The sequence below is a fragment of the Clavibacter capsici genome, assembly GCF_001280205.1.
Classification (GTDB): Bacteria; Actinomycetota; Actinomycetes; order Actinomycetales; family Microbacteriaceae; genus Clavibacter; species Clavibacter capsici.
Genome location: NZ_CP012573.1, coordinates 1758740 through 1872733 on the forward strand (window position 1 = coordinate 1758740; position 113994 = coordinate 1872733).

A 113994-nucleotide genomic window follows, 5' to 3' on the forward strand; every position below is an offset into this window, starting at 1 on the left:
CACCATCTCGCCGATCCGGACGAGGTCGGCCGTCGTGCTCACGGTCTCGGGCGACAGCCCCATCGCGTCGGCCACGTGCGTGCCGGTGAGCCCCTGCTCGGCGAGCCAGGCGTTGGCCGCCGCGACGAACGCGTCGTTGGACCCGTAGGCCCAGACGCCGAGGGCCGCCGCGTAGTTGTTCGCGCTCGCGAGCAGCGCGCCCTCGAGCAGGTCGCGCTGGGAGAGGCTCGTGCCCGGGACGGCGGGCTCGACGATGCCGTCCTGCCGCAGGATCTCGGTGCGGAGCGCCTCGTCCTCCGCGGTGAAGGTGACCTGCGGGCCGTCCTCGCCCGGCGCGAGCGGCTTCGCGCGCAGCACGACGAGCGCCGTCACGGTCTTGGTGATGCTCGCCATGGGGCGCGGCGTCGGATCGGCGTCGTTCGTCGCGAGCACCCCGTCGAACCCGACGGCGCCGACGGCCGAGACGCCCTCCCCCGGCCAGGTCTCCGGCGTCGGGACCTGCACCAGGGGCGACGGCGCGTCGACCTGCGCGACGGCGGCGGGCGGATCCGCCGTGAGGGTCACGGGGACGTACACGCCCGCCGAGACGAGGAGCGCCGCGGCGACGCCGGCCAGGGTGACGCGACGCGTGCGGCTCACGCGGGCACCCGCAGGGCGTAGAGCGCGACGGCGCTCGCCGCCGCGACGTTGAGCGAGTCGACGCCGTGCAGCATGGGGATCACGACGGTGGAGTCGGCGTGCCGGAGCGCGTGGCGGCTGAGGCCGTCGCCCTCGGTGCCGAGGACGAGCGCGATCCGCTCGGGCGGATCCGCGGCGAACGCGTCGAGCGTCACGGCGTCGTCCTCCAGGGCGAGCGCCGCGAGGTGGAAGCCCGCGTCGTGCAGGAGCGGGGCGGCCTCCGACCACTCGGGCAGACGGGTCCACGGCACCTGGAGGACGGTGCCCATGCTGACGCGGACGCTCCGCCGGTAGAGCGGGTCGGCGCAGCGCGGCGTGATGAGCACGGCGTCGGCGCCGATGCCCGCGACGGCGCGGAAGATCGCCCCGACGTTGGTGTGGTCGACGATGTCCTCCAGCACGACCACGCGGCGCGCGTCCCGCAGCACGTCGGCGACCGCGGGCAGCGGCGGACGGTGCATGGCGGCGAGCGCCCCGCGGTGCAGGTTGTAGCCCGTGAGCCGCTCGAGCACGGCGGCGGCGCCCACGAAGACGGGCACGTCCGGGAATCCCTCGAGGAGCGGGGCGACGTCGTCGAGCCACTGCTCCTGCACGAGCACCGAGCGCGGCACGTGGCCCGCGGCGAGCGCGCGCCCCATCACCTTGGTCGACTCGGCGATGTACAGGCCGCCCTCGGGCTCGCTCACGCGCCGGAGGGCCACGTCGGTGAGGCGCGAGTAGTCCTCGAGGCCCGGGGAGTCGAGGTCCTCGATGCGGTGGATGTGCACGCCGGTCCTCTCTCCGTCCGCCCGCGACGGGGCGGCGCCTGCTCGCGCGGAGCCTTCGCGGGGATGCGCTGTCTAGACTCGGCAGGACAATGATGCCCTGCCCCGTCGCCGCCCGCCGACAGGGCGAGGCGTCCGCTCGGCACCGGGAGGCCCCATGAGCACCGCTCTCCGTGACGATCCCCGTCCCCCCGCGGGGACGACGATCGCCGAGGCCGTCGAGCTGATGCGCGGCCGCCGCACGGCGGTCCTCACGGGCGCCGGCCTCAGCACGGACTCGGGCATCCCCGACTACCGCGGCGAGGGCGCGCCGAAGCGCAACCCGATGACGTTCCAGCAGTTCCGCAGCGAGGGCGACGACTTCCGCCGCCGCTACTGGGCGGGCGGGCACCTCGGCTGGAAGGCGTTCAGCTCCGCGCGGCCGAACGACGGGCACGCGGCGCTCGCCGACCTCGAGGCCGCGGGCGTCGTGGGCGGCGTCGTGACGCAGAACGTCGACGGCCTGCACGAGCGCGCCGGGTCCCGTCGGGTGGTGGACCTGCACGGATCCCTCGACCGGGTCCTCTGCCTCGACTGCGGCCAGGCCTACGCGCGCTCCGCGATCGCCGAGCGGATCAGCGCCGAGAACCCGTGGCTCGACGCGCCGGACGCGGTGGAGCTGAACCCCGACGGCGACGCGCAGGTGCACGACGTCGACCGGTTCCGGATCCCCGTCTGCAGCGTCTGCGGCGGCATGCTGAAGCCGGACGTGGTGTTCTTCGGCGAGCTGGTGCCCACCGAGCGCTTCCGCGAGGCGAGCGCCATCGTCTCCGACGCGGACGTGCTCCTCATCGCCGGGTCGTCCCTCGCGGTCAACTCCGGCATCCGCCTGCTCGAGCTCGCCCGGAGGAGCCGCATGCCGATCGTCATCCTCAACCGCGGCACCACCAAGGGCGACACCCGGGCCACGGTGCGGCTGGAGGGCGGCACGAGCGAGACACTCCGCGCCATCGCCGCGGAGCTCGCGGCGTGACGCGCATCGTGCTCGTCCGCCACGGCCGCACCGCGTGGAACGTGGAGCGGCGCGTGCAGGGATCCAGCGACATCCCGCTCGACGACACCGGCCGGGCGCAGGCGGCCACCGCGGGCGCGCTGCTCGCCGCGGCCGTCGCGGGCGGGGCCGGTTGGGACGCGATCCACGCGAGCCCGCTCAGCCGCGCGTTCGAGACGGCGTCGATCATCGCGGAGCACCTCGCGCTCGGCGGCGCGCCCACGAGCGGCCCGCTCCCGGAGCCGGCCCTCGCCGAGCGCCGCTACGGGCTGGCGGAGGGGCTGACGCACGCGGAGATCGAGGCGCGCTTCCCCGACGGCGACGTGCCGGGGCGCGAGACCGTCGAGTCCGTGACCGAGCGGGCGGGAGCCGCGCTCCTCCGGCTCGCGGAGCGGCACCCGGGCGGGTCGATCATCGCCGTGTCGCACGGCGGCGTCATCGCGGCGCTCGCCCGCAGCCTCGACGCGTCGCTCGTCGGCCGCCCCGGCCCGATGATCGAGAACGGCTCGGCGCACACGTTCGGCGTGGCCGACGGCGAGCTGTCGCTGCTGCGCTTCGGCGGGATCGCCGACCTCGGCGCCATCGCCGACCTCGACGCCGCCGGTCGGGCCTGACCCGACCGCCAGGCCTCAGGCCCCGGTGCGTCCCGTGCGCGCGACCTGCTCGAGGAGGTCGCCGAGCGCCGCCGCCGAGCGGTCCCAGTCGTACTCGGCCGCGCGCGCGATGCACGCCGCCGAGCGCCGCCGCCACTCCGCCGGGTCCTCCAGCGCGCGCACGGCCGCCGCGAACCCCTCGGCGTCGTCGGGGTCCACGTACACGGCCGCGTCGCCGCCGATCTCGCGGAAGATGGGGATGTCGCTGACCACGACGGGGAGGCCCGCGCTCATCGCCTCGATGACCGGGATGCCGAACCCCTCGTCGCGCGAGGCGGTGAGGAGGGCGGTGGCGCTCCGCAGCGTGCGCGCGTACGCGGCGTCGGTCGCGCCGTCGCGGAACACGAGGCGCGCGCCGTCGGCGATCGCCTCCAGCCGCTCCCGCTCGGGCGGCGCCACGCGGCTCATGAGGTGCAGCTCGTGGTCGGGCAGGTCGTCGGCCGCCCGCACGAGCGTCTCGACGTTCTTGTAGGGCATGTACGACCCCATGTAGACGAGCACGCGCTCGGCGGGCGCCTCGCGCGGCCCGTCGGCGCCGCCGCCGGGAGCCGGCTCGAGGTCGGCCGCGTTGGGCACGACCACCACGGGCCGCGACGTGAGCCGGTGCCGGCGGATGAGGCCGCGCGTCGTCTCGCTCACGGTCACGATCGCGTCGGCCCGGTCGAGAAGCAGCCGCTGCGGCCACCACGCCAGGTGGAAGGCCCGCCAGAGGGCCCGGACGCCCGCCGGGAGGTCGCGCGGCGGGCGGCGGTGCCGGTAGTAGATGAGGTCGTGCAGCGTCAGCACGAGCGGGTAGGTGCGTCCGCGGGAGCCCATGGTCTGCATGGGGCTGTACACCACGTCCGGCCGCATGCGGGAGACGCGCCGCGCGACCCACGGCTCCCGCGGACCCGTCGGCGAGCTGACGAGCTGCCACGGCAGATCCGGCAGCAGCGCGAGCTGGCGGTGGTCGCTGATCAGCATGGTCACGTCGAACCGCGTGCCGAGCCGGGCGACGAGCTCGGCGCCGTAGCGGCTGATCCCGTCGTGCCGGCCGATGCGTGTGTACCGGCAGTCGAACACGAGCCTCATGACGCGCTCCCCTCGTCCAGGAACGCGCGGACGAAGCCGGCCGCCTCCCGGGGCGTCTCGTAGTGGATGAGGTGCCCGACCCGCGGGATCACCTCGAGCCGGGCGTCCGCGAACAGGCGCTGCAGGCGGTGCTGCGCGGCGACGGGCGTGATGTCGTCCCGCTCGGCCGCGACCAGCAGGACCGGCACGTCCACGCGCGGCGCGTACGTGCTCGCGTCCGACGACACCGACGCGCGGAAGGCCTCGAGCACGACGCGGCGGTCGCTGAACGCGCTGAAGAACCGGTCGTGCTGGTCGTTGATCCACCGGCGCAGGCCCCGGTCGCGCGTCTTGGCCATGGCCTCGCTCATGATGCGGACGATGGCGCGGTTGCGCAGCAGGCCGAAGCCCGCGCGCTCGGGCAGCACCGCGGCGGCGCGGTAGTAGAGCACGGCGAGCCGGGTGAGGATCCCCCGCGGCCCCTCGAGCGCGGGCGCCGCGATCGGGTTCACGAGGATCGCGCGCGGGCTCGGCAGCCCGTCGGCGAGCGCGGCGGAGACGACGATCGAGCCGAACGAATGCCCGAGCACGGTCGCGTCGCGGGTCCCCGTGGCGTCGACGAAGGCGCTGAGCCACGCGGAGTAGCCGGCGATGTCGTGCCGCGCGTCCCGGAGCGGCGTGGAGTCGCCGAAGCCCGGCAGGTCGGGCGAGAGGATCCGCACGCCCGGCAGCTGCGCGACGACGGGCTCCAGCCCGTGGTGGTCGCCCCGGAACCCGTGCACGACGACGAGCACCCGGTCGGCGTCGGCGGGCCCGTACTCCCACCACGCGGTGCGGCTCCCGAGGAGGTCGACGGTGCGGCGGACGACGGGGATGCGGTCGAGCTGGGCGGCGTAGGGCGAGGGGACGATCATCGGGGACGAGTCTACGATCGGCGGCCGCCCCCGGCCCCGGGCGCGCCGGGCCCGTCCCGCCCGGCCCGGCGCGCCTAGAGTTGCCCACGAGCCTTCCCGCCCCGCCGTCGACGTCCCGTCGCGCCCCTGAGGAGAACCGTGAGCTTCACCGCCCCCATCACCCTGCCCGGCCTCACCCTCGACAAGCAGTGGTACAAGCGCTCGGTCTTCTACGAGGTCATGATCCGCTCCTTCGTCGACTCGAACGGCGACGGCACGGGCGACATCCAGGGCCTCATCTCCAAGCTCGACTACCTGCAGTGGCTCGGCATCGACGGCCTCTGGCTCCCGCCCTTCTTCCAGTCCCCGCTCCGCGACGGCGGCTACGACATCAGCGACTACATGGCCGTGCTCCCCGAGTTCGGCACGCTCGACGACTTCAAGGAGCTCGTCACCAAGTCGCACGAGCGCAACATGCGCATCGTCATCGACCTCGTGATGAACCACACCTCCGACCAGCACGAGTGGTTCCAGCAGTCCCGGTCCGACCCCGACGGCCCCTACGGCGACTTCTACGTCTGGAGCGACACCGACGAGAAGTACGAGGACATCCGCGTCATCTTCGTCGACACCGAGGAGTCGAACTGGACCTTCGACCCGGTGCGCCGCCAGTTCTTCTTCCACCGCTTCTTCTCGCACCAGCCCGACCTCAACTTCGACAACCCGAAGGTGCACGAGGCCATCTACGGCGTCATCCGCCACTGGCTGGACATGGGCGTCGACGGCCTGCGCCTCGATGCGATCCCCTACCTCTACGAGACCGAGGAGGGCAACGGCGAGGGCGAGCCCGCCACGCACGAGTTCCTCAAGCGCCTGCGCGCCATGGTCGACGAGGAGTACCCGGGCCGGATCCTCATCGCCGAGGCCAACCAGTGGCCCCGCGAGGTCTCCGCCTTCCTCGGCACCGAGGAGGAGCCCGAGTGCCACATGGCGTTCGACTTCCCGATCATGCCGCGGATCTTCTACTCCCTCCGCTCGCAGACCGCGGACGAGCTGAAGCGGATCATGAGCGAGACGTTCGAGATCCCCGAGGCCGCCGCCTGGGGCGTCTTCCTCCGCAACCACGACGAGCTGACGCTCGAGATGGTGAGCGAGGAGTACCGGCAGGCGATGTACGGCTGGTACGCCTACGACCCGCGCATGCGCGTCAACATCGGCATCCGCCGCCGTCTGGCGCCCCTGCTCGACAACTCGCGCGCCGAGCTCGAGCTCGTCCACGCGCTCCTGTTCTCGCTCCCCGGCAGCCCGTTCCTCTACTACGGCGACGAGATCGGCATGGGCGACAACATCTGGCTGCCGGACCGCGACGCGTCGCGCACGCCCATGCAGTGGACCCCCGACCGCAACGCCGGGTTCTCCACGGCCGACCCGGGCAAGCTCTACCTCCCCGTCGTGCAGTCGCTCGTCTACAACTACGCGCAGATCAACGTGGAGTCGCAGCTCGCGCAGTCGCGCTCGCTGCTGCACTGGGTGCGGAACGTCATCCACGTGCGCAAGGCCCACCCGGTCTTCGGCCAGGGCACCATCACGGTCCTCCCGACCGACCACGAGAGCGTGCTCGCGTTCGTCCGCTCCTACGAGGGCAGCGGCACGCACTTCGGCGACCGCGCGGAGGACGTGCTCTGCGTCTTCTCGTTCGCGCACAACCCCGTCTCGGTCACGATCGACGCGTCCGCGTTCGCCGGATCCCAGCTCTACGACCTCTTCGGCGGCGGCGTCTTCCCGACGGTCGGCGACGACGGCCGCCTGACCCTCACGCTCGCCACGCAGAGCTTCTACTGGCTCCACATGGGTGCGCCCGCCATCGGCGGTCGCCCGTAGCATCTACAGGATGAGCTCCCGCTGGCACGACACCCTGGCCTCGTTCGACCTCGAGACGACGGGGGTGGACGTCGAGACCGCCCGCATCGTCACGGCGTGCATCGTCGTGCTCGACGCGGGCGGCGAGGTCCTCGAGCGGTACGACTGGCTCGCGGATCCCGGCGTCGAGATCCCCGCGGGCGCCGCCGCCATCCACGGCGTCACCACGGAGCGCGCGCGGGCGGAGGGGCGCGACGCCGCCGCCGTGGTCCTCGAGATCGTCACGACCATCCGCGAGATGTTCGCCCGCGGCCTCGCGCTCGTGGTCTACAACGCGCCCTACGACCTCACGCTGCTCAACCGCGAGGCCGTACGGCACGGGGTGGAGCCGCTCCGCGACACGGGCCCCGTCATCGACCCGCTCGTCATCGACAAGGCCGTGGACACCTACCGCCGCGGCAAGCGCACCCTCGCGGTCGCCGCCGAGCACTACGGCGTGCGGCTCGACGACGCGCACGACGCGGGTGCCGACGCCATCGCCGCGGGCCGCGTCGCCCAGGCCATCGTCGGGCGCTACGCCGACCAGCTCGACATCCCCGTGCTCGACCTGCACGACAGGCAGGTGGACTGGTCGCGCGTGCAGGCGGAGAGCTTCCAGGACTACATGCGCCGCACGCGCGACCCGGCGTTCACGACGTCGGGCGCCTGGCCCGAGCGGCACGTCGGATCCTGATCGACCGCTCCCCCGGTCCCACGTCCCGAAGGCGGGACGCTGCCGGCCGGGGACGACGAAGGGCGCCCGGCCGGAGCCGGGCGCCCTTCGTGCTGCAGCGGGTGGCTGCTACTTCTTGCCGAAGCCGGCGTAGCGCGAGTTGAACTTCTCGACGCGGCCCGCGGAGTCCATGATGCGCTGCTTGCCCGTGTAGAACGGGTGCGACTCGCTCGAGATCTCGACGTCGATGACGGGGTACGTGTTGCCGTCCTCCCACTCGATGGTCTTCGAGCTGCCCACGGTGGAGCGGGTGAGGAAGGTCGCGCCGGAGGCGAGGTCGCGGAAGACGACGGGGGCGTACTGGGGGTGGATGTCGGTCTTCATCGGGGTGTCCTTCGTCGTTTCTGGTGTCTGCGTGGGAAGCGTGGGTGCCCGGGATGATCACCGGACCAGTGGACGAGCCTACCAGACGGGGCCCGTCCGGGACAGGCGCGCCGGACGGCCGTCCGATCGGGTCAGCCGCGGACGGCGCGGGCCGTGAAGCGCCCGTCGTCCTGCGTGACCACGAGCTCGAGGCCGAAGGTGCGACCGAGGGTCTCCGCGGTGATCACGTCGCCGAGGGGACCGGCCGCGACGACCGCGCCGTCCCGGATCAGCAGGCCGTGCGTGAAGCCGCGCGGGATCTCCTCCACGTGGTGGGTGACCATGACGATGCCGGGCGCCTCGGGCGCCGACGCGTAGCCGCCGAGGAGCTGGAGCAGCTCCTCGCGGGCGCCGAGGTCGAGGCTCGCGGCCGGCTCGTCGAGGAGCAGGAGCTCGGGGTCGGTCATGATCGAGCGCGCGATCTGCACGCGCTTCTGCTCGCCGTCGCTCAGCGTGCCGAAGCGGCGCTGCTCGAGGTGGTCGAGGCGCCACTCCGCGAGCACGCGCTGGGCGCGGCGCACGTCGATGTCCTCGTAGTCCTCGTTCCATCGCCCGGTGACCGAGTACGCGGCGGTGAGCACCACGTCGAGCACGGTCTCGTCGGCCGGGATGCGGCGGGCCATGGCCGTGGACGCGAAGCCGATGCGCGAGCGGAGCTCGAAGACGTCGACGCGGCCGAGCTCGTGGTCGAGGACGGTTGCGGTGCCGGAAGACGGGTGCGCCATGGCCGACGCGATCTGCAGGAGGCTGGTCTTGCCCGCGCCGTTCGGGCCGAGCACGACCCAGCGCTCGTCGCCGTCGACCGTCCAGTCCACGCGGTCGAGGATGGTCGTCCCGTTCCGGACGAAGGACACTCCGGACAGGGAGAGGACATGGCTCATGCCGCCGAGTCTACCGGCCCGGATCCCGCGCGCAGCCCGCGCGGGAGAGGCGGGTCAGCGCAGGATCGACGCGTAGATCGCCTCGGTCTGGCGGGCGATCCGGTCCCAGCCGAACTCGCGCTCGGCGCGCACCCGGCCGGCCTCGCCCATGCGGCGCGCGGCGTCCGGATCCGCCACGACCTCGGTGAGCGCGGCCGCGAGGTCGCGGACGAAGCGCTCGGGGTCGGTGGGCGTGCCCGTGCCGTCCGTCGCCTGGTCGATGGGGACGAGGCGGCCGGTCACGCCGTCGTCGACGACCTCGGGGATCCCGCCCGTGGCGGTGCCCACGACGGGCGCGCCGCACGCCATGGCCTCGAGGTTGACGATGCCGAGCGGCTCGTAGACCGACGGGCACACGAAGACGGTGCCGGCGGTGAGGACGGCCGACAGCTCGCGACGCGGCAGGAGCCGGTCGATCCAGACGACGCCCGAGCGCTCCTCCTGGAGGCCGCGGACGAGGGCCGTGACCTCCTCCATGATCTGCGGGGTGTCGGGCGCTCCCGCGCACAGCACCATCTGGACGTCGGCGGGCAGCAGGGCGGCCGCGCGCAGGAGGTAGGGCAGGCCCTTCTGGCGCGTGATGCGGCCGACGAAGACGACCGAGGGCCGCTGCGGGTCGATGCCGAGCGAGCGCACGAGGTCGTCGTCGTGGACCGGTGCCCACGCCTCGAGGTCGATGCCGTTGTAGACCGTGTGCACGCGGGCCTCGTCCAGCGCGGGGTACGAGCGGAGGATGTCGCGCTTCATGCCGTCGCTGACCGCGATGACGGCGTCGGCCGCCTCGTAGGCCGTGCGCTCGATCCAGCTGGAGACGCGGTACCCGCCGCCCAGCTGCTCGGCCTTCCACGGGCGCAGCGGCTCGAGGCTGTGCGCGGTGACGACGTGCGGGATCCCGTGCAGCATCGAGGCGACGTGGCCCGCGTGGTTCGCGTACCAGGTGTGCGAGTGGACGACGTCGGCGCCCGCCACGTCGCTCGCGATGGCGAGGTCGACGGCCATGGTCTGCAGCGTGGCGTTGGCGCCCGCGAGCTCCGACGGGACGGGATAGGAGAAGACGCCGGGCTCGTCGCGCGGCGCCCCGAAGGCGCGGACGACGACCTCGGTCAGCTGCCGCATCGCCTTCACGAGCTCCGTGACGTGGACCCCGGCACCCCCGTAGACCTCGGGCGGATACTCCTTGGTGATCACGTCTGCTCGCATTCGTCGAACGCTAGTACATGCCCCGCGGTGCATCTACGCTGGGACGATGGCATCGAAGAAGATCTTTGGAATCGTGCTCGCCGGCGGCGAGGGCAAGAGGCTCATGCCGCTCACCGCGGACCGCGCCAAGCCCGCCGTCCCGTTCGGCGGCCAGTACCGGCTCATCGACTTCGCGCTCTCCAACCTCATCAACTCGGGGCTGACCCAGATCGTGGTGCTGACGCAGTACAAGTCGCACTCGCTCGACCGCCACGTGTCCCAGACCTGGCGCCTCAACCAGATGCTGAACTCGTACATCGCGTCGGTGCCCGCCCAGCAGCGGCTCGGCAAGCGCTGGTTCAGCGGCTCGGCCGACGCGATCCTGCAGAGCCTCAACCTCATCAACGACGAGAAGCCCGACATCGTCGTCGTGGTCGGCGCCGACCACGTGTACCGCATGGACTTCAGCCAGATGATCGACGCGCACATCGCGTCGGGCCGCGGCACGACGGTGGCCGCCATCCGCCAGCCCATCGAGCTCGCCGACCAGTTCGGCGTCATCGACGTGGATCCCGCGAACCCCGCCGGCATCCGCGCCTTCCTCGAGAAGCCGAAGGACCCGGTCGGCCTCGACGACTCCCCCGGCGAGGTGCTCGCCTCGATGGGCAACTACGTCTTCGACACCGACCAGCTCATCGACGCGGTGCGCCGCGACGGCGAGAACCCGGAGTCCGCGCACGACATGGGCGGCGACATCGTCCCGTGGTTCGTGGAGCAGGGCAACGCGGGCGTCTACGACCTCAACCGCAACGAGGTGCCCGGCGCCAACGACCGCGACCGGTACTACTGGCGCGACGTCGGCACCATCGAGTCGTTCTTCGACGCGCACCAGGACCTCATCTCGGCGCTGCCGGTGTTCAACCTCTACAACAAGGACTGGCCGATCTTCAGCCAGCAGCTCAACAGCCCGCCCGCGAAGTTCGTCCGCGACGCGCAGGGCAACACGGGCACGATGATCGACTCGATCACCTCGCTCGGCGGCGTCATCAGCGGCGCCCACGTCGAGCGCAGCGTGCTCGGGCCGTGGGTCATCGCGGAGTCGGGTGCGCGCATCGTCGACTCGATCGTCTTCGACAAGGTGCACATCGGGGCGGGAGCCGTCATCACGCGCGCCATCCTCGACAAGGACGTGGAGGTGGAGCCCGGCGCGACCGTCGGCGTCGACCACGACCGCGACCGGGCCCGCGGCTACACGGTCACCGAGGGCGGGATCACCGTCGTGGGCAAGGGCGTGCGCGTCACCCCGTGAGCGCCGTCCTCCCCCTGACGCCGCCGCCCACCACGGCGGCGCGCGCGCTGCCCCGGATGCTCGTCGTGCTCGACGTCGACTCGACCCTCATCGAGGACGAGGCCATCGAGCTGCTCGCCGCCGAGGCCGGATCGCTCGACGAGGTCGCCGCGGTCACCGACCGGGCGATGCGCGGCGAGCTCGACTTCGCCGAGAGCCTGCGTTCGCGGGTGGCCACGCTCCGGGGCCTGCCCGACGCGGTGCACGCCGCGGTCGGCGCGCGGATCCGCCTCACGCCCGGCGCGGAGCGGCTGGTCGAGGGCCTCCACGCCGCGGGCCATGTCGTCGCCGTCGTCTCCGGCGGGTTCCACGAGCTGCTGGATCCGCTGGCGGAGCGCCTGGGCCTCGACCGCTGGCGCGCCAACCGGCTCGAGTCGGACGCGGGCCGCCTCACGGGGCGCGTCACGGGTCCCGTCATCGACGCCGCGGCCAAGCGCGCCGCCGTCGAGGAGTGGAGCGCGGAGCTCGGCATCCCGCTCGCCCGGGTGGTCGCCGTCGGAGACGGCGCCAACGACCTGGAGATGATGGCGGTCGCCGGGCTCTCCGTCGCCTTCGACGCCAAGCCCGCCGTCCGGACGCGCGCCGACGTGTGCGTCGACCGGCGCGACCTCGCGCAGGTCCTCGCGCTCCTCGGCCTCCCCCGCTGACGCGGCGCGCCACCGGGCGGGCGGCTCAGCCCGAGACGACGGCGCGGGCGATGGCCGCGAGCTGCGCGATGTTCGCCGGCATCCGCTCGCGCTCCGACGGCAGGCTCGCGAGATGCGTGACGTTGTCGAGGTACGCCAGGAAGATGAACGCGCCGAAGCGCTCGTCCGGCACGCCCGTGCTGCCGCCCGCCGCCGTGTAGGCCCGGTGGAACTGGGCGCGCTGCCGAGGCGCGAGGTACATGATCGCGGCGGCCACGTCCAGGCCGGCCGGGCCCAGCCCGCAGCGGTCGAAGTCGATCACGGAGACGCCGTCCGGACCCTGGATGAGGTTCCCCGGGTGGTAGTCCCCGTGCACCATGATCGGCGGGCCCGCATCCGCCAGCGTCGCGCGCAGCTCCTCGACGGCGCCGGCGATCGCGTCCGCGGTGGAGCCGTCGGCCATGATCCCCGGGTACCCCTCCACCAGCCGCTCGAGCCGCGTGCTCGCGTAGTCGGCGTCGTAGCGGCGACGCTGGCCGGCGAGGGCGACGGCCTCGGGATCCGCGCCCGCGGCGTGCAGCGCGGCCAGCGTCTCGGCGAACGGTCCGGCGTCGGACGACGCGGGCAGGCTGCTCAGCATCTCGCCGTCGTGCCAGGTGAGGAGGCTCGCCAGGCGGCGCTCCACGCGCGCCCCGGAGTCGTCGACGACGGCGCGGCGGAGACCCACCTCGTCGTCGTCCGGGACCGGCACGTCGACGGCGGCGGTCCAGGATCCGTCGCGCGTGCGCTGCGGGACGGGCACGGACGGCCCGCCGCCGGACGCCAGCATGGCGAGCCACTCGAGCTCGAGGTCGATCTCGTGCTGCTTCCGCCGCGCCACGTGCAGGCGCAGCAGGAAGCGGGATCCGCCGTCGACGTCGACGCGGTACGCGTGGTTGTGCGTGGCCCCCAGCTCGGTGAGCGCGGCGGGACCGGGATCCCAGGCCGCCAGGAGGTCGGACACGGCGCTCTCCCCGACGGCGGGCGTCAGTGGCCCATGCCGAGGCCGCCGTCGACGGGGATGACGGCGCCGGAGATGTACGCGGCCTCGTCGGAGGAGATCCAGGCGACGACGCCCGCGACCTCCGCGGCGGTGCCGTAGCGGCCCGCCGGGATGGACCTCTTGTACTCCGCCGCGGTCGCCTCGGGCAGCTCGGCCGTCATGTCGGTCTCGATGAAGCCGGGCGCGACGACGTTCGCCGTGATGCCGCGGCCGCCGAGCTCGCGCGTGACCGACCGGGCGAGGCCCACGAGTCCGCTCTTCGAGGCCGCGTAGTTGACCTGGCCGCCGGAGCCGTAGAGGCCCACGACGCTGGAGATGAGGACGATGCGCCCGAAGCGCGCCTTGAGCATGCCCTTCGACGCGCGCTTGACGACGCGGAAGGCGCCGCCGAGGTTGGTGTCGACGACCTCGGTGAAGTCGTCGTCGCTCATCCGCATCATGAGGGTGTCGCGCGTGATGCCCGCGTTGGCGACCACGACCTCGACGGGACCGTAGGCGGCCTCGACCTCGGTGAACGCGGCGTCGACGGACGCGGCGTCGGTCACGTCGGCGCGCACCGTGAGGCTGCCCGCGGGTCCCTCGCCGGAGCGCGCGGTGACGGCGACGCGGTGCCCCCGGCGCACCATCTCCTCGGCGATCGCGAAGCCGATCCCCCTGTTGCCTCCGGTGACGACGACGGTGCGTGCGGTGCTCATGGGGGACCTTCCCTTACGGCTTGGAGGGGGCTGGCGGACTCGGACGAGCCTATCGGTGGCGCGGCGTACCCTGGTCTCGATGGGGCGCGCGACGCGCCCTCGAAGGACGCCATCCACCCATGCCAGCCCCGCAGCAGTCGGTCACCAGCCTCCCCCGGTCCCCGCAGGAGGACCGCCATGCCCGCATGGTCAAGTACACGATCGCCATGACCATCCGCATGGTCTGCATCCTGTCCTGCCTCTTCCTCCAGGGCTGGTGGCTGGCCGTCGCCGCCGTGGGCGCGGTCGTCCTGCCGTACTTCGCCGTCATCCTCGCGAACGTCGGCGGAAACCAGGGCACGGCGGTCGAGCGGCCGGGCGGCGTCGTGGTCGTGTCCGCGCGGCACTCCGGCTTCCCGCCGCCGGCCGAGCCGTACACGCCGGCGGAGCCGTACGCGCCTGCGCCGTCCGATCCGCGCATGTCCTCGGAGCCGTTCACGATGCCCGAGTCGTTCACCACGTACGAGACGGGCCGGGGTCCCGGCGCCACGGGCCCCGCCGACAGCCGACCGGGAACCGCGGGCGACGTCCCGTCCCCCGGCTCCCCGGGAGCGGCGTGAGCGGCCTCGCGTCTTGGGGCCTCGGATCCGCGGGGCCGTCCGCCGACATGGTGGAGTGCTCGCGCGCGGGCTGCCGTGAGGACGCCGCGTGGCGGGTCGAGTGGCGGAACCCGCGCATCCACACGCCCGACCGCGTGAAGACGTGGACCGCGTGCGACGAGCACGTGGGATTCCTGCGCGAGTTCCTCGCGGGTCGCGACTTCCCCGTCCGCGTCGCCGCCATCGACGCACCCGTCGAGGGGGCCATCGCGTGAGCCGCTGGCGCTTCGTGCTCAACCGCCGCTGGGCCGGCTACCTCCTGGTGGCCGTGGTCTTCTCCATCGCGTGCGTGCTCCTCAGCCACTGGCAGTTCGCGCGCCGCGACGAGGCCCTCGCGGAGATCGCCAAGGTCGAGGACAACTGGGACCGCGCGCCGCAGCCGGTCGACCAGGTGCTCGGCGACACCTCGTCCTACGTCGACACGCAGAAGTGGACGCCCGTCACCATCACCGGCACCTACCTGGTCGACCAGCAGCTGCTCGCGCGAAACCGCCCCTTCAACGGGCAGCCCGGCTTCGAGGTGCTGACTCCGCTCCGGCTGGAGGACGGCCGCGTCTTCGTCGTCGATCGCGGGTGGGTGCCCATCGGCAACTCGCAGGACTCCCCCGACTCCGTCCCCGCGCCGCCGGCCGGCGAGGTCACCGTGACGGCGCGGCTCAAGGCGGGCGAGCCGGAGCTGCCGGGGCGCTCGGCACCCGACGGGCAGATCGCCACCGTGAACCTGCCCGACATCGCGGAGCGGGTGGGATCTCCCACGTTCACGGGCGCGTACGGGCTGCTCGTCTCCGAGGATCCCGCCCCCGCGGACGCCGCGCCGTTCGCGACCCCGCGTCCCGAGGAGGACGAGGGCCCGCACCTCTCCTACGCGTTCCAGTGGATCGTCTTCGCGATCATCGCGTTCGTGGGGCTCGGCGTGGCCATCCGCAACGAGTACCGCATCATCAACGCCGACGATCCCGAGGAGCAGGACCGCGAGCGGGCCCGGCAGGCCAAGCGCGCGCGGAAGCAGCCCTCGGACGCCGACGTCGAGGACCGGATCCTCGACGACGCGCGCTGATCGGCGCCGGCGCGGTCAGGCGAGCTCGATGAGCTCCATGTAGTCGGGGCTCCAGTGGTCCTCGGTGCCCTCCGGCATGATGAGGACCCGCTCCGGGTTGAGCGCCTCGACCGCTCCCGCGTCGTGGCTGACGAGCACGACGGCGCCGGAGTACGTGTTGAGCGCGCCGAGGATCTCCTCGCGGCTCGCGGGGTCGAGGTTGTTGGTGGGCTCGTCGAGGAGCAGCACGTTGGCGCCCGACACGACGATCATGGCCAGCGCCAGGCGCGTCTTCTCGCCGCCCGAGAGCACGCCCGCGGGCTTCGCCGAGTCGTCGCCCGTGAACAGGAACGAGCCGAGGACGCGGCGCGCCTCCATCTCGGAGATGTCGGGCGAGGAGGACACCATGTTCTCCAGCACGCTGCGCTTGACGTCGATCGTCTCGTGCTCCTGCGCGTAGTAGCCGACGCGGAGGCCGTGGCCGGGCTCGAGCTTGCCGGTGTCGGGCTGGTCGACGCCCGCGAGGATCCGCAGCAGCGTCGTCTTGCCGGCGCCGTTGAGGCCGAGGATGACGACCTTGCTGCCGCGGTCGATCGCGAGGTCGACGGCCGTGAAGATCTCGAGCGAGCCGTAGTTCTTGCTGAGGTCGCTCGCCATGAGCGGCGTCCGGCCGCAGGCGACGGGCTCCGGGAAGCGCAGCTTCGCGACGCGGTCGACGGCGCGCACCTCCTCGAGGCCCGAGAGCATCTTCTCCGCGCGCCGCACCATCTGGTGGGCGGCGGCCGCCTTCGACGCCTTCGCGCCGAACTTCGCGGCCTGCAGCTGGAGGACGCCCGCCTTCTTCTCGACGTTGGCGCGCTCCTTCTTGCGGCGCTCCTCGTCGGCGGCGCGCTGGCGCTGGTAGTGCTTCCAGCCCATGTTGTAGATGTCGATGACCATGCGGTTGGCGTCGAGGTAGAACACGCGGTTCACGGTCTCGCCGACGAGCTCCACGTCGTGGCTGATCACGATGAGCCCGCCCTGGTACCCCTTGAGGAACTCGCGGAGCCAGGTGACGGAGTCGGCGTCGAGGTGGTTGGTGGGCTCGTCGAGGAGCATGGTGTCGGCGCCGGAGAAGAGGATGCGCGCGAGCTCGATGCGTCGGCGCTGGCCGCCGGAGAGGGTGCTGAGCGGCTGGTCGAGGATACGGTCGGGCAGGCTGAGGTTGCTCGCGATGGACGCGGCCTCCGCCTCGGCCGCGTACCCGCCGAGCGCGACGAAGCGCTCCTCGAGCCGGCCGTAGTCCTTCATCGCCTTCGCCGAGACCTTGTCGTCGGTGGAGGCCATGTCGAGCATCGCGCGCTGCATGTCGAGCGACAGCGTTCCGAGGCCGCGGGCGTCGAGGATGCGCGTGCGGGCCAGGTCCTCCGGGTTCCCGGAGCGCGGGTCCTGCGGGAGGTAGCCGATCTCGCCGGAGCGGTCGATGCGGCCGCCCGTGGGCTGGCCCTCCCCCGCGAGGATCTTGGTGAGCGTCGTCTTGCCGGCGCCGTTGCGGCCGACGAGGCCGATCTTGTCCCCCGGGCTCACCCGGAACGAGACGTCCTCCATGAGGACGCGGGCGCCGACGCGCAGCTCCAGGTCGTGTACAGCGAGCACGGTGAGAGGTCCTTCTGGTCAGGGGATGTCCCACGGTCCGTGGGAGGTGGGCGACCCGCAGCAGAGGGGGTCGAGCCCGGTCGGTCGAGGGCGTCCATCGGACCCGACCGGTCCAGTGTACGAGACGACGGCGCCCGAGGGCTCCGGGGGCCCGGACGCGACGACGGCCCCACCCGGGAGCGGGTGGGGCCGTCGAGGTGGATGCGGCGCGGTGCGCGGGTCAGATGGAGAAGCCGAGGGCCCGCATCATGTCGCGGCCGTCGTCGGTGATCCGCTCCGGACCCCACGGCGGCATCCACACCCAGTTGATGCGGAACGCGGCCACGACGCCGTCGAGCGCCTCCGCGGTCTGCTCCTCGAGCACGTCGGTCAGCGGGCAGCCCGCCGACGTCAGCGTCATGTGGATGATGAGCGCGTCGTTCTCGTCGTCCCACGCGAGGTCGTAGATGAGCCCCAGGTCGACCACGTTGATCCCGAGCTCGGGATCCATGACGTCCTTGAGCGCCTCCTCGACCTCGTCGAACTTCTGCGGGGAGAGCGTGCTCTGCGTGCTCACGCCGTCACCGTCGTGGAGGGCGTGAGGAAGCGGTCGTAGCCCTCCTCCTCGAGGCGGTCGGCGAGCTCGCGGCCGCCCTGCTCGGCGACGCGGCCCGCGACGAACACGTGCACGAAGTCGGGCTGGATGTAGCGGAGGATGCGCGTGTAGTGCGTGATGAGCAGGAGCCCGAGGCCCGTGTTCGCCTTCGCGCGGTTGACGCCCTCGGAGACGATCTTGAGCGCGTCGACGTCGAGGCCGGAGTCGGTCTCGTCGAGCACCGCGAACTTCGGCTTCAGCAGCTCGAGCTGCAGCACCTCGTTGCGCTTCTTCTCGCCGCCGGAGAAGCCCTCGTTGACGTTGCGCTCGGCGAACGCGGGGTCCATCTTGAGCGCGGCCATGGAGGTGCGGACGTCCTTGATCCAGCCGCGGATGGCCGGCGCCTCGCCGTCGATCGCGGTCTTCGCGGTGCGGAGGAAGTTGGTCGTGGTGACGCCGGGGATCTCGACCGGGTACTGCATGGCGAGGAACAGGCCCGCGCGGGCGCGCTCGTCCACCGTCATGTCGAGGACCTCGACGCCGTCGAGCGTGACCGAGCCGGAGTCGACGTGGTACTTCGGGTGACCCGCGATGGAGTACGCGAGCGTGGACTTGCCCGAGCCGTTCGGGCCCATGATCGCGTGGATCTCGCCCTCGTTGATCGTGAGGTCGACGCCCTTGAGGATCTGCTTGCGACCCTGCTCGGTGTCGACGCTGACGTGCAGGTCGGTGATGGTGAGAGTTGACATGCGTGCGGTTCCTCTAGCTCTTCGGGGTGGTGTCGATGTGGATGTCGCCGTCCACGATCGTCACGGGGTAGACGGGGACGGGCTCGTAGGCCGGCAGCGTGCGCGGCTTGCCCGTCTCGAGGGAGAACTTCGACCCGTGGGCCCAGCACTCCAGGGTGTCGCCCTCGACGAAGCCCTCCGCCAGCGAGATGTCGCCGTGCGTGCAGGTGTCGCCGATGGCGTGCACCGTGCCCGAGGAGTCCTTGACGAGGGCGATGGCGAGGCCCTCGACCTCGATGCGGAGCGCCTCGTTGACGTCGAGGTCGTCGACGGCGCAGATGCGGACGGCGGTCATCGGACGACCGCCCCGGTGGACGTGCCGGCGAGCTCGGCCTCGATGGCGGACTGCAGCCGCTCCTCGAGGTCGGGGACGCCGATCTGCTGCACGATCTCGCTGAGGAAGCCGCGGACGACGAGGCGGCGCGCCTCCTCCTCCGTGATCCCGCGGGCCTGCAGGTAGAACAGCTGCTCGTCGTCGAAGCGGCCCGTGGCGCTCGCGTGACCGGCGCCGGCGATGTCGCCGGTCTCGATCTCGAGGTTCGGGATCGAGTCGGCGCGCGTGCCGTCCGTGAGCACGAGGTTGCGGTTCTGCTCGTAGCTGTCGGTGCCGGGCGCCGAGCGGCGGATGAGCACGTCGCCGATCCACACCGTGCGAGCACCGGCGCCCTGGAGCGCGCCCTTGTAGGTGACGCGGCTGCGGGTGTTCGGAGCGTCGTGGTCGACGTAGACCTGCTGCTCGAGGTGCTGGCCCGCGTCGGCGAAGTACACGCCGAGGAGCTCGCCGTCGGCGCCCTCGTTCGAGAGGTGCGCGGAGGGGTTGACGCGGACGATGGATCCGCCGAGCGTCACCACCACGTGCTTGAGCTTGGCGTCCCGGCCGACGACGGCCTGGTGCGCGGCCAGGTGGCGCGCCTCGTCGTCCCACTGCTGCACGGTCACGACCGTGAGCTCGGCCTGGTCGCCGACGACGATCTCCACGTTCTCCGCGAGGGAGGCGGAGCCGGCGTTGTCGAGGATGACGACGCCGCGGCTGAAGGGGGCGGCGGTGATCAGGGTGTGCGCGGCACGCGGCGCGGAGCCGAGCTCGGAGCGGCCGACCGTGACGGTGACCGGCTCCTCCCCCGAGACCTCGATGGCGAGCGCCTCGCCGAAGGACGACCAGGCGTTGGCCTGGGCGCGGTCCTCGGGGGCTCCGGCCGTGCCGATGCGGGCGTCGTCCCGGGGGATCCAGGAGACGGACGCGCCGGCGGCCTCGGAGCTGGTGACCTCGTAGCGCGAGCCGTCGAGCTCACCCGAGATGAGGTCGTCGAGCCGGCGGACGGGCGTCAGCTTCCAGACGGCCTCGCGGCCGGTGACGGCGTCGAACGCCTCGACGTCCGTGGACGTGAAGCGCTCGGAGCGGGTCTGGATGGGGATGACGCCCCACCCCCCGTCGGTGTGCGGTCGGGCGCCGTTCCCCAGGGGGGCGACGGCTTCGGTGGTGGCGAGTGGGGTCGTCATCTAGCCGACGGATCCTTCCATGCCCATCTCGATGAGCTTGTTGAGTTCGAGCGCGTACTCCATGGGGAGCTCGCGGGCGATGGGCTCGATGAAGCCGCGGACGATCATGGCCATGGCCTCGTCCTCGGGCATGCCCCGGCTCATCAGGTAGAACAGCTGCTCCTCGCTGACGCGCGAGACGGTCGCCTCGTGGCCGAGCTGCACGTCGTCCACGCGGATGTCGATCGCGGGGTACGTGTCGGAGCGGGAGATGGTGTCGACCAGCAGCGCGTCGCAGCGGACGGTGTTGGCCGAGTGGTGGGCGGCCGCGTCCACGCGGATCTCGCCGCGGTAGCCGGCCCGGCCGCCGCCGCGCGCGATGGACTTCGAGACGATCGACGACTGCGTGTACGGCGCCATGTGCACCATCTTCGCGCCGGCGTCCTGGTGCTGGCCGGGGCCCGCGAAGGCGACCGACAGGGTCTCGCCCTTGGCGCGCTCGCCCATGAGGTAGATGGAGGGGTACTTCATCGTGACCTTCGAGCCGATGTTGCCGTCGATCCACTCCATGGTCGCGCCCTCGGCCGCCGTGGCGCGCTTGGTGACGAGGTTGTAGACGTTGTTCGACCAGTTCTGGATGGTCGTGTACCGGACGCGGGCGTCCTTCTTCACGATGATCTCGACGACCGCGGAGTGCAGCGAGTCGGACTTGTAGATGGGCGCGGTGCAGCCCTCGATGTAGTGGACGTAGCTGCCCTCGTCCGCGATGATCAGCGTCCGTTCGAACTGGCCCATGTTCTCGGTGTTGATGCGGAAGTACGCCTGCAGCGGGATCTCCACGTGCACGCCCTTGGGCACGTACACGAACGAGCCGCCCGACCAGACGGCCGTGTTCAGCGCGGCGAACTTGTTGTCGCCGGCCGGGATGACCGTGCCGAAGTACTCCTTGAACAGGTCCGGGTGCTCGCGCAGCGCCGTGTCGGTGTCCATGAAGATGACGCCCTGGTCCTCGAGGTCCTTCTGGATCGAGTGGAAGACGACCTCGGACTCGTACTGGGCCGCGACGCCGGAGACGAGGCGCTGGCGCTCCGCCTCGGGGATGCCGAGCCGCTCGTACGTGTTCTTGATGTCGTCGGGCAGGTCCTCCCACGTCTGGGCCTGCTTCTCCGTGGAGCGCACGAAGTACTTGATGTTGTCGAAGTCGATGCCCGACAGGTCGGCGCCCCAGGTCGGCATGGGCTTCCGCCCGAAGAGCTCGTAGCCCTTCATCCGGTTGGCGAGCATCCACTCGGGCTCGCTCTTGCGCCGCGAGATGTCGGCGACGACCTCGGGCGAGATGCCGCGCTTCGCGGACGCACCGGCGACATCGGAGTCGGACCAGCCGAACTCGTACTGCCCCAGGCTCTCGAGCTCGGGTCGGTCGATGAGCACATCTGACATGGCTACCTGCTTTCCTGACGATCTGGGCGTATCAGCGCCGTATCGGCATACCCCCCGCACGGCGACGCCGCTTCGGTGACGAGAGGAAGACTGTGGGTGTCCGGGATGCGGCGGCTTCACGCCTCGCACCCCTCTTAGGATGAACACGAACGCGGGTGGACTTGTTCCCGCCGTCCTCGCTGACGTGCCGGATGCTGCAAGCACCGACGTGTTCCATGAACCACCCGATTCTACGGGCAATCCAGCGGGCGCGGAAGGCAGGCAGTGACTCACGGCACCGATGCGGGGCAGTCTCCCAGTGGGAGCGTGCTAGGTCAGACCACCATGGTGGCGAGGAGGCTGCGGGAGCGGCTGCCGGACGGGATCACGCGGGCCACCCGCGTGCTCGTCTGGACGACCCTCGTCGTGCAGACGCTCGTCGTGGGCACGGGCGGGCTCGTCCGGCTCACGGGGTCCGGGCTCGGCTGCCCCACGTGGCCCCGGTGCACCGCCGACTCGTTCGTCTCCACGCCGGAGATGGGCGTCCACGGGATCATCGAGTTCGGCAACCGCCTGCTCACCTTCGTGCTCGTGATCGTCGCCGTCGCCACGTTCCTCGCGGTGCTCCGGCTCCGCGGCCGCGGGCGCGGCGTGTTCTCCCTCGCGCTCGCGATCGGCCTCGGCATCCCGGCGCAGGGCGTCATCGGCGGCATCACGGTGCTCACGGGCCTCAACCCCTACGTGGTCGGCCTGCACTTCGTCGTGTCGGTGGTGCTCGTGGTGCTGTCGACCGTGCTGGTCTGGCGCACCTACCACCCGCTCGACGAGGCCGAGCGGTCGGTGCCGTCGTCGTTCCTGGGCCTCGCGCGAGCCACGGCGGCGGTCGTCGGCGTCACGATCCTCGTCGGCATCGTCGTCACCGGATCCGGCCCCCACGCGGGGGACCAGGGCGCCGCGCGCAACGGCCTCGACCCCGAGCTGCTGCAGCACGTGCACAGCTGGCCGGCGTACACGACGTTCGCGCTCACCGTCGTGCTCGTCGCCATCGCCGCGCGGAACCGCTGGAAGGCGGTCTCGCGCTGGACGCGGGCGCTCCTCGCGGTGGAGCTCGTGCAGATCGCCGTCGGGCTCATCCAGGCGCGCACCGGGCTGCCCGAGTTCCTCGTCGGGCTCCACATGGTGCTCGCCTGCCTGCTCGCCTCCGCGATGACCGCGACCCTGCTGAGCACGACGCGACGCGCCGACACGCTGCGCCTCACCCCCGCCGAGGTGCGCCGGTCCGCCCACGTCGGCTGATCCCCCGCCAGCTCCTCCCCGACGCCCGCCCGAGCCCCGCTCGCGGCGGGCGTCGTCGCGTGGGGAGGGCGTCAGCGTGTCGGCGACCCGGGGCCGCGACGATGCCCGCCGACCGCGCGTCCCGAAGGACGCGGGCGTCGCGGGGCCGCCGACGAGTCGGGTCGTCCCATGCGAGGCGCGACCGGATCCGCGCGGCTCCCTCCGCGCGGCACGCGTGCATGTGCGCAAGGCAGCGCAGGCCGGGCGCAGCAGCATCCGCGCGGGGCGGACCTCAGCAGGTGGCGGCGCGGATCAGAACGGCAGCAGCGGGTCGACGCCGACCGCGAGGAAGAGCAGCGAGAGGTACGAGATGGACGCGTGGAAGACGCGCATCGGCTTGATCGTCTCGTGGCGCACCGCGAGGTCGTACAGGCGGTGCGTCTCGTACACGAACCAGCCGCCGCCGGCGAGGGCCGCGACGGTGTAGACGAGGCCCATGCCGGCCACCGGGATGAGCAGCAGCGAGCAGGCGAGCGTCGCCCACGCGTAGAGGATCGTCTGCAGACCCACGGCCGCACGGCCGCGGACGACCGCGAGCATCGGCACGTTGACCGAGGCGTAGTCGTCGCGGTACTTCATGGACAGCGGCCAGTAGTGCGGCGGCGTCCAGAGGAACACGATCATGAAGAGGATGACGGGCGCCCAGGAGATGTCGCCCGTGACCGCGGCCCAGCCGATGAGGACGGGCATGCAGCCGGCGGCACCGCCCCAGACGATGTTCTGCGGCGTGCGGCGCTTGAGCCACAGCGTGTAGACGAAGACGTAGAAGAGGATCGCGGCGAGCGAGAGCGCCGCGGCGAGCCAGTTCGAGATGACGCCGAGCCAGACGATGCTCGCGACGCCGATGATCCAGGCGAAGACGAGGGCCTCGCGGTCCGTCAGCTCGCCCGTCACGAGGGGGCGACGCTGCGTGCGCTTCATGACGCGGTCGATGTCGCGGTCGATGTAGCAGTTGAAGGCGTTGGCGCTGCCCGCGCTCAGGGCACCGCCCACGAGGACGCCGAGGATCAGCCAGGGGTTCGGCCATCCGCCCTGGGCGAGGATCATGACGGGCGCGGTGGTCACGAGCAGGAGCTCGATGACCCGCGGCTTCGTCAGTGCGACGTACGCCTTGGTCTTCCTCGCCACGCCGATCGTCTCCCGATCGACCCGACTCTGCACCGCAACGTTCATCGCACCTCTAACTCGCCGGACATTCCGTCCCCATGGTAGGCCACGGCACCTGCGAGCCGAGCCGCGTCGGGCCCGTCGCGACGGGCTCGGAACACCTGGGGCCGAGTGGGTGTTCCCTATACTGATAGGCGGTCCGGCTGGGCCTCCCCCCATCTTCAGAAGGGCTAGAACCAAGTGGCAGAATTGCAATGGGACCCCATCGACAGCAAGGCGGTCGACACCGCACGGATCCTCGCCGCGGACGCGGTGGAGAAGGTCGGAAACGGTCACCCCGGCACCGCCATGAGCCTGGCCCCGGCGGCCTACCTCCTGTTCCAGAAGGTCATGCGCCGCGACCCGTCCGACAGCACCTGGATCGGTCGCGACCGGTTCATCCTCTCGGTGGGCCACAGCTCGCTCACGCAGTACACCCAGTTCTTCCTCGGCGGCTACGGCCTCGAGATCGAGGACCTCCAGGCCCTCCGCACGTGGGACTCCAAGACCCCGGGGCACCCCGAGTACGGCCACACCGACGGCGTCGAGATCACCACCGGCCCCCTCGGCCAGGGCCTCGCCTCGTCGGTGGGCTTCGCCTACGCCGCCCGCTACGAGCGCGGCCTGTTCGACCCGGAGGCGCCCGCGGGCGAGAGCCCCTTCGACCACTTCGTGTACGTGATCGCCGGCGACGGCGACATGCAGGAGGGCATCACCTCCGAGGCCTCCTCCCTCGCGGGGCACCAGGAGCTCGGCAACCTCATCGCGATCTACGACAGCAACCAGATCTCGATCGAGGACGACACCGACATCGCGTTCACCGAGGACGTGGCCGCGCGCTACGAGTCCTACGGCTGGCACGTGCAGCACGTCGACTGGAAGAAGACCGGCGAGTACGTCGAGGACGTCCAGGAGCTGTTCGACGCCGTCGAGGCCGCCAAGGCCGAGACGCGCAAGCCGTCGCTGATCATCCTCAAGACGATCATCGGCTGGCCCTCCCCCAAGAAGCAGAACTCGGGCAAGATCCACGGCTCCGCCCTCGGCGCCGAGGAGCTCGCGGCCGTCAAGCAGATCGTCGGCTTCGACCCCGAGAAGAGCTTCGAGGTGCCGGACGGCGTCCTCGAGCACACCCGCCAGGCCGTCGAGCGCGGCCAGCAGCAGCACCGCGAGTGGGACGAGAAGCTCGCCGCGTGGGCCCAGGCGAACCCCGAGCGCAAGACGCTGCTCGACCGCGTCCTCGCCGGCGACGCCCCCGAGGGCCTCGACGAGGCGCTCCCCGTGTTCCCCGCGGGCAAGGACGTCTCGACGCGCGCCGCGTCCGGCAAGGTCATCAACGCCATCGCCGAGGTCATGCCCGAGCTGTGGGGCGGCTCCGCCGACCTCGCGGAGTCGAACAACACGACCATCGAGTCGGCGCCGTCCTTCGTGCCCGCCGAGCGCTCCACCGACATGTGGAAGGGCGACCCCTACGGCCGCGTCCTCCACTTCGGCATCCGCGAGCACGCCATGGGCGCGATCCTCAACGGCATCGTCCTGCACGGCAACACCCGCCCCTTCGGCGGCACGTTCCTCATCTTCAGCGACTACATGCGCCCGGCGGTCCGTCTCGCCGCGCTCATGAAGGCGCCGTCGATCTTCGTCTGGACGCACGACTCGGTCGCCCTCGGCGGCGACGGGCCGACGCACCAGCCGGTGGAGCAGCTCGCCAGCCTCCGCGCCATCCCGGGCCTCGACGTCATCCGCCCCGCGGACGCCAACGAGACCGCCCAGGCGTGGAAGACCATCCTCACGCGCCGCATGGGCCCGGCGGGTCTCGCGCTCTCGCGCCAGAACCTGCCCGTCGTCGAGCGCGGCACGGGCGAGGCCACGGCCACCGAGTACGCCTCGGCCGCGGGCGTCGCCAAGGGCGCCTACGTCCTCGCCGACGCCGAGGGCACGCCCGACGTGATCCTCATCGCCACGGGCTCCGAGGTGCAGTTCGCGCTGGAGGCCCGCGAGGCCCTCGCCGCGGACGGCGTCCAGGCCCGCGTCGTCAGCGCCCCGAGCCTCGAGTGGTTCGAGGAGCAGGACGCCGCGTACAAGGAGCACGTCCTCCCCGAGGCGGTCGCCGCGCGCGTCTCCGTCGAGGCGGGCGTCTCGCTCTCCTGGAAGCAGTACGTCGGGCACCACGGCCGCAGCATCTCGATCGAGCACTTCGGCGCCAGCGCCGAGTACGAGGTCCTGTACCGCGAGTTCGGCATCACGACGGAGGCCGTCGTGGCCGCCGCCAAGGAGTCCATCGCCTCCCTCTAGCAGCTGACGAGGAGCGGGGCGGCCGAGCTGCTCCGCTCCCCGCCGGCTCACCCCGACCGTCCCGCCCCACCGGCGCCTCGGACGGGTGACCGGAGGGGCGCGTGCGCGCGCCCCTCCCCCCGAACCCCTCCAACCAGCACGAAGAAGGCAACATGACCGACACCACTTCCCCCACCGCGCAGCTCTCCGCCGCGGGCGTCAGCATCTGGCTCGACGACCTGTCCCGCGAGCGCATCGATGCCAAGGGCATCGAGAAGGTGATCGCCGAGCGCGACGTCGTCGGCATCACGACGAACCCCACCATCTTCGCGTCGGCCCTCGCCAAGGGCGAGGCGTACGACGCCCAGGTCCGCGAGCTCGCGGCCGACGGCGCCGACGTCGACCGCGCGGTCTTCGAGATCACCACCCGCGACGTCGGCGAGGCCGCGCGCATCTTCCGCCCCGTCTACGACCGCACCGCCGGCTTCGACGGCCGCGTCTCCATCGAGGTCTCCCCCGACTTCGCCAACGACACCCAGGCGACCATCGACGAGGCCCACAAGCTGTGGGACAAGATCGCCGAGCCCAACGTCATGATCAAGATCCCCGCGACCCGCGAGGGCCTCGAGGCGATCACCGAGGTCATCGGCGCCGGCATCAGCGTCAACGTCACCCTGATCTTCAGCCTCGAGCGCTACCGCGAGGTCATCAACGCGTACCTCACCGGCCTCGAGAAGGCCAAGGCAGCGGGCATCGACCTGTCGACCATCCACTCGGTCGCCTCCTTCTTCGTGTCGCGCGTCGACACCGAGATCGACAAGCGCCTCGACGCGCTCGGCACGGACGAGGCCACCGCGCTCAAGAGCAAGGCCGGCGTCGCCAACGCGCAGCTCGCCTACCAGGCGTTCGAGCAGACCTTCGCGTCCGAGCGGGCCCAGGGCCTCCTCGGCGCCGGCGCCAACAAGCAGCGCCCCCTCTGGGCCTCGACGGGCGTCAAGAGCCCCGACCTGCCCGACACGCTCTACGTCACGCAGCTCGTCGCCGCGGACGTGGTCAACACGATGCCGGAGAAGACGCTCGACGCGACCTTCGACCACGGCGTCATCGAGGGCGACACCATCACCGGGTCCTACGACGCCGCGAACGACGTCCTCAACCGCGTCGACGCGCTCGGCATCTCCTACAAGGAGGTCACCGAGCTCCTCGAGACCGAGGGCGTCGAGAAGTTCAAGGTGTCGTGGAGCGAGCTCATCGAGACCGTGACGAACGCCCTGGACGGCGCCAAGTGAGCGTCCGCATCGCGCTGAGCGGCGCGGCGGCCACCGCCGTCGAGACCCACGTCCCCGCCCTCGTCGAGGCCCACGTCGCGTCCGGCATCACCGGGCTCGACGGCACCCTCTGGGGCTCTGACGCCGAGTCCGAGGCCATCAAGCGCCTCGGCTGGACGCAGGCGGTCTCCGTCTCGCGTCCCCTCGTCGCCGAGATCGAGGCGCTCCGCGAGGAGCTCCGCGGCCAGGGCGTCGACCACATCGTCCTCGGCGGCATGGGCGGATCCTCGCTCGCGCCCGAGGTCATCACCCGCACCGCGGGCGTCGAGCTCACCGTCCTCGACTCGACCGATCCCGGCCAGGTCCTGGCGGCGCTCGACGACCGCCTCGCCACCACGGCCGTCGTCATCTCGTCGAAGTCCGGCTCCACGCTCGAGACCGACAGCCAGAAGCGCGTCTACGAGAGGTCCTTCCGCGAGGCGGGCATCGACCCGACCGCGCGCATCGTCATCGTGACCGACCCGGGCTCCCCGCTCGACGAGTCGGCACGCGCCGACGGCTACCGCGTCTTCAACGCCGACCCCGACGTGGGCGGCCGCTACAGCGCGCTCACCGCGTTCGGCCTCGTGCCGTCCGGCCTCGCCGGCGCCGACATCTCCGGCCTGCTCGACGAGGCGGAGGCCGCGTCCGCGCAGCTCGCCGTCGACGACGTGTCGAACCCGGGCCTCGTGCTCGGCGCCGCGATCGCCGGCACCTCGCCGCTGAAGGACAAGCTCGGCATCGTCTCCGACGGCACGCACATCGTCGGCTTCGGCGACTGGGTCGAGCAGCTCATCGCGGAGTCGACGGGCAAGCTCGGCACGGGTCTCCTGCCCGTCGTGCTGCCGACCGACGCCCCCGAGCTGTCGCTCGGCCTGGCCGACCTCCAGATCGCGCGCCTCGTCGCCGACGTCGACGCGCACGACGCGGCCGAGGGCGAGATCGTCATCAGCGGCACGCTCGGCGCGCAGATCCTCACGTGGGAGTACGCCGTCGCCGTCGCGGGCCGTCTGCTCGAGATCAACCCGTTCGACCAGCCCGACGTGGAGGCCGCCAAGGTCGCCGCGCGCGGCCTGCTCGACGACCGTCCCGCGCCCGAGGCCCCCGTCGTGACGACGGACGGCATCGAGGTGCGCGGCACGGGCGACGTCACCGAGGGCGCGACCGACGTGTCGTCCGCCGTCGACGCCCTGCTCGCGCAGGTCGGTCCCACGGGGTACGTGGCCGTCCAGGCCTTCGTCGACCGCCTCGCCCTCCCCGAGCTGGAGCGCCTCCGCGACGCCGTGGCCCGCAAGGTCGGCCGTCCGGTCACGTTCGGCTGGGGCCCGCGCTTCCTGCACTCCACGGGGCAGTTCCACAAGGGCGGCACCCCCGTCGGCGTGTTCCTGCAGATCACCGCGGACGCGGCCGAGGACCTCGCGATCCCCGACCGCCCCTTCACCTTCGGCGAGCTCATCCAGGCCCAGGCCGCCGGCGACGCCACCGTGCTCGCCGAGCACGGCCGTCCGGTCCTGCGGCTGAACCTGACCGACCCCACCACGGACGCCCGGGCCCTGCTCTCGACGCTCGAATGACCGCATCGCCGGACCCGTCCGGCAGATCGAGGAGTTACATGTCGCCGGTGGATATCACCCCGGAATTCAATCCCCTGCGGATCCCTTCAGACCGACGGCTGAACCGCATCGCAGGGCCGAGCAGCCTCATCATCTTCGGCGTGACGGGTGACCTGTCGCGCAAGAAGCTGATGCCGGCCGTCTACGACCTCGCCAACCGGGGGCTCCTGCCCCCCGGCTTCGCGCTCATCGGCTTCGCCCGGAGGGACTGGGAGGACCAGGACTTCGAGCAGGTCGTGTACGAGGCCGTCAAGCAGTACTCGCGCACCAAGTTCGACGAGGACGTCTGGCGCCAGCTGGCGCAGGGCATCCGCTTCGTGCAGGGCACCTTCGACGACGACGAGGCGTTCCAGACGCTGAAGGACATCACGGAGGAGCTCGACCGCGAGCGCGGCACGATGGGCAACCACGCGTTCTACCTGTCGATCCCGCCGAAGTCCTTCCCGCTGGTCACCGAGCAGCTCCGCCGCTCGGGCCTCGCGGAGCAGAAGGAGGGCCACTGGCGCCGCGTCGTCATCGAGAAGCCCTTCGGGAGCGACCTCAAGACGGCCCGCGAGCTGAACGCGGTCGTCGAGACGGTCTTCCCGCCGGACTCGGTGTTCCGCATCGACCACTACCTGGGCAAGGAGACGGTCCAGAACATCCTGGCGCTGCGCTTCGCCAACCAGCTGTACGAGCCCCTGTGGAACGCGAACTACGTCGACCACGTGCAGATCACCATGGCCGAGGACATCGGCGTGGGCGGCCGTGCCGGCTACTACGACGGCATCGGCGCAGCTCGCGACGTGATCCAGAACCACCTCCTGCAGCTCCTCGCCCTCACGGCCATGGAGGAGCCCGTCGCGTTCGACGCGTCGAGCCTCCGGGACGAGAAGGAGAAGGTGCTGTCGGCGGTGCGCCTGCCGAAGGACCTCTCCACCGCCACGGCCCGCGGGCAGTACGCCGGCGGCTGGCAGGGCGGCGAGGAGGTCGTGGGCTTCCTCGACGAGGACGGCATGGACCCCGAGTCCACGACCGAGACCTACGCGGCCATGCGGCTCGACATCAACACGCGCCGCTGGTCGGGCGTGCCGTTCTACCTGCGTGCCGGCAAGCGCCTCGGCCGCCGCGTGACGGAGATCGCGGTCGTCTTCAAGCGCGCCCCGCAGAACCTGTTCGCGGAGGACCAGACCTCGGCCCTCGGGCAGAACGCGCTCGTCATCCGGGTGCAGCCCGACGAGGGCGTCACCATCCGCTTCGGCTCCAAGGTGCCGGGCGCGGGGATGCAGGTGCGCGACGTCACCATGGACTTCGGCTACGGCCACGCCTTCACCGAGGCGAGCCCGGAGGCGTACGAGCGGCTCATCCTCGATGTGCTCCTCGGCGACCCGCCGCTCTTCCCCCGTCACCAGGAGGTCGAGCTGAGCTGGAAGATCCTGGACCCCATCGAAGAATTCTGGCGCACGCAGGGCCAGCCCGAGCAGTACCGTCCGGGCACCTGGGGGCCGGCCTCGGCCGACGAGCTCCTCGCCCGCGACGGACGGACCTGGAGGCGGCCATGAGAGTCGATCTGCCGAACACCACCACCGCCAAGATCTCGAAGGCGCTCGTCAAGATCCGCGAGGAGGGCGGCGCTGTCGCCCTCGGTCGCGTCCTGACGCTCGTGATCTCCACCTCGCTCGGCAGCGAGGAGGAGGCCATCGAGGCCGCCAACGACGCGTCGCGCGAGCACCCCATGCGCGTCATCGTGATCTCGACCGAGCGCGGCGCAGCGGCGGAGGCGACCACCGAGCCGGCTCGCGTCGACGCCGAGATCCGCGTGGGCGGCGACGCCGGCGCGAGCGAGGTCGTCGTGCTCCGCGTGTACGGAGCGGCCGCCGAGGACGAGGAGAGCCTCGTCACGGGTCTCCTCCTCCCGGACGCGCCCGTGGTCGCCTGGTGGCCGCACGACGCTCCGGCGGTCGTCAGCCAGTCGCCCCTCGGTCGCATCGCGCAGCGCCGCATCACGGACTCGTCCACGAGCAGCAACCCGCGGATGGCCCTGCAGCACCTCGCGGAGACGTACGCCCCCGGCGACACGGACTTCGCGTGGACGCGGCTCACCCTCTGGCGGGCCCTGCTCGCCGCGGTGCTCGACCAGCCGCCGTACGAGCCCGTCACCCAGGTGGAGGTGTCCGGCGCCGCCGACTCCCCCTCCACCGTGCTCCTCGCCGCATGGCTCGGCCTGCAGCTGCAGGTGCCCGTCCTGCACGAGGTCACGACGCGGGCGACCGGGTCGAGCGGGATCCACGGCGTGCGGCTCCACCGCGCGTCCGGCGTGATCGACCTCGACCGGCCGATCGCCAACGTCGCGACGCTCAAGCAGCCGAACCAGCCGACGCACGACGTGAGCCTCCCCCGCCGGAGCCTCCGCGACTGCCTGGCCGAGGAGCTGCGGCGACTCGACCCCGACGCCCTGTACGGGGACGTGATCCGTCACGGTCTCGAGCAGGCCACGGCGGGCCAGGGGTACATCACCGCGTCCACCACCGCACGGAAGGACTCGGGCGACCGATGACCACGAACGACCGCAGGGTGCTCGTGCACCCCGACAAGAAGGCCATGACCGGCTCCGTCGCCGCGCGCTTCCTCACGAAGCTCGTCGACATCCTGGACGAGGAGGAGACGGCCAACGTCGTCCTCACCGGGGGGACGGTGGGCCCGAGCATCCTCGCGGCCGTGAACGACTCCGCGGCGCGTGACAGCGTCGACTGGACCCGCGTGCACTTCTGGTTCGGCGACGAGCGGTGGCTGCCCCAGGGCGACCCCGAGCGCAACGACACCACGGTGCGCGCCGCCCTGCTCGACCACATCGACGTGCCCGCGGAGAACATCCACGCCATGGGCGCGAGCGACGCCGGCCAGAGCCTGGAGGAGGCCGTCGAGGCGTACACGGCGGAGCTCGCCGCGCACGCCAACGGCGACACCGCGCTCCCCCGCTTCGACATCACCTTCCTGGGCGTCGGACCGGATGGGCACGTGGCCTCGCTCTTCCCGGACAGCGACGGCATCCGCACCATGGACGCCGCCGTGATCCCGGTGCGCAACTCCCCGAAGCCGCCGGCGGAGCGCATCTCGCTCACGCTGCCGGTGCTCAACTCGTCGCTGCGCATCTGGATGGTGCTCGCCGGTCCCGACAAGGCCTTCGCGCTGGGTCTCGCCCTGGCGGGCGCGGACCGCACCGAGGTGCCCGTCGCGGGCATCAAGGGCCGGAAGCGGACGGTGTTCTTCATCGACCGCGAGGCGGCGGCGGACGTCCCGGAGAACCTCATGCTGTCGTCCTACTGACGACGGGGCCGGCGTGAGCCGGTGCACGACCACGACGGGCGGACCCTCTCCGGGTCCGCCCGTCGTCGCATGTCCGGGAGGACCACCGCCCGGACGCAGAACGCCCCCGTCCTCGTGGACGGGGGCGTTCGACGTGGTGCGGACGAGGCTACTTCGTGGCCTTCACGGTGCCGCGGCGGGCGCGGAGCTGCTCCAGCGCCTCCTCGAGGAGCTGGCTCGCCTCCTCCTCGCTGCGGCGCTCCTTCACGTACGCGAGGTGCGTCTTGTACGGCTCGAGCTTGGCGACCGACGGCGGGTTGGCCTTGTCGCGCCCGGCCGGGAGACCCGACTGCGGGGAGTCGATGGTCTCGGGGATCTCCTCCTCGGGCAGGTTCGCCGCGAAGTGGCGGACGGTCTCGTTGCCGAGGGCGTCCCAGTACGAGATCGAGATGCGCTCCGCGTGGAAGCCGCGGTCCTGCTCGCCCATGGGGCCCGCGCCGACGCGCGAACCGCGGATGGCGCTTCCTCCTGATGCCATGTGGCTGCTCCCTACAATCCGGTGTCGAACTTGGTGATCAGCCCGAGGACCACGATGCACGTGACCCAGACGAGGCCGAGGATGACGGTGATGCGGTTCAGGTTCCGCTCGGCCACGCCCGAGGAGCCGAGGCTCGACGTCGTGCCGCCCCCGAACATGTCGGACAGACCGCCGCCCCGCCCCTTGTGCAGGAGGATGAGCATGGTCAGCAGGAGGCTGGTGATTCCCAGAACCACCTGCAGGACTACCTGGAGGATTTCCACGTGCGGCCTTTCGGGTGCGCGGTGCTGTGGCCGAGACGACCGGTGAACGGCCGATGGGCCGTTGTCGATTATAGCGGGCAGCTGGATGCGGCGAGCCGCCCGCGCCCGGTGGGGCGCGAGCGGCTCGAGGTCGTGGTGCGGATCAGACGCCGACGTGGGAGCGGAACCGCGCGATCGCGGAGAACTCCTGCACGTCGAGGCTGGCACCGCCGACGAGGGCGCCGTCGACGTCGGGCTCGCGGAGGAACCCCGCGATGTTGCCCGACTTGACCGAGCCGCCGTAGAGGATGCGGGTCGCCGTGGCGGCCTCGTCGCCGAGCAGCTCGGCGACGACGGCGCGCAACGGCGCCGCCACCTGCTGGGCCTGCTCGGGCGTCGCGGCCTGGCCGGATCCGATGGCCCACACGGGCTCGTAGGCGACGACGATGTCGGCGCCCTTCGGGAGCCCCTGCAGCGCGACGCGCAGCTGCGCCACGGGGACGGCGCTCGCGCCGTGCTCCTCGAGGTCGGCCGCGGTCTCGCCCACGCAGATCACGGGGACGATGCCGTGCTTCACGGCGGCCGCCGACTTGGCGGCCACCTGCTCGTCGGTCTCGCCGTGCAGCGTGCGCCGCTCGGAGTGGCCGACGATGACGTAACGGCAGGCGAGCTGGGCCAGGAACGCCGCGGAGATCTCCCCCGTGTACGCCCCGGACTCGTGCTCGGAGACGTCCTGCGCGCCGTAGGCCAGCTCGAGCTTGTCGGCCGAGACCAGCGTCTGCACGCTGCGGATGTCGGTGGCCGGCGGGAACACCGCGACCTCCGCCTCCTGGTAGTCGTGCTTGGCGTCCTTCAGGCTCCACGCGAGCTTCTGGACGAAGGCGATGGCCTGGAGGTGGTCCAGGTTCATCTTCCAGTTGCCCGCGATGAGCGGGGTGCGCCCCTTCGGGCGATCGGTCACTGCCATCCGAGGACCTCCAGTCCCGGCAGGCGCTTCCCCTCGAGGAACTCGAGGCTCGCGCCGCCTCCGGTCGAGATGTGACCGAAGCGGTCATCATCGAATCCGAGCGCGCGGACGGCCGCCGCGCTGTCGCCGCCGCCGACGACGGACAGGCCCTCGACGCGCGTGAGCGCGTCGGCGACCGTCCTCGTGCCCGCCGCGAACGGCTCCAGCTCGAAGACGCCCATGGGGCCGTTCCAGAACACCGTCGTCGATCCGCGGATGATGGTCGCGAACGCGTCGGCGGTCTCGGGGCCGATGTCGAGCCCGAGCCCCTTCGCGCCCGCGGGCGTCTCCTCGATGGCGTCGGCGCGCGTGACCTCGTGGGCGGCGTCGGCGGAGAACCCGTCGGCGACGACCACGTCGGTGGGCAGCACGATCTTGACGCCGCGCTCCTCGGCCTCGGCCAGGTAGCCCTTGACGGTCTCGACCTGGTCCTCCTCGAGGAGGCTGGATCCGACCGGGTGGCCCTGCGCCTTCAGGAACGTGAAGAGCATCCCGCCGCCGATGAGCAGCGAGTCGACGCGCGGCAGCAGGTGGCCGATGACGCCGAGCTTGTCCGACACCTTGGATCCGCCGAGCACGACCGTGTACGGCCGCTCCGGGTTCTCCGTCAGGCGGTCGAGGACCTCGAGCTCGCTCGCGATGAGCGAGCCGGCGGCGCTGGGGAGCGCCGACGCGAGCTCGAACACGCTGGCCTGCTTGCGGTGGACGACGCCGAAGCCGTCGGACACGAACGCGTCCCCCAGCTCGGCGATCGACTCCGCGAAGCCGCGGCGGACGGCCTCGTCCTTGCTCGTCTCCTCCGCGTGGAAGCGGAGGTTCTCGAGCACGAGGACGTCGCCGTCACCGAGCGCCTCGACGGCCGCGCGAGCGGAGTCGCCGACCGTGTCCGTCGCGAACGCGACCTCGGCGCCGAGCAGCTCGCCGAGGCGGGCCGCGACGGGGCGCAGGCTGTACTTCTCATCCGGGGTGCCGTCGGGGCGGCCGAGGTGCGAGATGACGACGACGCGTGCACCGGCCTCGCGGAGACCCGAGAGGGTCCCCAGCGAGGCGCGGATGCGCCCGTCGTCGCCGATCACGCCGTCCTTCAGAGGGACGTTGAGGTCGCAGCGCACGATGACGCGGCGGCCCCGCAGCTCCCCCAGGGAGTCGATGGTGCGGAGTGCCACGGCCGGTTACAGGCGATCGGCGACGTACTCGGTGAGGTCGACGAGGCGGTTGGAGTAGCCCCACTCGTTGTCGTACCACGACGCGACCTTGACCTGCGAGCCGATGACCTTGGTGAGGCCGGCGTCGAAGATCGAGGAGTGCGGGTCGTTGACGATGTCGCTCGAGACGATGGGGTCCTCGGTGTACTTGAGGATGCCCTTGAGGGGGCCCTCGGCGGCGGCCTTGTACGCGGCGTTGACCTGCTCGACCGTGACGTTCGCCGTGGTCTCGATGGTGAGGTCGGTGATCGAGCCGGTGGGCACGGGCACGCGGAGCGCGTAGCCGTCGAGCTTGCCGACGAGCTCCGGGATCACGAGGCCGAGCGCCTTGGCGGCACCGGTCGACGTGGGGATGATGTTGACCGCGGCGGCACGGGCGCGGCGGAGGTCGCTGTGCGGGCCGTCCTGCAGGTTCTGGTCGGCCGTGTACGCGTGGACCGTCGTCATGAGGCCGCGCTCGATGCCGAACTCGTCGAGGAAGACCTTGGCGAGGGGCGCGAGGCAGTTCGTGGTGCAGGACGCGTTCGAGATCACGTCGTGCGTGGCGGGGTCGTAGGTGCCCTCGTTGACGCCGAGGACCAGGGTCGCGACGTTGTCGCCCGTGGCGGGCGCGGAGACGAGGACCTTCTTCGCCCCGGCCGTGATGTGCTTGCGCGCGTCCTCCGCCTTGGTGAAGCGGCCGGTGGACTCGATGACGATCTCGACGCCCAGCTCGCCCCAGGGGAGGTTCGCGGGGTCGCGCTCCTCGAGGACGCGGATGGCCTTGCCGTTGACGACGATGTTGTCGCCGTCGAGCTCGACGGTGGCGTCGAGGCGGCCCGTGATGGAGTCGTACTTGAGCAGGTGCGCGAGCGCCTTGTTGTCGGTGAGGTCGTTCACCGCGACGATCTCGATGTCGCTGCCCTTGGCGAGCGCGGCGCGGAAGTAGTTGCGGCCGATGCGGCCGAAGCCGTTGATGCCGATCTTGACGGTCACGTGTTCTCCTGATGTTCTGCGCGCTCGGGGGCGGCGGGTGGGTGGTGGAGGGCGGGGTCTTCGGGGAGCCGGGCGTGCGGATCCGCGCGCGGCCGGGGTCTCCCCGCCGGCCGCCCGCGGAAGCGGCTACGAGAGGAGGAAGAGGCCCTGCGTCTTCGTGCGCGCGGCGTCGAAGCGCGCCTGGACGTCGGCCCAGTTCACGATGTTCCAGAACGCCTTGACGTAGTCGGCCTTGACGTTTACGTAGTCGAGGTAGAACGCGTGCTCCCACATGTCGAGCAGCAGGATCGGGACGGTCGCCGCGGCGAGGTTGCCCTGGTGGTCGTACAGCTGCTCGATGATGAGCTTCTGGCCGAGCGAGTCCCACGCGAGGATGCTCCAGCCGGAGCCCTGGATGCCGAGGGCGGACGCGGTGAAGTGCGCCTGGAACTTGTCGTACGAGCCGAAGAACTCGTCGATGGCCGCGGCCAGCTCGCCGGTCGGCTTGTCGCCGCCGTCCGGGCTGAGGTTGTTCCAGAACACCGTGTGGTTCACATGGCCCGCGAGGTTGAACGCGAGGTCCTTCTGCAGCTTGTTGACGAAGGTCAGGTCGCCGGCGTCGCGCGCCTCCTGCAGCTTGACGAGGGCGGTGTTCGCACCGTCGACGTAGGTCTTGTGGTGCTTGTCGTGGTGCAGCTCCATGATGCGGCCGCTGATGCTCGGCTCGAGGGCCGAGTAGTCGTACGGGAGGTCGACGAGAGTGTAGTCAGCCATAGGTGTATCTCCTCTTCATTGCCCGGGGGCTCCCGGCCACAGGCCGGGGGTGGGTGACGGATCGAGTCTAGTCCGGCGGCCCTCCGCGCCACCTGGCCGGATGACGCCCGACGTCGACCGGATCGACGCGTCGCCGCGCGGGCCCGAGGGCGGGGCGGACCCGCGGATCAGACGTCGTCGAGGTCGGCCGGGAGGTTCGCGTCGGTGCCGGGCAGGCCCTCGTCGACGGCCTTCTTGTCGGCCATGGCGAGCAGACGGCGGATGCGCCCCGCGACCGCGTCCTTGGTCATGGGCGGGTCGGCGTGGTGGCCCAGCTCGTCGAGGCTGGAGTCGCGGAAGCGCAGGCGCAGGTCGCCCGCGTACTTGAGGTGCTCCGGGATGTCCGGGCCGAGGATCTCCATGGCCCGCTCGACGCGCGCGCACGCCGCGACCGCGGCCTGGGCGGAGCGGCGGAGGTTCGCGTCGTCGAAGTTGACGAGGCGGTTGGCGGTGGCGCGCACCTCGCGGCGCTGGCGCATCTCCTCCCAGTTGACGACGGTCCCCTGCGCGCCCATGACCCGCAGCATCTGCCCGATGGCGTCGCCGTCGCGGATGACGACGCGGTGGACGCCCCGCACCTCGCGCGCCTTGGCGCTGATGTCGAGGCGTCCCGCGGCGCCGACGAGCGCCATGGCGGCCTCGTTGCCGGGGCACGTGACCTCGAGCGCGGCCGAGCGACCGGGATCCGTCAGCGTACCGGCGGCCAGGAACGCACCGCGCCAGACGGCGGCGATCTCCTCGCGGGAGCCCGTGGTGAGCCGGTTGGGCAGCCCGCGGATGGGGCGGCGACGTGCGTCCAGCAGGCCCGTCTGGCGGGCCAGGGTCTCGCCGCCCTCCATCACGCGCACCAGGTAGTGGGTGGCCCGGCGCATGCCGGACGCCGGGATGACGGAGATGTCGCTGCGGACGCCGTAGAGCTCGGCGAGGTCCTTGCGGACGCGACGGGCGAGGAGCGGCGTGTCGAGCTCGGACTCGACCGCGATGCGGTTCGAGATGAGGTGGAGCCCGCCGGAGAAGCGCAGGATGGTGGCCAGCTCGGCGGCCCTCACCGTGGTCTTGCTGACCTCGACGCGTGACAGTTCTTCCTTGACGTCCGAGGTCAGAGGCAAATGCTTACTCCCTTGATGAGATGGGTGCCCTACTCCCGGCCGAGGTCGCGGTGCTTGGTGCTGACAGCGACGCCGGGAAGGGCGCGGAGGAGGCTGGAGAGCTCCTCGGAGACGGCCACCGAGCGGTGCTTGCCGCCGGTACAGCCGATAGCGATCGTAGCGTGTCTCTTGTTCTCCCGCTGATAGCCCGCGAGCACCGGGGCGAGCGCGCGGGCGTACGCGTGGACGAACTCCTCGGCGCCCTCCTGGCCCAGCACGTAGTCGCTCACGGCCTTGTCCCGACCGGTGAGCGGGCGCAGCTCCGGGGTCCAGAACGGGTTCGGGAGGAAGCGCATGTCCGCCACCATGTCGGCGTCCGCGGGGGTGCCGTACTTGAAGCCGAAGCTCATGACGGTGACGCGGACGCCGGCGTCGTCGGCGCCGCTGAACTGCTCGGTGATGGTCGTGGCGAGCTGGTGGATGTTGAGCTCGGAGGTGTCGATGACGAGGTCGCTCGCCTCGCGGATCTCGATCATGCGCGCGCGCTCGGCCGCGATGCCGTCGAGCAGCGTGCCGTTGCCCTGCAGCGGGTGCGGGCGTCGCACCTGCTCGAAGCGCCGGACGAGCGCCGCGTCGGTCGCCTCGAGGAAGAGGACGCGGAGGCGCGGACCCGTGCCGAAGGTCTGCAGGATGTCGCGCAGCTCCGAGAAGAAGTCGCCGCCCCGGACGTCGACCACCGCGGCGATCTTCGGCAGCGAGGTGCCGGCTCGACCCGCGAGCTCGACGAGCGGCTTGAGCATCTGCGGCGGGAGGTTGTCGACGACGTACCAGCCGAGGTCCTCCAGCGCGTTCCCGACGGTGGAGCGGCCCGCGCCGGACATCCCCGTCACGATCATGACGTCCTGCTGGGGGATCTCCACGCTCATGCGGGCATGCACCTCTCGTCGCGCTGTCGGTGGATCCAGTCTAGGCGCGACCCGCGACAGCGGGCCGGGCCGGGTTCACGAGCGGAGGCGCTCGTAGACGGCCTGGGCGAGCGTCGGCCCGATCGTGCGCACCGCCGCGATCTCCTCCACCTCGGCCTGCTTGAGCTTCGCGACGGATCCGAACTGCTGGAGCAGCCGCTGCACGCGCGACGGGCCGAGCCCGGGGATCTCGTTGAGGACCGACGTGATGTCGCGCTTGCGCCGGGCGCGCTGGTGCGTGATGGCGAAGCGGTGCGCCTCGTCCCGGATGCGCTGGATGAGGAAGAGGGCGTCGCTGTTGCGCGGCAGGATGATCGGGTAGTCGGAGTCCGGCAGCCAGATCTCCTCGAGGCGCTTGGCGATGCCCGCCAGCTGGATCCCCGTGACGCCCGACTCCTCGAGCGCCCGCTGGGCGGCCGCCACCTGCGGCTGGCCGCCGTCGACGATGAGGAGGTTCGGGCTGTAGGAGAACTTGTTGACGGGCGGCGCCTCGCCGAGCTCCGGCGGCGCGGCGTCGGCGGGCACCTCCGCCTCCTTGCCGAGGTAGGCGAGGCGGCGCGTGATGACCTGGTGGATCGACTCGGTGTCGTCCGTGGAGTCGGCGATGTTGAAGCGGCGGTACTGGTCCTTGCGCGGCAGGCCGTCCTCGAAGACGACCATGGACGCGACGATGTTCGTGCCGCTCAGGTGCGAGACGTCGTAGCACTCCATCCGCAGCGGGGCGTCGGGCATGCCGAGCGCCTCCTGGATGTCGGCGAGGGCCTTCGACCGCGTGGTGAAGTCGGAGCTGCGGCGCGTCTTGTAGAGCATCAGCGCGTTCTGCGCGTTGGTGGCGGCGGTCTGGGCGAGCGCGGCCTTGTCGCCGCGCTGGGCGACCCGCAGGTCGACCTGCCAGGAGCTCGGACGGCCGCGGCGCACCGTGCCGTCGTCCTCCCCCGCCGCCCGACGCTGGCTGAGCCAGAGCTCGAGCTCGGCGGCGTCCGCCGGCAGCTCGGGGACGAGGACCTCGCGCGGCGGGTGCGCCTCGTCCTCGTACGCGTTGTGCAGCACGGTCTCGACGAGCTCGCCGATGCCGATGTCGAGCTCCTTGTCGACGACCCAGGTGCGCGTGCCGCGGATGCGCCCGCCGCGGACCATGAACTGCTGCACGGCGGCGGCCAGCTCGTCGGCGGCGATGCCGAAGACGTCCGCGTCCACCCGGTCGTCGAACACCACCGCGGTCTTCGAGAGCGCGGCCTCGAGCGCGCCGATGTCGTCGCGGTGCCGGGCCGCGGACTCGTAGTCCATCTCGGCCGCGGCGTCCTTCATCCGCTGCGTGAGCTGGCCCACGTACTTCGAGTCGTTGCCCGCCATGAAGCTCACGAAGTCGTCGGCGATCTCCCGGTGCTCCTCCTCCGAGACGCGGCCGACGCATGGGGCGGCGCAGCGGCCGATGTCGCCGAGGAGGCACGGCCGGTTCGTCTGCCGCGCGCGCTTGAAGGTGCTCTCCGAGCACGACCGCATGGGGAAGACCTTGAGCAGGTGGTCGACCGTCTCGCGGATGGCCCAGACCTTCGTGTAGGGCCCGAAGTACTTGGCCCCGCGGATCTTGCGGTTGCGGGTGACCATCACCCGCGGGTAGTCCTCCCCCAGGGTGACCGCCAGGTACGGGTACGACTTGTCGTCCCGGAACTTGACGTTGAAGGGCGGGTCGAACTCCTTGATCCAGGTGAACTCGAGCTGGAGGGCCTCGAACTCGCTGCCGACCACGGTCCACTCGACGCCGGCCGCGGACGTGACCATGCGGCGGGTGCGCTCGTGCAGGCTCTCGAGCGGAGCGAAGTAGTTCGCGAGCCGGGCACGGAGGTTGTTGGCCTTGCCCACGTAGAGCACGCGGTCCGCGGTGTCGCGGAAGCGGTACACGCCGGGCGACGTGGGGATCTCCCCCGCCGCCGGGCGGTAGCCGACGGTGTCGGTGCGCGCCATCAGCCGGCCGCGCGCTCCTCGCGCGCACGCTGCGACGCGATCGCGGCCGACTCGGCCTCGGCGTCGAACACCTCGCGGAGGAAGCCGCCCGTGTAGCTCTCCGGCACGGTGGCCAGGTGCTCGGGGGTGCCGGTGGCGAGGACCGTGCCGCCGCCCGCGCCGCCCTCCGGACCCATGTCGATGAGCCAGTCGGCGGACTTGATGACGTCGAGGTTGTGCTCGATGACGATGACGGTGTTGCCCTTGTCGACCAGCCCGTTGAGCACGAGGAGGAGCTTCCGCACGTCCTCGAAGTGGAGGCCCGTGGTCGGCTCGTCGAGCACGTAGATGCTGCGCCCGTTCGACCGGCGCTGCAGCTCGGTGGAGAGCTTGACGCGCTGCGCCTCGCCGCCGGAGAGCGTGGTGGCGCTCTGGCCGAGCCGCACGTAGCCGAGGCCGACATCCACCAGCGTCTTCATGAAGCGGTGGATGGCCTGGATGGGCTCGAAGAACTCGGCCGCCTCGCTGATGGACATGTCGAGCACCTCGGCGATGCTCTTGCCCTTGTAGTGGACGCTCAGGGTGTCGCGGTTGTAGCGCGCTCCCCCGCAGACCTCGCAGGCCACGTACACGTCGGGCAGGAAGTTCATCTCGATCTTGATGGTGCCGTCGCCCGAGCACGCCTCGCAGCGCCCGCCCTTGACGTTGAAGCTGAAGCGGCCCGGGAGGTAGCCGCGCGCCTTGGCCTCCGTGGTCTCGGCGAAGAGGGTGCGGATCCGGTCGAAGACGCCCGTGTAGGTGGCCGGGTTCGAGCGCGGGGTGCGGCCGATGGGGTTCTGGTCGACGTGGACGACCTTGTCGAGGTTCTCGAGGCCCGTGACGCGGGCGTGCTTGCCCGGCACCTTGCGGGCGCCGTTGAGCTCGTTGGCGAGCACCCGGTACAGGATGTCGTTCACGAGCGACGACTTGCCGGATCCGCTCACGCCCGTGACCGCCGTGAGCGTGCCGAGCGGGAACGCCGCCGTGACGTTCTGCAGGTTGTTGGCGCGCGCGCCCACCACCTGGATCTGCCTCTTCTTGTCGATCTTGCGGCGCTTGGCCGGCGTCGCGATGGCGCGGCGGCCCGCGAGGTAGTCGCCCGTGAGCGACTCGCGGTTCTCGATGAGGCCCTCGTAGGAGCCGGAGTGGACGACCTTGCCGCCGTTGACGCCCGCGCCCGGTCCGATGTCGACGATCCAGTCGGCGGTGCGGATGGTGTCCTCGTCGTGCTCGACGACGATGAGCGTGTTGCCGAGGTCGCGCAGCTTCACGAGCGTCTCGATGAGGCGGCGGTTGTCACGCTGGTGCAGGCCGATGCTGGGCTCGTCGAGCACGTAGAGCACGCCCGTGAGGCCCGACCCGATCTGCGTGGCCAGGCGGATGCGCTGCGCCTCGCCACCCGAGAGGGAGGCGGCCGCGCGCGCGAGGTTGAGGTAGTTGAGGCCGACCTCGATGAGGAAGTCGAGCCGCACCCGGATCTCGCGGAGGACCTGGGCGGCGATGTGCGCCTCGCGGTCGGTGAGCTCGAGCTGGGCCATGAACGCCTGCGCGTCGGACAGGCTCATCTCGGCGACGTCCGCGATGTTCGCGCCGTGCACCAGCACCGCGAGCACCTCGGGCTTCAGCCGCTTGCCGTCGCACACCGGGCAGGGGATCTCGCGGAGGTACTCGCCCCAGCGCGCGCGCTGGTTGTCGGTCTCGGCCTGCGCGAACTGGCGCTCGATGTAGGGCATGACGCCCTCGAAGCCCGACGAGTAGGTCATCTCGCGGCCGTAGCGGTTCTTCCACTTGACCTGGACCTCGAAGTCGTTGCCGCGGAGGACCGCCTCGCGGACCTCCTCGGAGAGCTTCCGCCAGGGCGTGGTGAGCGAGAACTTGAGGTCGCGGGCGAGGCCGGCGAGCAGCTTCTCGTAGTACTGGAACAGGCCCTTGCCCTGCGTGGTCCACGGCAGGATGACGCCGTCCGCGATGCTGAGCGACTCGTCGCCGATGAGGAGCTCCTGGTCCACCGACATGCGCGTGCCGAGGCCGGAGCACTCGGGGCAGGCGCCGAAGGGCGCGTTGAAGGAGAAGGTGCGCGGCTCGATCTCGGTGAGCTGGATGGGGTGGTTGTTCGGGCACGACAGCTTCTCGGAGTACGTGCGCAGGCCCCCGGGACCCTCGACGTCGACGAAGTCGATCATGACGATGCCGTCGGTGAGGCGGAGCGCCGTCTCGAGCGAGTCGGTGAGGCGGCCGAGGATGTCGTCGTTCGCGACGAGGCGGTCGACCACGACCGAGATGTCGTGCTTGTACTGCTTCTTCAGCTTGGGGGGCGAGCTGAGCTGGATGAGCTCGCCGTCGACGATCGCGCGCGAGTAGCCGCCGGACGCGAGCTCCGCGAACAGGTCGACGAACTCGCCCTTCTTCTGCGACACGATGGGGCTGACCACCTGGTACCGCGTGCCCGGCTCCAGCTCCATGAGCTGGTCGGCGATCTGCTGCACGGTCTGGCGCGAGATGCGCTCCCCGCAGACGGGGCAGTGGGCGACGCCGATGCGCGCCCAGAGCAGGCGCATGTAGTCGAAGATCTCGGTGATGGTGCCGACGGTGGAGCGCGGGTTGCGGTTCGTGGACTTCTGGTCGATGGAGACCGCGGGGCTCAGGCCCTCGATGAAGTCGACGTCCGGCCGGTCGACCTGGCCGAGGAACTGGCGCGCGTACGCGGACAGCGACTCGACGTAGCGGCGCTGGCCCTCCGCGAAGATCGTGTCGAACGCGAGGGACGACTTGCCGGAGCCCGACAGGCCCGTGAAGACGACGAGCGAGTCGCGCGGGATGTCGAGGTCGACGTCGCGGAGGTTGTGGACGCGAGCACCGCGGACGCTGAGGAGGGAGGAGGACTCGACGGGGGAGATTGACACCCGTCCATCGTATGCGTCGCCACCGACACCGCCGACGGGAGGGCGCCCCTCCCGCCGTCGGCGGTGGGCGTCAGGACAGGTGGCCGGCCTTCTCCATCTGCCGCAGCTCCCGCTTGAGGTCGCCCAGCTCGTCGCGGAGGCGCGCGGCCAGCTCGAACTTGAGCTCGCCCGCGGCCTGCAGCATCTGGTCGTTGAGGTCGGAGATGATCGTCTCCAGCTCGTTCGCCCCGGCCGCCGCCTTGCCCTCGCGCCGCAGGTTCGGCGTGGGCGAGCGCTTGCCGCCGCCGCGCCCCTCGAGCATCTTCTTCGTGTCCTCGCCCTCCCGGGCCAGGATCTCCGTGATGTCCGCGATGCGCTTCCGCAGCGGCGTGGGGTCGATGCCGTGCTCCAGGTTGTACGCCACCTGCTTCTCGCGACGCCGGTCGGTCTCCTCGATGGCGCGCGCCATGCTGTCCGTGAGCACGTCGGCGTACATGTGCACCTCGCCGGAGACGTTGCGCGCGGCGCGTCCGATGGTCTGGATGAGCGAGGTCGACGAGCGGAGGAAGCCCTCCTTATCGGCGTCGAGGATCGCGACGAGCGAGACCTCGGGCAGGTCGAGGCCCTCGCGCAGCAGGTTGATGCCGACGAGCACGTCGTAGATGCCGGCGCGTAGCTCGCTGAGCAGCTCGACGCGGCGCAGCGTGTCGACGTCCGAGTGCAGGTAGCGCACGCGCACGCCCGCCTCGGCGAAGTAGTCCGTGAGCTCCTCGGCCATCTTCTTCGTGAGCGTGGTGACGAGGATGCGCTCGTCCTTCTCCACCCGGATGCGGATCTGCTCGAGCAGGTCGTCGATCTGGCCCTTCGTGGGCTTCACGACGATGGCCGGGTCGACGAGGCCCGTGGGGCGGATGATCTGCTCCACCACGCCGTCGCCCATGCCGAGCTCGTACTTGCCCGGCGTCGCCGACATGTAGACGGTCTGGCCGACGCGCTCGGTGAACTCGTTCCACTTCAGCGGTCGGTTGTCCAGCGCGCTCGGCAGCCGGAAGCCGTGCTCCACGAGCGTGCGCTTGCGCGACGAGTCGCCCTCGAACATGGCGCCGATCTGCGGCACGGTGACGTGCGACTCGTCGATGATGACGAGGAAGTCGTCGGGGAAGTAGTCGAGGAGGCAGTGCGGGGCCTCCCCCGCGTCGCGCCCGTCGATGTGCCGGGAGTAGTTCTCGATGCCGGAGCAGAAGCCGATCTGCTGCATCATCTCGATGTCGAAGTTGGTGCGCATGCGCAGGCGCTGGGCCTCGAGCAGCTTGCCCTCCCGCTCGAGCACGGCGAGCCGCTCCTCGAGCTCCTGCTGGATGGTGCCGATGGCGCGCTGCATGACCTCGGTCTCGGCCACGTAGTGCGAGCCCGGGAAGACGGACACGGAGTCCATCTTCCTCACGACGTCGCCCGTGAGCGGGTGCAGCGTGTAGAGCGCCTCGATCTCGTCGCCGAACATCTCGATGCGGATGGCCAGCTCCTCGTACATCGGGATGATCTCGATGGTGTCGCCGCGCACGCGGAAGTTGCCGCGCGAGAAGTCGACGTCGTTGCGCTGGTACTGCATGGAGACGAACTTGCGGATGAGGGTGTCGCGGTTGATCTGCATGCCCACCTGCAGCGCCACCATCGCGTTCATGTACTGCTCCGGCTGGCCGAGGCCGTAGATGCAGGACACCGTGCTCACCACGACGACGTCGCGGCGGCTGAGGAGCGAGTTGGTGGTGGAGTGGCGCAGGCGCTCGACCTCGGCGTTGACCGAGGAGTCCTTCTCGATGAAGGTGTCCGTCTGCGGGACGTACGCCTCGGGCTGGTAGTAGTCGTAGTACGAGACGAAGTACTCGACCGCGTTCTCCGGCATGAGCTCGCGGAACTCCGTGGCGAGCTGCGCGGCCAGGGTCTTGTTGTGCGCGAGGATCAGCGTCGGCCGCTGGACCTTCTCGATGAGCCAGGCCGCGGTGGCGGACTTGCCGGTGCCTGTGGCGCCGAGCAGCACCACGTCGGGTTCGCCGGCGTTGACCCGGCCCGCCAGCTCGGCGATGGCCGTGGGCTGGTCGCCGCTCGGGGAGTACTCGCTGACGACCTTGAAGGGGCGCACGGACCGGGTGGGCTGCATGCTCCCGAGTCTACGAGCGGCCTCCGACACCGCCGGACAGGTTCGCCCAGAGCCGATCCGTCTGCGCGAGCGTCGAGCCCAGCGAGACGCCGGAGTCGATGACGTCATCGGCCACGGCGAGCCGGTCCTCGTCGGACGCCTGCGACGCGATGCGCCGCTCGGCCTCCTCGACCGGCATGCCGCGCAGCTCGACGAGCCGGCGGATCCGGGCCTCGCGCGGCGCGTGCACCACGACGATCCGGTCGAACTCGTCGACGCGGCCGGACTCCACCAGGAGCGGGATGTCGTAGACGACGACCGCGTCGGGATCCGCCTCCCCCGCCTCGGCCATGCGACGGGCGGAGAGCGCGCGGACCGCGGGGTGCGTGATGGCCTCGAGGTCCCGGCGCGCGTCCGGGTCCTGGAACACCACGGCGCCGAGGGCCGCGCGGTCGAGGGAGCCGTCCGCCTGCATGACGCCCGTGCCGAAGCGCCGCGCGATCTCCGACAGCGCCGGCGTCCCCGGCTCCACGACCTCGCGGGCGAGCCGGTCGGCGTCGATGCGCACCGCCCCGAGCTCCGCCAGCCGGTCGGCCACCACCGTCTTGCCCGCGGCGATGCCGCCCGTCAGTCCGATCACGCGCATGGATCCAGCCTAGGCGCGGGGCGCCGGCGGACCGACCGGCCCGGACACGACGGAGGCCGCCCTCCCCGAAGGGAGAGCGGCCTCGTCGTGGTGCGGGTGGGACTACTTCGAGCTGGACAGCTTCTCGCGCAGGGCGGCGAGGCTCTCGTCGTCCGCCAGCGTGCCGGCGCCCGTCGAGTCGCTCGTGAAGCCGGGGCCGGCGGACGTGATGCCCGTGTCGGCCGCCTCGGCCTCGGCTGCTGCCGCGACCTGCTTCTTGTGGGCCTCCCAACGGGACTGGGCGGCGGCGTACTGCTGCTCCCAGGTCTCGCGCTGGGCCTCGAAGCCCTCCTTCCACTCGTTGGTCTCCGGGTCGAAGCCCTCGGGGTACTTGTAGTTCCCCTGGTCGTCGTACTCGGTGAGCATGCCGTAGAGGGCGGGGTCGAACTCGGTGCCCTCGGGGTCGACGCCGTCGTTGGCCTGCTTGAGGCTCAGCGAGATGCGGCGACGCTCGAGGTCGATGTCGATGACCTTGACGAACACCTCGTCGCCGACGGACACGACCTGCTCCGCGAGCTCGACGTGCTTGCCGGAGAGCTCCGAGATGTGCACGAGGCCCTCGATGCCCTCGGCCACGCGGACGAACGCACCGAACGGCACCAGCTTGGTGACCTTGCCGGGCGCGACCTGGCCGATGGCGTGCGTGCGGGCGAAGACCTGCCAGGGGTCCTCCTGCGTCGCCTTGAGCGACAGCGAGACGCGCTCGCGGTCCAGGTCGACCTCGAGGATCTCGACGGTCACCTCCTGGCCCACCTCGACGACCTCGCTGGCGTGCTCGATGTGCTTCCAGCTGAGCTCGGAGACGTGCACGAGGCCGTCGACGCCGCCCAGGTCCACGAACGCGCCGAAGTTGACGATCGAGGAGACCACGCCCTTGCGGACCTGGCCCTTCTGGAGGTTGTTGAGGAACGTGCTGCGGCTCTCGGACTGCGTCTGCTCGAGCAGTGCGCGGCGCGACAGGACCACGTTGTTGCGGTTCTTGTCGAGCTCGAGGATCTTGGCCTCGATCTCCTGGCCGAGGTACGGCGTGAGGTCGCGGACGCGGCGGAGCTCGATGAGCGAGGCCGGCAGGAAGCCGCGGAGGCCGATGTCCACGATGAGGCCGCCCTTGACGACCTCGATGACGGTGCCGGTGACGACGCCGTCGGACTCCTTGATCTTCTCCACGTCACCCCACGCGCGCTCGTACTGCGCGCGCTTCTTGGACAGGATCAGACGGCCTTCCTTGTCCTCCTTCTGGAGGACGAGGGCCTCGACGGTGTCGCCTACCTTGACGACCTCCGTGGGGTCGACGTCGTGCTTGATCGACAGCTCACGCGAGGGGATGACGCCCTCGGTCTTGTAGCCGACGTCGATCAGGACCTCGTCCCGATCGATCTTCACGACGGTGCCCTCGATGAGGTCTCCGTCGTTGAAGAACTTCAGTGTCTTCTCGACCGCGGCGAGGAAGTCCTCAGCAGATCCGATGTCGTTGATCGCGACCTGCTTGGGCGCCTTGTCGGTCGTTGCGATTGTCATGTAGTTAGTGCTCCAGGATGGGCATGAATAAGGCCGCTGGCGCGGACCCGCGCGGGTACCGGTCGAGCGGCGGACGGATGGGTCGTCGCAGAAGTGCGACAGTCGATCTTAGACCCGGCCCGGGAGGCGGGACAACCGCGCCGCGCGGGCCGGCGCGGCCCGCGCTCAGCGGAGGACCGCGGCGCGCAGGGTGTCGAGGCCCACTCCCCCGATGTCGAGGGCGCGGCGGTGGAACTCGCGGATGTCGAACGCGTCGCCCTCCCGGCGGCGGGTCTCGTCGCGGAGGTCCTCCCAGATCCGCTGCCCCACCTTGTAGGAGGGCGCCTGGCCGGGCCAGCCGAGGTAGCGGTTGACCTCGAAGCGCACGAAGGACGGGTCCATGTTGACGTTGCGACCCATGAAGTCGAACGCGAAGTCGGCGTCCCAGACGCCATCGCCGTCGGGGCGCACCTTGCCGAGGTGCACGCCGATGTCGAGCACCACGCGGGCGGCGCGCATGCGCTGGCCGTCGAGCATGCCGAGGCGGTCGGCCGGGTCGTCGAGGTAGCCGAGCTCCTGCATCAGGCGCTCGGCGTACAGGGCCCAGCCCTCGGCGTGGCCCGACGTGCCGGCGAAGCGGCGCCACGTGTTGAGCTCCGCCTTGTTGTAGGTGGCCTGCGCGATCTGCAGGTGGTGGCCCGGGACGCCCTCGTGGTACACGGTGGTCAGCTCGCGCCAGGTGTCGAACTCGGTGACGCCCTCGGGCACCGACCACCACATGCGGCCGGGGCGGCTGAAGTCGTCGGCGGGGCCGGAGTAGTAGATGCCGCCCTCCTGCGTGGGGGCGATCATGCACTCGAGCGCGCGGATCTCCTCGGGGATGTCGAAGTGCGTTCGGCCGAGCTCCTCGACCGCGCGGTCGCTGGTCTCCTGCATCCACGCGCGGAGGGCGTCGGTGCCGTGGAGCTTCCGGGACGCGTCGCCGTCGAGGTGCGCGATGGCCTCGAGCACGCTGGCGCCCGGGAGGATCTCGCGGGCGATGGCCTCCTGCTCCTCGACCATGCGGGCGAGCTCGCCGACGCCCCACTCGTACGTCTCGTCGAGGTCGACCTCGGCGCCGAGGAACGAGCGGGAGCGGAGCGCGTACTGATCGCGGCCGACGGCGTCGGCGTCGCGGCCGGCGGGCTCGAGCTCCGAGCCGAGGAACTCCGCGAGCCGCGCGTAGGCCGAGCGCGCCTCCTCGGCGCGGGCGCCGAGGTCCTGGCGGAGGGAGGCGGGCAGCTCGCCCTCGGCGGGACGCGCGTCCTCCGCGAAGGAGCGGAAGAAGCCGTCCGCGGCGGCCTGGCGCTCGACCTGGCCGAGCACCTCGCGGATCTGGCGCTTCGCGGGCACCTGGCCGCGGCGGACGCCCTCGCGGAGGGTCTCGATGTAGCCGTCGACCGCGCCGGCGACGTTGCCGAGGCGCGTGGCCAGGTGCTCCCAGTCGCCCTCGGTGGCCGTGGGCGAGATGTCGAAGACCTCGCGGATGCCCTGGGCGGGGGATGCGATGACGTTGAGGTCCGAGAGGTGGACGCCCGCCTCGTGCATCTCCACGTCGAGCTCGAGCTCGCGCGCGAGGTCCATGCGGGTGACCTCGTCCACGGCGTCGACCGGGGTGGCCGCCTGGAGCTGGCGGACCACCGCGCGGGCGGCCTCCGCGTGCGCCGCGTGCCCGGCGGGCGAGGTGTCGCCGTACTCGCCCTCGCGGCCGGGGCGGCCGAGGTAGACGCGCTCCTCCGGGTGCAGGTCGAGCGACGTGTCGATCCACCCCTCGGCGATGCGGTCGATGTCCGTCTGCGGGCGGGGGGTCCTCGGCGTCGTCGTCATCCCTCGACCGTACCGGCTCCCAGGAGGGAGCGGACGGTCGCGGGATCGGTGGCGCCGCGCAGCTGCTCGGCGCGCACGGGGTCGAGGAGGATCTCCGCGAGCCGCGACAGCAGCGCGATGTGGCCGCCCCCGGTGGCCGCGATGCCGATGACGATGCGCACCTCGTGCCCGTCCCAGTCGACGCCGTCCGGGAGTCGCAGCAGGCTGATGGCGTCGGCCCGCACGAGGTCGCGGCCCGCGGCGAGCGTGCCGTGCGGGACGGCGACGCCCTCGCCCACGAAGGTCGACACCGAGCGCTCGCGCTCGACCATGGCCTCCACGTAGCCGGGCTGCACCGCGCCGGACGCGACGAGCGCGTCGCCCGCCTGCCGGATGGCGTCCTCGCGGTCGTCCGCGCGTGCGTCGAGCCGGATGGAGCCGTCCGCGAGGAGGTCCGAGAGTCGTGCGTTCGTCATGCGCTGGTGCTCCTCGTGCTGGGGATGGGAGGGACGGGATCCGGCGTCAGTGGGCGGCGGCGGCCCACGAGTCGCCGCGGCCGACCTGGACCTCGAGCGGCACCCGGAGGTCGGCGGCGTGCGCCATGCGGTCGGTGACGATCGCCTCCAGCGCGTCCCACTCCCCCGCGGCGACCTCGAGGATGAGCTCGTCGTGCACCTGGAGGAGCATGCGCGACGCCATGTCGCGCTCGCGCATGTCGGCCTCTATGCGGATCATCGCGATCTTCATGATGTCCGCGGCCGACCCCTGGATGGGCGCGTTGAGGGCCGCGCGCTCGGCGTTGTCGCGCAGCACGCGGTTCGGGCTGTTGAGGTCCGGGAACGGGCGTCGGCGGCCGAAGATCGTCTCCGTGTAGCCGGCGGCGCGCGCCTCCTCCACCACCTGGCGGAGGTAGTCGCGCACGCTGCCGAAGCGCGCGAAGTAGTCGGTCATGAGCTGCTTCGCCTCCGACGACGGGATGCGCAGCTGCTTCGACAGCCCGAACGCGCTCAGCCCGTAGGCCAGCCCGTAGCTCATGGCCTTGACCTTGGTGCGCATCTCGGCGCTCACGTCCGCCGGCTCCACGCCGAAGATCCGCGCCCCGACGAACCGGTGCAGGTCCTCCCCCGCCGCGAACGCCTCGATGAGGCCCTCGTCGCCGGAGAGGTGCGCCATGATCCGCATCTCGATCTGCGAGTAGTCGGCCGTGAGCAGCGTCTCGTAGCCCTCGCCCACGCGGATGGCGCTGCGGATGCGGCGGCCCTCCTCCGTGCGGACGGGGATGTTCTGCAGGTTCGGGTCGTTCGAGGAGATGCGGCCTGTGGTGGTGCCGGTCTGCACGTAGGTGGTGTGGATCCGCTCGTCGTCGCCGATGCCGCGCTCGAGCGTCTGGATGATCTGCCGCAGCTTGCTCGCGTCGCGGTGCTCGAGCAGCAGGTCGAGGAACGGGTGCGGGTTCGACGCCTGCAGGTCGGCGAGGGCGCCCGCGTCCGTGGAGAAGCCGGTCTTGTTGGCCCGCGTCTTCGGCATGCCCAGCTGGTCGAAGAGCACCTCCTGCAGCTGCTTCGGCGAGCCGAGGTTGATCTCCTTGCCGATCTCGGCGAAGGCGCGCTGGGCGAGGTCCGTGATGCGCTCCAGCAGCTGCGCCGACAGCTCGGCGAGGCCTGCCCGGTCGGTCGCGACGCCGCGCAGCTCCATCTCGACGAGCACGAGGAGGGTGGGCATCTCGATGTCGACCATGACCCCGAGGGTGCGCTCGTCGAGCACCTCGCGGAGCGCCTCCTCGACGCGGAGCGTGTACCAGGCCTCGGTGGGGGCGGTGAGCGCCTCGGTCTCGGGCACGAGCTGGTTGGCGTCGGGCTCGGGCAGGTCCTCCAGGAGGTAGCGGCTGACGAGCGCGGCGAGCGACTTGTCGGTGAAGCCGGGACGCAGCAGCCAGCCGGCCACGAGCACGTCGAAGGCGAGGCCCGAGAACGCGAGGCCGGCCCGGCGCATGGCCTTCACCTGCACCTTGGCGTCGGACATGATCTTGGGGGCGTCGCTCGCGAGCCACCGCTCGAAGGGCGCGTAGTCGGCCCGGCCCTCCTGCCACGGGAGGGTGACGGACTCGGTCGCGCTCGCCAGCCCGAAGCCGACGGGCTTCCCGTCCTGCGTCTCGACCGTGAGGCCGAGGCCGTGCGGCGAGGCGGCGCTCTGCCGGTCGATCCACTTGGCGAGCTCCTCGTCGAGCAGCTGCTGCGGCTGCGGGGCGGCCGGCGCCGTCGACGGCTCCTGCTCGACCGCGCCGACCGGCGTGCCCTCGCTCGACGCGGAGGCTCCCGACCCCTCGAGCTTCAGGACGCGGTCGAGCAGCTGCTTGAACTCCAGCACCGCGAACACCTCGCGGAGCGCCGGCTCGTCGATGGGCTTGCGCTCGAGGTCCGCGGGGCCGAGCGGCAGCTCGACGTCGGTGAGGAGGCGGTTGAGGCGCCGGTTGCGGATCACGTTCTCGTACTGCGCGCGCAGGTTGTCGCCGACCTTGCCGGTGATCTCGTCCCGGTGCTCGATGACCGCGTCGAGCGACCCGTACTGGTTCAGCCACTTGACCGCGGTCTTCGGGCCGACCTTGTCGACGCCGATGAGGTTGTCGCTCGTCTCCCCCACGAGCGCCGCGATGTCCGGGTACATCTCCGGCTGCACGCCGTACTTCTCGAACACCTTCTCCGCGTCGTAGCGCGTGAGCTGCGAGACGCCCTGGGTCGACGGGTAGAGCAGCGTGACGTCGTCGTTGACGAGCTGGATGGCGTCGCGGTCGCCCGAGACGACGAGCACGCGGTAGCCCTGCTCGCGGCCCTGGGTGGCGAGGGTCGCGAGGATGTCGTCCGCCTCGTGGTCCTCCTTGGTGAGCGTGGGGATGTTCATGGTCTTGAGCGCGCGCTCGAGCAGCGGCACCTGGCCGGTGAACTCCACGGGCGTCTCCCCGCGCGTGCCCTTGTACTCCGGGTACTCGCGCGTGCGGAACGAGAAGCGCGAGATGTCGAACGCGACGCCCACGTGCGTGGGCTTCTCCTTCTGCAGGAGGTTGATCAGCATCGCGATGAAGCCGTGCACGGCGTTCGTGTGCTGCCCCTCGCGGTTCTGGAAGCTCTCCGCCGGCAGGGCGTAGAAGGCCCGGAACGCGAGGGAGTGGCCGTCGATGACGAGGAGGGTAGGCTTTTCCGTGTTCGGCACGGGTCCAGCCTATAGAGGGCTCCCGACCTCGGACCCGGCCCGGAGGATCCCGATGACGCAGCCCGCACCCGACGCCGACGCCACCGCCCGGCTCCTCCGCCAGCCCCAGGACGTGGGTGCGCTCGCGGAGAAGATGGGCATCGTCTTCCAGGAGCTGAGCCCCGAGCGCTCGGTCGCCACCATGCCCGCCGAGGGCAACACGCAGCCCTACGGCGTCGTGCACGGCGGCGCGTACGTCGTGCTCGCGGAGTCGCTCGGCTCCATGTCCGCCAACGTCCACGCCGGCGCCGACCGCGTGGCGTTCGGCATCGAGCTCAACGCCAGCCACACGCGCTCGGCGTCGTCGGGCACGATCACCGGCACCTGCACGGCGATCCACCTCGGCGGGACGCTGACGACGCACGAGATCGTGCTCACCGACGACGAGGGTCGCCGGCTCTCGACCGTGCGGATCACGAACATCATCCGCGAGCGCACGCGGCGCTGACGACGGCCCGGCCCCGCGGTCGGACGGCGGCCGCAGCGCGGGGCGCCGCGGCCGGGCTAGGCCTTCTTGGCGCTCAGCTGCTCGATGATCGCCTGCGCAACGTCGTGCATGGTGAGGCGGCGGTCCATGGACGCCTTCTGGATCCAGCGGAACGCCTCGGGCTCGGTGAGGCCCATCTTCTCGTTGAGGAGGCCCTTCGCCCGGTCGACGAGCTTGCGGGTCTCGAAGCGCTCGACGAGGTCGGACACCTCGGCCTCGAGCGTGATGATCTGGGCGTAGCGGGCCAGCGCGATCTCGATGGCGGGCAGCAGGTCGTTGGGAGTGAAGGGCTTGACGACGTACGCCAGCGCGCCGGCCTCGCCCGCGCGCTCCACGAGCTCCTTCTGGCTGAACGCCGTGAGGAGGACGACGGGCGCGATGTGGTTGCGGTTCAGCCGCTCGGCCGCGGAGATGCCGTCGAGCTGGGGCATCTTGACGTCCATGATGACGAGGTCGGGGCGCAGCTCGGTGGCCAGCGCGACGGCGGTCTCGCCGTCCCCGGCCTCGCCGACGACCTCGAAGCCGTTGTCGCGGAGCGTCTCCACGATGTCGAGGCGGATGAGCGACTCGTCCTCGGCGACGACGACACGGCGGGGGGCTGCGGGGGCTGTTTCCTGGTCACTCACGGATAGGAGCCTACGGTATCGTCAGCCTGGCCGGTGCGCGGCGGATCGGCGGGCTGCCCGCCGTGTCCACCCGCTCGCCGGGTGCGCCGGATTGGCGGAATGGCAGACGCGGAGCACTCAAAATGCTCTGTCCGTGAGGGCGTGTGGGTTCGAGTCCCACATCCGGCACCGGGTCCCGCGAGGGATGCGCGAGAGGGCGGGCGACCATCTGGTCGCCCGCCCTCTCGCGTGCCGGCGGGGGCCGGAGCCCCCGCCTGCCGTGCGCTACTTCTCGTACGCGGGAGCCGCCTCGTTCACGGCGTCGCCGACGACGTGGACGCGCAGCTCGTTGGTCGAGCCCGCGATGCCGGGAGGGGATCCGGCGATGACGACGACCTTCTGGCCGACCTCGGCGAGGCCCTCCGCGAGGAGCACGTCGTCGACCTGGTGGAACATCTGGTCGGTGTGCGTGACCGTGTCGACGAGGTACGTCTGCACGCCCCACGACAGCGCCAGGCGGCGGCGGATGCCCTCGTTCGGCGTGAAGGCGAGGATCGGGATGCCGTTGCGCAGACGCGTCATGCGCCGGACGGAGTCGCCCGACTCGGTGAAGACGCAGAGGAACTTCGCCTCGACGAACTCGGCGACCTCGGCGGCCGCGAGCGTGATGGCGCCGCCCTGCGTGAAGGGGCGCGTGCCGAGCTCCGGGATGCGCTCCAGCCCGTGCTCCTCGGTGGACTCGATGATGCGCGCCATGGTCTTCACGGTGACGACGGGGAACTCGCCCACGCTCGTCTCGCCGCTCAGCATGAGCGCGTCGGCGCCGTCGAGCACCGCGTTGGCGCAGTCGGAGGCCTCGGCGCGGGTGGGGCGCGGGCTCGTGATCATGGACTCGAGCATCTGCGTGGCGACGATGACGGGCTTCGCCTTGCGACGGGCGAGCTCGACCGCGCGCTTCTGCACGATCGGCACGGCCTCGAGCGGGAGCTCGACGCCGAGGTCGCCGCGGGCGACCATGATCGCGTCGAACGCGTCGACGATCTCCTCGAGCGCGTCCACGGCCTGCGGCTTCTCGACCTTGGCGACGACGGGGACGCGGCGGCCCTCCTCGTCCATGATCTCGTGCACGCGGACGATGTCGGACGCGTCGCGCACGAAGCTCAGCGCGATGAGGTCGGCGCCGAGGCGGAGGCCCCAGCGGAGGTCCGCCTCGTCCTTCTCGGACAGCGCCGGCACGTTGACCGCGACGCCCGGGAGGTTGATGCCCTTGTTGTTGCTGACCGCGCCGGCCACCTCGACCGTGGTCGTGACGCGCGTGCCGTCGGTGGAGACCACGCGGAGCGTGACCTTGCCGTCGTCGATGAGCAGCGGGTCACCCGGCTTCACGTCGCCCGGGAGGCCCTTGTAGGTGGTGGAGCAGATGTCCTTCGTGCCCAGGATGTCCTCGACGGTGATGACGAACGTGTCGCCGAAGGCGAGGTCGTGCGGGCCGTCCGAGAACTTGCCCAGGCGGATCTTCGGGCCCTGGAGGTCGACGAGGACCGCGACCGCGCGGCCCGCGTCGTCCGCGGCCTTCCGGATCGTGGAGTAGATGCCCTCGTGGACGTCGTAGGTGCCGTGGCTCAGGTTCATGCGGGCCACGTCCACGCCCGCGTCGATGATCGCGCGGATGCTCTCGTAGGAGCTGGTCGCGGGCCCGAGGGTCGCGACGATCTTCGCTCGTCTGGTCATGCTCTGTCTGTCTCGCGTTTCTGCGTCGCACACGGACGCGGTTCGGGTGAGTGGTCGCGGTCGCGCGGGGCGCGGCGGCCGGGTCAGATGGAGAGAGCGCGGTCCGTGGGACGGACCGGGAACGGGAGCTCCGTGTCCCCCTCAAGGTACCGGTCGACGGCGGACGCCGCTGAACGGCCCTCGGCGATGGCCCACACGATGAGCGACTGCCCGCGGCCCGCGTCGCCGGCCACGAACACGCCGGCCTGGTCGGTCTGGTAGTCCTCGCCGCGGGCCACGTTGCCGCGGTCGTCGAACGGGACCGCCAGCTGCGACTCGAGCGCGTCCTTCTCCGGACCCGTGAAGCCGAGGGCGAGGAGCACCAGGTCGGCCGGGATCTCCCGCTCGGTCCCCGACTTCGGCACGCGGCGTCCGTCGCGGAACTCCGTCTCGGCGACGCGGACCGCGCGGACGTGCCCGTCGTCGTCCTTCAGGAACTCGACCGTGGAGGCGAGGTAGTGGCGCTCGCCGCCCTCCTCGTGCGCGCTCGACACCTCGAAGAGGGTCGGGTACGTCGGCCACGGCTGGTCGGGGCGGCGCTCGGACGGCGGCTGCTGCCCGATCGCGAGGTTGGTGACCGAGGCGGCCTTCTGGCGGTGCGCGGTACCGATGCAGTCGGCGCCGGTGTCGCCGCCGCCGAGGACGACGACGTGCTTGCCCTCCGCGTGGATCTGCTCGGGCACCTGGTCGCCCGCCGTGGCGTGGTTCGACTGGCGCAGGTAGTCCATGGCGAAGTGGATGCCGTCGACGTCGCGGCCCGGGATGTCGAGGTCGCGGGGCACGAGCGCGCCGGTGCAGACCACGACCGCGTCGTAGCGCAGGCGCAGGTCGGACCAGGTGATGTCCGTGCCGATGTCGACGCCGGCGCGGAAGCGGGTGCCCTCGGCGGTCATCTGCGCGAGGCGCGCCTCCAGGTGGCGCTTCTCCATCTTGAAGTCCGGGATCCCGTAGCGCAGCAGCCCGCCGATGCGGTCGTCGCGCTCGAAGACCGCGACCGTGTGCCCGGCGCGCGTGAGCTGCTGGGCGGCGGCGAGGCCGGCGGGGCCGGATCCGACGACCGCGACGGTCTTGCCCGTGAGGCGCTCGGGCGGGTGGGGCTCGACCCAGCCGTTCTGGAAGGCGTCGTCGATGATCGACACCTCGACCTGCTTGATCGTGACGGGCGGCTGGTTGATGCCGAGCACGCACGAGCTCTCGCAGGGCGCCGGGCACAGCCGGCCCGTGAACTCCGGGAAGTTGTTCGTGGCGTGCAGGCGCTCGATGGCCTGGCGGCCCTCGCCGCGCCACGTGAGGTCGTTCCACTCCGGGATGAGGTTGCCGAGCGGGCAGCCCTGGTGGCAGAACGGGATGCCGCAGTCCATGCACCGGCCGGCCTGGCGCACGAGCTCGCCGCGCTCCTGCTGCTCGTACACCTCCTTCCAGTCCATGAGGCGGACGGAGACGGGTCGGCGCTTCGGGAGCTCGCGCTCCGTCACCTTGAGGAAGCCCTTGGGGTCAGCCACCGGTCACCTCCAGGATGCGCTTCCAGGCGATGTCGCCGTCGGGGTCGAGGCCCTCGTCCACCGCGGTCTGGCGGGTGGCGAGGACGGCCGCGTAGTCCCGCGGCAGGATCTTGGTGAAGCGTTCCATGGAGGTCTCCGGCTCGGCGAGCAGGCGCTCGGCCACGGTGGATCCGGTCTCGGCGAGGTGCCGGCGGAGGAGGTCGAGCACGATCTCGACGTCGGCGCTCCCGAGCGGGTGGAGCTCGAGCTCGCCCGAGGCGAGGGCGTCGGTGTTGATGCGGTCGCGGTCGAGGTCGAGCACGTAGGCCGTGCCGCCCGACATGCCCGCGCCGATGTTCCGGCCGGTGCCGCCGAGCACGAGCGCGAGCCCGCCGGTCATGTACTCCAGCGCGTGGTCGCCCACGGCCTCGACGACCGCGGTGGCGCCGGAGTTGCGGACGAGGAACCGCTCCCCCACCATCCCGCGGATGAACATGGTGCCCTGGGTGGCGCCGTAGCCGATGACGTTGCCCGCGATGACGTTCTCCTCCGCGGGGAAGCCGGCCGCGTCATCCGGCCGCACGACGATGTCGCCGCCCGACAGGCCCTTGCCCAGGTAGTCGTTGCTGTCGCCGATGAGGCGCAGCGTGATGCCGGACGGCATGAACGCGCCGAACGACTGGCCGGCCGAGCCGCGCAGGGTGACGTCGATGGATCCCGTCGGGAGCCCGTCCACCCCGTGGCCCTTCGTGACCAGGTGGCCGAGCATCGTGCCGACCGCGCGCGCCGTGTTGCGCACCGGCAGGTCGATCTCCACGCGGCCGCCGTGGTCGAGCACGTCGCGGCTGAGGCGGATGAGCTGGTTGTCGAAGTGGTCCTCGAGCTCGTGGTCCTGCGAGCGGGCGTGCTTCACGGGCTCGTCGTCGGCGAAGGTCGGGCCGACGAGGATGGGCGTGAGGTCGAGCCCCGACGCCTTCCAGTGGTCGACCGCGTCCTCGACGCCGAGCAGGTCGTTGCGGCCCACGATCTCGTCGAGCGAGCGGTAGCCGAGCGCCGCGAGGTGCTCGCGCACCTCCTGCGCGATGAACTCGAAGAAGTTGACGACGTGGTCGGCCTTGCCCGGGAAGCGCTTGCGCAGCTCCGGGTTCTGCGTGGCGACGCCCACGGGGCAGGTGTCGAGGTGGCAGACGCGCATCATGATGCAGCCGGAGACGACGAGCGGCGCCGTCGCGAAGCCGAACTCCTCGGCCCCGAGCAGCGCGCCGACGATGACGTCGCGGCCGGACTTCATCTGCCCGTCGACCTGGACGACCACGCGGTCGCGCATGCCGTTGAGGCGGAGCGTCTGCTGCGTCTCGGCGAGGCCCAGCTCCCACGGCGTGCCCGCGTGCTTGAGCGAGTTGACCGGGCTCGCGCCCGTGCCGCCGTCGTGGCCCGAGACGAGGATCACGTCGCTCAGCGCCTTGGCGACGCCCGCCGCGACCGCGCCGATGCCCGACTGGCTGACGAGCTTCGTGTGGATCCGGGCGGACGGGTTCGCGCGCTTGAGGTCGAAGATCAGCTGCTTCAGGTCCTCGATCGAGTAGATGTCATGATGCGGCGGCGGCGAGATGAGGCCGACGCCCGCGGTCGCGTGGCGGGTGCGCGCCACCCACGGGTAGACCTTGCCGGGCGGCAGCTGCCCGCCCTCGCCGGGCTTGGCGCCCTGGGCGAGCTTGATCTGGATGTCGTCCGCGTGCGTGAGGTACATGCTCGTGACGCCGAAGCGCCCGGACGCGACCTGCTTGATGGAGCTGCGGCGCTCGGGGTCGAGCAGGCGCTCCACGTTCTCGCCGCCCTCGCCCGTGTTCGACTTGGCGCCGAGCCGGTTCATCGCGATGGCGAGCGTCTCGTGCGCCTCCTCGGAGATCGAGCCGTAGCTCATCGCGCCCGTGGAGAAGCGCTTCACGATGTCGCTGATGGGCTCGACCTCGTCGAGCGGCACGGGCGGACGCGTGCCCGTGCGCAGCTGGAACATGCCGCGCAGCGTCATGAGGTCCTTCGACTGCGCGTCGACCATCGACGTGTACTCGCGGAAGATGTCGTACCGGCGCGTGCGCGTGGCGTGCTGCAGCCGGAAGATCGTGTCCGGGTTGAACAGGTGCGGGGACCCGTCGCGGCGCCACTGGTACTCGCCGCCCGTCTGCAGGCGCTCGTGCGACAGCACGGCGCCGTCCGTCGGGTAGGCGCTGCGGTGGCGCGCGGCGTTCTCGGCCGCGATGACGTCGATGCCCACGCCGCCGAGGCGCGTGGTGGTGCCGGAGAAGTACTGGTCCACCAGGTCCTGCGACAGGCCGACCGCCTCGAAGCACTGCGCGCCGGCGTACGACGACACGGTGGAGATGCCCATCTTCGACATGATCTTCAGCACGCCCTTGCCGAGCCCCTTGATGAGGTTCCGCGTGGCCTTCTCCGCCGTGACGCCCGTGAGCATGCCGCTGCGGACGAGGTCCTCGCAGGACTCCATCGCCAGGTACGGGTTGACCGCGGACGCGCCGTAGCCGATGAGCAGCGCGATGTGGTGCACCTCGCGCACGTCGCCGGCCTCGACCACGATGCCGACCTTCATGCGGGTCTGCTTGCGGATGAGGTGGTGGTGGACGGCCGCGATCATGAGCAGCGACGGGATCGGCGCGAGATCGCGGTTGGAGTCGCGGTCCGACAGCACGATGAACTGCGCCCCGTGCTCGATGGCGCGGTCGACCTCGTCGCACATGGCGTCGATGCGCCGCTGCATGGCGAGCGGGCCGTCGTCGACGCGGTAGAGGCCGCTCACGATCGTGGTGGTGCGGCTGCCCGGCCGGTGGTCGATGTGGATGACCTTGGCGAGCTCGTCGTTGTCGATGACGGGGAAGTCGAGCACGACCTGCTTGGTGTGCTCGGGGCCGGCGTCGAGGAGGTTCCTCTGCGGGCCGAGGCCGAGGCGGAGGCTGGTGACGACCTCCTCGCGGATGGAGTCGAGCGGCGGGTTCGTGACCTGCGCGAACTGCTGCGTGAAGTAGTCGAAGAGCAGTCGGGGGCGCTGCGAGAGCACGGCGATGGGCGTGTCCGACCCCATGGCGCCGAGGGGCTCGGCGCCGACCTTCGCCATGGGCATGAGGAGCATCCGCACCTCCTCCTCCGTGTAGCCGAAGGTGCGCTGGCGGCGGACGACGGACGCGGGCGTGTGCACGACGTGCTCGCGCTCGGGCAGGTCGGCCAGGTGGATCCGGTTCCGGAGCCACTCGCCCCACGGCGCGCTCGCCGCGAGCTCGGACTTGATCTCGTCGTCCTCGATGATGCGGCCCGCCTCGGTGTCGACGAGGAACATCTTGCCGGGACGGAGGCGGCCCTTGCGGGCGATGCGCGCGGGGTCGATCTCGAGCACGCCGATCTCGCTGCCGAGCACGACCAGGCCGTCGTGCGTGACGAGGTACCGGCCGGGGCGCAGGCCGTTGCGGTCGAGGGTCGCGCCGACGAGCGTGCCGTCGGTGAAGGTGAGCGCGGCCGGGCCGTCCCACGGCTCCATGACCATCGAGTGGTACTCGTAGAAGTCACGGCGGGCGGGGTCGATGTCGGTCTGCTTCTCCCACGCCTCGGGGACCATCATCATCATCGCGTGCGGCAGGCTGCGGCCGCTGAGGCTGAGGAGCTCGAGCACCTCGTCGAAGGACGCCGAGTCGCTCGCGCCGGGCGTGACGACGGGCATCAGCGGCGCGAGGTCGCCGAGCAGCTCGGACTCGAGCTGGGACTGGCGGGCGCGCATCCAGTTGCGGTTGCCGGCGACGGTGTTGATCTCGCCGTTGTGCGCCATCATCCGCAGGGGCTGCGCGAGCGGCCAGGACGGGAACGTGTTCGTGGAGTACCGCGAGTGGACGATGGCGAGCTTCGAGGCGAAGCGCTCGTCGGAGAGGTCGGGGTAGAACGGCTCCAGCTGGAGCGTCGTGACCATGCCCTTGTAGACGAGAGTGCGCGAGGACAGGGAGATGAAGTAGGCGCCGAGCTCCCGCTCCGCGCGCTTGCGCAGGCGGAACGCCAGGCGGTCGAGGGCGAGTCCCGCGGGGCGCTCGGCGGCGTCGGCCGGCGCGTCGGACGCGAGGAACAGCTGACGGAACGCGGGCATGGCCTTGCGGGCCAGGTTGCCGAGGTGGGTCTGGTCGACGGGGACCTCGCGCCAGCCGAGCACGCGCAGGCGCTCGTCCCCGGCGATGCGCTCGATGCCGGCCTGCAGCTCGTCGCGCTCGGCGTCGTCGACGGGCAGGAAGGCCATGCCGACCGCGTACTCCCCCGTGGGCGGCAGGTCGAAGCCGACCACGCCGCGGAGGAACTCGTCCGGGATCTGGGTCATGATGCCGGCGCCGTCGCCGGTGCCCGCGTCGGATCCGATCGCGCCGCGGTGCTCGAGGTTCCGCAGCGCGTCGAGCGCGTTCACGATGATGTCGTGACCCGGGGTGCCGCGCAGGGTGGCCACCATGGCCAGGCCGCACGCGTCCTTCTCGAACGCCGGGTCGTAGAGGCCCTGCTTCGCGGGGAAGGAGCCGCCGGGAGGGGAGGTGGAGGAGAACGCCATGGGAACCGTCCTAGATGCACTGCGGAGGGACGTCGCTGGCCCTGTGGTGGGGACCGTCCCCTCGGGAGGGACGGTGACCGCGGGTGTGCCCGCGCTGGGGACTAGGCGCCGCGTCCGCTTGTGGCGGGGAGAGCGTGGGAGTCCGACCCGGTGGACGCTCGAGCGGCGTCGCCGTCGGTGAAGTCCGAATCCGTGTAGACAGAGTCTACCCCGCGCTCGCCGCCGTCCTTCCCCGCGGCCCGCCTGCGCGCGGCGACCTCGTCGGGGGTGCGCCCCGGGAGGTACGGGCCGGGCTCGCTGCCCACGTGGCGGCGGGTCTGCACGAGGAAGAGGACGAGGCCGACGGCGACCGCGAGGAAGGCGGCCCACACGTTCGTGCGGATGCCGAGGATGATCTCGCTCGGGTCGATGCGGATCGACTCGAAGACCATGCGGCCGAGGCCGTACCACATGAGGTAGACGGCGAGGCCGCGCCCCCACTGGAGGCGGACCGCACGGCCGAGCAGCATGATGAACAGGGCGCCGGCGACGTTCCAGACGATCTCGTAGAGGAAGGTCGGGTGGAAGAGCGTGCCCGCCGGGAGACCGGCCGGGAAGGCGGCGTTCGTCGGGTCGACCTCGAGGCCCCACGGCAGCGTCGTCGGGGTGCCGAAGAGCTCCTGGTTGAAGTAGTTGCCCATGCGGCCGGCGGCCTGCGCGAGCAGGAGGCCGGGGGCGAGCGCGTCGGCGAAGGTCCAGAAGCGGACGCCGGTCCACTTGGAGCCGAGCCAGACGCCGACGGAGCCGCCGATGAGCGCGCCGAAGATGGCGATGCCGCCCTCCCAGACGTAGAGGACGCGCCAGAGGTTCGCGCCCTCGTAGAAGTAGTCGCCGGGGTGGGTGAGCACGTGGAAGGCGCGGGCGCCGACGATGCCGAGCACCAGCGCGCACAGCGTGAAGTCGATGACCGTGCCGGACTCGACGCCGCGCGCCACCAGGCGGCGGTTCGTGAGGTACGCCGCGATGAGGATCCCGACGAGGATGCAGACCGCGTAGGCGTGGATGACGAAGGTGAGCGGGAGGTCGATGCCGAAGCCCTGGAGCCACGCCGTGACGTCGAACCGGGTGTCGGACGGATCCGGGCTGGGGATGCTCATCGGGGCGAACAACGGATGGCGCTCACTTTCGCAGGGGGATCGGCGGGCGCGGCGGGACCGCGGGCCGGGGCTACTGTAGCGCGGTTCCCCGCGCGAGATCGGCCGCGGCCCGGGCCACGCCGGGCACGCCGTCGTCGGCCAGGGCCGCCACGAGGGCGGAGCCGACGATGGCGCCGTCGGCGTAGCCGAGCACCTCGCGCACCTGGTCGCCCGTCGAGATGCCGATGCCCACGCATGCGCTCGTGGACCCCGCGTCGCGCAGGCGCGACACGAGGCCGCGCGCAGCCTGGTCGACGTCCTGGCGGGCGCCGGTGATGCCCATGGTGGAGACCGCGTACACGAAGCCGCGGCTGCGCTCGACCGCCTGGTGCAGGCGCGCCTCGCTCGAGGACGGCGCCGCGAGGAACACGCGGTCGAGGCCGGTGCGCTCGGAGGCGGCGAGCCAGTCGGCGCCCTCGTCCGGGATGAGGTCCGGCGTGATGAGGCCGGCGCCGCCCGCAGCGACGATGTCGTCCGCGAAGCGCTCGACGCCGTACTGCACGACGGGGTTCCAGTACGTCATGAGGAGGACGGGGGCGTCCACGCGCTGCGTGATCGCGTGCAGGGCGTCGAACCCGTCGCGGAGGCGGAAGCCCTGCGCGAGCGCGGTCTGCGTGGCGCGCTGGATGACGGGGCCGTCCATCACGGGATCGCTGTAGGGCAGGCCCAGCTCGATGACGTCGACGCCGTTCTCGACGAGCGCGACGGCGGCATCGATGCTCGTGGCGAGGTCGGGGAAGCCGACGGGCAGGTAGCCGACGAGCGCGCCGGACCCCTGCTCGCGGCGGAGCGCGATGGCCCGCTCGACGGGGCTCCCCGTGGGCGCGGCGGCGTGGGCGGCGCTCACGACTGCTCCGCCCCGGCGTCGATGAGGTCGAAGTAGGCGCCGGCGGTCTCCATGTCCTTGTCGCCGCGGCCGCTGAGGTTGATCAGGATGATCGACTCGGGGCCGAGCTCCTTGCCGAGCTCGAGCGCGCCGGCGAGGGCGTGCGCGGACTCGATGGCCGGGATGATGCCCTCGGTGCGGCTGAGGAGGCGGAGCGCGCTCATGGCCTGGTCGTCCGTGACGGGACGGTAGGTCGCGCGCCCGAGGTCCGAGAGCCAGGAGTGCTCCGGGCCGACGCCCGGGTAGTCGAGGCCCGCCGAGATGGAGTGCGAGTCGATGGTCTGGCCGTCCTCGTCCTGGAGGAGGTAGCTGCGCGCGCCGTGGAGCATGCCCGGGCGGCCCTTGGTGATGGTGGCCGCCGTGCGGGGGGTCTCCGCGCCGTCGCCGCCGGCCTCGAAGCCGTAGAGCGCCACGTCGGCGTCGTCGAGGAAGGCGTGGAAGATGCCGATGGCGTTGGATCCGCCGCCCACGCACGCGGCGACCGCGTCGGGCAGCCGGCCGGTGAGCGCCAGGACCTGCTCGCGCGCCTCCTCGCCGATGACCTTCTGCAGGTCGCGGACCATGGCCGGGAACGGGTGCGGGCCCGCGACCGTGCCGAAGACGTAGTTCGTGGTCTCGACGTTGGTGACCCAGTCGCGCATGGCGTCGTTGATGGCGTCCTTGAGCGTGCGGGAGCCCGAGCGGACCGGGACGACCTCGGCGCCGAGCAGGCGCATCCGCGCGACGTTGAGGGCCTGCCGCTCGGTGTCGACCTCGCCCATGTAGATGACGCAGTCGAGCCCGAACAGCGCGGCCGCGGTGGCGGTGGCGACGCCGTGCTGGCCCGCCCCCGTCTCGGCGATGATGCGCTTCTTGCCGATCTTCTTCGTGAGCAGGGCCTGGCCCAGCACGTTGTTGATCTTGTGCGAGCCGGTGTGGTTCAGGTCCTCGCGCTTGAGGATGATGCGCGCGCCACCGGCGTGCTCGGCGAACCGCGGCACCTCGGTGATGAGCGACGGCCGCCCGGTGTACGTGCGGTGCAGCTCCTGCAGCTCCTGGATGAAGGCCGGGTCGACCTTCAGCTCGTCCCACGCCTCCGACAGCTCGTCGAGCGCCGCGACGAGCGACTCGGGGACGTAGCGTCCCCCGAAGTCGCCGAAGTACGGGCCGGTCGCGCTGCGGAGGTCGGTCATGGGCGGATCTCCAGGAACTCGGTCAGGGTGCGGACGGGGTCGCCGGTGACGAGGGCCTCGCCCACGAGGACGACGTCCGCGCCGGAGCGGCGGTAGTGCGCCACGTCGTCGGCGGTCTTCACCGCGGACTCCGCGATGCGGATGACGCCGGACGGGATGGAGTCGGCCAGCGAGCCGAACAGGTCGCGGTCGAGCTCGAAGGTGGTGAGGTTGCGGGCGTTCACGCCGACGACCTGCGCGCCCAGGTCGAGCGCACGCGACACCTCCTCGGCGGAGTGGGTCTCGACGAGCGCGGTCATGCCGAGCTCGCCCACGAGCGCGTGCAGCTCGACGAGCGTCCTCTGGTCGAGCGCGGCGACGATGAGCAGGACGAGGTCGGCGCCGGACGCGCGGGCCTCGAGCACCTGATACGCCTCGCCGATGAAGTCCTTGCGGAGCACGGGGATGGACACCGTGTCGCGGACCTGCTCGAGGTCCTGCAGCGAGCCGCCGAACTTGCGGCCCTCGGTGAGCACGCTGATGGCGCTGGCGCCGCCGGTCTCGTAGCGGGACGCGAGGAGCGCGGGGTCGGGGATCTCGGCGAGGGCGCCGCGCGAGGGGCTCGAGCGCTTGACCTCGGCGATGATCTTGACGCGGTCGGCCGGCGCGAGCGCGCTCAGGACGTCGAGCGCGGCGGGCCGGGCGAGCGCCGCGGCCTCCACCTCGGCGAGCGGGCGGGTCTCGCGGCGGGTGGCCGCGTCCTCCAGGGCGCCGGCGAGCAGGTCGCCGAGCATCAGGAGTGCGCCTTCGTGGGCGAGGTGCGGTGGCCGTCGACGCCGAAGCCGAGCTTCTTCATGACGCCGCCGGTGATCCAGCCGAGGAGCACGACGACGGCGGAGATCCACACGACGGGCTCGATGGAGAAGCAGAAGGCGATGGTGCCGACCGTGAAGGCCACGAGCATGATGACGACAGCCGTCCAGGCCGCCGGCGAGTTGCCGTGGCCGGGTTCTGCGGACTCTGTGGACATGCGTGCTCCTCGTGGGTCGTACGGACGGGAATGGGTCGAGTCTACCCGGCGGCGTCGGGGCGGCCGTCGGCCTGGGGACGGCCTGCGGCGGCGTCCGGGCGGCCCGGATCGTCGTCGAAGGGAGCCGGGTCGGCCGTCGCGTCGTCGGCGTCTCCGGCCTCCCGGCGCGTCGGATCCGCGCCGCCGCTCAGGCTGTCCCACGCGGCGACCGGGTCCTCGCGCGGGACGATGCGCACGGCCGGGGCGGCCTCGGGTGCGTCGTAGCGCGAGCGGCCGGTGGGCCAGCGCGGGCCGGTGACCGCGACGAGGAGGCCCGTGAGCGCGGACGCGATGCCCGCGACGAGCGTGACGGGCCCCCAGGGCGTGGTGGTCCAGCTGACGACGAGGTCGGCGACGGGCGCGGATCCGGCGACGCCCGTGACGGTGGTGACCGCGGCCTCGCCGGCCTGCACCGGGCCGACGACGGCGGTCAGCGCCGTGAGCGCCACCGTCAGGCCGATGAGCGCCTGGAGCACCCCGAGCACGACGCGGAGCGCACGGCCCGCGATGGCGAGCGCGCCGGCGAGGGCGAGGCTGGAGAGCGCGAGCGCGCTGAGCGCGGGCGCGGCGACCTCGCCGGCGACCGGCACGAGCGCGGGCGCCTGGCCGCCGATGCGGAGCGTCGACCAGTCCTGCGACCAGCCGAGGAACGTCGCCGCGCTCGTGGCGAGCACGAGCAGGAGGGCGAGGGACTTCGTGCGGCGGGTGACGCGCATCAGCGCACGCGCCGCATGGCCTCGGCGACCGCGACGGCGCGCAGCGGCGCGGCGGCCTTGTTCTGCGACTCGAGGTACTCGGCGTCGGGGTCGGAGTCGGCGACCATCCCGCCGCCGGCCTGCACGTGCGCGACGCCGCCCACGATGGTGGCGGTGCGGATCGCGATGGCGAGGTCCGCGTCGCCCGCGAAGTCGAAGTAGCCGACCACTCCCCCGTAGACGCCGCGCTGCGCGGGCTCGAGCTCGTCGATGATCTGCAGCGCGCGCGGCTTGGGCGCGCCCGACAGCGTGCCGGCCGGGAACGTGGCGCGGAAGACGTCGATGCTCGAGACGCCGGGGCGGAGCGTGCCCTCGACCGAGCTCACGAGGTGCATGATGTGGCTGAACCGCTCGACCCGCATGAACTCCGTGACCTCGACGGATCCCGGGGCGCACGCCTTCAGCATGTCGTTGCGGGCGAGGTCCACCAGCATGAGGTGCTCGGCGCGCTCCTTCGGGTCCGCGAGCAGCGACTCCTCGTGCGCGAGGTCCTCCTCGGTGGTGCGGCCGCGGGGCCGGGATCCGGCGATGGGGTGCATGTAGACGTGGTCGTCGGTGACCGTGACGAGCGCCTCGGGCGACGAGCCGACGATCGAGTAGGGCGTGCCGTCCGCGTCCTCGAGCGTGAGCAGGTACATGTACGGGCTCGGGTTGAGCACGCGGAGGATGCGGTAGACGTCGATCGGGTCGGCCGTTGTCGGCTGGTCGAAGCGCTGCGAGACGACGACCTGGAAGACGTCGCCCTCGTGGATGTGGTGCTTGCTGCGCGCGATGGCCTCGTGGAAGTCGGCGGGCTGGGTGCGGAGCGTCGCCGACGGCTGGGCCTGGAGGTCGACCTCGGCGAGGAAGGTCTCCGACGGGCGCGCGAGGTCGGCCTGCATGCGGTCGAGGCGCGCCTGCGCGTCCGCCCACATGGCGTCCTCGTCGTCCACGCCGTCGTTGAGCGCGGTCGCGACGAGCGTGACCGTGCCGCGACGGTGGTCCAGCACCGCCAGCTCGGACACGAAGCTCAGGGCCTGGCCGGGCACGGGGACCTCGGCCGGCGGGCGGTCGGGCAGGCGCTCGATCTGGCGCACGGCCTCCCAGCCGATGAACCCCACGAGGCCTCCGGTGAGGGGCGGGAGGCCGGGGATGCGCGGCGTCTCCCAGCGCGCGTAGAGCGCGGCGAGGGCGGCCAGCGGGCCGTCGGGCGCGTCGTCGCCGAGGGCACGCCGGGCGTCGATGCCGTAGTCGAGCCAGCGGGCCTCGTCGCCCTGCTGGGTGAGGACGCCGAAGGACGAGACGCCCACGAAGGAGAAGCGGGTCCAGATGCCGCCCTGGCCGGCCGACTCGAGCAGGAAGCTGCCCGGGCGTCCCGCGGTGAGCTTGCGGTGCACGCCGACCGGCGTCTCGCCGTCCGCGAAGACCTCGCGGAGGACGGGGATCACGCGGTGGTCGGCGGCGAGGGCAAGGAAGGCCTCGCGCGTGGTGGTGCCGGGGGCGGAGGCGGCGGGGCGGGGGGACGCGGTCATGCGGTGGGCCCTTCGTCGGCGGCGGGGCGCGCGGCCTGGACGGGGTGGAGGTGGTCGGCGTCGAAGCACGTGCGCGTGCCGGTGTGGCAGGCCACTCCTACCTGGTCGACCTGGACGAGGACCGTGTCGCCGTCGCAGTCGAGCGCCGCGTCGCGCACGTACTGGGCGTGCCCGGAGGTGTCGCCCTTCCTCCAGTACTCGCTGCGGGAGCGGGACCAGAAGGTGACCCGGCCGCTGGTGAGCGTGCGGCGGAGCGCCTCGCGGTCCATGTAGCCGAGCATCAGCACCTCGCGCGTGTCGTGCTGCTGGATCACGGCGGGCAGCAGCCCGTCGTCGGCGAAGGAGGCGCGGGCGAGGATGCCGTCCACGTCGGGGAGGGCGACGGAGCCGCTCATCGTCGGACCACCTGACCGGCGTCCTGGAGGGCGCCCTTGACGTCGCCGATCGTGAACCGGCGGGAGTGGAAGACGCTCGCGGCGAGCACGGCGTCGGCGCCGGCCTCGATCGCGGGCGCGAAGTGGTCGAGCTCGCCCGCGCCGCCCGAGGCGATGACGGGCACGCGGCTCGCGGCGCGCATGGCGGCGACGAGCTCGAGGTCGAAGCCGTCGCGCGTGCCGTCGGCGTCGATGGAGTTGACGAGCAGCTCGCCCGCGCCGCGCTCGACGGCCTCGCGGGCCCAGGCGACGGCGTCGATGGTGGTGCGCGTGCGGCCGCCGTGCGTGGTGACGACGAAGCCGGACTCGGTGTCGCCGCGCGTCACGTCGAGCGAGAGGACGCAGACCTGCGCGCCGAACCGGTCCGCGATCTCGCCCACGAGATCCGGCCGCGCGATGGCCGCGCTGTTCACGCCGATCTTGTCGGCGCCGCTCGCGAGGAGGCGCGCCACGTCGTCGGCGCTCCGCACTCCCCCGCCGACCGTGAGCGGGATGAAGACCTGCTCGGCGGTGGCGCTCACGACGTCGTACATGGTCGAGCGGTCCTCGACCGTGGCGGTGACGTCGAGGAAGGTGAGCTCGTCGGCGCCCTGCTCGTAGTAGAGGCGCGCGAGCTCGACGGGGTCGCCCGCGTCGCGGAGGTCGAGGAAGTTGACGCCCTTGACGACGCGGCCGGCGGCCACGTCGAGGCAGGGGATGACGCGGACCGCGAGCTCGGCGGCGGGGCGGTCCGAGGCGGGGGCGGCCACGGTCAGATCCTGGCGGCGTGGATCGGGCTGACGAGGATGGCGCGCGCGCCCACCTCGTGCAGGCGGTCCATGATCTGGTTCGTGTCGTCGCGCGGCACCATCGAGCGCACGGCGACCCAGGCGGGGTCCTGCAGCGGCGAGATGGTGGGCGACTCGATGCCGGGCGTGATGGCCGTGGCCGCGTCGAGCAGGTCGAGCGGCACGTCGTAGTCCATGAGCACGTAGCGGCGCGCGACGAGCACGCCCTCGAGGCGGCGGAGGAGCGTGGCGGCGCCCGCCTTCTCCTCGGCGCCCGAGATGAGGACCGCGGTGGAGCGGAGGATCACGGGGCCGAAGATCTCGAGCCCGGCCTTGCGGAGCGTGGTGCCGGTCTCGACCACGTCGGCGATCGCGTCGGCGACGCCGAGCTGGATGGCGGACTCGACCGCGCCGTCGAGGCGGATGAGCTGCGCCTCGACGCCGTGCTCGCGGAGGAAGCCGCCGACGAGGACGGGGTAGCTGGTGGCGATGCGGACCCCCGCGAGGTCCGCGAGGTCCGCGAAGCGGCCGACGGGGCCGGCGAAGCGGAACGTGGATCCCGCGAAGCCGAGCTCCGCGGTCTCGGCGGCCTCGGACGCGGAGTCGATGAGGAGGTCGCGCCCGGTGATGCCGACGTCGAGCGCGCCGGATCCGACGTAGGTGGCGATGTCGCGCGGGCGGAGGTAGAAGAACTCGACGTCGTTGCGGGCGTCGAGGACGTAGAGCTCCTTCGGGTCGCGGCGGCCGGCGTACCCGGCCTCCGCGAGCATCTGGGCGGCGGTCTCGGCGAGCGAGCCCTTGTTGGGCACGGCGACACGGAGCATGGGGATCACTTCTTCCGGGGAGGGGGTCGACGGGTGACGGGGCGCGTCACAGATGTCGGCCGACGTCCTCCAGGGTGAGGCCGCGCGCGATCATCATGACCTGCACGTGGTACAGCAGCTGCGAGATCTCCTCGGCGGCGCGGTCGTCGGACTCGTGCTCGGCGGCCATCCAGACCTCGGCGGCCTCCTCGACGACCTTCTTGCCGATCGCGTGCACGCCGCCGTCGAGCTCGCGGACGGTGCCGGACCCCTCGGGCCGCTCGGCGGCGATGCGGGTGAGCTCGCCGAACAGGTCATCGAAGGTCTTCACGTGCTCCAGGGTACAGGCGTCCCGGGCGCCCGCCGGACGACGACGGGAGGCTGGGAGCGCGATGCTCCCGGCCTCCCGGTGGTGGTGCCGCTGCTGCGGCGGGCGGGTCGCTAGCCGACGCCCTGCAGGTCGATCACGAAGATCAGGGTGCGGCCGGAGAGGCGGTGGCCGCCGCCCGCGGGGCCGTAGGCGAGCTCCGGCGGCACGACGAGCTGGCGGCGTCCGCCGACCTTCATGCCGGGGATGCCCTGCTGCCAGCCGGCGATGAGGCTGCGGAGGGGGAAGCGCACGGACTGGCCGCGGCTCCACGAGGAGTCGAACTCCTCGCCGGACTCGAAGTCGACGCCGAGGTAGTGCACGTCGACCGTGTCGCCGGGCTGGGCCTCGGGGCCGTCGCCCACGGTGATGTCGGAGATGGTGAGCTCTGCGGGGGCCGGGCCGTCGACGGGCTCGACCTCGGGCTTGGTGGTGTCGGTCATGGATCCAGTCAAGCAGATCCGCGCCGGGCCCCCGTCAGTGCGCGTGGGTGTGCGCCTCGGCCGCGCGGCGCAGCTCGGCGATGGCAGCCTCGGGGTCGCCGCCGCGGAAGACGCCGGATCCGGAGACGAACGTGTCGGCGCCGGCCTCGGCCGCGCGGCCGATGGTCTCGACGTCTATGCCGCCGTCGACCTGGAGCCACACGTCGTGGCCCGACTCGCGGAGGCGGGAGCGGAGGGCGCGGAGCTTCGGCATGGTCTCGGGCATGAAGGACTGGCCGCCGAAGCCGGGCTCGACCGTCATCACGAGCACCTGATCGAACTCGGGGAGCAGGTCGAGGTAGTCGTCCACCGGCGTGCCGGGCTTCAGCGCGATCCCGGCGCGCGCGCCGATCTCGCGGAGGCGCCGGGCCAGCGCGACGGGCTCCCGCGTGGCCTCGGCGTGGAAGGTGACGCTCGCGGCGCCCGCCTCCGCGTAGCCGGGGGCCCAGCGGTCGACGTCGTCGATCATCAGGTGGATGTCGAGCGGGACCGGGGTCACCTCCTGGAGCCGCTGCACCATCGGCAGGCCGAACGTGAGGTTCGGCACGAAGTGGTTGTCCATGATGTCGACGTGCACGAGGTCGGCGGTGGCGAGGCGCTGGATCTCGCGCTCCAGGTTCGCGAAGTCGGCGGACAGGATGCTCGGTTCGATGCGGACGGGCATGCTCCCGACCCTACCGGCGGGTCAGCAGGGCGATGAACATGGCGTCCGTGCCGTGCCGGTGCGGCCAGAGCTGCACGCTGGATCCGCGGGTCGCGGCGTCGGGGTCGGCGTCCGGCAGCTCGAGGTCGCCGTCGGCCACCTCCTGCAGCACCGCGCGCGTGTCGAGCGCGGTCACGTCGGGGTGGCGCTGCAGCGCGGCCTGCACGATGGCGCGGGTTTCGGCGAGGTGCGGCGAGCACGTGACGTAGGCGAGGATCCCGCCGGGCGCCAGCGCGCCGATCGCCGAGTCGACGAGGCCGGCCTGGAGCGCGCCGAGGCCCGCGACGTCGCGCGGGGTCTTCCGCCAGCGCGCCTCCGGTCGGCGGCGGAGGGCGCCGAGGCCGCTGCACGGGGCGTCGAGGAGGATCCGGTCGAAGGCGCCCGGGTGCTCCTCCCCCACGGTCGTGCCGTCGGCCTCCCACACCTCGGTGTCGCCGGGGACGGCGCGCAGGGCGTCGCGGACGAGGCCGGCGCGCGCGGGGACGAGCTCGTTGGCGGTGAGCAGGGCGCCGGAGCGGCCGGCCTCCGCGGCGAGGAGCGCGGCCTTGCCGCCGGGACCCGCGCAGAGGTCGAGCCAGCGCTCGCCGGGGGTGACGGCGCGGGCGCGGCTGAGCGCGAGGGCGGCGAGCTGGGAGCCCTCGTCCTGCACGCGGACGCGGCCCTCGGCGACGCCGGGCGCGTCCATGGGGTCGCCGCCCTCGAGGTACGCCCCGACGGGCGAGAACGCCGCGGGCTGCTCGCCGGTCTCCTCGACGGTCGCGAGGCCGGGGAGCGCGACGAGGCTGACGGCGGGCGCGGCGTTGTCGGCGCGCAGCAGGTCCTCGAGCTCGTCGGCGCGGCCCTCGCGGGCGAGCGCCTGGCGGAGCGCGCGGAGCACCCAGAGCGGGTGCGAGTGCTCGAGGGCGAGCCGCTCGTCGTCGCTCGCGGCGCCGTCGAGCACGCGCTGCCGCCACTCGTCGGGCTCCGAGCGGGTGATCGTGCGGAGGACGCCGTTGACGAAGCCGGTGGCGGAGCGGGACCCGACCGCGCGCGCCATGTCGACGCCCTCGTTCACGGCCGCGTGGGTGGCCACGCGCATGCTGAGGAGCTGGTGCACGGACAGGCGCAGCACGTCGAGGATGGGCGCGTCGATCGCCGTCACCGGGCGGCCGGCGGCCAGCTCGATGACGCGGTCGTAGTAGCCGGACATGCGCAGGGTGCCGTAGGCGAGCTCCGTGGCGAGGGCCGCGTCCTGCGCGCTGAGGGCGGCGCGGCGGATCCTGACGGGCAGCAGCAGGTTCGCGTACGCGTCGGACTCGCGGACGGCGCTCACGACCTCGTACGCGACGCGACGCGCGGGGCTGACCGTGGTGGGGCCGCCCACGTCGGGGCGGTCGTCGGGACGGCGGCGGCCGCCTCCCGCGGGGCGGCGTCCGCCCGGTCGGCGGGCAGGGGATCCGGTGCTGTCGCTCATCGTGCGCTGACGTCCTTCGTCGTGGCCGTGCTCTCGCTCATCGTGCGGTGACGCCCTTGTCCGTCACTCCGCGCCACCAGTCGGCGGCGGGCATGGGGCTCTTGCCGGCGGGCTGCACCTCGAGGAGCTCGACGGGGTGGCTGGCGGTGCCGACGGCGACGCGGCCGTCGACCGCGGCGATGGCGCCGGGCGCGAGCGGGGCGGCGTCGCGCAGGGCGGCCGCGCGGTGGACCTTGAGGCGCACGTCGTCCACGGACGTGTGCGCGCCGGGCTCGGGCGTGACGCCGCGGATCCGGGCGAGCACCTCCTCGGCGGGGCGCGCCCAGTCGACGCGGCCGTCGTCGATCGTGGTCTTCGGCGCGAGCGTCGGCTCGCCCTCCTGGGGGCGGGCGACGGCCGTGCCCGCGGCGATCGCGTCCACCGTCCGCGCGAGCAGGTCGGCGCCCTGGACCGCGAGCGCGTCGAGCACGTGGCCGGCCGTCTCGTGGTCGCCGGTGGGCCGCTCCTCCATCGCGAGGACGGGCCCGGTGTCCATCCCGCGCTCCAGCTGGAAGACGCTCGCGCCCGTGACGCGCTCGCCCGCCATGATCGACCGCTGCACGGGGGCGGCGCCGCGCCACCGGGGCAGCAGCGAGAAGTGCAGGTTGATCCAGCCGCGCGCGGGCGTGGAGAGCAGCGGCTCGCGCACGAGGCCGCCGTACGCGACGATCACGCCGAGGTCGGCGCCGACCTCGGCGATGCGCGCGGTCGCCTCCTCGTCGAGCCGGTTCACGCGGAGCGTCGGGATCCCGAGGCGCTCCGCCTCCGCCGCGACGGGCGAGGGCGTGAGGACGCGCTTGCGGCCGAGCGGCGCGTCCGCGCGCGTGACGACGAGCGCGACGTCGTGGCCGGACGCGGCGAGCATCCGCAGCGAGGGCACGGCCGCGAGGGGCGTGCCGGCGAAGACGAGTCTCATGGCGGGGTCCTCACGGGGACGGCGAGCGGGGTGGTCGGGGTGGGCGGAGGCGACGGGTGCCGGGCCGGCGGGACCGGTCGGCGGGCGACGCCGCGCTCGAAGATCAGAACAGCCCCGTGTCGTCGAACCGTACACGGAGCGGGACCGTGGGCCGGAACCCGGTGCGGCCCGCGACGGGCTTCCGGCGGCTGGAGGCGTTGCGCACGACGGCCGCGCGGAGCTCGCGCGCCGCGTCGGGGCCGCTCGCGTAGTCGAGCCGGACGATGGCGCGCACGCGGCCCTGCTCGGTGGGCACGGGGCCGAGCACGTCGACCCCCGCGATCCCGTCGAGCCGCTCGACGGCGGCGCCGACCGCGTCCGGCAGCCCCTCCACGCTCGCGGCGCGCACGGCGGGCGGGAAGCGCAGCGCCCGGCGCTCGAGCAGCTCCTCGTGCGCGTAGCGCGGCTGCTGCCAGGTGGCGAGGGCGCGCGCGACCTGGCCGCCGACGCCCACGAGCATCACGGGCGCGCGCGGGGCGGCGAGGGCGGCGGCGTTGGACCACTGGCGCAGCACGTCCTCCCCCACCCGCAGGCTCTCGCGCGCGAGCATCCGCTCGCCGTCGAGCAGCAGGATCGCGCGGTAGCCGCCCGCGGCCACGGGCTCGGCGCCGCGCGTCGCGACCACGAGCCGCGAGTCCGCGTCGACCTCCTGCACGTGGCGCTCGCCGTCGGCCAGCACGACCTGCACGCCGGGGAACGCGCGGCCGAGCTCCTCGGCCGTGCGGCCCGCGCCGATGGTCACGAGGCGCAGCTCGTCGGATCCGCAGTTCGCGCACCGCCAGTCGCCCGCGAGGTGCCCGCACCAGCCGCACGTGGGCGTGCTCGTCGCGGTGGACATGCCGAGCGGACCCGTGCAGACGGTGCACCGCGCGGCCTGGCGGCACGCGCGGCACGCGACGAGCGGCGCGTAGCCGGGGCGGGCGACCTGGATGAGGACCGGGCCGTGCTCGACGGCGTCCTTCGCGGCGCGCCACGCGCCCGACGGGATCCGGGCCTGGCGGGCGAAGCCCTCGTCGCCCGTCTGCGACGTGGTGGGGATGACGCGCGGCGGCCGGTTCACGGCAGGCGAGACGGTGCCCAGGTAGCCGATCGCGACGAGGCGCTCCACCTCGGTGCTCCGCGAGTGCGCGAGCAGGACGAGCGCGGTCCCCTGCTGCCGGCTGCGGAGGAGCGCGACGTCCCGGGCGTGCGCGTAGGGGCTCAGCGGCTCCGCGTGCAGCGGGTCGCCCTCGTCCCACATCGCGACGAGGCCGAGGCGCGGCGCGGGCGCGTAGACGGCCGAGCGGTTGCCGACGACGATGCGGGGCGCGTCGCCGAGCCCCGCGAGGAAGGACCGGTAGCGGTCGGGGCCGGACTGGCGCGCGTCGGTGCGCAGCACGGATCCCGCCGGGGCGTGCGCCGCGAGGGCGGCCTCGAGCTGGTCCTGGTCGCGGTAGTCGGGCACGACGAGGACGCTGCTGCGCCCGGACGCGAGGACGCGCGCCGCGGCCTGCGCGAGCGTGACGGCCCAGCGCCCGGCCCAGGCGCCGCCCGGCAGCTCCACGACCTCGGGGATCGCGTCGACGGCCGCGCGACCGGATCCGTCGACCACCGCGTCGAGCGTGCCGGGCGCGTAGCCGTCGATGGGCGGGAGGGCATCCGGGGCGATGTCGGCGGGGGCCGCGGCCGGGTCGGCGCCGGCCGGCTCCGCGTCGGCGTCCGCCATGGCCGCGAGGTGCGCCTTCTCCACGCGCACCTGCCGCGGCGGCACGGCGAGCCGGATCACGTCGGACGCGGTCCCGGCCTGCCGGTCGGCGACCTCGCGCGCGAGCGTCCAGATCTCGGGGCGCAGGACGGGCAGCGGCGACACGACCTGCTCGACCTCGCTGAGCGCACCGTCGTACCCCTGCCCGTCGCCCATCTCGACGACGTAGCCGTCGGCCACCCGTCCCGCCGAGCGCAGCGGGACCCGCACGCGGACGCCGGGCACGCACGTCGCCCGCAGCTCCTCCGGCACCGCGTAGTCGAACAGCCGGTCGAGCTGCGGCAGCGGCGAGTCGACCATGACGCGCACGACGGGCGGGCGGTCCGGCGCGCCCGCCTGGTCGGGGGCGGCGGTGCCGAGGTCGCCGGCCGCCGCATCCGCCGCCGTCAACGCGCTCCCCCGCTCACGCGGCGGGCCGTGCGGCTGGGCGCGTCAGAGGCCCGCGGCGCTCTGCAGGTCGGCGACACGGTCGAGCGCCTCCCAGGTGAAGTCCGGCAGCTCGCGGCCGAAGTGCCCGTAGGCGGCGGTCTGCGCGTAGATGGGGCGGAGCAGGTCGAGCCGCTCCACGATGGCCGCGGGGCGCAGGTCGAAGACCTCGCGGATGGCGCGGACGATGCGCTCCTCGGGCACGTGGGCCGTGCCGAACGCCTCGACGTACAGGCCGACCGGCGCGGCCTTGCCGATCGCGTACGCGACCTGCACCTCGAGCCGGTCGGCGAGGCCCGCGGCGACGGCGTTCTTCGCGACCCAGCGCATGGCGTACGCGGCGCTGCGGTCGACCTTCGACGGGTCCTTGCCGCTGAACGCGCCGCCGCCGTGCCGGCTGAAGCCGCCGTAGGTGTCGACGATGATCTTGCGACCCGTGAGCCCGGCGTCGCCCTTGGGTCCGCCGATCTCGAACTTGCCCGTGGGGTTGATGAGCAGGGTCGCGTCGCGCGAGTCGAGCTCGATGCCGATCTCCGCGGCCTGCGCGAGCACCGGGCGGATGACGTGCTCGGCGACCTCGCGGCGGAGGTCCTCCTGCGAGACCTGCGGGCCGTGCTGCGTGGAGAGGACGACGGTGTCGACCGTGCGCGGGACGAGGCCGTCGTAGCCGATGGTGACCTGCGTCTTGCCGTCCGGCCGGAGGTACGACAGCTCGCCCGAGTGGCGGACCGCCGCGAGGCGCTCCGCGAGGCGGTGCGCGAGGTAGATCGGCAGCGGCAGGAAGACGGGGGTGTCGCGCGACGCGTAGCCGAACATGAGGCCCTGGTCGCCGGCGCCCTGGAGGTCGTGCGCGTCGGCGGGCGCGGATCCCGAGCGGGACTCGTACGAGCGGTCGACGCCCTGCGCGATGTCGGGCGACTGGGCGCCGATGGACACCGTCACGCCGCAGTTGCTGCCGTCGAAGCCGACCTCGGAGGAGTCGTAGCCGATGTCCCGGATGCGGTCGCGCACGATCTGCGGGATGTCGACGTAGCCCGAGGTGGTGACCTCGCCGGCCACGTGCACGAGGCCCGTGGTGACGAGCGTCTCGACGGCCGCGCGGCTCGTCGGGTCCTGCGCCAGGAGCGCGTCGAGGATGCTGTCCGAGATCTGGTCGCAGATCTTGTCGGGATGGCCCTCGGTGACGGACTCGGAGGTGAACAGGCGCAGGTCGGTCACGGGTGGCTCCAGGGGATCGCGTGGTCGCGCGCCGTTCGCTACTGCGGCGTCGGCTGGCCCACTACGTCGAGAATTCGATGGGCGACCTGCTCCTTCGAGCCGGAGGCCTCGGCCAGTGTATCGCCGGACCTCCCGAGCACCGTGATCGTGTTGCCCTCCGTGGCGAACCCCTGCGACCACCCGACCCTGTTGAGGACGAGCAGGTCGCAGCCCTTCCGCGCCAGCTTCTCGCGGCCGATCCGGAGCAGCTCGGCCGGGTCCTCCTCGGTCTCGGCCGCGAAGCCCACGACCACGCGACGCGTGCCGTCCGCGCGCGGCTGGGCGGCGTCGGCGGCGAGCCGCTGCAGGACGTCCGGGTTCCGCACGAGCTCGACGGAGAGCGCGTCGCCCGCCTGCTCCTTCTTGATCTTGCCCGCGGAGACCGCGACGGGGCGGTAGTCGGCGACGGCCGCCGCCATGATCACGACGTCGGCGTCCTCGGCCTCGCGGACCATGGCGTCCGACAGCTCTAGGGCGGTGGAGACGGGCACGACGCGGACGCCGGCGGGCGCGGGCACCTCGAGGTGCGCGGCGACGAGCACGACGTCGGCGCCGCGGTCGCGCGCGGCGACGGCGAGGGCGACGCCCTGCCGGCCGGAGGAGCGGTTGCCGAGGAAGCGCACGGGATCCAGCGGCTCGCGCGTGCCGCCCGCGGAGACCACGACGCGCCGGCCCTCGAGGTCGCGGCCCCCGGGGCGGACGGCGGCGAGGGCCGCGGCGATGACGTCCTCCACCTCGGCCATGCGGCCGGGCCCGGAGTCGGTGCCGGTGAGGCGCCCCGAGGTGGGGCCGACGAGCGTGGCCCCGCGGGAGCGCAGGATGGCCGCGTTGGCCTGGGTCGCGGGGTGCTGCCACATCTCGGTGTGCATCGCGGGCGCGACGACCAGCGGCGCGCGGCTGGCGAGGATCGTGGTGCCGAGCAGGTCGTCCGACAGGCCGAGGGCCATGGCGGCGAGCGTGTGCGCGGTGGCCGGCGCGACGACGATGAGGTCGGCTTTCTGGCCCAGCGCCACGTGGCGGACCTCGGAGACCCCGTCGTAGAGGTCGCTCGTGACCGGGTTCCGGCTCACGGCCTCGAGCGTCGGCTTCCCGACGAAGCGGAGCGCGGCCTCGGTGGGCACGACGTGCACGTCGTGGCCGAGGAGCACGAGGCCCCGGACCACGCCGACGGCCTTGTAGGCCGCGATGCCGCCCGTGATCCCCACGACGACCATCACGCGGCGGCGCTCCGGGGCTCGGTGGCCGGGAGGGCGTGCGGCGTGCGGTCGGCGGGGGGCATCCGGGACGGCGGGCGGCTAGGAGGCCGCGGGCTCCACGATGGGCGTGGCGACGAGCTTGTCCTCGTTGATCTCGTGCATGGCGACCGAGAGGGGCTTGTCGTCGATGGTGGAGTCGACGAGCGGTCCGACGTTGTCGAACAGGCTGCCCTCGTGCAGGTCGGCGTAGTAGTCGTTGATCTGACGGGCCCGCTTGGAGGCGAAGATCACGAGCGCGTACTTCGAGTCGACCTTCGAGAGGAGCTCGTCGATGGGCGGGTCGATGATGCCCTGGGTCTTGTCAACCATGGATGTGCCGCTTCCTCATTGCATGGAAGAAGGCCGCTCGGGTCCGCATCACGGACCGACGGCCTTCCTGGATCTCATCAAGTCTACGACCTCGCGCGCCGCCTCCGCGACATCGCGGTTCACGACGAGGTGGTCGAACTCGTCCTGGGCGGCCAGCTCGACCTTCGCGGTGTCGAGTCGGCGCTGCTGCTCCTCGGGCCCCTCCGTGCCGCGACCGACCAGGCGGCGCACGAGCTCCTCCCAGGTGGGCGGCAGCAGGAAGACGAGCCGGGCCTCGGGCATCGCGGCCCTCACCTGGCGCGCGCCCTGGATGTCGATCTCGAGCAGCACGCTGCGGCCCTCGGCCAGCGCGGCGTCGATGGGCGCGCGCGGCGTGCCGTAGCGGTGCGCGTTGTGCACCGTGGCCCACTCGAGCAGCTCCTCGTGCTCGACCATGCGGTCGAACTCGGCGTCGGAGACGAAGTAGTAGTTGACGCCCTCGACCTCGCCGGGACGCGGCGCGCGCGTGGTGGCGGAGACGGAGAGCAGCACGTCGGGCTCGTTCTCGCGGATGAAGGTGGACACGGTCCCCTTGCCGACCGCGGTCGGCCCCGCGAGCACCACGAGGCGGCTGGGCTCCACGATCTGCTTCGCCGCCTGCCAGTCCTCGAGGAACCGGGTGAGGCGCACGCGCTGGTGCACGCCGAGGCCGCCGAGGCGCTTGGCGGTGGAGATGCCGAGCTCGCCGAGGATCCGCTCGAGCTTGGTGGGCCCGATGTTGGGGATGCTCGTGAGGAACTCGGTGACGCGGAGGGTGGCCTCGGCGCGGCGGGCGGGATCCGCGGAGGCGTCGAGCACGCCGAGCGGCGTCCGCTCCCCCGTCACGATGTCGTGCTTCACCTCGGCGCGGGCCCGGCGCGCGGCGACCGCGGCCTGGGAGGCGGCGACGCGGTCGACCTCGGGTGGTTCGGGCCTCATGGCAGCACCTCTTCGAGTCGTCCGGCGTGGTCGGTGACGGCCTCCGCGACACGCCGTGGCCCAGTCGCGAGGATACTCCGGGACGCGCTCGCGATCACAACGCCGGCGGCGGGGCCGAACAGCTTCCGGACATCGCCGAGCAGCGCGCCCTGGTGGCCGAAGCCGGGCGCGAGGATCGGCGTGCGCGTGAGCTGCGCCAGGTCGAGGCCGGCATCGGCGGCGTCGACGGTCGCGCCGATCACCAGGCCGAAGGCGCCGGGGTCCGCGCCCGGGTCGCCGAGCGGGCCGTTGGCGGCGACCGCGGCGTCCTGGATCCCGCGCGCGACCGTGCGGCCGGCGCCGGCGGATCCGTCGTCGGGCAGGAGCGCGCTCTGGAGCTCGCGCGCCTCCGGGTTCGAGGTCGCGGCGAGGACGAAGACCCCCGCGCCCCCGGTCTCGGCCGCGGCGCGGACGCCGTCGAGGGATCCCACGCCCGTGTAGGCGGTGAGGGTGACCGCGTCGGCGCGCAGCGGGCTGTCGGGCGCGAGCCAGGCGGCGCCGTACGCGTCGACCGTGGAGCCGATGTCGCCGCGCTTGGCGTCGGCGATCACGAGGAGGCCGGCGTCGCGCGCGGCGGCGAGCACGCGCTCGAGCGCGGCGTACCCCGCGGATCCGTGGCGCTCGAAGAACGCGACCTGCGGCTTGACGATGCCGGCACGTCCGGCGGTCGCCTCGACCACGCGCAGGCCGAACTCCTCGAGGCCGCGCGCGTCGTCGGCGAGGCCCCACGCGTCGAGCAGCGACCGGTGCGGGTCGATCCCGACGCAGAGGTGCCCGCGCTCGCGGAACGCGCGGGCGAGGCGCGCGCCGAACGGCGGGGCGACCGCAGCCGCCCCGCCGTCGGCGGTCGTCACCTGCGGGCCTCGCGGGCGATCGCGTAGTCCTGCAGGCTCGTCACGTCGAAGCCGGCGCGGATGGCGTCGAAGGACGCGACCGCGGCCGTGAGCTGCGCGATGGTCGTGAACAGCGCCTTGTCCGCCGCGACGGCCGCCGCGCGGATCTCGTAGCCGTCGGCGCGGGCCGTGCGGCCGGAGGGCGTGTTGATGACCACGTCCACCTCGTCGCGGTTGATGAGGTCGACGATCGACGGCGAGTCGCCCGCGGCGGGCTCCTCGCTGTACTTCCGGACGACGCGCGCCTGGATCCCGTTGCGGCTGAGGATCTCCGCCGTGCCCGCGGTCGCGAGCACCTCGAAGCCGAGCTGCTGGAGGCGGAGCACCGGCAGCACGATGGAGCGCTTGTCGCGGTCGGCGACCGAGACGAACACGGTGCCCGAGAGCGGGAGGCCGCCGAACGCCGCCTCCTGGCTCTTCGCGAACGCGCGGGGGAAGTCGCGGTCGATGCCCATGACCTCGCCCGTGGAGCGCATCTCCGGGCCGAGCACGGAGTCGACGATCAGGCCGTCCTTCGTGCGGAACCGCTTGAAGGGCAGCACGGCCTCCTTCACGGCGACGGGCGAGTCCATCGGGACGTCGGAGCCGTCGCGCTCGGGCAGGAGGCCCGAGGACTTGAGCTCCTGGATGGACGTGCCGACCATGACGAGCGACGCCGCCTTCGCGAGCGGGATGCCGAGCGCCTTGGAGACGAACGGCACCGTGCGGCTCGCGCGCGGGTTCGCCTCGAGGACGTAGAGCACGCCCGCGCCGACCGCGAACTGCACGTTGAGGAGGCCGCGCACGCCCACGCCCTCGGCGATGGCGCGCGTGGCGTCGACGACCTGCTGGATCTGGCCGCGGCCGAGCGTCACGGGCGGGAGGGTGCAGCTCGAGTCGCCCGAGTGGATCCCGGCCTCCTCGATGTGCTCCATGACGCCGCCGACGTACAGCTCGGTGCCGTCGTAGATGGCGTCGATGTCGATCTCGATGGCGTCGTCGAGGAACCGGTCGATGAGGAGGGGCTTGCCCTCGCCGATGATCCCCTGGTCGGCCATGCGCAGGAAGTAGTCGTGCAGCGTGGCGGTGTCGAACACGATCTCCATGCCGCGGCCGCCGAGCACGTAGCTCGGGCGGACGAGCACGGGGTAGCCGATCTCCTCCGCGACGACGACGGCCTCGTCGATGGCGGTGGCCGTGCCGTTGCGCGGCGCGACGAGCCCGGCCGCGTCGAGGATGCCGGAGAACAGGCCCCGCTCCTCCGCGAGGTCGATGGCCGACGGGCTCGTGCCGAGGATCGGGACGCCCGCGGCCTCGAGGCCCTTGGCGAGCCCGAGCGCCGTCTGCCCGCCGAGCTGCACGACGACGCCGACGAGCTCGCCCGCCTGCTGCTCCGCGTGCACGATCTCCAGCACGTCCTCGAGCGTCAGCGGCTCGAAGTAGAGCCGGTCGCTCGTGTCGTAGTCGGTGGAGACGGTCTCCGGGTTGCAGTTGATCATGATCGTCTCGAGGCCCGCGTCGGACAGCGCGAAGGACGCGTGCACGCACGAGTAGTCGAACTCGATGCCCTGGCCGATGCGGTTCGGGCCTGAGCCCAGGATGATCACCTTTCGGCGGTCGGAGGCGGCGACCTCCGTCTCGGAGTCGTAGCTGGAGTAGTGGTACGGCGTGAGCGCGGGGAACTCGCCCGCGCAGGTGTCGACCGTCTTGTACACCGGGCGGATGTCGGCCGCGTGGCGCGCGTCGCGCACCTCCTGCTCGGTCAGGCCGCGGATCTCGGCGATCTGCGCGTCCGAGAAGCCGTGGTCCTTGGCCTCGCGCAGCGTCAGCGCGTCGAGCTCGTCGGCGTCGCGCACCGCGTCCGCGACCTCGTTGATGAGCACGATCTGGTCGATGAACCAGGGGTCGATCTTCGTGGCGTCGAAGACCTGCTCGGCGGTCGCGCCCGCGCGGAGCGCCTGCTGCACCGTGACGATGCGGCCGTCGGTGGGCGTGCGGCTCACCTCGAGCAGCTCGTCGACCGAGCGATCCTCGGGGCCCCAGTGGAAGGACGATCCGCGCTTCTCGAGCGAGCGCAGCGCCTTCTGCAGGGCGGTGGAGTAGTTGCGGCCGATGGCCATGGCCTCGCCCACCGACTTCATGGTGGTGGTGAGCTCGGCGTCGGCGGCCGGGAACTTCTCGAACGCGAAGCGCGGCACCTTCACGACCACGTAGTCGAGCGTGGGCTCGAAGCTCGCGGGCGTGACCTTGGTGATGTCGTTGGGGATCTCGTCGAGGCGGTAGCCGATGGCGAGCTTCGCGGCGATCTTCGCGATCGGGAAGCCCGTGGCCTTCGACGCGAGCGCGCTGGAGCGGGAGACGCGCGGGTTCATCTCGATGACGATGAGGCGGCCGTCCGTCGGGTCCACCGCGAACTGGATGTTGCAGCCGCCCGTGTCGACGCCCACTCGGCGGATGATGTCGATGCCGATGTCGCGCATGTGCTGGTACTCGCGGTCGGTGAGCGTGAGCGCCGGGGCGACCGTGATCGAGTCGCCCGTGTGCACGCCGACCGGGTCGACGTTCTCGATGGAGCAGACGACGACCGTGTTGTCGGCCGTGTCGCGCATGAGCTCGAGCTCGTACTCCTTCCAGCCGAGGATCGACTCCTCGAGGAGCACCTCGGTGGTGGGGCTCGACTGCAGGCCGTCGGCGACCATGCGCTCGAGCTCGGCGCGGGTGTGCGCGAAGCCCGAGCCGAGGCCGCCCATGGTGAAGGACGGGCGGATCACGAGCGGGTAGCCGAGGTCCTCGGCGTACTCCACGGCCTGCTCGAGCGTCTTCGCGACGTGCGAGCGGGCGACGTCGGCGCCGGACTCGATGACGAGGTCCTTGAAGAGCTGGCGGTCCTCGCCCTTCTGGATGGCCTCGACCTTCGCGCCGATGAGCTCCACGCCGTGCTTGGCGAGGATGCCGAGCTCGTCGAGCCGGATGGCCGCGTTAAGCGCGGTCTGGCCGCCGAGCGTGGGGAGCACCGCGTCCGGCTTCTCCTTGATGATGATCTTCTCGAGCACCTCGCTCGTGATCGGCTCGATGTACGTCGCGTCGGCGAAGCCCGGGTCGGTCATGATCGTGGCCGGGTTCGAGTTCACGAGGATGACGCGCACGCCCTCCTCGCGGAGCACGCGGCAGGCCTGCGTGCCGGAGTAGTCGAACTCGGCGGCCTGGCCGATGACGATCGGCCCGGAGCCGATGACGAGGACGCTGTTGATGTCGTCGCGCTTGGGCATTACACGGTCTCCTCAGGGGTCGCGGCGGATGCGGGGGCGTCGCCCGCGGCGTGGATCAGCTCGACGAACCGGTCGAAGAGGTACGACGAGTCGTGCGGGCCGGCGGCCGCCTCCGGGTGGTACTGGACGCTGAAGGCGGGGATGTCGAGGCAGTTGAGCCCCTCGACCACCTGGTCGTTGAGCGAGACGTGGCTCACCTCCGCGCGGCCGAAGCCGGCGGGGCTGTCCACGGGGCCGTCGAGCGGCGCGGAGACGGCGAAGCCGTGGTTCTGGCTCGTGATCTCGACGCGGCCGGTGCGGCGGTCGAGCACGGGCTGGTTGATCCCGCGGTGGCCGAACGGCAGCTTGTAGGTGTCGAAGCCGAGGGCCCGGCCGAGGAGCTGGTTGCCGAAGCAGATCCCGAAGAACGGGATGCCCTTGCGGAGCACGTCCTGCAGGAGCTCGACGTGGTACTGCGAGGCCTCGGGGTCGCCGGGGCCGTTGGAGTAGAAGACCGCGGTGGGCGCGAGCTCGGCGAGCTCCTCGGTCGTGATCGACTGCGGCACGACGTGGACGTCGAGGCCGCGGGCCGCGAGGTGCTTCACCGTCGCGGTCTTGATCCCGAGGTCGAGCACCGCGACGGATCCGATGCGCTCGCCGACGGCCGGGATCGTGTACGTCTCCTGCGTGGAGACCTCGGCGGAGAGGTTGCGCCCGGTCATGTCGGGCGCCTGCCGCACCTGGGCGAGCTGCTCCTCGTCGCCGAGCGCGAAGGCCTCGCCGGAGAAGACGCCGGCGCGCATGGCGCCCTCGTCGCGGATCCGGCGCGTGACGGCCCTGGTGTCGATGCCGGAGATGCCCACGACGCCCTGGGCGACGAGGTCGTCCTCGAGCGTCCGGGTGCCGCGGAAGTTGGAGACGACGCGGGAGGGATCGCGGACGACGTAGCCGGCGACCCAGATGCGGCGCGACTCCATGTCGTCGTCGTTCATGCCGGTGTTGCCGATGTGCGGCGCGGTCTGGAGCACGATCTGGCCCGCGTAGGACGGGTCGGTGATCGTCTCCTGGTAGCCGGTCATGCCGGTCGCGAAGACGGCCTCGCCGAGCGTGGTGCCGCGGGCGCCGTACGCGCGTCCGACGTACCTCCGTCCGTCCTCGAGCACCAGGACAGCTGGTTCGTGTCGTGCCATGTCGGTCACTTCCCTTCGTTGTCGTCGTCGTGCGCGAGGCGCGGGATCCGCTGGAGGGCGTCGACGAGCGCGGTCTTCTCGCGCGGGTCGATCACCCGGAGGTACGTGTCGACCGCGGTGCCGGCGGCCTCGTCGAGGATCCAGGTGACGGCCACCAGGCCGCCCTCCTCCACGACGCGGTCGATCGCGTAGGTCGCGAGGCCGGATCCGGTGATGCGGTCGGCGGGCACGAGCACCTCGCGCTCGCCGTCGATGGCGAGCACGAGCCCGGCGTCGTGCACGCGGGCCGCGGCGCGCCCCCGGAAGCCGAGGGGGCGGACGGTGAGCCGGTCGAGCGGCTCGCCCGCGGTGGTCGTCGCGACGTAGAGCACGTCGACCTCGAGGGCCGGCGCGCCGAGCCCGGCGGGCGGGCGCGGCGGCTCGGGCAGCGCGCGCTGGCGTCGGCGGCGTGCGCGCCAGCCGAGCACCATGAGCGCGAGGAGCAGGAGGAGGAGCGCGATCACGGTGACCGCGGGCCCGGTGCGGTCGCTCATGCGCGTCCCGCCGGGGCGTCGGATGCGGCGTCGCGCGCGTCGGCGTCCGCGCGGTCGCGGAGGACGGCCGCGCGGGCGACCTGCTCCCGGTCGACGAGCGCGCCGTCGAGCACGGTCGGGTAGCCGCGGTGCAGGGTCGCGACGACGCGGCCGGGCAGCGTCATCTCCAGGTACGGCGAGTTGCCGCTCAGCCCGCCGAGGTCGTCGCGGCCGAAGACGCGCGACGCGGACGGGTCGTAGAGCGTGACGTCGGCCGGGGACCCGGCCTCGAGCGCGTGCCCGTGCTCGGCGAGGCGGCCGATGCGCGCGGGCGCGTGCGACATGACGCGCGCGACGCCCTGCCAGTCGAGGAGCCCCGTGTCGACCATCGCGAGCTGCACCACCGAGAGCGCCGACTCGAGGCCGACCATGCCGAACGCGGCCGCGTCCCACTCGCAGTCCTTGGCCTCCGTCGGGTGCGGCGCGTGGTCGGTGGCGACCACGTCGATCGTGCCGTCGGCGAGCGCGGCGCGGAGGGCCTCGACGTCCTCGCGGCGGCGCAGCGGCGGGTTCACCTTGTAGCGCGCGTCGTAGCCCGCGACCAGGTCCTCGGTGAGGAGCAGGTGGTGCGGCGTGACCTCGGCGGTGACGTCGACCCCGCGGGCCTTGGCCCAGCGGATCACGTCGACGGAGCCGGCGGTGGAGACGTGGCAGACGTGCAGGCGGGATCCGACGTGCTCGGCGAGCAGCACGTCCCGCGCGATGATCGACTCCTCGGCCACCGCGGGCCAGCCCGTGATGCCGAGCTCGCCGGACAGCGCGCCCTCGTTCATGGTGGCGCCCTCGGTGAGGCGCGGGTCCTGCGCGTGCTGGGCGATGACGCCGTCGAACGCCTTCACGTACTCGAGCGCGCGGCGCATGAGCAGCGGGTCGGAGACGCACTTCCCGTCGTCGGAGAAGACGCGGACGGCGGCGCGGCTCGCGGCCATCGCGCCGATCTCGGCCATGGACTCCCCCGCGAGCCCGACCGACACGGCGCCGATGGGGCGGACGGTCGCGTACCCGGCCGCGTCGCCGAGCGCCTTGACCTGCTCGACCACGCCCGCCGTGTCCTGCACGGGCATGGTGTTGGCCATCGCGAAGACCGCGGTGAAGCCGCCGAGGGCCGCCGCACGGGATCCCGTGAGCACGGTCTCGCTCTGCTCGTAGCCGGGCTCGCGCAGGTGCACGTGCAGGTCGACGAGGCCGGGAAGCGCGACGAGGCCGTCGGCCTCGATGACGTGCGCGCCGTCGGGCGTCGCGAGGTCGGGCCCGATCTCGCGGATCAGCCCGTCGGCGACGAGGATGTCGGCGCGCTCGCCCGAGGGCAGGGTCGCGCCGCGGATCAGGTGGGCGTCGTCGTGGATCGTGTCGTTCTGGGTCATCGGTCGGCCTTCCCGTCGCCGGACAGCAGGAGGTAGAGGACGGCCATGCGCACCGAGACGCCGTTGGCGACCTGCTCGCGCACCGTGGACCTCTCCGAGTCGGCGGCGGCGGCGGATATCTCGAGCCCGCGGTTCATGGGCCCCGGGTGCATGACGATCGTATCGGGCCCGAGGAGCGCGAGCCGCGCGTCGTCGAGGCCCCAGATGCGCGCGTACTCGCGCGGGTTCGGGAAGAAGGCGGCGCGCATGCGCTCGGCCTGGATCCGGAGCATCATCACCGCGTCGGGCTCCCCCTCGACGAGCGCCGCGTCGAGGTCGTAGCGGACCTGCACGGGCCAGGACCCCACGCCCACCGGCACGAGCGTGGGCGGGGCGACGAGCGTGACCTCGGCCCCGAGCGTCGTGAGCAGCCACGCGTTCGAGCGCGCGACGCGGGAGTGCAGCACGTCGCCGACGATGACGACGCGCGTGCCGTCGAGGCCCTTGCCGCGCGCGGCGGGTCCGTGCAGCCGGCGGCGGATGGTGAACGCGTCGAGGAGCGCCTGCGTGGGGTGCTCGTGCGTGCCGTCGCCCGCGTTGACGATGCCCGCGTCGATCCAGCCGCTGCCGGCGAGCGTGTGCGGCGCGCCCGAGGACGGGTGGCGGACGACCACGCCGTCGGCGCCCATCGCCTGGAGGGTCTGCGCCGTGTCCTTGAGGCTCTCGCCCTTGGAGACGCTGGATCCCTTGGCGCTGAAGTTGATGACGTCGGCCGAGAGGCGCTTGGCCGCGGCCTCGAACGAGATGCGCGTGCGGGTGGAGTCCTCGAAGAAGAGGTTGACGACCGTGCGGCCGCGGAGCGCGGGGGTCTTCTTGATCTCGCGCGTGCCGACGTCGGCCATGTCCTCGGCCACGTCGAGGATGCGGACGGCCTCGTCGCGCGACAGGTCGCGGGTGGAGAGCAGGTGCCTCACGAGCGCGCCTCCCCCTCGTCGTCCGGACCCTGGATGGTCACGGCGTCCTCGCCGTCGATCTCGTCGAGCCGCACGAAGATCCGCTCGGCCAGGCTCGACGGCAGGTTCTTGCCCACGAAGTCGGCGCGGATGGGGAGCTCGCGGTGGCCCCGGTCGACGAGCGCGGCGAGGCGCACGGCCGTGGGGCGGCCGAGGTCGCCGATGGCGTCGAGGGCGGCGCGCACGGTGCGGCCGGAGAAGAGCACGTCGTCGACGAGCACGACGGTGCGGCCGTCGACCCCGCCGGCGGGCAGCACGCTGGGCGCGGGCGCGCGGGTGGGGTTCCGCTGCAGGTCGTCGCGGTACATGGTGACGTCGAGCGAGCCCACCAGGTCGGCGGGGGCGTCGGGCTCGAGGCGAGCGATGATCCGGCCGATGCGCTCGGCGAGGACGGTGCCGCGGGTGGGGATGCCGAGGAGCAGGAGCCCGGCGGGGCCGCGGTTCGACTCGAGGATCTCGTGGGCGATGCGCGTGAGCGCACGGGTGATGTCAGAGGGCTGCAGCACGACGCGCTGAGGCAATCCGACCTCCTTCCCCGCCTCTCGGGACGGATGTTAAAGGTGGTCTGTTCCGCCGGTCACTCTAGCGGGTCTCCCCCCGGACGCGGGGGCCCGGCGCACAGCCCGCGCGTGTCCTCAGCCCGCGGAGGCGTCGAGGACCGCGCGGATGCGGCCGAGCACGGCGGCGTCCTGCAGGCTCGTCGCGTCGCCCAGGGTCCGCCCCTCGACGAGGTCGGCGAGGAGCCGCCGCATGATCTTGCCCGAGCGCGTCTTCGGCACGTCCGGCACCGCGACGATCCGGCGGGGCTTGGCGACCGGGCCGATCGCGCGGGCGACGTGCGCGGTGAGCAGCGGCTCGAGCTCCGCGGCGAGCGCCGCCCAGCCGGCCGCGTCGTCGTCGGCGGGCCGGTCGTCGCCGGGCGGCACGACGAACGCGACGACGCGCTGCCCGGTGAGCTCGTCGGCCACCCCCGTCACCCCGGCCTCGGCGACCCGCGGGTGCGCGACGAGCGCGGACTCGATCTCGATGGTCGAGAGCCGGTGCCCGGAGACGTTCACGACCTCGTCGATCCGGCCCTGGAGCGCCACGTCGCCGTCGGCATCCCGGCGTGCGCCGTCGCCCGCGAGGAACCAGCCGCGGTCGGCGAAGCGCTCCCAGTAGGCGCTGCGGTACCGGTCGGGGTCGCCCCACACGGTGCGGGCCATGCCGGGCCACGGGCGCTGGATCACGAGGAGGCCCGCCTCCCCCGGCGCCGCGGGCTCGCCGTCGTCGTCGACCACGTCCACGCGGAACCCGGGCAGGGCGCGACCGGCGGCGCCGGGCTTCAGCGTCGAGACGCCGGGCAGCGGCGCGATGACCGCGGCCCCCGTCTCGGACTGCCACCACGTGTCGACGACGGGCGCGCGTCCGCCGCCGATCTCCCGGTGGAACCAGCGCCACGCGGCCGGGTTGATGGCCTCCCCCACCGAGCCCAGCAGCCGGACGCTCGACAGGTCGTGCCCGGCGACGCCGTCGGGGAACCAGCTCATGAGCGAGCGGATCAGCGTGGGCGCCGTGTAGTACGTCGTGACCCCGTACCGCTCGATGATCTCGAGGTGCCGCCCGCGGTGGGGCGTGTCGGGCGTGCCCTCGTAGATCACCTGCGTGAGCCCGTTGGACAGCGGCCCGTAGATCTCGTAGGTGTGCGCCGTGACCCAGGCGAGGTCGGCGGTGCACCAGTGCACGTCGTCGAGCTTCGCGTCGAAGTGGGCCCAGTGCGCCCAGGACGCGTGCGTGAGGTAGCCGCCCGACGTGTGCACGAGGCCCTTGGGGCGGCCGGTGGTGCCGGACGTGTAGATGACGAAGAGCGGGTGCTCGGCGTCGAAGGCGCGGGGCTCGTGCTCGGGGGACGCGGATCCCACGGCGTCGTGCCACCAGACGTCGCGGCCCGGGGTCCACGGCACGTCCTGCCCGGTGCGGCGGACGACCAGCACGTGCTCGATCGACCCGACGCCCGCGACGGCCTCGTCGGCCTGCGGCTTGGTGGCGACGGCCGTGCCGCGGCGGTTCTGCCCGTCGCTGGTGATGAGGAGCTTCGCGCCCGTGTCCTCGACCCGGAAGCGGAGCGCCTCCGCGGAGAAGCCGCCGAACACGAGCGAGTGCACGGCGCCGATCCGGGCGACGGCGAGCGTCGCGACGACGGTCTCGACGAGCACCGGCAGGTAGATGACGACGCGGTCGCCGGGCCCGATGCCGAGCGCGGTGAGCGCGTTCGCGGCGCGGGACACCTCCTCCTGGAGGTCGCGGTAGGTGACCGTGCGGCGGTCCCCCGGCTCGCCCTCGAAGTGCAGCGCGACCTTCTCGCCGCGTCCCGCCGCGACGTGCCGGTCGACGCAGTTCGCCGCGACGTTGAGGCGGCCGCCCGCGAACCAGGTGGCGGCGGGGACCTGCGGGGTGCCGTCCGCGGCGACCGGCGGGATCCACGTGTGCGCCTGGTGCCAGGGCGTCTCCCAGTCGAGGCGGCGGGCGGCCTCCTCCCAGAACGCGACCGGATCCGCCTCCGCCCGCGCGTACGCCTCCGCGGTGACGTTGGCGGACGCGGCGAGCGCGGCGGGCGGCGGGAAGAGGTCCTGCTCGGCGTCGGCGACGTGGTCGTACGCGGTCACGGCCTGCTCGGTGCGCGGGGAGGTCATGCGCCGACGCTACGTGCGCCGCCCGCGGGATCCGGAACCGGCGCGTCACGCGGCGACACGGAAGCCCGCGGGCCTCAGCCCCAGCGGCGCACCAGCACCCGCTCGACGAGGCCCACGACGGCGTCCGTGAGCGCTCCGAGCACCGCGAGCAGCACGATCGCGAGGAGCACGCGGTCCACGCGCCCGTTCGCCGACGACTCCGTGAGGAGGAAGCCGAGCCCCATCGACGCCGCGAGCAGCTCCGCGGCCACCAGGAACAGCCACGACTGCGCGAGCGCCAGCCGGAGCCCGGACACGACGGCGGGCAGCACGGCCGGGAGCTGCACGGTGACGAGCAGCGGGATCCGCGTCAGCCCGAACGCGCGGCCCACCTCCACGAGGTGCGGGTCCACGTGCCGGAGCGCGCCGGCGACCGTCGTGTAGACGGGGAACATCGCGCCGATGGCGACGAGCGTGACCTTGGAGTCCTCGTTGATCCCCATCCAGAGCAGCAGCAGCGGCACCCACGCGAGCGACGGCACGGTGCGGAACGCGCCCGCGGTCGGAGCGAGGAGGAGACGACCGATCCGCGAGAGGCCGACGACCGCGCCGAGCACGAGGCCGACCGTCGCGCCGAGGGCGAAGCCGAGCAGCACGCGCTGCAGCGAGATGGCGACGTACTGCCCGAGGATCCCCTGCTCGGCGAGCTGGACCCCCGCGCGCACCACGTCGAGCGGCGACGGGAGCAGGTGCGGCGCGACCGCGCCGGTGGCGGTGACGACGGCCCAGACCCCGACGACCAGCACGGGGACGATGAGGCCCACGATGACCCGGGCCAGCCGACCGCCCGCGGGGCGGCGGGCGTCGGTGGCACGGGGATCCACCCGGCGGTCGTCGCCGGTCGCGACCGGGGCCCGGTCGAGCGCGGTCACCCGGCGCTCCCGGCCGCGGGATCCGCGGCCTCGGCGAACCGCGGCTCGAACAGCTCGTCGAGCGCCGTGTCGACCCGACCCTGGTCGGGGACGTCGCCGGACGCGACGAGGATCGGGCCGACGCGGTCGAGCACCGCGCGCTGCGCGTCGCCGGGCACGGGATCCACGCCCAGGTTCGTGCGGTCGATGACGGTCGACGCGACGGCCGGGTCGATCGCGGCGGCCTGCGCGAGGATCGCGGCGGTCTCGTCGGGATGCGCGACGGCCCAGGCGCGCGCCTGCTCGTAGGCGTCGACGACGGCCTGCGCGAGGTCCGGCGACGCGTCGAGGAAGGACTGCGTGGCGTTGAGGAACCCGTAGGTCGCGAAGTCGACGTTCCGGTAGAGCAGCGTGGAGCCCGCCTCGGACTGGCTCGCGGCCATGAGCGGGTCGAGCCCGGCCCACGCGTCGACCGAGCCGTTCTCGAGCGCGGCGCGGCCGTCGGCGTGCTGGAGGTTCTGGATGGTGACGTCGGAGGCGGGGATGCCCGCCTCGTCGAGCGCCTGCAGCAGGAAGAAGTACGGGTCGGTGCCCTTCGTCGCCGCGATGTCCGCGCCGCGGAGCTGGTCCACGCTCGTGATGGGCGACCCCTTCGGCACGACGATGGCCGTCCACTCCGGCTGCGAGTACACGTCGATGGCGCGGATGGGCGAGCCGTTCGCGCGCGCGAGGAGCGCCGCGGAACCGGCGGTGGATCCCACGTCGACGGCCCCGGCGCGCAGCAGCTCGTTCGCCTTGTTGGATCCGGCCGACTGCACCCAGTCCACCTTCACCTCCGATCCCAGGCGCTCCTCGAGGAGGCCCTGGTCCTTCACGATCAGGCTGAGCGGGTTGTAGGTCGCCCAGTCGACGGTGAGCGTGTCGGCGCTCCAGCCCTCGGCGCCCGCGGTGGCGGGAGCGGCGGCCGGGGCGACGGCCGAGCCCTCGCCGGCGGCGCAGCCGGCGAGGAGCATCACGGCCGCGCCCGCGAGCGCGAGGGCGGGAACGGAGCGGCGGGGCAGGTGTCGGGTCACGGTGGGTCCTCGGTCGGGGTCGGCGGTCGGGGTCGGGCGGTCGGGGTGGGCGTGCGGTGCGGATGCGGAGCGGGAGCGGCGCGGATCAGCCCGCGCGGTGGCCCGGCACGCCGAGCCCCTCGAGCAGGTCGGCGCGGAGGGCGGCGAGGGTCGCGTCGCCGCGGTCGCGCGGGCGGGCGCCGGGCACCTCGAGGACGCGGCGGACGGTGGCGCCGGGCGCGCTGCCGGGCGCGGGATCCGGCCCGAGCAGCACCACGCGGTCGGCGAGGTGCAGGGCCTCGTCCACGTCGTGCGTGACGAGCAGGACCGTCGTCGGGATGGCCGCGTGCACGTCGAGCAGCAGGTCCTGCATCCGCAGGCGCGTCAGGGCGTCGAGCGCGCCGAACGGCTCGTCGAGCACGAGGACGCGGGGACGACGCGCGAGCGCCCGGGCGAGCGAGGCGCGCTGGGCCATCCCGCCGGAGACCTGCCGGGGGCGGAGGTCCGCCGCCTCGGCGAGCCCCGTGAGCTCGAGGAGGTCATGCACGCGGGCGTCGCCCTCGGCGCGCGGCACGTCGCGCGGCAGGCCGAGCCGGACGTTCGCGCGGATGGTGCGCCACGGCAGGAGCCGCGGCTCCTGGAACGCGACCGCCGAGCGCTGGTCGACGTCCCGCACGGGCGTGCCGTCGATGAGCAGGGATCCCGCGTCGGGCCGGTCGAGGCCGCTCACCTGGCGCAGGAGGGTCGACTTCCCGCAGCCGGAGGGGCCGAGGATCGCGACGACGTCGCCGGCCGCGAGGTCGAGGTCCACGTCGCGGAGGACGATGCGGCGCTCGCGCGAGCCGGCGACCGGGAAGGAGCGGCCGACCCCGCGCAGGGCGACGCCGCCGGCGGTGGCGGGCGCGGGATCCGGCGTGGCGCGGTCGGGCGCGAGGTCGCGGTGCGAGGCGGCGGTGACGGGCATGACCCGACGCTAGGGTGACGCGCGCGCCGCTGCCGCCGCGCGCGTCACACGCCGTCGCCGGGCGTCACGCGGCGTAATCCGGGGGCCGGATGCAGCCGACCGCGGGCCGGGATCAGGCCTGCGCGGCCGCGATGCGGGCGAGCATGCCGTTCACGAACGACGCGCTCTCGTCCGTCGAGAGCGACGACGCGAGGTCGACGCTCTCCGAGATGGCGACGCCGTCGGGCACGTCGGCGTTGAAGAGGATCTCCCAGATGCCGATGCGCAGGATCGCGCGGTCGACGGCGGGCATGCGGGCGAGCGTCCAGTTCACCGAGTACGTCTCGATGAGCTCGTCGATCTCGTCCTGGTGCTCGACGAACCCCTCGGCGATCTCGCGGGCGTATGCCCACGACGCCTGCCGGTCGGGCTCTGCCGCGGCGCGCTGCTGCTCGACCGCGAGGGTCGCGGGGATGGACTCGCCGCGGATGTCCGCGACGTAGAGGACGTCGAGGGCGCGCTTGCGCGCCTTGGTGCGTGCGCTCACGGGGTCAGTCGGTGACGCGGCCGAGGTAGTCGCCCGTGCGGGTGTCCACCTTGACGCGCGTGCCCTGCTCGAGGAAGAGCGGGACCTGGATCTGGTGCCCGGTCTCGACCGTCGCGGGCTTCGTGCCGCCCGTCGAGCGGTCGCCCTGCAGGCCCGGCTCCGTGTACGTGATGGTGAGCACGACCGACGCGGGCAGCTCGACGTAGAGCCCCTCGCCGTTGTGCAGCGCCACGGTCACGTTCTGGTTCTCGAGCATGAAGTTCTTCGCGTCGCCGACCTGGGCCGCGGACAGCGTGATCTGGTCGTAGTCGCTCGTGTCCATGAACACGAAGTTCTCGCCGTCGGCGTAGAGGTACTGGAAGTCGCGGCGGTCGACCGTCTCGGTCTCGATCTTCGCGCCCGCGTTGAACGTGCGGTCGACGACCTTGCCGCTCATCACGTTCTTGACCTTGGTGCGCACGAAGGCGCCGCCCTTGCCCGGCTTCACGTGCTGGAACTCGATGACGGTCCACAGCTGGCCGTCCATGTTGAGGACGATGCCGTTCTTGATGTCAGCGGTAGAGGCCATGCGGGGAGGGTCCTTGCCTGTTCGACGAGCGGGATGCGGCGGCGGCGAGAGGTGCCGGCGCGGCGGATGCCGGGGCGGCCCTGCGGGGCGCGTGCGACGATCCGAGGGATCAGCCTATCGGGTGCCGGTCACCACGTGCGCGAGGGCGAGGAGGTACGACCCCTGGCCGAGCCCCGCGATGACGCCCGTCGCCACCGGCGAGATGACGCTGGTGTGCCGGAACTCCTCGCGGGCGTGGGGGTTCGACAGGTGCACCTCGAGCAGCAGGATCCCCGCCTTCGTCACGAGCGCCGCGGCGTCGCGGAGCGCGTACGAGTAGTGCGTGAACGCGGCCGGGTTCATGATCACGGGCGTCCGGGTGTCGACGGCCTCGTGCAGCCAGCCGATGAGGGTCGCCTCGTCGTCGGTCTGGCGGAGGTCGACCTCCACGTCGTCGGGCGCGAAGGCGACGAGCTCGCGGCGCAGGTCCTCCAGCGATCCCGTGCCGTACACGTCGGGCTCGCGGCTGCCGAGCCGTCCGAGGTTGGGGCCGTTGAGGACGAGCACGCGTGACATGCGACCAGCCTAGGGGCGGGTCAGCCGACGCTCTGGCCGCCGTCCGAGCGGATGCGCTGGCCGTTGATCCAGCCGCCCTCCGCCGAGACGAGGAAGCACACGAGCGCGGCCGCGTCGCGGGGCTCGGCGAGCCGGCCCCGGGGCGTGGTCTCGCGGAGGCTCTCGCGGATCTCGTCCGTGAACCAGCCCGTGTCGGTGGGTCCCGGGTCGACGAGGTTGGCGGTGATCCGCTCCCCCTCGAGCTCACGCGCGGCCGCGATGACGATGCGGTCGAGCGCCGCCTTGCTCGCGCCGTACGCGACCTCGCCCACGACGGCGTCGGACGTGAGCGCCACGATGCGGCCGGCGCCCGGTGCCTGGCGGTACCGACGGGCGAACCCCTGGATGAGCTGGAGCGACGCCCGCACGTTGACGGCCAGGTGCCGCTCGAGGCTCTCGACGCTCGTGTCGAGCAGCGCGCTGTCGACCGACTCGGCGTGGGAGAGGACGAGCGCGGTGATCGGCCCGAGCCCCGCCTCGACGGCGTCGAGGATCCGCTCGGCCGCCGCCGTGTCGACCAGGTCGGCCTCGACGGCGTGCGCCCGGCCGCCCGCGCCCTCGACGGCCTGGACCACGCGCGCGGGGTCGTCGGGCTGCTCGCCCCAGGGCTTCCGGGCGTCGTAGGCCGACCAGTAGGTGAAGGCGACGTCCCAGCCGTCGAGCGCGAGGCCCTCGGCGATGGCGGCGCCGATGCCGGAGACCCGGCCGACGCCCGTCACGAGCGCGACGGGCCGCTGCGGGTCGGGATGCGCGGGGTCGCTCACGAGCCGATCTCCTGGTACGCGGCGAACAGCAGCGCCTCCTCGGGGCCGTTGAGCACGCTCGCCCGGCCGACGCCGTCGAGCACGATGAAGCGCATCATGTCGCCGCGCGCCTTCTTGTCGCGCTTCATGCTCGCGACGAGCGTGGGCCAGCGGCCGACGGGGTAGCTCGTGGGCAGGTCGAGCGAGTCGAGGATCCGCCGGTGCCGGTCGACCGCCTCGTCGGACAGCGAGCGGGTGAGGCGCGACAGCTCCGCCGCGAAGACCATGCCGACCGCGACGGCCGCGCCGTGCCGCCAGCGGTACCGCTCGGCGTGCTCGATGGCGTGCCCGAGCGTGTGGCCGTAGTTGAGGATCTCGCGGCGGCCCTTCTCCGTGAAGTCCTCGCCCACGACCTCGGCCTTCATCCGGATGGCGAGCTCGACGACGTGCCGGAACTCGGGGCTCGTGGGGTCGGTCACCCGCGCGACGTCCGCCTCGATGACGTCGAGGATCTCGGGCACGGCGATGAACCCGGCCTTCACGATCTCCGCGAAGCCCGTGACGATCTCCTCCCGCGGCAGCGTGGCGAGCAGGTCGAGGTCCACGACCACGGCCGTCGGCGCGTAGAAGGCGCCGACGAGGTTCTTGCCCTCGGACGTGTTGATGCCCGTCTTGCCGCCGACCGCCGCGTCCACCATCGCGAGCACGGTGGTCGGGATCTGGACGAGCATCACGCCGCGCAGCCACGTCGCCGCGACGAAGCCGCCGAGGTCGGTCGTCGCGCCGCCGCCGAGCGTGATCACGGCGTCCGAGCGCGTGAAGTCGGTGGTGCCCATGATCTTCCAGCAGAACGCCGCCACCTCGACGCGCTTGGCGCCCTCGGCGTCGGGCACCTCCGCGAGGTACACCTCCACGTCGCCCTGCAGGCGCTCCCGGAGGCGCGACGCCTCCTCGGCGAGGGCGGGCGCGTGCACGATGAGCACCTTGCGCACGCGCGGGCCGAGCAGCGCGCCGACCCCGGCGATGAGGCCGCGGCCCACGGTGACGTCGTAGCCGGGCGTGCCGGACACGTGGATCACGGTGGGCGCGTCGGGCTCGGCGACGGCGGGCGTGGGGGCGGATGGGTCGGTCATGGCTGCCTCTCCCGGGCGAAGCGCTCGATCTCGCGGGCGATGCGCGGGAGCGGGCGGTCGGAGGTGTCGATGGTCAGGTCGGCGAGCGAGCGGTACAGCTCCTCGCGGTCGGCGACGATGCGGCGCCAGCTCTCGAGGCCGTCGACGAGCGGGCGGTCGTGGCCGCGGATCCGGGCGCGCACGGCGTGCTCGCTCACGGTGAGGAGCACGACGCGGCACGACTCCAGGTCGGCGCGGGTCGCCGGGTCGAGGACGGCTCCCCCGCCGAGCGAGACGACGCCGTCGTCCGCCAGGGCCGCGGCGACCGCCGCGCGCTCCAGCTCGCGGAACCGCGGCTCGCCGTGCTCGCGGAAGATGTCGGCGATGGATCCGTGCGCCTCGACGATCGCCCGGTCCGTGTCGGTGAACGGGAGCCCCAGGGCCTTCGCCACGCGGCGGCCGACCGTGGTCTTGCCCGCGCCGGGCGGGCCGATCAGGACGACCGGCACCCTCAGGCCTCGGGCGGTGCGGGCGGCGCGGCGTCCGCCTCGTCGACGAGGTCCGCGCCGGAGCGGCGGCCCTCGGGGATCGCGTCGAGGTAGCCGCGGAGGTTGCGGAGGGTCTCGCCCACGGAGTCGCCGCCGAACTTCTCGAGCACGGCGTCGGCGAGCGTGAGCGCGACCATCGCCTCGGCGACCACGCCCGCGGCGGGCACGGCGCACACGTCGGAGCGCTGGTGGTTCGCGGGGGCCGCGCCGCCGGTGGCGGTGTCGACCGTGCGGAGCGCGCGCGGGACGGTGGCGATCGGCTTCATGCCGGCGCGGACGCGGAGCACCGTGCCCGTCGACATGCCGCCCTCGGTGCCGCCGGCGCGGTCGGTGGAGCGGCCGATGCCGGCGGCCGTGGAGAACAGCTCGTCGTGCGCCTCGGATCCGCGCCGCGTGGTGGTGAGGAAGCCGTCGCCGACCTCCACGCCCTTGATCGCCTGGATGCCCATGAGCGCCGCGGCGAGCTTCGAGTCGAGCCGGCGGTCCCAGTGCACGTGCGAGCCGAGCCCCGGCGGGAGGTCGTAGGCGAGCACCTCGACGACGCCGCCGACCGTGTCGCCGCTCGCCTTCGTGTCGTCGACCTCGGCGACCATGCGGGCGCTCGTCTCGGCGTGGAAGCAGCGCAGCGGATCCGCGTCGAGCGCGCCGACGTCGGCGGGCGTCGGCAGGGGCGAGCCCTCGGGCACGCGCACGGGGCCGATGGAGAGGGTGTGGCTGACGAGCGTGATCCCGAGCTCGGCGAGGAACGCGCGCGCCACGGCGCCGAGCGCGACGCGGGCGGCGGTCTCGCGGGCGCTCGCGCGCTCGAGCACGGGGCGGGCCTCGTCGAAGTCGTACTTCTGCATGCCGACGAGGTCGGCGTGCCCGGGGCGGGGGCGGGTGAGGGCCGCGGCGCGCGCGCCCTGCAGCTTCGCGGGATCCACGGGCTCCGGGCTCATGACGTCGACCCACTTGGGCCACTCCGTGTTGCCGATGCGCACGGCGATGGGGCTGCCGAGCGTCCGGCCGTGCACCACGCCCGTCGAGAGGCTCAGCTCGTCCTGCTCGAAGCCCATGCGCGCGCCGCGGCCGTAGCCGAGCTTGCGACGGGCGAGGTCGGCGCGGATGCCGTCGAGGCTGACGGGCACGCCCGCGGGCAGGCCCTCCAGGACGGCGATGAGTTCGGGGCCGTGGGATTCCCCGGCGGTGAGCCAACGCAGCATGCGCCCATCCTCCCACAGCGCTCGTGGGCGCCCCGGCGGGTCAGGCGCCGGTCCAGGCCGTCCGCGGATCCCGGCCGACGCTCGCGAGCATGGCGGCCAGCACGCGCTCCTCGCCCGGGAGCGGGAGCGCGTCGTCGCCGTGCGCGAACAGGCGCACCTGCCCGAGCGCCTGGTGCACGAGCATGTCGATCCCCGGGACGACGCGCCCGCCCGCGCCCTCCCAGGCGGCGGCGATGCCGGTCGGCCAGGGCGCGTAGGTGACGTCGAGGAGGACGGCGACCTCGGGCAGGGCGCCGGGCAGCGGCACGGTCGCCGCGGCGTCGCCGGGCAGGGTGCTGATCACGGTATCCGCGTCGCGGAGCGCGGGAACGGCGGCGTCGAGCGGCGCGACGCGGAGCGCGACGCCCAGCTCGTCGGCGAGCGGGGCGAGCTCCCGGCCCTGCTCCGGGCGCCGGGCGGCGACGGTCACCTCGCGCGCCCCCATCCGCGCCAGCGCGACGACGGCCGAGCGCGCGGTGGATCCGGCGCCCAGCACGACCGCGCGCCCGGACCGCTCGACGCCGGCCATCCGGAACGCGCGGACGATGCCGTCGACGTCGGTGTTGGCGCCGCGGAGGATTGCGGCGCCCTCCCCCTCCCGCTCCACGAGCAGCGTGTTGGCCGCGCCCGCGAGCCGGGCGGTGTCGTCGAGCCGGTCGAGGAGCGGCAGCACGTCGCGCTTCAGCGGCATCGTCAGCGACAGGCCTCGCCAGCCGGATCCGAGGCTCGCGATGAACGCGGGCAGCTCGGGTCCCGCGCACTCCACCGCCTCGTACGCCCAGTCCAGGCCGAGCACGTCGTACGCCGCCCGGTGCAGGCGCGGCGACAGCGAGTGCGCGATGGGGCTGCCGAGGACCGCCAGCCGCACGGCCGGCGTCCGCGGATCAGCCATTGCCCGGGTTGTCCTTCATGAACTGCTGCCACTGCGCGACGGCCTTGAGGTGCTCCTCGTACGTCTGGGAGAAGACGGTGTCGCCCGTGATGGTGTTGACGGTCACGAAGTACAGCCACGGCCCGTCCGCGGGCGCGATGGCCGCCTTGATCGCCAGGTCGCCGGGGTTGGAGATGGGGCCGGCGGGCAGGCCCGGGTGCACGTACGTGTTCCAGGGGTTGTCGTCGGCGCGCTCGGCGTCGGTCGTGGTGACCCGGCCGACGGACTGCGCCCCGTACGCGACGGTCGCGTCGGACTGCAACGGCATCCCGACGTCGATGCGGTTCTGGAAGACGCGCGACACCTTGTAGAAGTCGCCCTCGAAGCGCGCCTCCTTCTGGATCAGCGCCGCCATCGTGAGCACGCGGTGCCGGTCGGCGACGGCGACGCCGGCCTGGTCGAGCGCCTCGAACGTGCGCCCGACCATGGCCTTCACCATGTCCGCCGCGGACGTGCCGGGCGGGAAGTCGTAGGTCGCGGGGAAGAGGTAGCCCTCGATGTTCGGCGCCTCGGCCGGGATGCCGAGCGCGCCCCGGTCGGCGGAGGCCGCCTCGAGGTCGGCCACGGGCGTGCCGGTGGCCTCCGCGACGAGCTCGAACGCCTGCGCGACGGTCTGCCCCTCGGGGATGGTGACCTTGGCCTGGATCTGGCTGGCCGGATCCTGGAGCATCTGGAGCGCCGCGGCCGCGCTCATCTGCTTCCGCAGCGTGTACGTGCCCGGCTGGAAGACCACCTCGCTGCCCGAGCGGACCACGGCCTGGTAGAACGCCTTCGACGTCTTCACGACGTCCTGCGCGGCGAGCGTGTCGCCGATGGTGCTGCCCGTGTCGCCCGTCTTGACGACCACCTGCACCTCGCCCGAGCCGTCGCCGTCGTAGTCGGTGGGCTCGGCGGGCGTGAGGAGCGCGCTGACCACCGGGCCGAAGAGGGAGGTGGCGATCACGCCCGCGCCGCCGAAGAGCACCACGAGCAGGACCACGACGTAGGGCCACCTGGGGTGGCGGCGCTTCGCCTTCGGGAGCACGGGCGGTGTCCGGCGGGGTGCCGGCCCCGATGCGCCGTCGCGCGCGTCGGAGCGCGGAGGAGCGGACGTCGTGCGGGCCGGCGCGTCGGCCGCGGCCGCGATCCCGGCGGCCGCCGCGGAGGCGGACGAGGCGTCGCCGGCGGCGGAGGACGCGGCGGTCGACGCGGCTGCGGCGACGTCCGCACGGGGGCGGTCGTCCGACGCGGGGCGCGCGGGGGCCTGCGGGGCGGCGGAGGGAGCCGGGGCAGCCGGCGCCGCGCCGCGGGCGTCGTCCGGCACGCGGGACTCCTGGCCCGAGCGCGCCTCGGCCGCCTCGCGGAGGGCACGGAGCTCGCGGCGGGTCATGGGCGCGCCCGTGCCGATGCCGGGTCCCGCTCCACGCGGAGCGTCGCCGGCGGCGGATGCGGGTGCGGGGCCGGTACCCGGGGTCGATGCCGACGGGCGGTCGGACCCGGCGTCGGGAGCCGCGGCGACGTCGCCGAACAGGCTCTCGAAGGGGTCGCCGCCGGAGCCCTGGGCCGTCGTGGCGCGTCGGGCGGGATCGGTCTCAGGCGTGTCGGTCAGGATCGACTCGGTTCCTCGGGACGAGAGCACCGGGTGGGGAGCCGGCGGAGCGCTCGGTCTCGAGCGCATGTTGAAGGATTATAACGGCCGCCACCTGGTCGATCACGGGCTTCTGCTTACGGGACCCTCTGCCCGAGGAGCGCAGCGCGCTCTGGGCGGACACCGTCGAGAGCCGCTCGTCCACGAGCCGGACCGGGATCTCGGACGCGTCCGCGAGGCGCCGGGCGAAGGCCTCCGCGTCGTCGGTGGACGCCGTCGCCCGCCCCGAGAGCGCGAGCGGCAGGCCCACGACGAGCTCCACGCAGTCGACCTCCGCGGCCACCTCGAGGATCCGCCGGACGTCCGCCGAGCCGCCCGCGTCGCGCGGGACGGTCTCGACGGGCGTCGCGATCAGGCCGTGCGGGTCCGACCGCGCGAGCCCGATGCGCGCCTTCCCCACGTCGACCGCGAGCCGCGCGCCGACCCGCATCAGGAGGCGAGCGCCTGGCGGACGGCGGACAGCGCGTCGGGGATGGCGGACACGTCGGAGCCGCCGCCCTGCGCGAGGTCGTCCTTGCCGCCTCCGCCGCCGCCGAGCACCGCCGCCGCCGCGCGGGCGAGCTGCCCGGCCTTGGCGCCGGCGTCGCGCGCACCCTGGTTGGTGGCCACGATGACGGTCGGCTTGCCGCCCGCGTCACCCGCGAGGGCGACCACGACGGGCTCGGACCCGGCGCGCTCGCGCACCAGGGTGACCAGCTGCCGCACCTCGTCGGCCGAGCGCACGCTGCCGAGCGACTCCTGGATCAGCGTGACGGCGCCCACGCGCGCGCCCTGCGCCAGGAGCGCCGGCACGCGCTGCTGCAGCGCCTGCGCCTCGAAGTCGGCGATGCGCCGCTCCGCGGTCTTGAGGTTCTGCAGCAGGTCGGCGATGCGGTCGGGCAGCTGCTCCCGCGGCGTCTTGAGGCTCGACGTCAGCTGCGACACGATGGCGCGCTCGACGGCGAGGTCCTGGAACGCCTCGCGGCCGACCAGCGACTCGATGCGGCGGTTGGTGGATCCGACGGACGACTCCCCCACCACGTTGATGAGCCCGATCTGCGCGCTGGACGACACGTGCGTGCCGGCGCAGAGCTCGCGCGACCACGGGCCGCCGATGTCGACGACGCGCACGGTGTCGCCGTACTTCTCGCCGAACAGCGCCATGGCGCCGAGCTGCTTGGCCTCGTCGATCGGCATGACGCGCGTCACGACCTGCAGGTCGTCGCGCACGGCGCCGTTCGCGATGTCCTCGATCTCGCTGCGCGTCTCCGGCGACAGCGCCTGGTTCCACGCGAAGTCGAGGCGCATGTAGCCGGCTCGGTTGTACGAGCCGGACTGGTGCGCGTCCTGGCCGAGCACCTGGCGGAGCGCGGCGTGCACGAGGTGCGTGCCGGAGTGCGCCTGGGTCGCGCCGCGGCGCCAGTCGGCGTCGACGACGGTGGTGGCGGCGTCGCCGACGCCCACCTCGCCCGAGCGGACCTGGACGCGGTGGCTGATGAGGCCCTTGACGGGCTTCTGCACGTCGAGCACCTCGAGGTCGAAGCCCTGGCCGACGATGCTGCCGGCGTCGGCCTCCTGACCGCCCGACTCCGCGTAGAGGCTCGTCTCGGGGAGGATGACCTCCGCGATGTCGCCCGCGACCGCATGGTCGACGCTGTGGCCGCCCACGATGAGGCCGAGGATCGTCGTGCCGGTCTCCAGCTCGTCGTACCCGGTGAAGCGCGTCTCGCCGGCCGCGCGGAACTCGCTGTAGACGGTGAGGTCGGCCAGCGCCGTCTTCTTGGACTTCGCGTCGGCCTTGGCGCGCGTGCGCTGCTCCAGCATCAGCCGGTCGAAGGCCTCGCGGTCGACCGTGAGGCCGTTCTCCTCCGCCATCTCGAGCGTGAGGTCGATGGGGAAGCCGAACGTGTCGTGCAGGAGGAACGCGGTGTCGCCCGCGATCCGCTCGCCGCCCGCCGCCTTCGTCTCGCCGACGGCCACGTCGAGGATCGTCGTCCCGCCGGAGAGCGTGCGGAGGAACGTCTCCTCCTCGGCGTACGCCAGGCGGGAGATGCGGTCGAAGTCGTCGGAGACCTCGGGGTACGCGGCTTTCATGGCGTCGCGCGAGGCGGGGAACAGCTCGCCGAAGGTCGCCGTGTCCACGCCCATGAGGCGCATCGCGCGCACCGTGCGGCGCATGAGGCGACGCAGGATGTAGCCGCGCCCCTCGTTGGACGGGCGCACGCCGTCGGACATGAGCATGAGGGACGAGCGCACGTGGTCGGCGACGATGCGCATGCGCACGTCGTCCTCGTGCGACGCTCCGTACCGACGGCCCGCGAGCTTGGCCGCGCGGTCGAGGACCGGGCGCACCTGGTCGATCTCGTACATGTTCTCGACGCCCTGCTTGAGGAACGCGACGCGCTCGAGCCCCATGCCGGTGTCGATGTTCCTCTTCGGCAGATCGCCGAGGATCTCGAACTCGCTCTTGCTCGTGCCGGCCCCGCGCAGGTACTGCATGAAGACGAGGTTCCAGATCTCCACGTACCGGTCGTCGTCGGTGGCCGGGCCGCCGTCGGCGCCGTAGGCGGGGCCGCGGTCGAAGAAGATCTCCGAGCAGGGGCCCGCCGGGCCGGGCTGGCCGGTGTGCCAGTAGTTCGTGTCGCGGCCGAGGCCCTGGATCCGGTCGTCCGGGAGGCCCGCGATGCGCTTCCACGCCTGCCGCGCCTCGTCGTCCTCGTGGTAGACGGTGACCCAGAGGTCGTCGGGCGAGAACCCCAGGCCGCCGTCGGCCTCGCTCGTGGTGAGCAGCTCCCACGCGTACGCGATGGCCTGCTCCTTGAAGTAGTCGCCGAAGGAGAAGTTGCCGTTCATCTGGAAGAAGGTGCCGTGCCGCGGCGTGCGGCCGACCTCCTCGATGTCGAGAGTCCGGATGCACTTCTGGACGCTCGTGGCGCGCGGGTACGGCGCGGGCACGACGCCCGTGAGGTACGGCACGAACGGGACCATGCCGGCCACCGTGAACAGCAGGGTCGGGTCGTCGCTGACGAGCGACGCCGACGGCACGACGGTGTGCCCCCGGTCGCCGAAGTACGTCAGCCAGGCGTTGCGGATGTCTGCGGTCTGCATGCGGTCCTACTGCTTTCCCAGCTCGGTGATGGTGTCCTCGGCCTCGCTCACGGCGGAGCGGAGCTCGGCCTCGCGACGGCGGTACCCGTCCTCGACGGCCTCGCCGAAGCGGCGGGCCCGGGCGTCCACGGACTGGAACAGGCGGTGGCCGGCCGGCGTGCGGTCGACCACGTGGGCGACGGCGAAGCCGATGACGACCCCCACGACGATGAGGACGAGGTTCTTCATGCTTCTCCCCTTCCGGGAGCTGCCCCCAGACGGAGGTGACGTGCGGTGCGCGGAGGCCTCGGGGGCCGAGGGCGATCCTACCGGCCGGTCCGTGCGCCGCCCGCGTCCGCGCGCCGCCCGGGCACCGGCCCGGAGACGCCGAGAGGCGGGCCGCCCGGGTGGACGACCCGCCTCGCGGACGGTGGAGCGGGGTGGCTAGCGTGCCGCGTAGTACTCGACGACCAGCTGGACCTCGCAGGTCACGGGGACCTCGGCGCGCTTCGGCAGGCGCACGAGGCGGGCCTGCAGCTTGTCGAGCTCGACCTCGAGGTACGGGGGGAGCTTCGGCAGCACGTCGGCGTGACCGCCGGCGGCGGCGACCTGGAAGGGCTCGGTGCCCTCGGAGCGCGGCTTGACGTGGATCATCTGGCCCTCCTTCACGCGGAACGAGGGGCGGTCGACGATCTTGCCGTCGACCATGATGTGGCGGTGCACGACGAGCTGGCGGGCCTGCGCCGTGGTGCGCGCGAGGCCGGAGCGGACGACGAGCGCGTCGAGGCGCTGCTCGAGGATCTCGACGAGGTTCTCACCGGTCAGGCCCTGCGTGCGACGCGCCTCCTGGAAGGCGATCTTGAGCTGGGCCTCGCGGATGCCGTACTGGGCGCGCAGGCGCTGCTTCTCGCGGAGGCGGACGGCGTAGTCGCTGTCCTGCTTGCGCTTGGACCGGCCGTGCTCGCCCGGCGCGTAGGGGCGCTTCTCGAGGTACTTGGCCGCCTTCGGCGTGAGCGGGATGCCCAGCGCGCGGGAGAGGCGGGTCTTGCTGCGGGTGCGTGACTTGGTGGACACGTTTTCCTTCCAGGGAGAAAGTCTCTGACTACGGGTGGTGCAGGGCGTCCGCGCACACGCATGGGCGCGCGACGATCGACACCGCTGATGCGGTTCCTGCATGAGTAGAGGGATTCGCCACGGGTCGTCCGGCTACAGGACGTGTCCCTTGATCATGATGTCGACGCAGCCGCACGCGACACCCGATTGAGGCGTCAGCAAGCGTAGCACGCGATCGCCGCGATCCCGGGGATCCGCCGCGCCGGGATCACCCTCCGCGGACGATGCGCCGGAGCTTCTCCAGCCGCGCCGACAGGTCGCGCTCGTGCCCGTGCTGCGTGGGCGAGTAGTAGGTGCGGCCCACGAGCTCGTCGGGCAGGTACTGCTGCGTCACGACGCCGATGTCCGCGTCGTGCGGGTAGCGGTAGCCCTTGCCGTGGCCGAGGCGCTTCGCCCCCGGGTAGTGCGCGTCGCGCAGGTGCAGCGGCACGCGGCCGAACGCGCCGGCGCGCACGTCGGCGATGGCCTGGTCGATGCCGAGGTAGGACGCGTTCGACTTGGGCGCGGTCGCGAGGTGCACCACGGCCTGCGCCAGCGGGATCCGCCCCTCCGGCATGCCGATGAGCTGGACGGCGTCGGCGGCCGCCACCGCGACGACCAGCGCCTGCGGGTCGGCGAGCCCGATGTCCTCGGAGGCGGACACGATGATCCGGCGGGCGATGAAGCGCGGGTCCTCCCCCGCCTCGATCATGCGCGCCAGGTAGTGGAGCGCGGCGTCGACGTCCGACCCGCGGATCGACTTGATGAACGCGCTGATGACGTCGTAGTGCTCGTCGCCGTTGCGGTCGTAGCGGAGCAGCGCCCGGTCGACCGCGAGCGCGACCTGCTCGGTGGAGATGGGGATCGGGGCCGGATCGGCGGCGGGCGCGGCGACGGCGTCCTCATCGTCGTCGTCGTCCTCGTCGTCCGCGCCCTCCGCCGCGCGCGCCCGGCCCGACGCGTCGGCCTGCGCCGACACGGCCGCGGCCTCGAGCGCCGTCAGCGCCCGTCGCGCGTCCCCCGACGCCAGCCGGATGATCATCGCGCGCGCGTCGTCGTCGAGCGCGAACCGCCCGCCGAGCCCGCGGGCGTCCGCGACCGCGCGGTCGACGAGCACGCCGAGGTCGTCGTCGTCGAGCTGCTCGAGCGTGAGCAGCAGGCTGCGCGAGAGGAGGGGCGAGATGACGGAGAAGGACGGGTTCTCCGTGGTCGCCGCGATGAGGATGACCCAGCCGTTCTCCACCCCCGGCAGCAGCGCGTCCTGCTGCGCCTTCGTGAAGCGGTGGATCTCGTCGAGGAAGAGCACGGTCGAGACGCCGAAGAGGTCGCGGTCGCTGAGCGCCTTCTCCATCACCTGGCGCACGTCGCGCACGCCCGCGGTGACGGCGGAGAGCTCGACGAAGCGGCGGCTCGACCCGTGCGCGATCGCCTGGGCGAGCGTCGTCTTCCCGGTGCCGGGCGGGCCCCACAGGATGATCGAGACCGACCCCTGCTCCCCGGCGACGTCGGAGGCGAGGCTCACGAGCGGCGAGCCGGGGGTGAGGAGGTGACGCTGGCCGGTGACCTCGTCGAGGCTCCGGGGACGCATCCGGACGGCCAGGGGCGTGGCCCCCGAGCGGAGGCCCGGTCGCGTGTCGGTCATGACCTCGATGGTAGGCGCGACCGGCTAGTGTTCCCGTACCGCCGCCTCGGGCGGGACCGACCGTGAGGACGACGTGGCCCCCAGGAACGACCGCGCAGCCCGCGAGGCGCAGGCCCGGCTCCGCCGCTACGCGGCCCGCCAGGAGCTGCACGCCCGCGCCACCCGACGCCGTCGTCGCGACGACCTGGTGGCCGTCGTCGGCGTGATCCTCGTGGCGGCGCTCGCGGTCGGCGCGCAGCTCGCGTACGAGTCGGGACCCGGCGCGCCGTCTCCGTCGCCCGCGCCGTCGTCCTCCCCCACGTCCCCCGCTCCGGCGCCGACCGGGCCGGCCGACCCCGCGCCGACGGATCCGACGCCCGCCCCCTGAGCCGTCGGCACGTCCCCGCTCCGGCCGGCCGGCCGATCCCGGGCGCACGACCCACGGCGGCCCGCGCGGCGGCACGGTCCTCACGAGCCCCTGCGAGGCCGGTCCGATCCGTGCCGTCGGGCTCCGGTGCGGGCCGCGCTGGGGCATGATCGACAGGTCAGCCCGCCGCCGCCCGCGGCGAACCCGCGCGATGACCGTGCTCTAGGCTGGCGTGCACGTCTCCGCACCGGTCCGTCCGGTCCTACGAACGAGGTGGAATCCGTGGTTGACAACGAGCAGACCCCCTGGGGCCGCGTCGACGAGACGGGCACCGTCTTCCTGCGCGAGGGCGACGGCGAGCGCGTCGTCGGCCAGTACCCGGACGGGACCCCCGAGGAGGCCCTGGCCTACTTCCAGCGCAAGTACACCGACCTCGCGGGCCAGGTCACGCTCCTGGAGCAGCGCGCCAAGCGCGGGGCACCGGCGTCCGACGTGTCCAAGGCCGTCGCCCACCTCATCGAGGCGGTGGACGGCGCGAACGCCGTCGGCGACCTCGGCGCGCTCCGGGCGCGGCTCGACGTCCTCGCCGCGACGGTGGGCGAGCTCACCGAGAAGCAGGGCGAGGAGCAGCGGCAGGTGGTGCAGGCCGCCATCGCCGAGCGCACCGCCATCGTCGAGGAGACCGAGCGCCTGGCGCAGCAGGACTTCTCCAAGGTGCAGTGGAAGCAGCTGACCGCCGAGGTCGACGCGCTGTTCGGCCGCTGGCAGCAGCACCAGCAGACCGGCCCCCGCCTCCCCAAGAACGACGCCAACGAGCTCTGGAAGCGCTTCCGCACGGCGCGGTCCACCATCGACACGGAGCGCAAGGCGTTCTTCGCCGAGCTCGACAACGCCCACAGGGACGCCCGCTCCAAGAAGCAGGCCATCGTCGAGCAGGCGCGCGCCCTCGAGTCGCAGGGCGTGGGCGGCATCCCCGCCTACCGCCGTCTCCTCGACGAGTGGAAGCTGGCGGGTCGCGCGGGCAAGCGCTACGACGACGCCCTCTGGGCGCAGTTCAAGGCCGCGGGCGACGTGCTGTACGGCGCCAAGGCCGAGGTCGACGCCGCGGACGACGAGGAGCAGCAGGCCAACCTGCAGTCCAAGCTCGCGCTGCTCGACGAGGCCGAGCCGATCCTGGGGATCACCGAGCGCACCGCCGCACGGGACAAGCTCACGGCCGTGCAGCTCCGCTGGGACGCGATCGGCCGCGTGCCCCGCGACAGCGTCAAGACCGTCGAGGACCGCCTGCGCAAGGTCGAGACCCACGTCCGCACGCTGGACGAGGAGTTCTGGCGCAAGAACAACCCGGAGACGAAGGCGCGCTCCGAGGGCCTCGCCTCCCAGCTCGGCGCGGCCATCGACAAGCTGCAGCGCGAGCTCGACGCGGCCAAGGCCGACGGCGACGCCCGCCGGATCAAGGACGCCGAGGAGGCGCTCGCCGCCCGCCGCGTCTGGCTGGACGCGCTCGGCTCGTAGCCCGCGGCCCCTCCGCAGGTCGACGACGGCCCGGGATCCTCCACAGGATCCCGGGCCGTCGTGCGTGCCGGCGGGGTCGGTGGCATGGTGCGCCCATGTCCCCCCGCCTCGCCCCCGTCCTGTCCGTGCTCGACCTCCCCCTCGCCGAGCTGTGCTCCGCACGTCTCGACGGCGAGGTGTACGAGGTCGACGCCTGCTACTCCCCCGTCGACGAGCTGGCGTCGCCGTGGCTGCGCGCCGCGGCGCTCGCCGCGCAGGTCCCCTCCCGTCTCATCGCGGAGCGGTCGACCGCCGCGTGGGTGCACGGCGCCGTGCGCACTCCGCCGCGCACGCACGAGTACTGCGTCGACACCGTCGCGCGCTGCCACCCGCCGGCGCTCCGCAACGTGCGCATCCGCGAGGTCGTGCTCGACGAGCGCGACACCGTCGTGCTGGCGGGCCTCCGCGTGACGACGCCGCTGCGGACGCTGTGCGACATCGCGCGCACGGTCGCCGACCTCACGCCGCGGCACGAGAGCGTCTGCCTCGGGCTCCTGGCGCTCCCCGGCGTCACGATCGCCGCGGCGCGCGAGCACCTCGCGGCCTGCGGCGCGCTGCCCGACAAGCGCCGGGCGCTCACGCGGCTCGACGCGCTCGCCCGTCGGCCGGTCGCCGGGGATGCAGCGGTCGGCCGGACAGGGACGGATCCGCTCAGCCCCCGTTGACGCGGTACACGTCGTAGACGGCGTCTATCCGCCGCACCGCGTTGAGCACGCGGTCGAGATGGGTCACGTCGCCCATCTCGAAGACGAACCGGCTGATCGCCAGCCGGTTCGACGACGTGGACACGGACGCGGAGAGGATGTTGACGTGGTGCTCCGAGAGCACGCGCGTCACGTCGCTGAGGAGGCCGGAGCGGTCCAGCGCCTCGACCTGGATGTGGACGAGGAACAGGCTCTTGGAGGAGGGCGCCCACTCGACCTCGATCATGCGGTCCGGTTCCGAACGCAGGGAGTCGACGTTGTGGCACGACGCCTGGTGCACCGAGACGCCGGCGCCGCGCGTGACGAAGCCGATGATCGCGTCGCCGGGCACGGGCGTGCAGCACTTGGCGAGCTTCACGAGGATGTCGGGGGCGCCGCGCACCAGCACGCCCGAGTCGCTGTTCCGCGAGACGCGCGAGCGCTGCGTGACGGCGAAGACCTCCTCGGCCTCCCCGCCGCTGTCGCCCTGGATGGACGATAAGACCTTCTCGATCACCGACTGGGTCGAGACGTGCCCCTCGCCTACCGCCGCGTACAGGGCGGCGACGTCGTCGTACTTCATGCTCTGGGCCACGTCCGAGAACGCGTCCTGGTTCATGAGCTTCTGCAGCGGGAGGTTCTGCTTGCGCATCGCGCGGGCGATGGCGTCCTTGCCCTGCTCGATCGCCTCCTCGCGGCGCTCCTTGGTGAACCACTGCTTGATCTTGTTCCGCGCGCGGGCGCTCTTGACGAACGCCAGCCAGTCCTTGCTGGGGCCGCTGTCGGGGTTCTTCGAGGTGAACACCTCGACGACGTCGCCCGTCGTGAGCGGGTTCTCGAGCGGCACGAGCCGGCCGTTGACCTTCGCGCCCATCGTGCGGTGGCCCACGTCCGTGTGCACGGCGTAGGCGAAGTCGACGGGGGTCCCGCCGGCCGGCAGGCCGATCACCTTGCCGTGCGGCGTGAAGACGTAGACCTCCTTCGCGCCGATCTCGAAGCGGAGCGAGTCGAGGAACTCCCCCGGATCCGCCGTCTCCGACTGCCAGTCCGAGATGTGCGCGAGCCACGCGAGGTCGGTGTCGCCCTGCGGCGAGACCTCCGTCGTGCGCCCGCCGTTCATCCGCTCCTTGTACTTCCAATGGGCGGCGACACCGAACTCGGCGCGCTGGTGCATCTCGTGCGTGCGGATCTGGATCTCCACCGGGCGGCCCTTCGGCCCGATCACCGTGGTGTGCAGCGACTGGTAGAGGTTGAACTTCGGGGTGGCGATGTAGTCCTTGAAGCGCCCGGGCACCGGCGTCCAGCGGGCGTGGATCGCGCCGAGCACCGCGTAGCAGTCGCGGAGCGAGTCGACCAGCACGCGGATGCCCACGAGGTCGTAGATCTCGTCGAACTCGCGTCCGCGCACGACCATCTTCTGGTAGATCGAGTAGTACTGCTTGGGCCTGCCGGCGACCTTGCCGCGGATCCGGGCGGCGCGCAGGTCGTCGTTGACGCTGTCGATCACCTGCTGCACGAACTGCTCGCGCTGCGGCGTCCGCTGCTTCACGAGGTTCTCGATCTCGACGTAGATCTTCGGGTACAGCACGGCGAACGAGAGGTCCTCGAGCTCCCACTTGATGGTCGAGATGCCGAGGCGGTGCGCGAGCGGCGCGTAGATCTCGAGCGTCTCCTTCGCCTTCCGCTCGGCGGAGGCGGACTCGACGAAGCCCCACGTGCGCGCGTTGTGCAGGCGGTCGGCGAGCTTGATGACGAGGACGCGGATGTCCTTCGACATCGCGACGACCATCTTCCGCACGGTCTCCGCCTGGGCGCTGTCGCCGTACTTGAGCTTGTCGAGCTTCGTGACCCCGTCGACGAGCATGGCGATCTCGTCGCCGAAGTCGTGGCGGAGCATGTCCAACGTGTAGTCGGTGTCCTCCACGGTGTCGTGGAGGAGGGCCGCGGCCAGCGTCTTCGGTCCGATGCCGAGGTCCGCGAGGATCTGGGCCACCGCGACCGGGTGCGTGATGTACGGCTCGCCGCTCTTGCGCTTCTGCCCCTCGTGCGCCCGCTCCGCGACCGCGTAGGCCCGCTCGATGAGGCTCACGTCGGACTTCGGGTGATGCAGCCGCGCGGTGCGGATCAGCTGCTCGACGGCGCCGGCGGGCTGCGCCCGGGAGAAGAGGCGGGGCACCAGGCGTCGGAGGGAAGCCGTGCTCGAGGTCGTCTCCGTCATCGTTCAGCCTCCCAGGCGTGTGCTGGAGACCAAATTATCACCGCGTCCGAGAGCTCCCGACCACGCGGCGGCCGTCCGGACGCCCCGGAGGACCCGAGGCGGCTGCGCGGCCCGGCGATCAGGCGACGCGGCCCGGCTCGCCGTCGTCGGTCACGACGTCGCCGCCCATCTCGGACCACGCGTGCATGCCGCCCGTGATGTTGGAGGCCGCGAAGCCCCCGCGGAGGAGCGCCTGCGTGGCGATCGACGAGCGGTGCCCGGATCGGCAGACGACGGCGATGTGCTGGTCGGTCGGGATCTCCGCCGCGCGGGCCTCGAGCTCGCCCATCGGGATGTGGTGGGCGACCGCGGAGTGACCGGCCTCCCACTCGTCCTGCTCGCGGACGTCCAGGAGCCAGGACTCGCCGGTGGCAGTCCGGGCCTTGGCCGTCGCGGCGTCGAGGTCCTCGGGCACGCCTGCCCCCTGTGCGCTGGTCATGCCTCCACCGTAGCCGCGGCGCGCTCGGCCTGGGCGCGGCTCGCGGCCGCGGCGGCGAGGGCGTCGCCCCGCTTCACCTTCGGCTCGCCCTCGCGGAGGTGCGCGTAGAGCGGGGCCGCGATGAAGATCGTGGAGTAGGTGCCGACGATGATGCCGATGAAGAGGGAGAGCGCGATGTCGCGGAGCGTTCCGGCGCCGAGCACCACCGCGCCGATGAAGAGGATCGAGCCGACCGGCAGGATCGCGACGACCGAG

At 72.6% G+C, this 113994-nt stretch carries 104 protein-coding genes and 1 tRNA gene (2 of these 105 only partly in view); 21 read left to right on the top strand and 84 right to left on the bottom strand.

From position 1 onward, the window contains the following. Together AES38_RS08245 and AES38_RS08250 are read right to left on the bottom strand one after the other, a co-directional pair. Positions 1 to 639 carry the 5' portion of a D-alanyl-D-alanine carboxypeptidase family protein gene (locus AES38_RS08245; RefSeq protein ID WP_053774566.1) on the bottom strand. The gene continues 576 nt to the left of window position 1, outside the view, so 639 of the gene's 1215 nt are visible here — the first part of the coding sequence; it begins with the start codon at positions 637 to 639; its stop codon lies off the left edge, out of view. Then, complete coding sequence (locus AES38_RS08250) at positions 636 to 1445, bottom strand: TrmH family RNA methyltransferase (protein WP_053774567.1); 810 nt, start codon at positions 1443 to 1445, stop codon at positions 636 to 638. The genes AES38_RS08245 and AES38_RS08250 overlap by 4 nt, the downstream gene beginning before the upstream one ends. Positions 1446 to 1599: 154 nt before the next feature. Between AES38_RS08250 and AES38_RS08255 the strand changes: the two genes are divergently transcribed. Further along, positions 1600 to 2454 carry a Sir2 family NAD-dependent protein deacetylase gene (locus AES38_RS08255; protein ID WP_053774568.1) on the top strand — a complete coding sequence of 285 codons (855 nt, stop codon included), beginning with the start codon at positions 1600 to 1602 and terminating at the stop codon, positions 2452 to 2454. Continuing rightward, the gene (locus tag AES38_RS08260) at positions 2451 to 3086 is read left to right on the top strand and encodes a histidine phosphatase family protein (RefSeq protein ID WP_053774569.1); all 636 of its coding nucleotides are present in this window, start codon (positions 2451 to 2453) and stop codon (positions 3084 to 3086) included. The genes AES38_RS08255 and AES38_RS08260 overlap by 4 nt, the downstream gene beginning before the upstream one ends. 15 nt (positions 3087 to 3101) lie before the next feature. On the opposite strand, the gene AES38_RS08265 is transcribed toward AES38_RS08260, so the two are convergent. Continuing rightward, complete coding sequence (locus AES38_RS08265; RefSeq protein ID WP_053774570.1) at positions 3102 to 4196, bottom strand: glycosyltransferase family 4 protein; 1095 nt, start codon at positions 4194 to 4196, stop codon at positions 3102 to 3104. Beyond that, complete coding sequence (locus tag AES38_RS08270) at positions 4193 to 5089, bottom strand: alpha/beta fold hydrolase (protein ID WP_053774571.1); 897 nt, start codon at positions 5087 to 5089, stop codon at positions 4193 to 4195. The genes AES38_RS08265 and AES38_RS08270 overlap by 4 nt, the downstream gene beginning before the upstream one ends. A gap of 138 nt (positions 5090 to 5227) precedes the next feature. Between AES38_RS08270 and treS the strand changes: the two genes are divergently transcribed. After that, positions 5228 to 6949 carry a maltose alpha-D-glucosyltransferase gene (treS, locus tag AES38_RS08275; RefSeq protein WP_053774572.1) on the top strand — a complete coding sequence of 574 codons (1722 nt, stop codon included), beginning with the start codon at positions 5228 to 5230 and terminating at the stop codon, positions 6947 to 6949. Positions 6950 to 6959: 10 nt separating this feature from the next. Further along, complete coding sequence (locus AES38_RS08280) at positions 6960 to 7661, top strand: 3'-5' exonuclease (RefSeq protein ID WP_053774573.1); 702 nt, start codon at positions 6960 to 6962, stop codon at positions 7659 to 7661. A 108-nt stretch (positions 7662 to 7769) separates the two neighbouring features. On the opposite strand, the gene AES38_RS08285 is transcribed toward AES38_RS08280, so the two are convergent. The 3 genes from AES38_RS08285 to glgA all read right to left on the bottom strand — a co-directional run bounded on the left by AES38_RS08285 (position 7770) and on the right by glgA (position 10183). Further along, positions 7770 to 8024: a type B 50S ribosomal protein L31 gene (locus tag AES38_RS08285; protein ID WP_015490388.1), complete on the bottom strand. Its 255-nt coding sequence runs from the start codon at positions 8022 to 8024 to the stop codon at positions 7770 to 7772. A gap of 131 nt (positions 8025 to 8155) precedes the next feature. Further along, positions 8156 to 8944 (bottom strand): ABC transporter ATP-binding protein, encoded by a 789-nt coding sequence (locus AES38_RS08290; protein ID WP_053774574.1) that lies wholly within the window; start codon positions 8942 to 8944, stop codon positions 8156 to 8158. Between the two features lie 54 nt (positions 8945 to 8998). Then, complete coding sequence (gene glgA, locus AES38_RS08295; protein WP_053774575.1) at positions 8999 to 10183, bottom strand: glycogen synthase; 1185 nt, start codon at positions 10181 to 10183, stop codon at positions 8999 to 9001. Between the two features lie 46 nt (positions 10184 to 10229). On the opposite strand from glgA, the gene AES38_RS08300 reads away from it, so the two are divergent. Together AES38_RS08300 and serB are read left to right on the top strand one after the other, a co-directional pair. Then, positions 10230 to 11471 carry a glucose-1-phosphate adenylyltransferase gene (locus tag AES38_RS08300; RefSeq protein WP_053774576.1) on the top strand — a complete coding sequence of 414 codons (1242 nt, stop codon included), beginning with the start codon at positions 10230 to 10232 and terminating at the stop codon, positions 11469 to 11471. Beyond that, positions 11468 to 12157 carry a phosphoserine phosphatase SerB gene (gene serB / locus AES38_RS08305; RefSeq protein ID WP_244629144.1) on the top strand — a complete coding sequence of 230 codons (690 nt, stop codon included), beginning with the start codon at positions 11468 to 11470 and terminating at the stop codon, positions 12155 to 12157. Before AES38_RS08300 ends, serB begins: the two co-directional genes overlap by 4 nt. Before the next feature lie 25 nt (positions 12158 to 12182). On the opposite strand, the gene AES38_RS08310 is transcribed toward serB, so the two are convergent. Together AES38_RS08310 and fabG are read right to left on the bottom strand one after the other, a co-directional pair. Next, entirely contained in the window at positions 12183 to 13139 is a 957-nt protein-coding gene (locus AES38_RS08310) for a phosphotransferase enzyme family protein (RefSeq protein ID WP_053774577.1), read from the bottom strand. Positions 13140 to 13162: 23 nt separating this feature from the next. Continuing rightward, a complete protein-coding gene (fabG, locus tag AES38_RS08315; protein ID WP_043669529.1) occupies positions 13163 to 13873 on the bottom strand; it encodes a 3-oxoacyl-ACP reductase FabG in 711 nt (236 codons plus the stop codon). 119 nt (positions 13874 to 13992) lie between these two features. On the opposite strand from fabG, the gene AES38_RS08320 reads away from it, so the two are divergent. The 3 genes from AES38_RS08320 to AES38_RS08330 are packed head-to-tail and all read left to right on the top strand — an operon-like array spanning position 13993 to position 15568. Continuing rightward, the gene (locus AES38_RS08320) at positions 13993 to 14472 is read left to right on the top strand and encodes a DUF3099 domain-containing protein (RefSeq protein WP_053774578.1); all 480 of its coding nucleotides are present in this window, start codon (positions 13993 to 13995) and stop codon (positions 14470 to 14472) included. Next, complete coding sequence (locus AES38_RS08325; protein WP_081001870.1) at positions 14469 to 14726, top strand: hypothetical protein; 258 nt, start codon at positions 14469 to 14471, stop codon at positions 14724 to 14726. Before AES38_RS08320 ends, AES38_RS08325 begins: the two co-directional genes overlap by 4 nt. After that, complete coding sequence (locus AES38_RS08330; protein WP_053774580.1) at positions 14723 to 15568, top strand: SURF1 family cytochrome oxidase biogenesis protein; 846 nt, start codon at positions 14723 to 14725, stop codon at positions 15566 to 15568. The genes AES38_RS08325 and AES38_RS08330 overlap by 4 nt, the downstream gene beginning before the upstream one ends. A 15-nt stretch (positions 15569 to 15583) precedes the next feature. Here the strand turns inward: AES38_RS08330 and AES38_RS08335 are convergent, their stop codons facing one another. The 6 genes from AES38_RS08335 to sufB form a co-directional block, all read right to left on the bottom strand. After that, positions 15584 to 17182: an ABC-F family ATP-binding cassette domain-containing protein gene (locus tag AES38_RS08335; protein WP_053774581.1), complete on the bottom strand. Its 1599-nt coding sequence runs from the start codon at positions 17180 to 17182 to the stop codon at positions 15584 to 15586. Between the two features lie 220 nt (positions 17183 to 17402). Then, positions 17403 to 17738, bottom strand: coding sequence for a metal-sulfur cluster assembly factor (locus tag AES38_RS08340; RefSeq protein WP_072174627.1), 336 nt, complete (start codon positions 17736 to 17738; stop codon positions 17403 to 17405). After that, a complete protein-coding gene (gene sufC / locus AES38_RS08345) occupies positions 17735 to 18505 on the bottom strand; it encodes a Fe-S cluster assembly ATPase SufC (RefSeq protein WP_053774582.1) in 771 nt (256 codons plus the stop codon). The genes AES38_RS08340 and sufC overlap by 4 nt, the downstream gene beginning before the upstream one ends. Before the next feature lie 13 nt (positions 18506 to 18518). Further along, complete coding sequence (locus AES38_RS08350; RefSeq protein ID WP_053774583.1) at positions 18519 to 18839, bottom strand: non-heme iron oxygenase ferredoxin subunit; 321 nt, start codon at positions 18837 to 18839, stop codon at positions 18519 to 18521. Beyond that, entirely contained in the window at positions 18836 to 20044 is a 1209-nt protein-coding gene (sufD, locus tag AES38_RS08355; protein ID WP_174775894.1) for a Fe-S cluster assembly protein SufD, read from the bottom strand. The genes AES38_RS08350 and sufD overlap by 4 nt, the downstream gene beginning before the upstream one ends. Further along, entirely contained in the window at positions 20045 to 21463 is a 1419-nt protein-coding gene (sufB, locus tag AES38_RS08360; protein WP_053774584.1) for a Fe-S cluster assembly protein SufB, read from the bottom strand. It abuts the gene before it with no gap. Positions 21464 to 21787: 324 nt separating this feature from the next. On the opposite strand from sufB, the gene AES38_RS08365 reads away from it, so the two are divergent. After that, positions 21788 to 22738 (top strand): COX15/CtaA family protein, encoded by a 951-nt coding sequence (locus AES38_RS08365; RefSeq protein WP_256998795.1) that lies wholly within the window; start codon positions 21788 to 21790, stop codon positions 22736 to 22738. Between the two features lie 291 nt (positions 22739 to 23029). Here AES38_RS08365 and AES38_RS08370 read toward each other — a convergent pair whose 3' ends face one another. After that, positions 23030 to 23950: a heme o synthase gene (locus AES38_RS08370; RefSeq protein ID WP_053774586.1), complete on the bottom strand. Its 921-nt coding sequence runs from the start codon at positions 23948 to 23950 to the stop codon at positions 23030 to 23032. A 174-nt stretch (positions 23951 to 24124) separates the two neighbouring features. Here AES38_RS08370 and tkt point away from each other — a divergent pair, with 174 nt between their 5' ends. From tkt to pgl, 6 genes are all read left to right on the top strand, one after another. Next, a complete protein-coding gene (tkt, locus tag AES38_RS08375) occupies positions 24125 to 26215 on the top strand; it encodes a transketolase (protein ID WP_053774587.1) in 2091 nt (696 codons plus the stop codon). 152 nt (positions 26216 to 26367) lie between these two features. Beyond that, complete coding sequence (gene tal, locus AES38_RS08380; protein WP_053774588.1) at positions 26368 to 27483, top strand: transaldolase; 1116 nt, start codon at positions 26368 to 26370, stop codon at positions 27481 to 27483. Beyond that, complete coding sequence (locus AES38_RS08385; RefSeq protein ID WP_053774589.1) at positions 27480 to 29075, top strand: glucose-6-phosphate isomerase; 1596 nt, start codon at positions 27480 to 27482, stop codon at positions 29073 to 29075. Before tal ends, AES38_RS08385 begins: the two co-directional genes overlap by 4 nt. 38 nt (positions 29076 to 29113) lie before the next feature. After that, positions 29114 to 30655 carry a glucose-6-phosphate dehydrogenase gene (gene zwf / locus AES38_RS08390; protein WP_043669570.1) on the top strand — a complete coding sequence of 514 codons (1542 nt, stop codon included), beginning with the start codon at positions 29114 to 29116 and terminating at the stop codon, positions 30653 to 30655. After that, on the top strand, positions 30652 to 31650 hold the full coding sequence (locus tag AES38_RS08395) for a glucose-6-phosphate dehydrogenase assembly protein OpcA (RefSeq protein ID WP_053774590.1): 999 nt from the start codon (positions 30652 to 30654) through the stop codon (positions 31648 to 31650). The genes zwf and AES38_RS08395 overlap by 4 nt, the downstream gene beginning before the upstream one ends. After that, entirely contained in the window at positions 31647 to 32420 is a 774-nt protein-coding gene (gene pgl, locus AES38_RS08400; protein WP_053774591.1) for a 6-phosphogluconolactonase, read from the top strand. The genes AES38_RS08395 and pgl overlap by 4 nt, the downstream gene beginning before the upstream one ends. 148 nt (positions 32421 to 32568) lie before the next feature. Here pgl and AES38_RS08405 read toward each other — a convergent pair whose 3' ends face one another. From AES38_RS08405 to polA, 16 genes are all read right to left on the bottom strand, one after another. Beyond that, a complete protein-coding gene (locus tag AES38_RS08405) occupies positions 32569 to 32937 on the bottom strand; it encodes an RNA polymerase-binding protein RbpA (RefSeq protein WP_053774592.1) in 369 nt (122 codons plus the stop codon). A gap of 11 nt (positions 32938 to 32948) precedes the next feature. After that, on the bottom strand, positions 32949 to 33200 hold the full coding sequence (gene secG / locus AES38_RS08410; protein WP_012038429.1) for a preprotein translocase subunit SecG: 252 nt from the start codon (positions 33198 to 33200) through the stop codon (positions 32949 to 32951). Positions 33201 to 33342: 142 nt separating this feature from the next. Beyond that, on the bottom strand, positions 33343 to 34146 hold the full coding sequence (gene tpiA / locus AES38_RS08415) for a triose-phosphate isomerase (RefSeq protein ID WP_053774593.1): 804 nt from the start codon (positions 34144 to 34146) through the stop codon (positions 33343 to 33345). After that, on the bottom strand, positions 34137 to 35351 hold the full coding sequence (locus AES38_RS08420) for a phosphoglycerate kinase (RefSeq protein ID WP_053774594.1): 1215 nt from the start codon (positions 35349 to 35351) through the stop codon (positions 34137 to 34139). The genes tpiA and AES38_RS08420 overlap by 10 nt, the downstream gene beginning before the upstream one ends. 6 nt (positions 35352 to 35357) lie before the next feature. Beyond that, entirely contained in the window at positions 35358 to 36365 is a 1008-nt protein-coding gene (gene gap / locus AES38_RS08425; RefSeq protein ID WP_043669585.1) for a type I glyceraldehyde-3-phosphate dehydrogenase, read from the bottom strand. Positions 36366 to 36491: 126 nt separating this feature from the next. Next, positions 36492 to 37118, bottom strand: a complete 627-nt coding sequence (locus AES38_RS08430; RefSeq protein WP_012038433.1) for a superoxide dismutase — start codon at positions 37116 to 37118, stop codon at positions 36492 to 36494. Positions 37119 to 37285: 167 nt separating this feature from the next. After that, on the bottom strand, positions 37286 to 38266 hold the full coding sequence (gene whiA, locus AES38_RS08435; protein WP_053774595.1) for a DNA-binding protein WhiA: 981 nt from the start codon (positions 38264 to 38266) through the stop codon (positions 37286 to 37288). Positions 38267 to 38295: 29 nt separating this feature from the next. After that, complete coding sequence (rapZ, locus tag AES38_RS08440) at positions 38296 to 39171, bottom strand: RNase adapter RapZ (protein WP_012038435.1); 876 nt, start codon at positions 39169 to 39171, stop codon at positions 38296 to 38298. Positions 39172 to 39246: 75 nt separating this feature from the next. Next, the gene (gene uvrC, locus AES38_RS08445) at positions 39247 to 41175 is read right to left on the bottom strand and encodes an excinuclease ABC subunit UvrC (protein WP_053774596.1); all 1929 of its coding nucleotides are present in this window, start codon (positions 41173 to 41175) and stop codon (positions 39247 to 39249) included. Further along, positions 41175 to 44096 carry an excinuclease ABC subunit UvrA gene (uvrA, locus tag AES38_RS08450; protein ID WP_053774597.1) on the bottom strand — a complete coding sequence of 974 codons (2922 nt, stop codon included), beginning with the start codon at positions 44094 to 44096 and terminating at the stop codon, positions 41175 to 41177. The genes uvrC and uvrA overlap by 1 nt, the downstream gene beginning before the upstream one ends. 70 nt (positions 44097 to 44166) lie before the next feature. Continuing rightward, on the bottom strand, positions 44167 to 46233 hold the full coding sequence (gene uvrB, locus AES38_RS08455; protein ID WP_053774598.1) for an excinuclease ABC subunit UvrB: 2067 nt from the start codon (positions 46231 to 46233) through the stop codon (positions 44167 to 44169). 10 nt (positions 46234 to 46243) lie between these two features. Then, positions 46244 to 46858 (bottom strand): dephospho-CoA kinase, encoded by a 615-nt coding sequence (coaE, locus tag AES38_RS08460; protein WP_053774599.1) that lies wholly within the window; start codon positions 46856 to 46858, stop codon positions 46244 to 46246. Between the two features lie 102 nt (positions 46859 to 46960). After that, positions 46961 to 48415, bottom strand: a complete 1455-nt coding sequence (gene rpsA / locus AES38_RS08465; RefSeq protein ID WP_053774600.1) for a 30S ribosomal protein S1 — start codon at positions 48413 to 48415, stop codon at positions 46961 to 46963. Positions 48416 to 48580: 165 nt separating this feature from the next. Beyond that, entirely contained in the window at positions 48581 to 50260 is a 1680-nt protein-coding gene (locus AES38_RS08470; protein WP_053774601.1) for a DUF885 domain-containing protein, read from the bottom strand. Beyond that, positions 50257 to 50715 (bottom strand): PTS mannitol transporter subunit IIA, encoded by a 459-nt coding sequence (locus tag AES38_RS08475; protein WP_053774602.1) that lies wholly within the window; start codon positions 50713 to 50715, stop codon positions 50257 to 50259. Before AES38_RS08475 ends, AES38_RS08470 begins: the two co-directional genes overlap by 4 nt. Before the next feature lie 46 nt (positions 50716 to 50761). Then, positions 50762 to 53446 (bottom strand): DNA polymerase I, encoded by a 2685-nt coding sequence (polA, locus tag AES38_RS08480; RefSeq protein ID WP_053774603.1) that lies wholly within the window; start codon positions 53444 to 53446, stop codon positions 50762 to 50764. 52 nt (positions 53447 to 53498) lie between these two features. Between polA and AES38_RS08485 the strand changes: the two genes are divergently transcribed. Then, positions 53499 to 53933 (top strand): PaaI family thioesterase, encoded by a 435-nt coding sequence (locus AES38_RS08485; protein ID WP_053774604.1) that lies wholly within the window; start codon positions 53499 to 53501, stop codon positions 53931 to 53933. 56 nt (positions 53934 to 53989) lie between these two features. Here AES38_RS08485 and AES38_RS08490 read toward each other — a convergent pair whose 3' ends face one another. After that, positions 53990 to 54598: an ANTAR domain-containing response regulator gene (locus AES38_RS08490; RefSeq protein WP_015490426.1), complete on the bottom strand. Its 609-nt coding sequence runs from the start codon at positions 54596 to 54598 to the stop codon at positions 53990 to 53992. 85 nt (positions 54599 to 54683) lie between these two features. On the opposite strand from AES38_RS08490, the gene AES38_RS08495 reads away from it, so the two are divergent. After that, positions 54684 to 54766 (top strand) — tRNA-Leu (locus AES38_RS08495). Between the two features lie 96 nt (positions 54767 to 54862). Here the strand turns inward: AES38_RS08495 and pyk are convergent. The 48 genes from pyk to AES38_RS08735 form a co-directional block, all read right to left on the bottom strand. Further along, positions 54863 to 56308 carry a pyruvate kinase gene (gene pyk / locus AES38_RS08500; RefSeq protein WP_053774605.1) on the bottom strand — a complete coding sequence of 482 codons (1446 nt, stop codon included), beginning with the start codon at positions 56306 to 56308 and terminating at the stop codon, positions 54863 to 54865. 83 nt (positions 56309 to 56391) lie between these two features. Then, the gene (locus AES38_RS08505; protein ID WP_053774606.1) at positions 56392 to 57849 is read right to left on the bottom strand and encodes a glutamate synthase subunit beta; all 1458 of its coding nucleotides are present in this window, start codon (positions 57847 to 57849) and stop codon (positions 56392 to 56394) included. Further along, the gene (gene gltB, locus AES38_RS08510) at positions 57842 to 62416 is read right to left on the bottom strand and encodes a glutamate synthase large subunit (RefSeq protein WP_053774607.1); all 4575 of its coding nucleotides are present in this window, start codon (positions 62414 to 62416) and stop codon (positions 57842 to 57844) included. Before gltB ends, AES38_RS08505 begins: the two co-directional genes overlap by 8 nt. A gap of 101 nt (positions 62417 to 62517) precedes the next feature. After that, positions 62518 to 63552 (bottom strand): prolipoprotein diacylglyceryl transferase, encoded by a 1035-nt coding sequence (gene lgt / locus AES38_RS08515; RefSeq protein ID WP_053775734.1) that lies wholly within the window; start codon positions 63550 to 63552, stop codon positions 62518 to 62520. 70 nt (positions 63553 to 63622) lie between these two features. Further along, positions 63623 to 64438, bottom strand: a complete 816-nt coding sequence (gene trpA, locus AES38_RS08520) for a tryptophan synthase subunit alpha (protein WP_053774608.1) — start codon at positions 64436 to 64438, stop codon at positions 63623 to 63625. Then, positions 64435 to 65649, bottom strand: a complete 1215-nt coding sequence (gene trpB, locus AES38_RS08525) for a tryptophan synthase subunit beta (RefSeq protein ID WP_043669630.1) — start codon at positions 65647 to 65649, stop codon at positions 64435 to 64437. Before trpB ends, trpA begins: the two co-directional genes overlap by 4 nt. Continuing rightward, positions 65646 to 66422, bottom strand: coding sequence for an indole-3-glycerol phosphate synthase TrpC (gene trpC, locus AES38_RS08530; RefSeq protein ID WP_053774609.1), 777 nt, complete (start codon positions 66420 to 66422; stop codon positions 65646 to 65648). Before trpC ends, trpB begins: the two co-directional genes overlap by 4 nt. Beyond that, the gene (locus AES38_RS08535; protein ID WP_053774610.1) at positions 66422 to 66658 is read right to left on the bottom strand and encodes a DUF6704 family protein; all 237 of its coding nucleotides are present in this window, start codon (positions 66656 to 66658) and stop codon (positions 66422 to 66424) included. The genes trpC and AES38_RS08535 overlap by 1 nt, the downstream gene beginning before the upstream one ends. Before the next feature lie 41 nt (positions 66659 to 66699). Then, positions 66700 to 67413, bottom strand: a complete 714-nt coding sequence (locus AES38_RS08540; protein WP_053774611.1) for a Trp biosynthesis-associated membrane protein — start codon at positions 67411 to 67413, stop codon at positions 66700 to 66702. Continuing rightward, positions 67413 to 68963: an anthranilate synthase component I gene (locus AES38_RS08545; RefSeq protein ID WP_053774612.1), complete on the bottom strand. Its 1551-nt coding sequence runs from the start codon at positions 68961 to 68963 to the stop codon at positions 67413 to 67415. Before AES38_RS08545 ends, AES38_RS08540 begins: the two co-directional genes overlap by 1 nt. After that, on the bottom strand, positions 68960 to 69358 hold the full coding sequence (gene hisI / locus AES38_RS08550) for a phosphoribosyl-AMP cyclohydrolase (RefSeq protein WP_053774613.1): 399 nt from the start codon (positions 69356 to 69358) through the stop codon (positions 68960 to 68962). Before hisI ends, AES38_RS08545 begins: the two co-directional genes overlap by 4 nt. After that, the gene (gene hisF / locus AES38_RS08555) at positions 69355 to 70146 is read right to left on the bottom strand and encodes an imidazole glycerol phosphate synthase subunit HisF (protein ID WP_053774614.1); all 792 of its coding nucleotides are present in this window, start codon (positions 70144 to 70146) and stop codon (positions 69355 to 69357) included. Before hisF ends, hisI begins: the two co-directional genes overlap by 4 nt. A 2-nt stretch (positions 70147 to 70148) precedes the next feature. Then, entirely contained in the window at positions 70149 to 70988 is an 840-nt protein-coding gene (gene hisG / locus AES38_RS08560; protein WP_043669648.1) for an ATP phosphoribosyltransferase, read from the bottom strand. 46 nt (positions 70989 to 71034) lie between these two features. Then, positions 71035 to 71298 carry a phosphoribosyl-ATP diphosphatase gene (locus tag AES38_RS08565; protein ID WP_012038459.1) on the bottom strand — a complete coding sequence of 88 codons (264 nt, stop codon included), beginning with the start codon at positions 71296 to 71298 and terminating at the stop codon, positions 71035 to 71037. Between the two features lie 110 nt (positions 71299 to 71408). Next, a complete protein-coding gene (locus AES38_RS08570) occupies positions 71409 to 71777 on the bottom strand; it encodes an FKBP-type peptidyl-prolyl cis-trans isomerase (protein ID WP_012038460.1) in 369 nt (122 codons plus the stop codon). 34 nt (positions 71778 to 71811) lie between these two features. Beyond that, positions 71812 to 72480, bottom strand: coding sequence for a ribulose-phosphate 3-epimerase (gene rpe / locus AES38_RS08575; RefSeq protein WP_053774615.1), 669 nt, complete (start codon positions 72478 to 72480; stop codon positions 71812 to 71814). Positions 72481 to 72490: 10 nt separating this feature from the next. After that, positions 72491 to 73972 (bottom strand): RsmB/NOP family class I SAM-dependent RNA methyltransferase, encoded by a 1482-nt coding sequence (locus AES38_RS08580; protein WP_174775895.1) that lies wholly within the window; start codon positions 73970 to 73972, stop codon positions 72491 to 72493. Positions 73973 to 74009: 37 nt separating this feature from the next. Then, complete coding sequence (gene fmt, locus AES38_RS08585; protein WP_053774616.1) at positions 74010 to 74927, bottom strand: methionyl-tRNA formyltransferase; 918 nt, start codon at positions 74925 to 74927, stop codon at positions 74010 to 74012. A 103-nt stretch (positions 74928 to 75030) separates the two neighbouring features. Beyond that, on the bottom strand, positions 75031 to 77100 hold the full coding sequence (locus tag AES38_RS08590) for a primosomal protein N' (RefSeq protein ID WP_072174628.1): 2070 nt from the start codon (positions 77098 to 77100) through the stop codon (positions 75031 to 75033). A gap of 42 nt (positions 77101 to 77142) precedes the next feature. Next, positions 77143 to 78354 (bottom strand): methionine adenosyltransferase, encoded by a 1212-nt coding sequence (metK, locus tag AES38_RS08595; protein WP_053774617.1) that lies wholly within the window; start codon positions 78352 to 78354, stop codon positions 77143 to 77145. Positions 78355 to 78392: 38 nt separating this feature from the next. Beyond that, positions 78393 to 79610: a bifunctional phosphopantothenoylcysteine decarboxylase/phosphopantothenate--cysteine ligase CoaBC gene (coaBC, locus tag AES38_RS08600; RefSeq protein WP_053774618.1), complete on the bottom strand. Its 1218-nt coding sequence runs from the start codon at positions 79608 to 79610 to the stop codon at positions 78393 to 78395. A gap of 78 nt (positions 79611 to 79688) precedes the next feature. Further along, the gene (gene rpoZ, locus AES38_RS08605; RefSeq protein ID WP_012038467.1) at positions 79689 to 79958 is read right to left on the bottom strand and encodes a DNA-directed RNA polymerase subunit omega; all 270 of its coding nucleotides are present in this window, start codon (positions 79956 to 79958) and stop codon (positions 79689 to 79691) included. Positions 79959 to 80006: 48 nt separating this feature from the next. Further along, positions 80007 to 80915 carry a guanylate kinase gene (gene gmk, locus AES38_RS08610; protein WP_053774619.1) on the bottom strand — a complete coding sequence of 303 codons (909 nt, stop codon included), beginning with the start codon at positions 80913 to 80915 and terminating at the stop codon, positions 80007 to 80009. Further along, a complete protein-coding gene (pyrF, locus tag AES38_RS08615) occupies positions 80912 to 81808 on the bottom strand; it encodes an orotidine-5'-phosphate decarboxylase (protein ID WP_053774620.1) in 897 nt (298 codons plus the stop codon). The genes gmk and pyrF overlap by 4 nt, the downstream gene beginning before the upstream one ends. Next, complete coding sequence (gene carB, locus AES38_RS08620; protein WP_053774621.1) at positions 81805 to 85095, bottom strand: carbamoyl-phosphate synthase large subunit; 3291 nt, start codon at positions 85093 to 85095, stop codon at positions 81805 to 81807. Before carB ends, pyrF begins: the two co-directional genes overlap by 4 nt. Beyond that, complete coding sequence (carA, locus tag AES38_RS08625; protein ID WP_053775737.1) at positions 85095 to 86264, bottom strand: glutamine-hydrolyzing carbamoyl-phosphate synthase small subunit; 1170 nt, start codon at positions 86262 to 86264, stop codon at positions 85095 to 85097. Before carA ends, carB begins: the two co-directional genes overlap by 1 nt. A 5-nt stretch (positions 86265 to 86269) precedes the next feature. Further along, on the bottom strand, positions 86270 to 86797 hold the full coding sequence (locus AES38_RS08630) for a PH-like domain-containing protein (protein ID WP_053774622.1): 528 nt from the start codon (positions 86795 to 86797) through the stop codon (positions 86270 to 86272). Then, positions 86794 to 88200 carry a dihydroorotase gene (locus AES38_RS08635; RefSeq protein ID WP_053774623.1) on the bottom strand — a complete coding sequence of 469 codons (1407 nt, stop codon included), beginning with the start codon at positions 88198 to 88200 and terminating at the stop codon, positions 86794 to 86796. Before AES38_RS08635 ends, AES38_RS08630 begins: the two co-directional genes overlap by 4 nt. Next, positions 88197 to 89153 carry an aspartate carbamoyltransferase catalytic subunit gene (locus AES38_RS08640; RefSeq protein WP_053774624.1) on the bottom strand — a complete coding sequence of 319 codons (957 nt, stop codon included), beginning with the start codon at positions 89151 to 89153 and terminating at the stop codon, positions 88197 to 88199. The genes AES38_RS08635 and AES38_RS08640 overlap by 4 nt, the downstream gene beginning before the upstream one ends. After that, complete coding sequence (pyrR, locus tag AES38_RS08645) at positions 89150 to 89713, bottom strand: bifunctional pyr operon transcriptional regulator/uracil phosphoribosyltransferase PyrR (protein ID WP_053774625.1); 564 nt, start codon at positions 89711 to 89713, stop codon at positions 89150 to 89152. Before pyrR ends, AES38_RS08640 begins: the two co-directional genes overlap by 4 nt. A gap of 114 nt (positions 89714 to 89827) precedes the next feature. Then, on the bottom strand, positions 89828 to 91864 hold the full coding sequence (gene acs / locus AES38_RS08650) for an acetate--CoA ligase (protein ID WP_053774626.1): 2037 nt from the start codon (positions 91862 to 91864) through the stop codon (positions 89828 to 89830). A 74-nt stretch (positions 91865 to 91938) separates the two neighbouring features. Further along, positions 91939 to 92775: an ABC transporter permease gene (locus tag AES38_RS08655; protein ID WP_053774627.1), complete on the bottom strand. Its 837-nt coding sequence runs from the start codon at positions 92773 to 92775 to the stop codon at positions 91939 to 91941. Further along, on the bottom strand, positions 92772 to 93827 hold the full coding sequence (locus AES38_RS08660; protein ID WP_081001872.1) for an aliphatic sulfonate ABC transporter substrate-binding protein: 1056 nt from the start codon (positions 93825 to 93827) through the stop codon (positions 92772 to 92774). Before AES38_RS08660 ends, AES38_RS08655 begins: the two co-directional genes overlap by 4 nt. Positions 93828 to 93912: 85 nt before the next feature. Then, on the bottom strand, positions 93913 to 94770 hold the full coding sequence (locus AES38_RS08665; protein WP_053774628.1) for an ABC transporter ATP-binding protein: 858 nt from the start codon (positions 94768 to 94770) through the stop codon (positions 93913 to 93915). A gap of 112 nt (positions 94771 to 94882) precedes the next feature. Next, the gene (gene nusB, locus AES38_RS08670) at positions 94883 to 95296 is read right to left on the bottom strand and encodes a transcription antitermination factor NusB (RefSeq protein ID WP_012299362.1); all 414 of its coding nucleotides are present in this window, start codon (positions 95294 to 95296) and stop codon (positions 94883 to 94885) included. 4 nt (positions 95297 to 95300) lie between these two features. Beyond that, positions 95301 to 95864: an elongation factor P gene (gene efp / locus AES38_RS08675; protein ID WP_053774629.1), complete on the bottom strand. Its 564-nt coding sequence runs from the start codon at positions 95862 to 95864 to the stop codon at positions 95301 to 95303. A 114-nt stretch (positions 95865 to 95978) separates the two neighbouring features. Continuing rightward, positions 95979 to 96419 carry a type II 3-dehydroquinate dehydratase gene (locus tag AES38_RS08680; RefSeq protein WP_053774630.1) on the bottom strand — a complete coding sequence of 147 codons (441 nt, stop codon included), beginning with the start codon at positions 96417 to 96419 and terminating at the stop codon, positions 95979 to 95981. Between the two features lie 20 nt (positions 96420 to 96439). Continuing rightward, positions 96440 to 97222, bottom strand: a complete 783-nt coding sequence (locus AES38_RS08685) for an SDR family oxidoreductase (protein WP_053774631.1) — start codon at positions 97220 to 97222, stop codon at positions 96440 to 96442. Next, complete coding sequence (gene aroB / locus AES38_RS08690) at positions 97219 to 98334, bottom strand: 3-dehydroquinate synthase (protein WP_053774632.1); 1116 nt, start codon at positions 98332 to 98334, stop codon at positions 97219 to 97221. Before aroB ends, AES38_RS08685 begins: the two co-directional genes overlap by 4 nt. Continuing rightward, complete coding sequence (locus tag AES38_RS08695) at positions 98331 to 98822, bottom strand: shikimate kinase (protein ID WP_053774633.1); 492 nt, start codon at positions 98820 to 98822, stop codon at positions 98331 to 98333. Before AES38_RS08695 ends, aroB begins: the two co-directional genes overlap by 4 nt. 2 nt (positions 98823 to 98824) lie before the next feature. After that, positions 98825 to 100063, bottom strand: coding sequence for a chorismate synthase (aroC, locus tag AES38_RS08700; protein WP_053774634.1), 1239 nt, complete (start codon positions 100061 to 100063; stop codon positions 98825 to 98827). A 40-nt stretch (positions 100064 to 100103) separates the two neighbouring features. Then, complete coding sequence (locus AES38_RS08705; RefSeq protein WP_053774635.1) at positions 100104 to 100994, bottom strand: shikimate dehydrogenase; 891 nt, start codon at positions 100992 to 100994, stop codon at positions 100104 to 100106. Then, on the bottom strand, positions 100987 to 102690 hold the full coding sequence (gene mltG / locus AES38_RS16320; protein WP_244629145.1) for an endolytic transglycosylase MltG: 1704 nt from the start codon (positions 102688 to 102690) through the stop codon (positions 100987 to 100989). The genes AES38_RS08705 and mltG overlap by 8 nt, the downstream gene beginning before the upstream one ends. Further along, positions 102605 to 103090 carry a Holliday junction resolvase RuvX gene (ruvX, locus tag AES38_RS08715; protein WP_053774636.1) on the bottom strand — a complete coding sequence of 162 codons (486 nt, stop codon included), beginning with the start codon at positions 103088 to 103090 and terminating at the stop codon, positions 102605 to 102607. The genes mltG and ruvX overlap by 86 nt, the downstream gene beginning before the upstream one ends. Further along, on the bottom strand, positions 103090 to 105747 hold the full coding sequence (alaS, locus tag AES38_RS08720) for an alanine--tRNA ligase (RefSeq protein WP_053774637.1): 2658 nt from the start codon (positions 105745 to 105747) through the stop codon (positions 103090 to 103092). The genes ruvX and alaS overlap by 1 nt, the downstream gene beginning before the upstream one ends. A gap of 6 nt (positions 105748 to 105753) precedes the next feature. Continuing rightward, positions 105754 to 105975, bottom strand: a complete 222-nt coding sequence (locus AES38_RS08725; RefSeq protein ID WP_053774638.1) for a hypothetical protein — start codon at positions 105973 to 105975, stop codon at positions 105754 to 105756. Between the two features lie 195 nt (positions 105976 to 106170). Continuing rightward, positions 106171 to 106800, bottom strand: coding sequence for a 30S ribosomal protein S4 (gene rpsD, locus AES38_RS08730; protein ID WP_053774639.1), 630 nt, complete (start codon positions 106798 to 106800; stop codon positions 106171 to 106173). A gap of 247 nt (positions 106801 to 107047) precedes the next feature. After that, positions 107048 to 108460 carry a replication-associated recombination protein A gene (locus AES38_RS08735; RefSeq protein ID WP_081001873.1) on the bottom strand — a complete coding sequence of 471 codons (1413 nt, stop codon included), beginning with the start codon at positions 108458 to 108460 and terminating at the stop codon, positions 107048 to 107050. 73 nt (positions 108461 to 108533) lie between these two features. Here AES38_RS08735 and AES38_RS08740 point away from each other — a divergent pair, with 73 nt between their 5' ends. From AES38_RS08740 to AES38_RS08750, 3 genes are all read left to right on the top strand, one after another. Beyond that, positions 108534 to 108827, top strand: a complete 294-nt coding sequence (locus tag AES38_RS08740; RefSeq protein ID WP_053774640.1) for a hypothetical protein — start codon at positions 108534 to 108536, stop codon at positions 108825 to 108827. Between the two features lie 261 nt (positions 108828 to 109088). Next, a complete protein-coding gene (locus tag AES38_RS08745) occupies positions 109089 to 110321 on the top strand; it encodes a DUF349 domain-containing protein (RefSeq protein WP_053775741.1) in 1233 nt (410 codons plus the stop codon). A gap of 95 nt (positions 110322 to 110416) precedes the next feature. Continuing rightward, the gene (locus AES38_RS08750; RefSeq protein WP_053774641.1) at positions 110417 to 111025 is read left to right on the top strand and encodes a type IV toxin-antitoxin system AbiEi family antitoxin; all 609 of its coding nucleotides are present in this window, start codon (positions 110417 to 110419) and stop codon (positions 111023 to 111025) included. Here AES38_RS08750 and AES38_RS08755 read toward each other — a convergent pair. The 3 genes from AES38_RS08755 to secF all read right to left on the bottom strand — a co-directional run. After that, a complete protein-coding gene (locus AES38_RS08755) occupies positions 111012 to 113261 on the bottom strand; it encodes a RelA/SpoT family protein (RefSeq protein ID WP_043669726.1) in 2250 nt (749 codons plus the stop codon). The genes AES38_RS08750 and AES38_RS08755 overlap by 14 nt on opposite strands. 118 nt (positions 113262 to 113379) lie before the next feature. Continuing rightward, positions 113380 to 113739, bottom strand: coding sequence for a rhodanese-like domain-containing protein (locus tag AES38_RS08760; protein WP_053774642.1), 360 nt, complete (start codon positions 113737 to 113739; stop codon positions 113380 to 113382). Next, on the bottom strand, positions 113736 to 113994 hold the final stretch of the coding sequence (gene secF / locus AES38_RS08765; RefSeq protein ID WP_053774643.1) for a protein translocase subunit SecF. The gene runs 752 nt beyond the window's last position; only the last 259 of its 1011 coding nucleotides appear in the window; the start codon falls outside the window, past its right edge — the gene reads right to left on this strand; the stop codon is at positions 113736 to 113738. The genes AES38_RS08760 and secF overlap by 4 nt, the downstream gene beginning before the upstream one ends.

What these genes read in the sequence shown, in the direction of transcription:
- AES38_RS08255 (WP_053774568.1), top strand. Translation starts at nt 1,600, where the DNA reads ATGAGCACCGCTCTCCGTGACGATCCCCGTCCCCCCGCGGGGACGACG.
- AES38_RS08265 (WP_053774570.1), bottom strand. Translation starts at nt 4,196, where the DNA reads ATGAGGCTCGTGTTCGACTGCCGGTACACACGCATCGGCCGGCACGAC.
- AES38_RS08270 (WP_053774571.1), bottom strand. Translation starts at nt 5,089, where the DNA reads ATGATCGTCCCCTCGCCCTACGCCGCCCAGCTCGACCGCATCCCCGTC.
- AES38_RS08280 (WP_053774573.1), top strand. Translation starts at nt 6,960, where the DNA reads ATGAGCTCCCGCTGGCACGACACCCTGGCCTCGTTCGACCTCGAGACG.
- AES38_RS08285 (WP_015490388.1), bottom strand. Translation starts at nt 8,024, where the DNA reads ATGAAGACCGACATCCACCCCCAGTACGCCCCCGTCGTCTTCCGCGAC.
- AES38_RS08290 (WP_053774574.1), bottom strand. Translation starts at nt 8,944, where the DNA reads ATGAGCCATGTCCTCTCCCTGTCCGGAGTGTCCTTCGTCCGGAACGGG.
- glgA (WP_053774575.1), bottom strand. Translation starts at nt 10,183, where the DNA reads ATGCGAGCAGACGTGATCACCAAGGAGTATCCGCCCGAGGTCTACGGG.
- AES38_RS08300 (WP_053774576.1), top strand. Translation starts at nt 10,230, where the DNA reads ATGGCATCGAAGAAGATCTTTGGAATCGTGCTCGCCGGCGGCGAGGGC.
- fabG (WP_043669529.1), bottom strand. Translation starts at nt 13,873, where the DNA reads ATGAGCACCGCACGCACCGTCGTCGTCACCGGAGGCAACAGGGGGATC.
- AES38_RS08320 (WP_053774578.1), top strand. Translation starts at nt 13,993, where the DNA reads ATGCCAGCCCCGCAGCAGTCGGTCACCAGCCTCCCCCGGTCCCCGCAG.
- sufC (WP_053774582.1), bottom strand. Translation starts at nt 18,505, where the DNA reads ATGTCAACTCTCACCATCACCGACCTGCACGTCAGCGTCGACACCGAG.
- AES38_RS08350 (WP_053774583.1), bottom strand. Translation starts at nt 18,839, where the DNA reads ATGACCGCCGTCCGCATCTGCGCCGTCGACGACCTCGACGTCAACGAG.
- sufD (WP_174775894.1), bottom strand. Translation starts at nt 20,044, where the DNA reads ATGACGACCCCACTCGCCACCACCGAAGCCGTCGCCCCCCTGGGGAAC.
- sufB (WP_053774584.1), bottom strand. Translation starts at nt 21,463, where the DNA reads ATGTCAGATGTGCTCATCGACCGACCCGAGCTCGAGAGCCTGGGGCAG.
- AES38_RS08365 (WP_256998795.1), top strand. Translation starts at nt 21,788, where the DNA reads ATGGTGGCGAGGAGGCTGCGGGAGCGGCTGCCGGACGGGATCACGCGG.
- AES38_RS08370 (WP_053774586.1), bottom strand. Translation starts at nt 23,950, where the DNA reads ATGAACGTTGCGGTGCAGAGTCGGGTCGATCGGGAGACGATCGGCGTG.
- tal (WP_053774588.1), top strand. Translation starts at nt 26,368, where the DNA reads ATGACCGACACCACTTCCCCCACCGCGCAGCTCTCCGCCGCGGGCGTC.
- zwf (WP_043669570.1), top strand. Translation starts at nt 29,114, where the DNA reads ATGTCGCCGGTGGATATCACCCCGGAATTCAATCCCCTGCGGATCCCT.
- AES38_RS08395 (WP_053774590.1), top strand. Translation starts at nt 30,652, where the DNA reads ATGAGAGTCGATCTGCCGAACACCACCACCGCCAAGATCTCGAAGGCG.
- pgl (WP_053774591.1), top strand. Translation starts at nt 31,647, where the DNA reads ATGACCACGAACGACCGCAGGGTGCTCGTGCACCCCGACAAGAAGGCC.
- AES38_RS08405 (WP_053774592.1), bottom strand. Translation starts at nt 32,937, where the DNA reads ATGGCATCAGGAGGAAGCGCCATCCGCGGTTCGCGCGTCGGCGCGGGC.
- tpiA (WP_053774593.1), bottom strand. Translation starts at nt 34,146, where the DNA reads ATGGCAGTGACCGATCGCCCGAAGGGGCGCACCCCGCTCATCGCGGGC.
- AES38_RS08430 (WP_012038433.1), bottom strand. Translation starts at nt 37,118, where the DNA reads ATGGCTGACTACACTCTCGTCGACCTCCCGTACGACTACTCGGCCCTC.
- rapZ (WP_012038435.1), bottom strand. Translation starts at nt 39,171, where the DNA reads ATGAGCGTGGAGATCCCCCAGCAGGACGTCATGATCGTGACGGGGATG.
- uvrC (WP_053774596.1), bottom strand. Translation starts at nt 41,175, where the DNA reads ATGGCGCGCACCGACACCGTCGGCTACCGCCCGGCGGCGGGGGAGATC.
- uvrB (WP_053774598.1), bottom strand. Translation starts at nt 46,233, where the DNA reads ATGCAGCCCACCCGGTCCGTGCGCCCCTTCAAGGTCGTCAGCGAGTAC.
- coaE (WP_053774599.1), bottom strand. Translation starts at nt 46,858, where the DNA reads ATGCGCGTGATCGGACTGACGGGCGGCATCGCCGCGGGCAAGACGGTG.
- rpsA (WP_053774600.1), bottom strand. Translation starts at nt 48,415, where the DNA reads ATGACAATCGCAACGACCGACAAGGCGCCCAAGCAGGTCGCGATCAAC.
- AES38_RS08470 (WP_053774601.1), bottom strand. Translation starts at nt 50,260, where the DNA reads ATGACGACGACGCCGAGGACCCCCCGCCCGCAGACGGACATCGACCGC.
- AES38_RS08475 (WP_053774602.1), bottom strand. Translation starts at nt 50,715, where the DNA reads ATGACGAACGCACGACTCTCGGACCTCCTCGCGGACGGCTCCATCCGG.
- AES38_RS08485 (WP_053774604.1), top strand. Translation starts at nt 53,499, where the DNA reads ATGACGCAGCCCGCACCCGACGCCGACGCCACCGCCCGGCTCCTCCGC.
- pyk (WP_053774605.1), bottom strand. Translation starts at nt 56,308, where the DNA reads ATGACCAGACGAGCGAAGATCGTCGCGACCCTCGGGCCCGCGACCAGC.
- gltB (WP_053774607.1), bottom strand. Translation starts at nt 62,416, where the DNA reads ATGGCGTTCTCCTCCACCTCCCCTCCCGGCGGCTCCTTCCCCGCGAAG.
- lgt (WP_053775734.1), bottom strand. Translation starts at nt 63,552, where the DNA reads ATGAGCATCCCCAGCCCGGATCCGTCCGACACCCGGTTCGACGTCACG.
- trpB (WP_043669630.1), bottom strand. Translation starts at nt 65,649, where the DNA reads ATGACCGACCTCCGCAGCGCGACCGGCCCGTACTTCGGCGACTTCGGG.
- trpC (WP_053774609.1), bottom strand. Translation starts at nt 66,422, where the DNA reads ATGCTCGGCGACCTGCTCGCCGGCGCCCTGGAGGACGCGGCCACCCGC.
- AES38_RS08535 (WP_053774610.1), bottom strand. Translation starts at nt 66,658, where the DNA reads ATGTCCACAGAGTCCGCAGAACCCGGCCACGGCAACTCGCCGGCGGCC.
- AES38_RS08540 (WP_053774611.1), bottom strand. Translation starts at nt 67,413, where the DNA reads ATGCGCGTCACCCGCCGCACGAAGTCCCTCGCCCTCCTGCTCGTGCTC.
- AES38_RS08545 (WP_053774612.1), bottom strand. Translation starts at nt 68,963, where the DNA reads ATGACCGCGTCCCCCCGCCCCGCCGCCTCCGCCCCCGGCACCACCACG.
- hisI (WP_053774613.1), bottom strand. Translation starts at nt 69,358, where the DNA reads ATGAGCGGCTCCGTCGCCCTCCCCGACGTGGACGGCATCCTCGCCCGC.
- hisG (WP_043669648.1), bottom strand. Translation starts at nt 70,988, where the DNA reads ATGCTCCGTGTCGCCGTGCCCAACAAGGGCTCGCTCGCCGAGACCGCC.
- AES38_RS08570 (WP_012038460.1), bottom strand. Translation starts at nt 71,777, where the DNA reads ATGACCGACACCACCAAGCCCGAGGTCGAGCCCGTCGACGGCCCGGCC.
- rpe (WP_053774615.1), bottom strand. Translation starts at nt 72,480, where the DNA reads ATGCCCGTCCGCATCGAACCGAGCATCCTGTCCGCCGACTTCGCGAAC.
- AES38_RS08580 (WP_174775895.1), bottom strand. Translation starts at nt 73,972, where the DNA reads ATGAGCGACAGCACCGGATCCCCTGCCCGCCGACCGGGCGGACGCCGC.
- fmt (WP_053774616.1), bottom strand. Translation starts at nt 74,927, where the DNA reads ATGAGACTCGTCTTCGCCGGCACGCCCCTCGCGGCCGTGCCCTCGCTG.
- rpoZ (WP_012038467.1), bottom strand. Translation starts at nt 79,958, where the DNA reads ATGGTTGACAAGACCCAGGGCATCATCGACCCGCCCATCGACGAGCTC.
- gmk (WP_053774619.1), bottom strand. Translation starts at nt 80,915, where the DNA reads ATGAGGCCCGAACCACCCGAGGTCGACCGCGTCGCCGCCTCCCAGGCC.
- carB (WP_053774621.1), bottom strand. Translation starts at nt 85,095, where the DNA reads ATGCCCAAGCGCGACGACATCAACAGCGTCCTCGTCATCGGCTCCGGG.
- carA (WP_053775737.1), bottom strand. Translation starts at nt 86,264, where the DNA reads ATGGCACGACACGAACCAGCTGTCCTGGTGCTCGAGGACGGACGGAGG.
- AES38_RS08630 (WP_053774622.1), bottom strand. Translation starts at nt 86,797, where the DNA reads ATGAGCGACCGCACCGGGCCCGCGGTCACCGTGATCGCGCTCCTCCTC.
- AES38_RS08635 (WP_053774623.1), bottom strand. Translation starts at nt 88,200, where the DNA reads ATGACCCAGAACGACACGATCCACGACGACGCCCACCTGATCCGCGGC.
- acs (WP_053774626.1), bottom strand. Translation starts at nt 91,864, where the DNA reads ATGACCTCCCCGCGCACCGAGCAGGCCGTGACCGCGTACGACCACGTC.
- AES38_RS08665 (WP_053774628.1), bottom strand. Translation starts at nt 94,770, where the DNA reads ATGCCCGTCACCGCCGCCTCGCACCGCGACCTCGCGCCCGACCGCGCC.
- efp (WP_053774629.1), bottom strand. Translation starts at nt 95,864, where the DNA reads ATGGCCTCTACCGCTGACATCAAGAACGGCATCGTCCTCAACATGGAC.
- AES38_RS08680 (WP_053774630.1), bottom strand. Translation starts at nt 96,419, where the DNA reads ATGTCACGCGTGCTCGTCCTCAACGGCCCCAACCTCGGACGGCTCGGC.
- aroB (WP_053774632.1), bottom strand. Translation starts at nt 98,334, where the DNA reads ATGACCGACCCATCCGCCCCCACGCCCGCCGTCGCCGAGCCCGACGCG.
- aroC (WP_053774634.1), bottom strand. Translation starts at nt 100,063, where the DNA reads ATGCTGCGTTGGCTCACCGCCGGGGAATCCCACGGCCCCGAACTCATC.
- AES38_RS08705 (WP_053774635.1), bottom strand. Translation starts at nt 100,994, where the DNA reads ATGGCTGATCCGCGGACGCCGGCCGTGCGGCTGGCGGTCCTCGGCAGC.
- mltG (WP_244629145.1), bottom strand. Translation starts at nt 102,690, where the DNA reads ATGCGCTCGAGACCGAGCGCTCCGCCGGCTCCCCACCCGGTGCTCTCG.
- ruvX (WP_053774636.1), bottom strand. Translation starts at nt 103,090, where the DNA reads ATGCGGGTCGGCGCGCGGCTCGCGGTCGACGTGGGGAAGGCGCGCATC.
- alaS (WP_053774637.1), bottom strand. Translation starts at nt 105,747, where the DNA reads ATGCAGACCGCAGACATCCGCAACGCCTGGCTGACGTACTTCGGCGAC.
- AES38_RS08725 (WP_053774638.1), bottom strand. Translation starts at nt 105,975, where the DNA reads ATGAAGAACCTCGTCCTCATCGTCGTGGGGGTCGTCATCGGCTTCGCC.
- AES38_RS08735 (WP_081001873.1), bottom strand. Translation starts at nt 108,460, where the DNA reads ATGACCGACACGCGACCGGGCCTCCGCTCGGGGGCCACGCCCCTGGCC.
- AES38_RS08750 (WP_053774641.1), top strand. Translation starts at nt 110,417, where the DNA reads ATGTCCCCCCGCCTCGCCCCCGTCCTGTCCGTGCTCGACCTCCCCCTC.
- AES38_RS08755 (WP_043669726.1), bottom strand. Translation starts at nt 113,261, where the DNA reads ATGACGGAGACGACCTCGAGCACGGCTTCCCTCCGACGCCTGGTGCCC.
- AES38_RS08760 (WP_053774642.1), bottom strand. Translation starts at nt 113,739, where the DNA reads ATGACCAGCGCACAGGGGGCAGGCGTGCCCGAGGACCTCGACGCCGCG.